Genomic DNA, 111,277 nt, shown 5'->3' with positions numbered 1-111,277 from the left:
CGCATCCGCGCGGGCGGCTATCGCGGTTGGGTCCAGACCGCCGGCATCTGGGGCGTCGCGCCGGGCGAGCTGCGCGAATGACGCGGGGTGTGCCGCCGGGGCGGGGCTTGCCGCCGGCGGGGGCCGGAGGTATCCCGGGCGCCCCATGTCCGACGGCAGCACCACACGTATGAACCTCTCCGCGATCGGGGCCTCGGCCTCGGTTGCGCTGTTGCTCGTGCTGGCCAAGCTCTGGGCGCTGGGCCTGACGGGGTCGCTTTCGGTTGCCGCGTCGCTGGCCGATTCCGGGCTCGACCTCATCGTGTCGCTGGGCGGCCTGGTTGCCATCGCCTATGCCGCGCGACCGCCCGACGAGGATCACGCCTTCGGCCATTCCTCGGTCGAGGATCTGGCGGCGCTGGGCCAGTCGCTCTTCATCCTCGCCTCGGCCGTGGCCATCGCGGTGGCGGCGGTGACGCGGCTTCTGGGCGATGCTCCGCCCGCCCTCGCGGACGAGGGCGCGGGAATGGGCGTGATGGCGCTGTCGGTCGCGCTGACCGTGGCGCTGGTGGCCTGGCAGACGCGCGTGGCGCGGGCCACGGGCAACCGCGTGGTGCTGGCCGACCGCCTGCACTACCTGGGGGACCTGATCCCCAACGTCGGCGCGATCCTGTCGCTCTGGGCCTCGGCCGCCTTCGGGCTGACGCAGGTGGACAGCGTGGTCGCGCTGGCCGCGGCGGCCATGCTTCTGACCGGCGCGGTGCGGATCTGGCTCGGCGGCTGGAACGCGCTGATGGACCGCGCCGCCTCGCCCGAGATGGTCGCCGGGATCGAGGAGATCGCCGGCAGCTGGCCGGGCGTGCGCGGCTTTCACGACCTCAAGACACGCACCGCAGGCAGCCGGGTCTTCGTGAACCTGCATATCGAGCTCGACGGCACCCAGACCCTGACCGAGGCGCATGACATCGGCGCGGGGCTGCGTCACGCGATCCTCGACCGCTACCCGCAGGCCGACGTGATCATCCACAAGGATCCGGTCTGATCCGGCGTCGCTGGCATGCCCAGGGACCGTGGGTGCGGGAACATCCACGCAGCAATGGCGCTTGTCCTTCCGAAACCCACGGATCTTGAGGGAGGCCCGCCATGGCTGAGGACACCGGAAACCCCGATCGGCTGCGCAAGAGCATCGACAACGGCGAGGCGGGCGACAAGGCCGTCGCCAACGACCCCGCGGCCTCGCCACTCGGAACGGATGACGAGGCCGGCGGCACCCCGGCCACGAAATCGCAGGTGGCGCATGCCGAAGCGATAGAGACGTCCGCGGAGAAAGAGCATCAGGGCAGCGCCGACGCGGCCGAGGCCGATTTCGGCGAGACACCGGCCGAGATGCAGAACGGCTCTTCGGGCCGCGGGATCGTCATCGCCTGCGCCGTCGTGGCGGTCGTGCTGGTCGTTCTCTGGCTCGTGCTGTGAGGGGCGGATCAATGCCATCCAATGCAAGCCTCGAAGGCCGGCTTCTCGCGCAGCGCAAGGTGCTGATCCGTCTTGTCGCCGCCCTGCCGGACGGCTCGGCCAGGGACGATGTCATCGCCTTCCTGCATGATCGCAGCCAGGTTCAGGACCACGAAGAGGACCCCGGCGTCGTGCCCGGCGACGCGATGTCGATCGAGGGCGCGCTTTCGGACGAACTGCGGCTCATCCTCGAAGGCGTCGACACGCCCCGGTCAAGCTGACGCAAGGGCGGGTCGCCTCGCGCCCCGCCCCTTTTCTTCTCTTCCGAAATACTCCCGCCGGAGGCGTCCCCAACCCGGAACCAGCGTGCACGCAGATCCACACAGCGCCGTCGGCGTCACCACCGGGCCCCGAAAGGGGCCCGGACGGCTGTAGTCAGGCCGCGCTGTCCAGTCCGCGACCCTTCAGCAGCGCTTCGGGCCCCGGCATCCGTCCCCGGAACTCGGTATAAAGCTCCTCGGCCTCCCGTGTGCCGCCGACCGACAGGATGTGCCGTTCCAGTTTCTTCGCCATCTCTGGATCGAACGCGCCGCCCGCCTCTTCGAAGGCGGCGAAGGCGTCGGCGTCCATCACCTCGGACCACATGTAGCTGTAGTAGCCCGACGAATAGCCGTCGCCCGAGAAAATATGTGCGAAGTGCGGCGTGCCATGGCGCATCCGGATCGCCTGGGGCATGCCCAGCTCCTCGAGCACGTCGGCCTGCCGCTCCATCGGGTCGGCCGGAGCCTCGCCCGAGTGGAAGTCGAGGTCGACCAGCGCCGAGGCGAGGTATTCCACCGTCTGGAACCCCATGTCGTAGGTCGTCGCCGCCAGCAGGCGGTCGCGCAGCGCCTCCGGCATCGGCGCGCCGGTGTCGGCGTGGGTGGCGAATTCCTCCAGAACCTGCGGCACCTCCAGCCAGTGCTCGTAAAGCTGGCTGGGCAGCTCGACGAAGTCCCGCGCCACCGATGTGCCGGACAGCGACTCGTAGGTCACGTCGGACAGCATCTGGTGCAGGGCGTGGCCGAACTCGTGAAACAGGGTGCGCGCATCGTCGTAGCTCAGAAGCGCCGGCGCGCCCTTGGGCGGCTTGGCGAAATTGCACACGTTGACGACGATGGGCCGGATCTCGCCCTCCAGCTTCTGCTGGCTGCGCATGGCCGAACACCACGCGCCCGACCTCTTGGGCCCCCGGGCGAAGTAGTCGCCCAGGAACACCGCCATGTGACGGCCGTCACGGGTCACGTTCCAGGCGCGGACGTCGGGATGGTAAAGCGGCGGGTCGATCCGCTCGAACTCAAGCCCGAAGAGCCGGTTGGCGCAGGAAAACGCGGCCTCGATCATCCGGTCGAGCTGCAGGTAGGGTTTCAGCTCGGCCTCGTCGAGGTCGTGCTCTTCCTTGCGTCGCTTCTCGGCGTAGTAGCGCCAGTCCCAGGGTTCCAGATCGCCGTTGACGCCGTCGGCATGCATCATCGCGGTCAGCCGCGTCGCATCCGCCTCGGCCGCGGCGCGGGCCGGGGTCCAGACCTGCATCAGCAGATCGCGGACCGCCTGCGGCGTCTTAGCCATCTCGGTTTCCAGCTTGTAGGAGGCAAAATCGTCGTAGCCCAGAAGCATCGCCCGCTCTTCCCGCAGGCCGAGGATTTCGGCGGCGATGTCGCGGTTGTCGGTCTCGCCGCCATTGGCGCCGCGGGCGGCCCAGGCCTCGAACGCCTTCTGCCGCAGGTCACGGCGTGGCGAGAACTGCAGGAAGGGAACGATCAGCGACCGCGACAGGGTGACGACGGGGCCCTTGGCGCCCTTTTCCTCGCCCGCGGCGCGGGCGGCCGAGACGACGAAGTCGGGCAGGCCGTCCAGATCGGCCTCGGACAGCTCCATCATCCAGTCGGATTCGTCCTTCAGCAGGTTCTGCGTGAACTCGGTGCCCAGAACGGCCAGCTGCGATTTCACCTGTGCCAGCCGGTCGCGCGCGAAGCCTTCCAGCTGCGCCCCCTGCCGGACGAAGCCGCGGCGCGTCAGGTAGAGCAGGCGCTGCTGCTCGGGGTCGAGCTCGAGGCTGTCACGCTCCTGCCACAGCGTATCGATGCGCTGGAAGAGGGGGGCGTTCATGTAGATCTCGGAGGCATAGGAAGACAGCAGCGGCGAGAAGGTGCGCTGCAGGTCCTGCCGCGTGGCGTTGCTGTCGGCGCCGGCGAGGTTGTAGAACACGCCCAGAACCTTGTTCAGCGGGGCGTCGGCGCGCATCATCGCCTCGATCGTGTTGGCAAAGGTCGGGGCGTCGGGATTTTCCGCGATGGCCTCGATAGCCGTGCGGGCCTCGGTCAGGGCGGCGTCGACCGCCGGTTCGAAATCCTCGTCCTTGATCGTCTCGAACGGCGGCATCTCGAAGGGGCCGGTCCAATCGGCGAGAAGGGGGTTGGTCATGCATGTCTCCTTTGGGGAGAACCTAGGCGACCCGGGGCCGTCTGGCCAGTGCAGCCCGCCGCGGAAGGTCGACCCGGGGGTATGGGACGGGCACAAGGGACGGGGCGGGCACCTGCGCCCGGGGGTGCACCTAGGCCCGCTGCAGGGTAGGGATCTTCAGGCGCGCGGACGAAAGAGGAGGGCTGGGGCATGCTGGATCCCACGGGACTACTGGCCGCGGCGGCGGTGGCGCTGCTGGCGGGTTTCGTAAAGGGCGCGGTGGGCTTCGCGATGCCGATGATCATGATCTCGGGCCTGTCGCTGATCCTGCCGCCGGGGCAGGCGCTGGCGCTGCTGATCCTGCCGACGCTGGCGTCGAACGGGTACCAGGCGCTGCGCGGCGGGCTGGGGCCCGCCCGGGCGGCGGCGGCCGAGCACTGGCGCTACATCGCGATCTCGGCGGTGTTCATCCTGGGCGCGGGGCAACTGGTGGCGGTGCTGCCGGTCGCGGCGCTCTACCTGATCCTCGGCGTGCCGGTCACGCTTTTCGCGCTGGTGCAGCTGGCCGGGTGGCGCCCGGTGATCCCGCCGCGCCGCCGGCGCGTGACCGAGTTGGGCGTCGGGGCCTTCGCGGGGTTCGTCGGCGGTCTCTCCGGCGTCTGGGGGCCGCCGCTGGTGTTGTACCTGACCGCGCTCGAAACGCCGAAGCGGATGCAGATACAGGTGCAGGGGGTGATCTACGGTATCGGGGCGGTGACGCTGACCGTGGCGCACCTGCGCTCGGGCGTGCTGACATCCGAGACCGCGCCATGGTCGGCGCTGATGCTGCTGCCGGTGGCCGTTGGCATGGCCCTGGGCATGGCGGTGCAGGACAGGCTGGACCAGCGGCGGTTCCGGCAAGCGACGCTGGCCGTGCTGATCGTGGCCGGGGCGAACCTGATCCGGCGCGGGCTGACCGGCTGACCGGTCGTCACACGTATCGGGGGGCCTGCCGCCCGTATGGCGCAAGTATTTGCCCGGCCGTTCTGTGCGGCCTGACCGGCGTCCTGCGGCGACGACAGCACGAGGCGCCCCCGCAGCAGGCGGGGGCGCGACGATGGGGTGGGTCAGCCGATGGCGACGGCGCGGACGTCGTCGTCGATATGGCCTTCGTACTGCGCGAAGTTCTCCGAGAACATCTGCACCAGCTTTGCCGCCTGCCGGTCGTAGGCCGCGGCATCGTCCCAGGTCCGGCGCGGATCCAGCAGGATGTCGGGGACGCCCTTCACCGTGGTCGGCACCTCGAAGCCGAAATTCTTGTCCTTGCGGATCGGCGCCTGCGCGAGGCTGCCGTCAAGCGCGGCCGACAGCAGCGTCCGCGTCGCCTTGATCGGCATCCGCGACCCGGTGCCGTAGGCGCCGCCGGTCCAGCCGGTGTTGACCAGCCAGCAGGTCGCTCCGTGCTTGGCGATCTTTTGCTTCAGAAGCTCGCCGTAGACCTCGGGCCGGCGCGGCATGAAGGGGGCGCCGAAGCAGGTCGAGAACGTGGGCTCGGGCTCGGTCACGCCGCGCTCGGTGCCCGCGACCTTGGAGGTGAAGCCCGACAGGAAGTGGTACATCGCCTGCGCCGGGCTGAGCCGCGCGATCGGCGGCAGCACCCCGAAGGCATCGCAGGTCAGCATGATGATGTTCTTCGGATGCCCGCCCAGCCCGGTGGCGGAGGCGTTCGAGATGTAGTCGAGCGGGTAGGCGCAGCGCATGTTGGCGGTCAGGCTGTCATCCTCGAAATCCAGCTCGTGGGTCTCGGGGTCGTAGACCATGTTCTCGATCACGGTGGCGAACCGCTTGGTCGTCGCATAGATCTCGGGCTCGGCCTCGGGGTTGAGCGAGATCGTCTTGGCGTAGCAGCCGCCCTCGAAGTTGAAGGTGCCGCGTTCCGACCAGCCGTGTTCGTCGTCGCCGATCAGGATCCGCGCGGGATCTGCCGACAGCGTCGTCTTGCCGGTGCCCGACAGGCCGAAGAACACCGCCGTGTCCACCGGGTTGCCCGGCGCGTGGTTGGCCGAGCAGTGCATCGGCATCACGCCTTTTTCGGGCAGCAGGTAGTTCAGCAGGGTGAAGACGGATTTCTTGTTCTCGCCCGCATATTCCGTGCCGCCGATCAGGATCGTCTTGGCGTCGAAGTTGATGGCGATCACCGTGTCCGAGCGGCAGCCGTGCTTTGCGGGATCGGCCTTGAAGCTGGGGCAGTTGATGATCGTGAAATCGGGGACAAAACCCTCCAGCTCGTCCCGCTCGGGCCGGCGCAGCAGGTGGCGGATAAAGAGGCCGTGCCAGGCGAGTTCCGTCACCACCCGCACGTCCAGCCGGTGCGACGGGTCGGCGCCGCCGAAGAGATCCTGCACGAAATAGTCGCCGCCCGCCATATGGGCGATCATGTCGGCCTTGAGCGTATCGAAGGCCGCGGGCTCCATCGGGGCGTTGTTGTCCCACCAGATCGTGTCCTCGACCGAGGGTGTGCGGACCACGAACTTGTCCTTGGGTGACCGCCCGGTGTGCTTGCCCGTGGTCACGAGGAAGGTGCCCCCCTGACCCAGCGCGCCTTCCTTGCGCGACAGGGCATGCTCGATCAGGTCGGGCTCGGTGAGGTTGTAGTAGACATTGCCCAGTCCGCTTACGCCCTGATCTTCCAGCCTCTGCGTCGGGTTCACCCGTCCTGTCGTCATTATCCGTGCTCCTCTCGCGGGCATGCCGCCACGTTGCTGTCGCGATCCCGCCACGGGGGCGGGGCCGCGCCCGCGGTTGGGGATCCCGGCCGACCGGCCGATCGAGGAAAGCATAACACGGGCGTTTCGCGACCGTATAGCGGCGTGGCGGGAGGTTAGCGCAACCAGCGCGGTGTTAGCGCAACCTGTCGCAGGTGTCCGCCCGTCCCGCCGCAGGGGGTGAGGCAATTAAGTCAATCTTTGCCATTTTAAGGCGTTATTATGGCTGCCGCGGTGGGCCGATTCTCAGTTATGTGTTGATTCCGACCGTGCGTCACAGAATTATGCCCCAAAATTGGCCAATAATTCGAGCAGCAAGGAATTGAAGCTATGTCGAGGATCGCTCTGGTCGACGACGACAGGAACATCCTGACGTCGGTGTCGATGACGCTCGAAGCCGAAGGCTTCGAGGTCGAGACCTACAACGACGGGCAGGCCGCGCTCGACGCCTTCATGAAACGACTGCCCGACATGGCGGTGTTCGACATCAAGATGCCGCGCATGGACGGCATGGACCTGCTGCAGCGTGTGCGGCAGAAATCGTCGATGCCGGTGATCTTCCTGACCTCGAAGGACGACGAGATCGACGAGGTTCTGGGCCTGCGCATGGGCGCCGACGATTACGTGAAAAAGCCGTTTTCGCAGCGTCTTCTGGTCGAACGCATCCGCGCGCTGCTGCGCCGGCAGGAGGTCCTGTCGGGCGAGGAGGTGACCGAGGCCGAGGCGAGCCAGGTCATGGTGCGCGGCGAGCTCAAGATGGACCCCGCCCGCCACGCCGTCACCTGGAAGGGCCGCGACGTGTCGCTGACGGTGACCGAGTTCCTGCTGCTTCAGGCGCTGGCGCAACGCCCGGGCTTCGTCAAAAGCCGCGACCAGCTGATGGACGTGGCCTACGACGATCAGGTCTATGTCGACGACCGCACCATCGACAGCCACATCAAGCGGCTTCGCAAGAAGATGCGCACCGTCGACACCGAGTTCTCGGCGATCGAGACGCTTTACGGCATCGGTTACCGCTACAACGAAGAATAGGGGATGAGCCTGGCGGAGCGGATAGAACGGCCCGAGCCCCGCCGCACGGCGAAGGGCGACGTCGTGCTGGGCGAAGACTGGGTCGGCACCGACGCCACGCTTGAACGCGAGATGCGCGCGCAGCGCGAACGCCGGGGCATCAGCGCGATGAACCGCTCGCCGCTGGCGCGCAAGATCGTCACCTTCAACCTTCTCGGCATCCTCGTCCTGGTGGCCGGGGTGCTGTATCTCAACCCGTTCCGCGACAGCCTGGTCTACCAGCGCGAAACCGGGCTGGTGGCCGAGGCCGAACTGGTTGCCGACGTGTTTGAGGCGCAGCTGGCCACCGCGGGCGATGCCGTGTCGCTGCCGCAGGCCGGCATCGACGCGCAGGCCACGCTGCGGGGGCTGGACCTTGGCGGCACGACCGAGGTCTTCGTCTTCGACCCGGCGCGGACACTGATCGCTTCGACCGCGGGGGAGGCGCGCAGCGCGACCCCCGTCCGCGGGCTGGAACGCGACGACGGCGCGACGCTGATTACCGATTTCCTGAACCGGGTGTGGAACGCGCTGGCCGCGATCCTGACATGGCAGGAGACGCCCGTGGCCCCCGACGCCGCCGAAAGCCGGGCCCGCGACGTGGTCGCGCGCACCCTGCAGGGGGTGACCGAGGTCGAAACCGGTCTTTACAACGACGGATCGACCATCTTCGTCGTGGCCACCCCTATCCTGCAGGGCGACCGGATCGTCGGGGCCGTGGCGCTGACCAGCGCGGCCGGCGAAATCGATGACCTGGTGCGCACCGAGCGCGAACAGGTGCTGCAGATGTTCATCATCGCCATCCTCGTATCGATCGGGCTTAGCCTGCTGCTGGCCTCGACCATCGCCAACCCCTTGTCGGATCTGGCCGCGGCGGCCGAGATCGGGCGCGACCGCAACTCGAAGAAGGTCAAGCCCAGCCGCGTGCGGATCCCCGACCTGACCGGCCGCCCCGACGAGATCGGGCGCCTGTCGGGCGCGCTGCGCGGCATGGTGGCGGCGCTTTACGACCGGATCGACGCCAACGAACAATTCGCCGCCGACGTGGCGCACGAAATCAAGAACCCGCTCGCCTCGCTGCGGTCGGCGGTAGGATCGTTGCGCTTCGTCAAGAAGGAAGAGCAGCGCGACAAGCTGCTGGACGTCATCGACCACGACGTGCGGCGGCTCGACCGGCTGGTCAGCGACATCTCGAACGCGTCGCGGCTGGACAGCGAACTGGTCAAGGAGGAAGAGGAGAGCTTCGATCTCTTGACGATGCTGTCGCGCCTGCTGGACCATTTCACCGAAGAAGCCGAGGCGCGGGGGATCGAGTTCATCTCGGACCTGCCGTCCCGCGCGATCGAGATCGAGGGCCTGGAAAGCCGCCTGGCGCAGGTGTTCGTGAACCTCATCTCCAACGCGATTTCGTTCTGTGACGAAGGCGATGCGATCCGTGTGTGGGTCCGGCGGCGTGAAAACCGCGTGCTGGTGGTGGTCGAGGATACCGGCCCCGGCATCCCGGAAACGGCGTTGACGAAGATCTTCAACCGCTTCTACTCGGAACGTCCCGAGGGCCAGTTCGGCAACAACTCGGGCCTGGGGCTCGCCATTTCCAAGCAGATCGTCGAGGCGCATGGCGGCGTGATCTGGGCCGAGAACATCCGCCCCACCGCCGCCGACGTGACATCGGAACCGCTGGGCGCGCGCTTCGTCGTCGGCCTGCCGGTGTGAGCACGGCAGAGGATGGCGATACCGCGATCCTGCACGCCAGCGCCGTGGCGGTCGACGGGCGGGGGCTGCTGATCCTCGGGCCTTCGGGCGCGGGCAAATCGGCGCTGGCATTGCAGCTTCTGGCCCTTGGCGCGACGCTTGTCTCGGACGACCGCACCGTGCTGCGCCGGGAAGGCGCAGGGGCGGGGGCGGTCCTGATCGCCGCGCCCGCGCCGAACCTCGACGGCCTGATCGAGGCGCGGTTCATCGGCCTCTTGCGCAGCCCCGCCGCCCCCGCGCCGGTGGCCCTGGTCGTCGACATGGCCCACCCCGAGGGCGACCGACTGCCGCCGGAACGCAACTGTGAGCTATTGGGAGTTCACGTGCCCTTGTGCCGACGCGTGGAAGGGCCTCATTTTGGGTGGGCGCTGATGACGATGCTGCGTCACGGCCGCGCCGAACCCGCCTTCGATCCCGAGGGCCCCGCCCGAAGGACATCGATACCGCGCGAATGACGACAGACCCCACCTCCGTCTTTGATACCGAAAGCCCCGCCGCCGCCGACGCCCTGTCCGGGACCTCGGTCGCGTCCGGCCGGCTCGTGCTGGTCACCGGCCCCTCGGGGGCAGGGCGCAGCACCGCGATCGCCGCCTTCGAGGATCTTGGCTTCGAGGCGATCGACAACCTGCCGCTGACCCTTTTGCCCCGCCTGCTGGCCGGCCCGCTGCGGCGGCCGCTGGTGCTGGGCCTCGACGTGCGCAACCGCGACTTCTCGACCGAGGCGCTGATCGACGTCATGGATCTCGTCTCCGGCCTGCCGGGGCTGAACAGCGACATGCTGTTCCTCGATGCCCGCGCCGACGTGCTGCTGCGCCGCTATTCCGAGACCCGCCGCCGCCATCCCCTCGCCCCCGCCGAAACGCCCGAGACGGGGATCGAGCGTGAAACCGACCTGCTGCGCGCCGCGCGGGCGCGGGCCGACATCATGATCGATACCTCCGAGATGACGCCGCACGAGCTGCGGGCCGAACTGGGCCGCTGGTTCGCCACCGGCGACGGTCCGGGGCTGACGGTGTCGGTGCACTCGTTTTCCTACAAGCGTGGACTGCCGCGCGGCGCCGACATGATCTTTGACGTGCGGTTCCTGCAGAACCCCTACTGGCAGCGCGAACTTCGGGCGTTGACGGGGCTCGACCCCCGGGTGTCCGATCACGTCGCCGCCGACGCGCGCTTTCAGGATTTCTTCGGACGAATCCGCGATCTTACCCTGACGCTGCTGCCGGCCTACGCCGAGGAGGGGAAGACCCACCTTGCCATCGCCTTCGGCTGCACCGGGGGGCAACACCGCTCGGTCGCCGTTGCGGAACGACTGGCGAATGCGCTTGCAGAGGCAGGATGGCGAGTGTCAACTCGGCATCGGGAAATGGAGCGGCGCGCCATCACCGACGCCGCGCCGCAATCGGGGACCGGGCCGTGATCGGGATCGTCATCGTCGCGCATGGGGGGTTGGCGACGGAATTCCTGTCGGCGATCGAACATGTGGTCGGACGACAGACGGGCATCCGGGCGATCTCGATCGAGCCTGACCACGACCGTGCACGCAAGCAGACCGAAATCTGTGCCGCCGCCGACGCGGTGGATACCGGCGACGGGGTGGTCGTGGCCACCGACATGTTCGGTGGCTCGCCCGCCAACCTGTCGCTTCTGGCCTGCAACCCGGCGAACCGCCGGATCATCTACGGGGCCAACCTGCCGATGCTGATCAAGCTGGCCAAGTCGCGTCATCGTCCCGTGCAGGAGGCTGTCGCGTCGTCGCTGGCGGCGGGGCGCAAGTACATCGATGCCTTCGACGGCCCGCCCGGGCGGCTCGTGCCATGAAGGCCAGCCGGGAGGGGACATGACAGAGGTCACGCGCAATCTGCGCATCGTCAACGAAAAGGGTCTCCACGCCCGCGCATCAGCCCGCCTTGTCGAGGTGGTCGAGGCGCATGATGCCCGTGCCGAGGTGTCCAAGGATGGCCTGCAGGCCTCGGGCGACAGCATCATGGGGCTTTTGATGTTGGCAGCATCCAAGGGAACCACTATCGAGGTCCGAACCAGCGGTGCCGAGGCCCTGCGTCTCGCCGATGCGCTGGAAGCTCTCGTCGCCGACCGTTTCGGAGAAGACTGCTGAGCTTCTTCGGGGCCGCGCAAAGCGATGGGGGGCATCCCGGTCATGTCTGACAGCGCGCAACCCGGGTCGATCCTGATGCATCGGCAGCCCCAGCGGCTGACCGGGCAGGGCGATGGCTCGACCCTGGCCGAACAGCCCTACGACCGCCGCCGCCTGTCCTATTCCGGCACCTTTCCGCATCCGCTGCAACGCCTGGCGATCCAGTCGATGGAACTGGCCAGCGGCAAGATCCGCCTGTTGCGCCTGATCCGGCGGTTCGAGGCGATGGGCGTGCCGCAGGGGCAGGCCTTCTGGGCGCAGGCGCTGTCGGTCATGGGGATCGAGCTTTGCACCCCGGCAGACGAGATCGCGCGGATTCCGCGCCGCGGGCCGGTGGTGATCTGCGCCAACCATCCCCACGGCCTGGTCGATGGCATGGTCCTAGCCGAACTCGTGGGCCGGGTGCGCACGGACTACAAGATCCTGACGCGGTCGCTTCTGACCGGGGTGGGCGAGATCGAGGATTTCATGATCCCCGTGCCCTTTGCCCACGAACCCGACGCACTGCAGCAGAACCTCGAGATGCGGCGCAGCGCGATGGCGCATCTGCAAGATGGCGGGGTGATCGTACTGTTCCCGTCGGGCGTGGTCGCGACGTCCGAACGGGCCTGGGGCCCGGCGGTCGAGGCCGCGTGGAATCCCTTTACCGCCAAGATGATCCAGCGGTCGGGCGCCGCCGTGGTGCCGATCTGCTTCCCGGGGCAGAATTCGCGGGCCTACCAGATCGCCAACCGCATCTCGCCCACGTTGCGTCAGGGGCTTTTGCTGCACGAGGTGGTGCATGCGCTGAACAGGCCGCAGACGCCGCGGGTGGGTCATCCCATCCCGGCCGAGGTGGTGGCCCGCTGGGCCGGCAACCCCCGCGGTTTCATGATCTGGCTGCGCGAACGCACGCTGGAACTGGCCCGGGACTGACCGCGCCGGCCCCGCCTTTCCGACCGGATCGCGTGATCCAAGGCGCACCCGCGCCTCTCCACGCGTCTTGCCCCGTGGGCAGGACGTTTCGCCGGGCAACACCGGGGTCGCGGTCAGCGCGTGGGAACGGGGGTTTCGCCGCTGTAATCGTAGAAACCGCGGCCGGATTTGCGGCCCAGCCAGCCGGCCTCGACATACTTCGTCAAAAGCGGGCAGGGCCGGTACTTGGTGTCCGCCAGCCCGTCATGCAGCACGTTCATGATGGCGAGACAGGTGTCTAGCCCGATGAAATCGGCCAGTTCCAGCGGCCCCATCGGCTGGTTCGTGCCCAGCTTCATCGCCTTGTCGATCGACGTCACCGATCCCACGCCCTCGTGCAGGGTATAGACCGCCTCGTTGATCATCGGCACCAGGATGCGGTTGACGATGAAGGCGGGGAAATCCTCGGCCACCGACGCCGTCTTGCCGATCTTCTCGACCACCTCGAGACACGTCTCGTAGGTCTCTTCGTCCGTGGCGATGCCCCGGATCAGCTCGACAAGGCTCATCACCGGGACGGGGTTCATGAAGTGGAAGCCCATGAACTTTTCCGGCCGGTCGGTGCGGCTGGCCAGCCGGGTGATCGAGATCGACGAGGTGTTCGAGGTCAGGATCGCCTGCGGTTTCAGGTGCGGCACGAGGGTCTCGAAGATCTTCGCCTTCACCTCCTCCCGCTCGGTCGCGGCCTCGATCACCAGGTCGCTGGCGCCCAGATCGGCGATCTCGGTCGTGGTGCGGATGCGCGCAACCGCGGCGTCGGCGTCGGCCTGCGCGATCTTCTCACGCCCGACCTGCCGGGCAAGGTTGCCCTCGATCGTGGACCGCGCCGCTGTCAGCGCCTCCTGCGAGATGTCGGTCAGAAGAACGTCGTATCCCGACAACGCGAAGACATGGGCGATGCCGTTGCCCATCTGCCCCGCTCCGATCACGCCTACCGTCTTGATCGCCATATTCGCCTCCGGTGTTCGGGGCGGACCTTATGCGCCGTGCCCGCGCAGGCGCAAGACGGTAGCCGTCCCGTGTCCCGGTCTGTCGCGTCCCGTGCGGCGTTAGACAGATAGAAAGACCCGCATGGCACCTTGATTCCCGGGTGAGTGTAACATTGGGGGCGGCGATGACAGGGGTCATGCCGGTCGAGGCGAATCTCGACTACAAGACGTGCCGATACGGCGCATCAACACTGGATTTCCGGGGGCCGCCCGCAGCGGTGCAGGCCCCCTATACCGTGGTTCTGGGCGGGGATGAGACTTTCGGTCGCTATGTTCCGCAGCCCTATCCCGCGATCCTGGGCGGCGAAACGGGGCGCAGCGTGGTGAACCTGGGGCTGCCGCATGCCGGGCCCGACGTCTACCTGGGGTGCGATGCGGTGCTTGAGATGTGCCGCAGCGCCCAGTCCTGCGTGATCCAGATTACCGGGGCGCAGGCCCTGTCGAACCGGTTCTACCGGGTGCATCCGCGCCGCAACGACCGCTTTATCGGGGAGACCCCGCTGTTGCGCGCGGTCTATCCCGAGGTTGATTTCACCGAGTTCCACTTTGTCCGCCACATGTTGATGCGGCTCGAGGCGGTGTCGGAGGAACGGTTCGCGATTTTGCGCAACGACATGCGCAAGACGTGGGTGGCGCAGATGAACCTGCTGACCTCACGCATCGCGCGGCCGGTCACGCTTTTGTGGCTGTCGAGCCGGGTACCTGACGACCCGGCCGAGTGGATGGGGGCGGGCGATCCGCCCTACGTCTCGGCGGCCGAGCTGCGCGACCTGCGCGGTCGGATCGACGACATCGTCGAGGTGACGACCGCGCCGCTGGAAAGCGAGGATCTGAGAGGGATGGTCGCGTCCGAGGATGACTGGCCGGCAGCGCGCCAGCTGCCCGGGCCCGCGCTGCATTCCCGCATCGCCGCGGAACTGGCGCAGGTGCTGGACCGCCGCGACCGCCGCAACCGCCGTCGCTGACGCGCCGGTCGCCCCCCTGCCAGACGCCCCTTCGTCGTCCGGCAGGGGCGGGGTGTCAGGGCGCCCGCTGGCGCAGGGCGTCGCGGATCTCGATCAGGATCTCCTTTTCCGAGGGGCCCGCCGGGGCGGCGGGCGTCGCCTCTTCCTGCGCCTTGCGCTCGGTCGCGTCCTTCACGCGGTTCACGGCCTTGACCAGCAGGAACACCACGACGGCGATGATCAGGAAATTGAGCACGGCCATCAGGAAGCTGCCATAGGCAAACACCGCCGCGCCCGCATCGCGCGCCTCTTGCAGCGAGGCATAGGTGTCGTCGCCCGACATCACCCAGAACATGTTCGAGAAGTCGATGCCGCCGATGATCAGCCCGATCACCGGGTTGATCAGGTCGGCGACGATCGAGCTGACGATCGCGGTGAAGGCGGCGCCGACGATGATGCCCACTGCCATGTCCATGACGTTGCCGCGGGAAATGAACGCCCGGAATTCCTGAAACATGTTGCTGTCCTCCTTAGCACTCAGGGGTCTCTGCACGCTTGCGCGGCCCTTAGCACACGCGCGTAGGTCTGCCGCTCTTTTTCATGTGCAGGCGCGTTCTAGCTTCGCGGGTGAGAGACAATCACAACAAGGAGCCTGTCATGGCCGACCTGTCCGCATTCCCGATCACCCGGCGCTGGGCGCCGCAGGACCCCTCGAAGATCCAGCTTTACTCGTATCCCACGCCGAACGGGGTCAAGGCCTCGATCGCGCTGGAAGAGCTGGGGCTGGAGTACGAGCCGCATCTCGTCACCCTTGCCGACGAGGACGTGAAGAGCGACGCGTTCCTGTCGCTGAACCCCAACAACAAGATCCCGGCGCTGATCGACCCCGATGGCCCGGGCGGGGCGCCCATGGGCCTGTTCGAATCCGGCGCGATCCTGGTTTACCTGGGTGAAAAGACCGGGCGGCTTCTGGGCGACGGCGCGCGGAAATACGAGATCATCCAGTGGATCATGTTCCAGATGGGCGGCATCGGTCCGATGTTCGGCCAGTTGGGCTATTTCACCAAGTTCGCGGGCGCCGAGATCGACGATCCCCGCCCGCGCGAGCGGTACGTGAACGAGGCCAGGCGCCTCTTGGCGGTCGTCGACGGCCAGCTGCAGGGCAAGGACTGGATCGCCGGGGACTTTTCGCTGGCCGACGTGGCGCTGGCGCCATGGCTCAACGCGCTCGATTTCTATGGCGCGAAGGAGGCCGTGGGCTGGGACGACCTGGCGAACGTGCCGGGCTATGTCGCGCGGTTCTACGACCGCCCCGCAGTGCAGAAGGGCAAGTCGATCCCCGCCACCGACTGATTGCCCCCGCTCGGTGGACAAACGCGGGGGCCCAACGCGGTGGCTCAAGGCTCTTCATGGTCCAGATTGCGCATCTCCGCGACCAGCAGGTCGAGGAAGGCGCGCAGGCGCCCCGTGGCGGATTGCGGCGAAGGATAGACGAAGTGAAACGGCACTTCGGCGCCGGTCCAGTCCGGCAGAAGCCGGACCAGCCGTCCCTCGGCGATCAGCGGCGCGGCGAGGAAGGCGGGCAGCATGCCCGCCCCGCCGCCCGCCAGTATCGCGCTGGCACAGGCCGGGATGGCGCCGAAGGTCAGCGCCCCGGTCACGTCCACCGAACGGCAGTCGCCATCGCGCACCAGGTGCAGCCGGTTGCGGCGCGGGCCGAAGGTGACGGTGGTGATCCGGCGCATGTCCTCGGGCTCGCGCACGCGGTTGATGCCGGGCAGGTCCGGCGCGGCGACAGGTACCGCCCGGGCGGTGTGCAGCCGGCGCATCATCAGGTCGCTGTCGGGCAGCGGACCTACGGTGATCGCGCCATCGAACCCCTCTTCGACCAGGTCCGGCAACCGGTCGAGAAAGGTGAATTCGAGCGTCAGGTCAGGGTGGAGCCGGTGGCAGCGTGCCGCCACGGGGCCAAGGAAGATCTGGCCGAAGAAGGCGGGCGAGGCGATGCGCAGGTGCCCGTCGGCTGCGGCGCCGGACTGGCCCACCGCGCGGCGCAGCGCATCGGCATCGGCCAGCAGGCGGTCGGCCCGTTCGGCCAGCATGGCGCCTTCGGGCGTGATCCGCATCTGCCGCGTCGTGCGTTCGATCAGCCGCACCCCGAGGCTGAGTTCAAGGTCGCGGATCCTTTTGGACACGGTGGACTTGGGCAGGTCGAGCACCCGCGACGCCGCTGCGAACCCGCCCGAGCGCACGACCTGCCGGAACACGCGCAGCGCGCCGATGCTCAGTTCATTATCCACCATCCTGCACGCCCGTCCGCGATTTGCCGATCTTGTCCATGATATTGAATGATCGTAGGTCTCGCGCCAAGCGCCCGCGTCCCCCTCCCTGTCGCGGGCCCGAATCTCTTGAGGTATGTCCATGTCCGATCGCCCGGTCTCGCCCCCCGGTCTTCCCGTCACTATTGCCGTTCTGGGTGCGTCGAGTCTGACGGTGATGGCCAACGCCACGATCTCTCCGGGTCTGCCGGGGCTGAACGATCACTTCGCCGACGTGCCCAACATCCGCTTCCTTGCAGGGCTGATCGTGACCTTGCCGTCGCTCTTCGTGATCCTCTTCGCCTCGGGCTTCGGCTGGCTGGCGGACCGCTACGACCGGTTGCACATCCTGATGGCCGGGATGGCGATCTACGCACTGGGCGGGGTCAGCGGGCTTTTCGTCGAAACCCTGCCGGCGATGCTGGTGGGGCGGGCGATCCTGGGGATCGGCGTGGCGGGGACGATGACGCTGGCGATCACGCTGGCCGGTGATCTCTGGCACGGCGAGGCGCGGCAGAAGTTCATGGGCCTGCAGGCGGCGGCGATGTCGGGCGGCGGCGTCGTCTTCATCATGCTGGGCGGGCTCCTGGCCTCGATGAGCTGGCGGCTGCCTTTCCTGATCTACCTTCTCGCGCTACCCTTCGCGGTCTACGCGGGCCTTGCCCTGCGCGCCGCCGACACCCGGCCCACCCGTGCCAAGACGCCCGAGGCGCTGACCGGCGGAGATGTCGCGCAGACGCCGCCCTTCCCCTGGGCGAGGGTCGGGCCCGTTTACCTTCTGGGCTTCGTCTTCATGGTGGTGTTCTACCTCGTACCGACGCAGCTGCCGTTTTTGCTGGCGTCGATGGACATCACCTCGCCCAGTGCGGCGGCGCTGGGGATGGCGTCGGCGACGCTGGTCTCGGTGCCGGGATCGATGCTGTACGGACGCCTGCGGCGGCACGTTTCGGGGGCGGGCATCTTCGGGATGGGCTTCGTGATCATGGGCGTCGGGGTCAGCATCCTGAGCGTCGCGGGCAATTTCGCGACCATCATCCTGGGCACGCTGACGTTGGGCGGCGGGATGGGCACGATCTTTCCCAACTTCAACGCCTTCATCATGGGTCGGGTGCCCGACGCACTGCGCGGCCGGGCGTCGGGGATGACGACGACGTCGATCTTCGGCGGCCAGTTCCTGTCGCCCTTCGCCTCGGCCCCGATCATCGCGGCATGGGGGCTGCGCAACACGTTCCTGTTCTTCGCGGTGATCATGCTGGCGATCGGCATCGGGATCGCCCTGGGCGCGATGCGCGGCAGTGCGCGACAGGTGCGCGAGGCCTGACCGGGCCCCTCCGGGGCTCTCCGCCTGGCGCGGAGGGGCGTGCGGCGGACAGCGCCGCCAGCGGACAGCCGCGGATGGCAGACATGGGTGGAAAGGGATGACGGCGCCCGGCCAGGAGCCGGGCGCCCTTTGCGATCCCAGGGGTGGCGTCAGCCGCGCAGGACGCCACCGGTCGCCTTCTGGACCTTTTCGACGATCTTTGCCGACACGGCCTCGATATCCTTGTCGGTCAGCGTCTTGTCCTGCGGTTGCAGGCGCACGGTGATGGCCAGCGATTTGGCATCCTCGCCCAGCGACCCGCCGACGAACTGGTCGAAGACGCGGACCTCTTCGATCAGCGCCTTGTCGGCGCCCGCCGCGGCGTTGACGAGGCTCAGCGCCTCGATCTCGCGCCCCACGACAAAGGCGAAATCCCGTTCGACGGCCTGCAGGTCCGACAGGGCCATCGCGGGCCGTGCGGCATCGGCGCTGCGCGGCAGCGGCACCTCTTCGGGGGCGATGGTGAAGGCCACCGCGGGCCCCTTGAGGTCGAAGGCCCGCAGAATGCGCGGATGCAGTTCGCCGAAAACGCCCAGCTCCTTCTTGGGGCCAAGGCAGAGGCGCCCGTGCCGCCCGGGGTGCCACCAGTCGGCCCCGCCGCGCAGTATCTGCACCTTGGCGGGTGCCCCGATGGCGGCCAGCAGCGCTTCGGCATCCGCCTTGGCGTCGTAAAGGTCGACACCGCGTGCATCGCCGTGAACGTCGCGCGGGCCGGTGCGGCCCACCAGCAGGCCCGCGACCTGCAGGCGCTGATCCTCGGGCTCACCGCCCGCCCAGACGGCGCCCACCTCGAACAGGGCCATGTCGCCGAAGCCGCGCGCCTGGTTGCGTGCCGCAGCCCGCAGGAGGCCCGGAAGAAGGGCGGGGCGCATATGGCTCATCTCGGACGAGATCGGGTTCTCCAGCGCCGAGGTGTCTTCGCCACCGCCGAAGAGCTGCGCCGCCTCGCGGTCGATGAAGCTGTAGGTGACGCATTCGTTGTACCCCAGCGCCGCCGCGGACCGCCGGGCGGCCTGTTCGCGTTTTTGCATCGGCGTCAGCACCGGCGCGGGCACGCCTGCTCGCGGGCGCGGCATCGGCACGCCCTTGAGCTTGGTCAGCGAGGCCATGCGCGCGACCTCTTCCACAAGGTCTGCCGGTCCCTGCACGTCGGGGCGCCAGGACGGCACATGGGCCATGTCGCCTTCCATCGTGAAGCCGAGCGCGGTGAGCGTTGCGCGCTGCGTCTCGGCCGGGATCTCCATGCCGACGAGCGTCTGCACCCGGTCGGTGTCCAGCGGATAGGCGCGCGCCACGTCGGGCACCGCGCCTGCCTGCACGACCTCGGAAATCTCGCCGCCGCAAAGCTCGGCGATCAGCGCCGCCGCGTCGTCGACGCCTTGCGCGTTGTAGCCCGGGTCGATGCCACGTTCGTTGCGATACCGCGCGTCCGAGTTGATCTTGAGTGCGCGGCCCGTGCGCGCGATCTGGACGTTGTCCCAGACCGCGGCCTCGAGCAGCACGTCGGTCGTGTCGTCGGTGACACCCGTCGTCTCGCCACCCATGATCCCGCCGATCGACACCACGCCGCTGTCGTCGGAAATGACGATCGCGCCCTCGGGCATCGCGTAGGTGCGTTCGTCCAGCGCGACCATCTCCTCACCGCCCGTGGCGGGGTGGATGCGCAGGTTGCCCTGCAGCTTGGCCGCGTCGAAGACGTGCAGCGGGCGGTTGCGGTCGAAGGTGAAGAGGTTGGTGATGTCGACGAGGGTCGAAATCGGGCGCAGGCCGATGGCCTTCAGCTTCGCCTGCAGCCACGCGGGCGAGGGGCCGTTCTTCACCCCCCGGATCATCCGTCCCATGAAGACGGGCGCCTGTGTCGCGGCCTGCGGGTCGATGGTGACGCCCACGGGGCAGGGGAAGCTGCCCGCGACCGTCGCATGGTCAAGCGGCTTCAGCGTGCCGAGCCCGCGCGCGGCAAGGTCCCGCGCGACGCCATGAACGCCGAGGGCATCGGGGCGGTTGGGGGTGATCGCGATCTCGATCACCGGGTCCACGGCCTCGGGGCGGTTCTGTGCCAGCCAGTCGGCGAAGCTTTGGCCGACCTCGCCCGAGGGGAGCTCGATGATGCCGTTATGCTCGTCCGACAGCAGCATCTCGCGTTCCGAGCACATCATGCCGTGGCTTTCGATGCCACGGATCTTGCCCACCTGGATGGTGGTGTCGATGCCGGGCACGTAGGTGCCGGGCTGTGCCACGACGACGGTGATGCCTTCGCGTGCGTTGGGCGCGCCGCAGATGATCTGGCTTTCGCCCCCGGCCGTCTGCACCCGGCAGACCTTGAGCTTGTCGGCATCGGGGTGCTTTTCGGCCCCCACGACACGGCCGATGGTGAAGGGACGCAGCGCCTCGGCAGGGTTCACGACCTCTTCGACCTCGAGCCCGAGGTCGGTGAGGGTCTCGGCGATCTCGTCGACCGAGGCGTCGGTGTCGAGATGCTCCTTCAACCAGGAGAGGGTGAATTTCATCGCGGCCGTCCTTTGATCTCTGTCGCGCCGTGTCCTAGCGCAGCATGGGGGCAGGGGGAAGGGCCGGGGAGGGCGCGTTCCGTCCGTCACGCCCGGCAGAGCCTGACCCTCCCCGGGGAGGGCGCTTGGCCCTGCGGGATGCAGCCGTCTCGGTGTTCATGCTCAGACGGTGGCGATCAGCCGGGGCACGGGAGCGCCCACCCAGGGTCGGGCGCCGCCCTCGTAAGCGGATTACGAGGCCTGCCCTCAGACCCCGCCCCGCAGCGTCGGCACGTCGAGCGACGCAAAGCCGTAGTGGCGCAGCCAGCGCAGGTCGCTGTCGAAGAAGGCGCGCAGGTCGGGGATGCCGTATTTCAGCATCGCGATCCGGTCGATCCCCATGCCGAAGGCAAAGCCCTGCCACTGGTCGGGGTCGATCCCGCCGGCCTTCAGCACGTTCGGGTGCACCATGCCCGAGCCCAACACCTCGAGCCAGCCGTCGCCTTCGCCGACCTTCACGGTGCCGCCTTCCCACGAACACTGGATGTCGACCTCGGCCGAGGGTTCGGTGAAGGGGAAGTGCGAGGCGCGGAACCGGGTCTTCACCGGCCGCCCGAAGAAGGCCGAAAAGAACTCCTCGAGCACCCATTTCAGGTTTGCCATCGACAGGTCGCGGTCCAGCGCCAGGCCCTCGACCTGGTGGAACATCGGGGTGTGCGTCTGGTCGAAATCGGCACGGTAGACCCGGCCCGGCGCGATGATCCGCAGCGGTGCGCCCTGCGCCTGCATGGTGCGGATCTGCACCGGCGAGGTGTGGGTGCGCAGCACGTGCGGCGGGCGGTCGTCGCCGTCGGCCCGCTTCATGTAGAAGGTGTCCATCTCCTCGCGCGCGGAGTGGTGCGACGGCATGTTGAGCGCGTCGAAGTTGTACCAGTCGCTTTCGATCTGCGGCCCCTCGGCCACGGCAAACCCCATGTCGGCAAAGATCGCGGTGGCTTCCTCCCACACCCGGCTGACGGGGTGGATGCTGCCCACCCGCCGCGGCCGCGCGGGCAGGGTGACGTCCAGCCATTCCTCGGCCAGCCGCGCATCCAGCGCCGCATCCTCCAGCGCCGCCTTCTTCGCGGCCAGGGCCGAGTTGATCTCGTCCTTCAGGGCGTTCAGCCGCGGGCCTTCGACCTGCCGTTCCTCGGGCGTCATCTTGCCGAGGCCGCGCATCGCCAGGGCAACCTCGCCCTTCTTGCCGACGGCGGCCAGCCGCACCTCTTCCAGCGCATCGGCATCGGCGGCCTGGGAAATGGCGGTCAGGTATTTTTCGCGCAGGTCGGTCATGGGCCTCTTGTCCGCAATGCGTCCGGGTGTCGGCCTGCGTGCTACCTTCCGCGCCCGGCCAAGGCAAGCCTCGCCCCCCGAAAGCGTGAGGTGCGCGGCCCTTGCCCGCATCCGGCGGCGGGCCATTTTGCCCAAGGACACCGACAGGAGGAAAGACACATGCTTCGCACGACCCTGACTGCCCTGCCGATCCTCGCCCTCGCCGCGCCCGCGCTGGCCGAGGACGTGAGCTATTCCTACGAGGATACGGACCTCACGGGCTACTACGCCGCCGCGGACGACCCCAAGGGCCTCGTCCTCATCGCGTCCGACTGGGACGGTCTGACAGACTACGAACGCGAGCGCGCCGACATGCTGGCCGAAATGGGCTATGACGCCTTCGCGCTCGACATGTTCGGGCCCGACGTGCCGCTCGACACCATGGAAGAACGGCAGGCCGCGACCGGCGCGCTCTACGAAGACCGCGAGCGGATGCGCGGGCTGACCGAGGCGGGGCTGGCCGCCGCGCGCGACAAATCGGACGCCGCAACGCTGATCGTCGCGGGCTACTGCTTCGGCGGCGGCGTCGCGCTTGAGATGGCGCGCAGCGAGATGGCCGGTGAGGCCGCGGGTTACGCCACCTTCCACGGCACGCTCGCCACGCCCGAAGGGCAGGGCTGGGACGGGGACGAGCCGCCGGTGCTGGTCCTGCACGGCGCCGCCGATACCGCCGTTCCGCTTGCCGACGCGGTCGCGCTGACCGAAGAGCTGGAAGCAGCCGGCAACGACTTCACGGTCGAGATCTACTCGGGCGCGCCGCATGCCTTCACCGTGATGGGCAGCGACAGCTACCAGGAGCGGGCGGACAAGGAAAGCTGGGAGGCCTTCACCGATTTCCTCGAAGAGCAGATCGGCGCCTGAGATCGGGAAAAGGACGCACCGTCCGCCCGGCAGCCTTGCGCGACCCGGGCGGGCGGCCCCAGGCCTGCGGGGGCGGAGAGACGGCTTCGCCGGCCTTCGGCCCCCTTCACGCACGCCCGGACGCAAAAAGGGCCGCCCCGGCAGGGGCGGCCCTTTTCGTCATTCACATCCGTGCGGCGGTCAGGCCAGCGCGGCTTTCGCCTTGTCGACGATCCCGCCGAAGGCATCGGGCTCGTGCACGGCGAGATCGGCCAGGACCTTGCGGTCCACTTCGATCCCGGCCAGCGACAGGCCGTTGATGAACTTCGAATAGGTCAGGTTTTCGTCATGCGCGCGCACGGCGGCGTTGATCCGCTGGATCCACAGGGCGCGGAAGTTGCGCTTGCGGTTCTTGCGGTCGCGCGTGGCGTACTGGTTGGCCTTGTCGACGGCCTGGGTGGCCGTGCGGAAGGCCGTGCTGCGGCGGCCGTAATAGCCCTTCGCAGCCTTGATGACCTTCTTGTGACGTGCGTGGGTGGTGGTCCCGCCTTTAACTCTCGACATCTCTCAGGCCTCCTCAGCGATCGTAGGGCATGTAGGACTTCGCGAGCTTCTGATCGGGCTCGCTCAGGACCTGGGTGCCGCGGGCATCGCGGATGAACTTCTTCGTCCGCTTGATCATGCCGTGCCGCTTGCCGGCCTGGCCACCCATGACCTTGCCGGTCGCGGTGACCTTGAAGCGCTTCTTCGCGCTCGACTTGGTCTTCATCTTGGGCATTTCCGTCTCCTTCCTCGAGAGGTGGACGCAAGGGCTCGGCATGCCGCGTGGCCGGCCCCTGCGGGTATTCGAACGCCGCCCTATAAGGCGCATCGCCCGCACACGCAAGACCGGCCTGCGCTTCTTCTCTTCTTAAATACTCAAACCGACGCATCGGACGGCCCAGGCGCACCGCATGGGCCCTGGGGCCCCGCCGCGCCTATTTACGCTTGTAGGGCGCCATCCCGGCGCGGGCCAGTTCGTCGGCGCGCTCGTTTTCCGGGTGACCGGCGTGGCCCTTGACCCACTCCCATGTCACGTCGTGCTGGCCGCGCGCCGCGTCCAGCCGCTTCCACAGCTCGGCATTCTTCACGGGCTTCCTGGTCGAGGTCTTCCAGCCGTTGCGCTTCCACCCGTGGATCCACTGGCTGACGCCGTTCTTCACGTAGGCGCTGTCGGTCACCACGGTGATCTTCGATGGCCGCGCCAGGCTTTCCAGCGCCGAGATCGCGGCCAGAAGCTCCATCCGGTTGTTGGTGGTGTCGGCCTCGCCGCCGCTCAGTTCGCGTTCGCGCAGGACGCTGTCGCCCTCGCGCGCGATCAGCAGCGCGCCCCAGCCTCCGGGGCCGGGATTGCCGGAACAGGCGCCGTCGGTATAGGCGAAAAGCTCAGGCATCGGCGAACACGCTCAGAAAGGGGTCGTCCCGTCCCGCCATGCCCTTGGCCGTGCCCGTCCGGGTGGCGGTCACGGTCAGGCCCGCATCGCTTAGCATCCCCAGCAACTCCTCTTCGGTGACATAGGTGTAAAGTCGTCCCAGCCGGTCGCGGCTTTCGCCATGGCCCAGCTTCATCGCCACATAGGCCCGCCCACCGGGCCTGAGGGCGCGGTGAATGGCGGTCAGGTGGTCGGGCAGGGCGGTGCGGGGCGCGTGCAGCAGGGAAAACGCGGCCCAGATGCCATCGTAGACGCCCCGGGCCTGCAGGTCGTCGAACCGCGCGCAGCGTCCTGTGACGCCCGGCGCGGCATCCGCGGCGGCGGCCATCTCGGGCACGGCATCCCATGCCTCGACCACGTGTCCCGCCCGGGCCATCCGCGCGGCGTCGAAGCCCGGGCCGCAGCCCAGGTCCAGCAGGCGCGCCGCTGCGGGCAGGCCGTCCAGGAACCGGTCGCGGTCGGCGGCATGGAAATCCGCAGCGACGAGGTCGCGGTAGCGGTCGACGGAGGCACTGTAATAGGCAAGCGTGTCGGGGTCGCTCATCGCGGATCCTCGGGCGGCGGGGCTGGGACCCCGCAATGCCGGGGCCGGGGGCGGAACGCAAGGTCGGCATTGCCCTGGGTGGTGCAGGGTGGGACGGTACGTGTCCCGGGGCGCACGGCCGCCGGGCCGCGCCGTCAGGCCGGTTCGCGCAGGACGCGCGGCACCTTGAATTCGACGTTCTCCTGCGCCGTCTCGACGAAGTCCAGCGTCACGTCGTAACGCTCGCGCAGCGCGGCGATGACCTCGTCGATCAGCACCTCTGGCGCCGAGGCGCCTGCCGTCACGCCAAGCGCGCGCATGCCGTCAAGAGACCGCCAGTCGATGTCGGTCGCCCGTTGCACCAGCTGCGCATGGGTGCAGCCCGCCTTGCGCCCGACCTCGACCAGGCGTTTCGAGTTCGAGGAGTTGGGTGCCCCCACGACCAGAAGCGCGTCGATCCCGCCCGCCATCGCCTTGACCGCCGCCTGGCGGTTCGTCGTGGCATAGCAGATGTCTTCCTTGTGCGGCCCGATGATCGACGGGAACCGCGCCCGCAGCGCCGCCACGATGTCGGCGGTGTCGTCGACCGACAGGGTGGTCTGGGTGATGAAGGCCAGCTTTTCGGGATCGCGTGGCTCCAGCCCCGCGACATCGGCAGGCGTCTCGACCAGCAGCACCTCTCCCGGGGGAAGCTGGCCCATGGTGCCCAGCGTCTCGGGGTGGCCCGCATGGCCGATCATCACCATCTGCAGCCCGTTCTGGCTGTGCCTCTCGGCCTCGATATGCACCTTCGAGACCAGCGGGCAGGTGGCATCGACATAGATCATCTCGCGCCGCGCGGCTTCGGCCGGGATCGCCTTGGGCACGCCGTGGGCCGAAAAGATCACCGGGCGGTCGTCGGGGGCCTCGTCCAGTTCCTCGACGAACACGGCGCCCTTGGCGCGCAGGCCGTCGACGACATAGCGGTTATGGACGATCTCGTGGCGCACGTAGACGGGCGGACCCCACTTTTCGATCGCCATTTCGACGATCTTGATGGCGCGGTCGACGCCGGCGCAGAATCCGCGCGGCGCGGCAAGGCGGAGGGTGAGGGGCGGCTTGGTCATGGCCATGAAACTATGCGCGCCCGGGGGCCGCGTAAAGGCGGGGGAGATCACGCTTCGGCGGGGGCGCGCCGTGCGGCTAGAGAAACCCGGCCGTTGCCGCCGCCAGCACCGCGTAACGGCCGGTCTTGGCCAGGGTGACCAGCGCCAGGAACAGCCAGAAGGGCGTGCGCAGGACGCCCGCGACCACGGTGATCGCGTCGCCGAAGGGCGCCCAGGACAGAAGCAGGCTCCAGCTGCCCCAGCGGGTGTACCAGCGCTGCGCCCGCGTCAGCTGGTCCTCGGTCACGGGAAACCATCGGCGGTGGCGGAATCGCTCGATCCCCGCGCCCATGACGTAGTTCACCACCGATCCGAGCACGTTGCCAGCGCTCGCCACCAGCAGGAGCAGCCAGAGCGCGACGTCGCCGCGGACCTGCAGCGCGACGAAGACGATTTCGGACTGGAACGGCAGGATGGTCGCGGCGCCGAAGGCCGCGAGGAACATCGCAGGAAGAGACAGGCCGTCGGTCATCGGGGGCGAACGCCGCCCCGCGCAAGGGGTTCCGCCCCCAGCTGGACTTGCGGCCTGCGAGATGTGGCCGGGGCGGCCGCGTGTCGGTGAAAGGGGGCGTGAGAAAGAGGCGGACGCCGCCCGGTGGCGCGGCGGGCGCAGCGCCAGCGGGGCGTGGGCCGGGGTTAGTTGTCCGCCGATTCGCGCGACCGGTCCCGATCCTCGTCGCGCTGTTCGCGCGGCGGGCGTCCGATCACCTCTTTCAGCTCATCGAGTTCGATGAAGTTGTCGGCCTGGCGGCGCAGTTCGTCGGCGATCATCGGCGGCTGGCTGCGGATGGTCGACACAACGGAGACGCGCACGCCCTGACGCTGCAGGCTTTCGACCAGCGGGCGGAAATCGCCGTCTCCGGAGAACAGCACGATGTGATCGACCCGCGGCGCCAGCTCCATGGCGTCGACGGTCAGTTCGATGTCCATGTTGCCCTTGACCTTACGCCGGCCCTGGCTGTCGGTGTATTCCTTGGCGGGCTTCGTCACCATGGAATAGCCGTTGTAGTTCAGCCAATCCACCAGCGGACGGATCGGCGAATAGTCTTCGTTTTCCAGCAGCGCCGTATAGTAGAAGGCGCGCAGCAATTTGCCGCGACGCATGAATTCCTGCCGCAACAACTTGTAATCTATATCGAATCCCAGCGCCTTGGCAGCGGCGTAAAGGTTCGATCCATCGATGAACAGCGCGAGCCGTTCGTCTCGGTAGAACATGAATGGGTACCCTTTTGAACTTGTCCGCCATTGCGTCGTCGTGAGCGATTGAAATATTGCCTGGCGGAGTTCGGCACTATCTAGAGTTCCTTGGTGATCGCGCAACACTTCAGTCGTATTTCCGGCCGCCGCGCGGTTCTGGTCGCGCTGGGCGGAAACCTGCCCCTGGGCACCCAGGCCAGCGCCGCCTCGCTTGAACGGGCACTGGTGCTGCTGGACCGGCCCGAGTTCCGGCTGGTCCGGCGCAGCCGGATGTTTCGCACGCCGGCCTTTCCCGCGGGCGCGGGGCCCGATTTCGCGAACGCCGCGGCGGTGTTCGTGTCGGCCCTGCCGGCCGAGCGGATACTGGCTCGCCTGCACGCGGTCGAACGCGCCCTGGGCCGGCGCCGGCGGCAGCGGTGGGGTCCACGGACGGTGGATCTGGACCTGCTGGCCGTGGGCGGTGCGGTGTTGCCCGATGCCCTGACGCTGCGTCGCTGGCAGCGGCTGCCGTTGGCGCGCCAGATGCGCGAGACGCCCGACCGGGTGCTGTTGCCCCACCCGCGCCTGCAGGATCGCGGCTTCGTTCTGGTCCCCCTGGCCGAGGTCGCGCCCGGCTGGCGGCACCCCCTGTCGCACCGCAGCGTGGCCGAGATGGCCGCGGATCTGCCCGCGGCGGCCCGCGCTGGGATCGAGCCTTTGTGAGGTTGTTAGAAATCGACTTGTCAAGCTCTTTCGCGGGCCTTACTAAGGCCCTTTCGGACCACTCACACTGATCGGAGACATCCATGGCCCGCGTGACGGTTGAAGACTGCGTAGACAAGGTTCCGAACCGGTTCGAGCTGGTTATGCTCGCCGCCCATCGTGCCCGCGAAATCACCTCGGGCTCGGGCCTGAGCGTGGATCGCGACAACGACAAGAACCCGGTCGTCAGCCTGCGCGAAATCGCCGAAGAGACCCAGTCGGCCGAAGATCTGCGCGAGCGGATGATCGAAAGCCATCAGACCCAGATCGAGGTCGACGAACCCGAAGAGGACACGATGGCTCTGCTCATGGGCGGGGGCGAGACCGCCGACAAGCCTGACGAGGACCCCTCGGAAGAGCAGCTTCTGCGCGCACTGATGGCGGCCCAAGGCCAGCCGTAAGAAGGGGGCGGCCCTTGCCTGCAGGGGCCGGTGGACGGGCCGCAATGATCGACGCAGACGACCTGATCGCGCTGGTCCGTAACTACAATCCCAAGGCCGATGCCGACAAGCTGCGCGCCGCCTACGACTACGGCGCGCAGATGCACGACGGCCAGTTTCGCCAGTCCGGCGAACCCTATTTCACCCATCCCGTCGCCGTCGCCGCCATCCTCACCCACATGCGGCTGGACGATGCGACCATCGTGACCGCGCTGCTGCACGACACGATCGAGGATACCAAGTCGACCTATAACGAGATCTCGGGCCGCTTCGGTCGCGATGTCGCGGAACTGGTCGACGGGGTGACGAAGCTTACCAACCTTCAGCTGCATTCGTCCGAAACCAAGCAGGCTGAGAACTTTCGCAAGCTCTTCATGGCGATGTCGAAGGACTTGCGGGTCATCCTCGTCAAGCTGGCCGACCGCCTGCACAACATGCGCACGATCAAGTTCCAGCGCAGCGAAAAGCAGGTCCAGAAGGCGCGCGAGACGATGGAGATCTTCGCGCCGCTCGCCGGCCGCATGGGCATGCAGTGGATGCGCGAAGAGCTTGAGGACCTGGCGTTCCAGGTGCTCAACCCCGATGCGCGCACCTCGATCATCCGCCGTTTCATCCGGTTGCAGCACGAAACCGGCGACGTGATCGACCAGATCACCACCGACATCCGCCACGAACTGGACCGCGCCGGGATCGAGGCGCAGGTCTTCGGTCGCGCCAAGAAACCGTTCTCGATCTGGCGCAAGATGCAGGAAAAGGAGATGGGATTCTCCCGCCTTTCCGACATCTACGGCTTCCGCGTGATCTGTGGGTCCGAGGCCGATTGCTACGGCATCCTGGGCGTGATCCACCAGCGCTGGCGATCGGTGCCGGGGCGGTTCAAGGACTACATCAGCCAGCCCAAGTCGAACGGGTACCGCAGCATCCACACCACGGTGTCGGGGCGCGACGGCAAGCGGGTCGAGGTGCAGATCCGCACCCGCGAGATGCACGAGGTCGCCGAGACCGGCGTTGCCGCGCACTGGTCCTACCGTGACGGCGTGCCGGCCGAGAACAGGTTCGCGGTCGATCCTGCCCGCTGGATTTCCACCCTGACCGAACGGTTCGACGCTGCCGAGGATCATGACGAGTTCCTCGAGGCAGTGAAGCTGGAGATGTACCAGGACCAAGTGTTCTGCTTCACGCCCAAGGGCGACGTGGTCAAGCTGCCCAAGGGCGCGACGCCGCTGGATTTCGCCTATGCGATCCACACCCGGATCGGCGACAGCTGCGTCGGCGCCAAGGTCGACGCGATCCGCGTGCCCCTCTGGACCCGGCTGAAGAACGGCCAGTCGGTCGAGATCATCACCGCCGAGGGGCAGCGCCCGCAGGCGACGTGGATCGACATCGTGGCGACGGGCCGGGCCAAGTCCGCGATCCGCCGGTCGCTGCGGGAAGAGGACCGCGAACGCTTCATCAAGCTCGGAGCCGAGCTGGCGCGCGTGGCCTTCGACCACGTGGGCAAGCGCGCCACGACCAAGGCACTGGCCGCCGCCGCGCGGCAGATGGGCCTGCACGACGCCGACGTGCTGCTGGAGCGGCTGGGCTCGGGCGAGCTTACGGCGCGGACGGTCGTGCGCACCCTCTATCCCGACCTCGCCGGGACGGGTGGCGACGAAATCGACGCTGCCCGCGCGGTGCTGGGGCTGTCGCCGGAACAGACGTTCCAGCGCGCGCAATGCTGTCAGCCGCTTCCGGGCGAGCGAATCGTCGGCATCGCCTACCGCGGTCGCGGAGTCGTGATCCACTCGATCGACTGTCCCACCCTGGTCGAATTCGAAGAGCAGAACGAACGCTGGGTCGATCTGCACTGGCATTCCGGCCTGCATCCCGCGGTCAACACCGTCAGCTTCGAAATGACGATCGCCAACGGCGCCGGGGTGCTGGGGCGGATCTGCACCTTGATCGGCGAGAAGCAGGCCAACATCTCTGATCTGCGCTTCGTGGATCGCAAGCCCGACTTCTATCGCCTGCTCGTCGATGTTGATTTACGGGATGTGGAGCATATGCATGCAGTAATGCTGGCGCTCGAAGCCGAAAGCGACGTGGCGGCGATCACGCGGTACAGGGATCTCGATCGCAGGCCCTGACCCCGACGAGACAGGAGACCGAACCGGGTGGTATTCAAGCGGCGTCCGCAGCCCTGGCTGAACCGTCTGGGACGGTTCATCTATCCGCGCGGCGGATGGATACGGGCCGTGCGTTATGTCGTCTACCGCCTGCGTCGCCTTCCCGACCCGGCGCACAAGATCTCGCGCGGGATCGCCTGCGGCATCTTCGTCTGCTTCACCCCCTTCTTCGGCCTGCATTTCCTGATTTCGGGCGGCATGGCGTGGTTGATCCGCGGCAATGTCCTGGCGGCGCTGATGGCGACGTTCTTCGGCAATCCGCTGACCTTTCCGATCATCGCCGCGATGTCGGTCGAACTGGGGGCCAAGATCCTGGACACCGGCCATGCCGTGCCGCTGCATCAGGTCTTCGGCGCCTTCGGACAGGCCTCGGCCGAGCTGTGGGCGAACCTGCGTGCCGTCTTCACCTCGGACCCGACGCACTGGGGGCGGCTCGACGACTTTTTCTCGGGTGTGTTCCTGCCCTATCTGGTAGGCGGGCTGGTGCCGGGGCTGATCGCGGCGGTCGTGTCCTATGCGGTCACCCGCCCGGTGATCGCGGCTTACCAGAAGGCCCGCATCGGGCGATTGAAGAAGAGTTTTGCCGCCCGCCGGGCCAAGGCACAGGCGGCTAAGGCGGATTAGGGGCGGCTGGCGTGGCGGGGCCCCGGGACGCCGGAGACGAAAGGGAGGGGACGGCATGGCTGGCAGGCTCAGGCTCGGGGTCAATATCGACCATGTGGCGACGGTGCGGAACGCGCGGGGCGGCGACTATCCCGACCCCTACCGCGCCGCGCAGCTGGCCGAGGCCGCGGGCGCCGACGGCATCACCGCGCATCTGCGCGAAGATCGCCGCCACATCTCGGACGCCGACATCGCCGCGTTGTCCGAGGGGTTGTCGATCCCGCTCAACCTCGAGATGGCCGCCACCGAGGAGATGCAGAGCATCGCGCTGCGGCATCGCCCGCATGCCGTCTGCCTGGTCCCGGAGAAACGGCAGGAGCGGACCACCGAGGGCGGGCTCGAGGTCGCGCGTGACGAAAACCGACTGGCGCATTTCATCGCCCCCCTCGCGGCCTCGGGCTGCCGGGTGTCGATCTTCGTCGCTGCCCACCGCCCGCAGATCGAGGCCGCGCGGCGCATCGGTGCGGCCGTCGTCGAACTGCACACGGGCGCCTATTGCGACGCCCATGCCGAGGGGCGGCTGGCCGAGCGCGATGCCGAGCTGGAGCGCCTGACCGAGATGGCCGCGCTGGCCGCGGACCTCGGGCTTGAGGTGCACGCGGGCCATGGCCTGACCTACGACACCGTTGCGCCCATTGCCGCGCTGCCGCAGGTGGCCGAGCTGAATATCGGGCACTTCCTGATCGGCGAGGCGATCTTTCGCGGGCTGGGCCCCGCCATCGACGAGATGCGCCGCCACATGGACGAGGCCCGCACGACCTGAGACGCCGGCCAGCGGCCCCGCCGACATGACCGCCGACACCCGGCACGGCGCGGGCTGAATTGTGCCACTGTTGCCGTCTCCGGGTGGAGAGCGCAGCGCGGGCTGAGCGTCCGGCAGGCCCCGCAGCAGCAGGCCGGGCTGGGCTGCGTGGGCCGGGGCGCTGTCAGGGCACCACAGCGGGATCGCCCATGCGCTCCTCGGCCAAGGTCGCCATCAGCCAGCGGCGAAAGGCCTGCTGCGGCGGGGCGGGGCTGCGCGCGGGGTCCGAGACCAGCGCATAATGGTGCCGCGTGCGGGCATAGCGGGGGAACGGGGTGACAAGCTTGCCGTAATCCCGCCCCTCGCGGGCCAGAACCTCGAACGCGAGGAAGACACCCATGCCTGAAATCGCGGCGTCGAGGCACATCGAGGCATCGGGCAGCTCGATCCCCTCTTCCAGCATGTCGGACGACAACCCCACGGGCGCCAGCCAGTCGTCCCAGGTAAAAAGCGCGTCGGGGTCGCGGATGATCGGGACGGTCGCCAGGTCTTCGGGGGTCGCAAGCCGGGCCCCGACCTCGGGCGCGCAGACCGGCACGACCAGCAGGTCGAACAGCCGCTCGGCCCGGACCCCGGGCCACCCGCCGGGGCCGACCCGGATCGCATAGTCGACCTCGCCGCGCAGCGGATCGGCGAGGTGTGTGTCGATGTCCAGCCGCACCTTCACGCCGGGGTTCTGCCGGTAGAAGTCGCGCAGCCGCCAGACCAGCCAGCGGGTCGCGAAGATTGGTGCGACCGAGACCCGCACCACGTTGTCGCGCCGCCGCTCCAACGTGTCGAGCGCGCGGCCGATTTCCGAGAACCCGCGGCCCAGGCCCGCCAGCAGTTCGGCCGCCTCCGGCGTCGGCGTCATGCCGTGGCGGTCGCGCAGGAAGAGCGGCAGGCCAAGCTGCGCTTCGGCCCGCGCGATCTGTTGTGAAACGGCGCCCACCGACACGCCAAGCGCCCGCGCCGCCTGCGATAGGCTGCCATCGCGGGCCACCGTGGCCGCGGCCCGCAGGGCGTTCAGGGGAATGCGGTCGGCGCCTTTCATTTAGCCAAGCTTAAGGGGTGCGCCCCATTTCTGCAATTTCACAAACTCCTCACAACGCCGATCTAAAGACCAAGCAAAAGGAATATCGCAATGTTCACGTTTCTCGCCCTTCTGGGGCGCAGGCCGCCTGTCGCCTCCACCCCGCCCGATCCGCTGGATCACCCCGACCTGCGCGGCATGCGGCCCGATCAACTGGCCGACCTGCCGGTGCCGCGCCACCCGACGCCGCCCCACCCAACGCCGACGTCCGAGACGCCGCAGCCGCAGGCCGTGCCGTCGTCCACTCACGCGCCCGCCCCCCGGGCGGGATGCGCCTATCCAAGCGCGCCGCGGGCGTGATAGGGGCGGGGTCACGCAACTGGAGGCTTTCCGCGCGATGATCCTGGGCATTGGCACCGACCTGGCCAATATCGACCGCATCGCGGCGACGCTCGACCGGTTCGGCGATCGGTTCCGCAACCGCGTCTTCACCGAGACCGAGCAGCGCAAGGCCGCGCGGCGCGCCGACGTGGCGGGCACCTATGCCAAGCGCTGGGCCGCGAAAGAGGCCTGTTCGAAGGCGCTGGGCACCGGCCTGCGCATGGGCATCGCCTGGAGGGACATGGCCGTGTCGAACCTGCACACCGGCCAGCCGGTGATGGAGGTCACGGGCTGGGCGCGCGCGCGGCTCGAGGCGATGACGCCCGCGGGCCACAGCGCGGTGATCCATGTCACCCTGACCGACGATCACCCTTGGGCGCAGGCCTTCGTGGTGATCGAGGCGCGGCCGCTCTAGACCGCGGCGGGCTGCTGCGGCCGTCGGCGCGGGGCGCCTCCGTCACGCTCCGGTGACGGGGCTCGCCTTGACAGCCTGCCCCCCGGCGCCCATGAAGCGCGGGACTTTTTCCGTTCAAGGACAGGCGCTGATGGCGACGAAGGCCGACAAGCAGGATGGCGTGTGGGAGACGGTGAAGACCATCGTCTACGCGCTGCTCATCGCAGGGATTTTCCGGACGCTGTTCTTCCAGCCCTTCTGGATTCCCACGGGATCGATGAAGGACACCCTGCTCGTCGGCGATTTCCTCTTCGTCAACAAGATGGCTTATGGCTATTCGCAGTATTCCTGCCCCTTCGGCCTGTGCTCCTTCATCGACGACCGCTGGCTGGGGTCCGAGCCCGAGCGCGGCGATGTCGTCGTCTTTCGCCACCCCGTCACGGGGTCGGATTTCATCAAGCGGCTGATCGGTCTGCCGGGCGACGAGATCCAGGTGCAGGACGGTGTGCTCTACATCAACGGCGAAGCCGCGCCGCAGGTGCCGGCGGGCGAGTTCGTCGAGGAATATGCCCAGCAGGGCAGCGTCGGGAACCTGCCGCAATGCGCAAATGCCGGCGTCGGGATCGGCGGCGACTGCATCAAGGAGCGGTTTCGCGAAACCCTTCCCAACGGGGTCGAACACGACGTGCTGAACATCCGGCAGGGCCCCTATGACAACACCAATGTCTACACGGTCCCCGAAGGGCACTACTTCTTCATGGGCGACAACCGCGACAACTCGACCGACAGCCGGGTCAGCCCGAATGCCATGGGCGTGGGCTTCGTGCCCGAGGAAAACCTGATCGGCCGGGCCGACCGGGTGATCTTTTCCTCGGCGGGGCGGCGGATGCTCTACTTCTGGACCTGGCGCGGCGACCGCTTCTTCGAGGCGATCGAGTGACGCTATCGGCCGAGCTGAGCGCCTTTGCCGGCAGGCTGGGCCACGATTTCGCGCGGCCCGAGCTTTTGCGTCGGGCCCTGACGCATTCTTCGATCTCGTCGCTGTCGCGCCCCGACAACCAGAGGCTGGAATTCCTGGGTGACCGGGTGCTGGGGCTGGTCATGGCCGACGCGCTGCTGCGGGCCGATCGCGCCGCGGCCGAGGGGCTGCTGGCGCCGCGCTTCAACGCGCTGGTGCGCAAGGAGACCTGCGCCGACATCGCCTCCCAGATCGGGCTGGGGCAGGTGCTCAAGCTTGGCCGGTCCGAGCAGATGTCGGGCGGGCGGCGCAAGGCGGCGCTCCTGGGCGACGCGATGGAGGCGGTGATCGCGGCGGTCTACCTCGATGCCGGGCTCGACGCGGCGCGGCAGGTGATCCTGCGGCTCTGGGGCAGCCGGATCGACACGGTCGAGGCCGACGCACGCGATCCCAAGACCAGCCTGCAGGAATGGGCGCAGGGCCGGGGCGAGCCGCCGCCGGTCTATACCGAAACGGCGCGGACCGGGCCGGACCACGCGCCGGTCTTCACGATCGAGGCGCGGCTGGCCGGCGGCCAGACTGCGGTGGCCGAGGCGGGGTCGAAACGGGCCGCCGAGCAGGCCGCCGCGCGGGCGCTGTTGGACAAGGTGACCGGACATGAATGACACCCAAGACACCCCGACGCGGGCCGGGTTCGTCGCGCTGATCGGCGAGCCCAACGCGGGCAAGTCCACGCTGCTGAACCGGATGGTCGGGGCCAAGGTCTCGATCGTCACGCACAAGGTGCAGACGACGCGGGCGCGGATCCGCGGCGTGGCGCTGGAAGGCGCGGCGCAGATCGTCTTTGTCGACACGCCGGGCATCTTCCGCCCACGGCGCCGGCTGGACCGGTCGATGGTCGCCGCCGCGTGGGGCGGGGCGGCGGATGCCGATGTCGTGGTGCTGCTGGTCGAGGCGCATCGCGGGATCACCCCGGGGGTCGAGGCGATCCTGATCGCGCTGGACGAGCAGCTGACGGGGCGCCCCGTGCTTCTGGCCATCAACAAGATCGACCGTGTCGAGCGACCCAGGCTTCTGGCCCTGACGGCCGAGCTGAACCAGCGCTTCGCCTTTGCCGAGACCTTCATGATCTCGGCCGAGAAGGGCTATGGCGTCGCCGACCTGCGCGTCCACCTCGCCGGTGCGTTGCCCGAGGGGCCGTGGCTGTATCCCGAGGACCAGATCGCCGATCTGCCGATGCGCATGATCGCGGCCGAGGTGACGCGCGAAAAGCTGACCCTGCGCCTGCACCAGGAACTGCCCTACCAGCTGACGGTCGAAACCGAGAGCTGGGAGGAAAAGGACGACGGCTCGGCCCGGATCGAGCAGGTGATCTATGTCGCCCGCGACGGCCACAAGGGCATCGTGCTGGGCCGCAAGGGCGAGACGGTCAAGGCCGTGGGCCAGGCGGCCCGGACGGATCTGGAAGAGTTCCTGGGCCGCAAGGTGCATCTGTTCCTGCAGGTCCGCGTGCGGCCCAACTGGCTGGAAGAGGCCGAGCGCTATTCCGAGATGGGGCTCGATTTCGGCGAAGGGAGCTGAGGACTGCCCGTGGCCCGGCTGACCGCCGATTTCTGGGTGCATGCCTACTTGGCGCGTCTGCGGCTGGCCGATATTCCGGCCTTCGTCGTCGCCCGGGGGGATGCCACGGCCGGGGCCGTGATCGTGAAGCAGGCGACACTGGACGGGATGGCGACGCTCTATCAGCGCAGCTTCGACCTGATGACCGGGGATCGCCGCTGGGTCGTGCTGGCCGAGGGCGCGGAGGCCGAGGTCGACGCCACGATCGAACGGCAGCGCCGCAGCGACCCCGATCTCTGGGTCATCGAGGTCGAGGATCGTGCCGGACGCCATCTTCTGGACGAACCGGGCCTGTCTGACTGATCCACGCCGCCGCGGCGGGCCATTGGAGGCCATCGCGGACGCGGCGGACAGGGGAGGCTGCCGTTTCACGTGGCACAAAAGCGAAGGTCAGCGCCCCGCGGGCCAGAGGTTCCCTGTACATGCTGGCCGCGGGGCGCGTCTGGTAGCTGAAGACACGGCCCCTTGGTTTCCCAGCCCCCGGAGCCGCAGCCCCAGAAGAGCCCGGTATCCTTAATTTTTGCTTAAGAGCGGTCGCCATGCCGTTGCCGAAGAGGCAGGGGCAAGCGCGGGCCGGACTAGGCGTGAAAGGCCGAGAGGCAGTAGTAGAGCCCGCGCTCGAACACGTCCGGATCGCGCCGGAACGCAAGGTGCGAGCCGATCTCGGCGTTGTTCCAGTGGGCGAAGCGGGGACCGCGCAGCAGCCGCCCCAAAAGCCGCCGGTCGCAGGCGATCTGGACCACCGGGCCGTCGTCGGGGGCGGCGTCCGCCGGCACGGTCCGGGGCGGGCGTGTCGCGGTGAAGTCCACCGCAAAGCCGTTGCCGTCGCCCACGACGATCCGGGTGCCCGAGGCAAAGCCGATCTGGTCGGCCTTGCGCGCAAAGCGCGGCCAGGCCGCCGCGGCCAGGTCGAAGAGCGTGGCGTCGTCTTCGACCGCGTCTTCGTCGAAGTCATAGGGCGCGGCGCGCGTGCTTTCGACGAAGGCGGCCACGTCCTCGGCCGACGCGGGGCGATAGGGCGCCTCGGCCTCGCCGCGGTCGACATCGAATCCCTTGCCCGCGTTCAGAAGGAAGCCCCGCCCGGTGGGGGCGCCGCTCTTGCCCAGCCGCTCTTCGATCTCCGCCAGCGCGGTGTCGAGCGCAGGGACCCCGCGATGGGCGTTGAGCGGCCCCAGACGCCCGCCCAGCACGTAGGTGCCGGCGAAGGGCATGTAGGACGAAGGCTCGACATGACGGATATACTTGACCGCCTGGGCGATGAACTGGTCGTGCTTGCGCTCGGCCGCGCGGGATTTCAGCGCATCATCCGAAAAGGTAAAGCACTGCGGGAAGGGACCGGCCCCGGCATAGCCGACCAACAGGCAATCGATGCGGGGATGGCGGGCCTTCACCTTGTCCAGCACGCGGGTGGCAAGCTCGTAGGGGCAGTCGTTGGTGTTCAGCAACGCGTGCATGCCGTCCGAGATCACGGCGAGGCTGTCGATCTGGGTGAACCTGAAGTCGCGTTCCACCGGGGCGCAGCCGAAGAACTTGCCGCAGAGCTCGGGGTCGCAGTCGTCGGCGGCGAAGATTTCGATGCTGGCGCCGCCGCCCAGGTCGAAGGGCGCACCATGCGGCAGCTCGATCACCTCGAAGCCCAGCGATTCGATGTTCCGTTTCAGGAACTTTTCGTCGAACTTATGGATCAGAACGGGCTTGGTGCGATCGAGCCGCTCCAGCGTCTTGCGGCTCATGTGGTCGGGGTGGATGTGACTGACGTAGATCCAGTCATACTCCAGATCCTCGGGTGCCATGGGCAGGGGCGGGTAGTGATACCACGACCCGTAATATTCGCCCTGCACAAGCCACGGGTCGGTCAGGATGCGCTGGCCGCCCGCCTCGACGATGACACTGGCCGATTGCAGATGCGTCAGGCGCATGGGCGTGCCCCTTTTCCACGGGAAGTCGTGCGCGGGGCGACCGGGATCAGTCCCGGTCGTCCTCATCCTCGTCGTCCGCGTCGTTGGGCAGGTTGAAAAAGCTGTCGGCGTCGGCGACGTCGCGCTCATCTTCCTTCAGTTCCTCGCCCGAATTGGACAGCGTGAAGGTCTCCAGACCCGAGATCGAGCTGGGAACCTTGGGCTCGTCGCCCATTTCGAGGCTCTGCTCGGTCGAAACCAGACGCCGGCGTTCGTCGTCGGTCATCACCGCGCCTTCGCGGGCCTTCTTGGCGGCGGCCTTCTGGACGGCGGCGTCCAGTTCGGACTGCCGGCACAGACCCAGCGCCACGGGGTCGATCGGCTGGATGTTCTGGATGTTCCAGTGGCTGCGGTCGCGGATCGACTGGATCGTCGGCTTGGTGGTGCCCACCAGCTTGGCAATCTGCGAATCCGCCAGTTCGGGGTGGAACTTCACCAGCCACAGGATCGACGCGGGCCGGTCCTGCCGCTTGGACAGCGGGGTGTAGCGGGGGCCGCGGCGCTTTTCCTCGCCGACGGCGGCAAGGTTGAACTTGAGCTTCAGGCGGTGCAGCGGATCGGCCTCGGCCTTGTCGATCTCGGACTGTTCCAGCTGGTTGTTCTGGACCGGGTCGAACCCTTTCACGCCCGCGGCGACGTCGCCGTCGGCGATGCCCTGAACCTCAAGTTCGTGCAGCCCGCAGAACTCGGCGATCTGCTTGAAGCTGAGCGTGGTGTTGTCGACAAGCCAGACGGCGGTGGCCTTGGCCATGATCGGTTTGTTCATCGCGTGACTCTCCTTCGGGCTCCCCGTCCGGTCCTCGGGCTCCCCGTGGCGGGCGTCGCCGCCCAATGAGGCCTTGGCCGGGGAAAACGGCCGGTCCGGCTGGACCATATCCTCGTTTTCGGGGAAGTTGATTCCCATATAGTCGCCCGATCCAGCGGAGAAAAGCCGAAATGCAACGCTTTCTTGTCACTCTGCTGTGCGGACTGGCGTTTTTGCCCGCGCCGATCCTGGCCGAGGGCGAGCGTGCGGGCGCCTTCGACTACTGGGTGCTCGCCTTGTCGTGGTCGCCCAACTGGTGCGCGACCGAAGGCGCGGCCCGCGGATCGGAGCAGTGCGATCCCGAGGCGGCGCGCGGCTGGGTGCTGCACGGGCTCTGGCCGCAGTATGAGGCCGGCTGGCCCTCATACTGCTCGGGCGCCGCGCAGGACCCGTCACGCGCCGAAACCGGGCAGCGGGCCGACCTGTTCGGCGACGCGGATGCGGCGTGGTACCAATGGAAGAAGCACGGGCGCTGCTCGGGCATGGCGCCCGGCGCCTACTACGACACGGCGCGCGCCGCCTTCGACGCGGTGATCAAGCCCGACGTCTTTGCCCGGATGACCGACCCGCTGCGGATGCCGACCGCGGTGGTCGAGGAGGCGTTTCTCGAGGCCAATGCCGGACTGTCGGCCGACATGATCACGATCACCTGCAAGGGCGACCGCATCCGCGAGGCGCGTGTCTGCCTGTCGCGGGATGGGCTGGATCCGCGGATCTGCGGCGCGGATGTGATCCGCGACTGCACCGCGCAGGATGCGCTGATGGCGCCGATCCCCTGACGGGACCGGCGCCGAAGCGTCACGCGCCGCCCGCGACCTTCAGGACGATCTTGCCGATATGGGACGAGGTCTCCATGCGCGCATGTGCCTGCGCGGCCTCCTCCAGCGGGAACTCGGAATCCATCACCGGCGCCACGCGGCCCGCGGTCAGCAGAGGCCAGGCATGCGCCAGCAGGTTCTCGGCAATCCGTGCCTTGGCCAGGTCGCTTTGCGGGCGCAGCGTCGATCCGGTCAGCGTCAGCCGCTTTGCCATGACCTGGGCAAAGTTCAGCTCGGCCTTCGGACCGCCGAGGAAGGCGATCATCACCAGCCGCCCGTCGGGCGCCAGCGTGCGCACGTTGCGCGGGATGTAGTCGCCTCCCACCATGTCGAGGATCAGGTTCGCGCCGCCTTCGGCGCCCAGGATCTCCTCGAAATCCTCCTCGCGGTAGTTGATGGCCCGCTCGGCCCCGAGCCTTTCGCAGGCGGCGCATTTCTCGGCCGATCCGGCGGTGGCAAAGACCCGGACCCCCAGCGCGTGGGCCAGCTGGATCGCCACGGTGCCAATGCCCGAAGACCCGCCGTGGACCAGGAACCGTTCGCCCGCCTGCAATCCGCCCCGGTCGAAAACATTGCTCCAGACGGTAAAGAACGTCTCGGGCAGGCAGGCGGCTTCGCGCAGCGACATGCCGTCGGGGACGGGCAGGGCGTGGGCGGCGTCGGTTTCGGCGAACTCGGCATAGCCGCCGCCGGGCAGCAACGCGCAGACCCGGTCGCCCACCTGCCACTGCGCCACGCCCGCGCCGACGGCCGCGACGGTCCCCGACGCCTCCAGCCCGGGAAGATCGCTGGCCCCTGGCGGCGGCGCGTAGGCACCCGCGCGCTGCAGCGCATCGGGTCGGTTCACCCCGGCCCAGTCGACGCGGATCACGATGCGACCGGCGCCGGGTTGCGGCACCGGTCGGGTGACCGGCGTCAGGACCTCGGGGCCGCCCGGTTCCGAGATTTCGACGGCGCGCATGCTCTGCGGCAGCTCCAGCGGCATCAGCGGCGCCCCCCCGGGGCGGCAGAGCCCGGAGCCGCGCCTTGAGGCGCCCGCGATCCGGGCCAGCGCCCGGGCAGGGGGCCGCGGCGCGGCGGCTTGACGCGTGACATTGCCCAGTTGGGCCCGGCAAAGAGAACCTTCAGGACCGGATTTTTGCGGGTCTGCGCCTTGAAGGTTTCGATCTTCATCACCTCGTCGATGCGGCGCTCGAGAAAGTCCCACGTGTCCCGTTGTCCGGGCGAATCGTCGCCCAGCCAGAACAGGAGCGTGGCACCGTAGACGCCCGACAGCGTCGCGCGCTTGGTGTACCAGTTGGCATCGGTCGAGGTGTCGCCAAGCTCGGTCCAGATCCGGTCGGCGGTCTGCCAGACGGCGCGCGCCCCGTCGCCGGCATGCACAGGCAGGGCAAAGAGCGTCGCGGCGCGGCGCACAGCCTCGCGGTCTGGGACCAGTTCCAGCCGGATGCGCACCGCCCGGGCGATGCGGTCGCGAAACCGCAGGTCGTCCAGCCGTTCCGCGGCCAGCCGGTCCGCCATGCGGTCGTCGCCGCGGCGATGGAAGGCCAGCGCAAGGTCGACGCCGCCCCGCGGGAACAAGGCGCGCGCCTCGTGCAGCGGTACGTCGGCGTCGCGGGCGGCCCCGATCAGGGTGGCGGTCGACCAGCCGTCGAAGGCCACGTGCATCAGCGCCGCGTCGAGGATGGCGTCCCGCGGCTCGACATGGATCCGTCCCTCGCCCATGGTGGCGCCCGCAGCTCCGCCGGCGGAAAACCGGTCCTGCGCGGACAGATCCTCGCGGGCAGGGCCGGCGGCAGCGCGGGGGGTTTCGGGCCCGGGGCTGGTCTCGGGCCCGGGAGTGGTCTCAGGATCGGCGCCGGGGGTGGGCACGGGGCCCGGGACGGGGCCGGCTTCGGGGCCATCGGTCATTGCATCTCCTCCAGTTGGCGGCGGAAGTGGTGGACAAACTAGGGTTGGTTTGCTATATGGCCACTTCCTGCAATATTTCCCGAAACCCTAACTTAGAAAGGTGGTGACAACCACATGCAGGTCAGCGTTCGCGACAACAATGTCGATCAGGCCCTCCGGGCCCTGAAAAAGAAGCTGCAGCGTGAGGGCGTCTTCCGCGAGATGAAGCTTCGGCAACATTTCGAGAAGCCCTCCGAGAAGAAGGCGCGCGAGAAGGCCGAGGCCGTCCGCCGTCAACGCAAGCTTGCGCGCAAGAAGGCGCAACGCGAAGGTCTTCTCTGAGGCCGCATCACTGAACGCTTCGGGGCCGTCACGGCTTCGTCGAGACGACCCCCGGGCTTACCGCTTCGGGGGTTTGTCGTTTTTAAGGGATGGCAGACGGCGTCCGCGCAGCCGCAAGCAGAAAGCTGTGCTGCCGCGAACGGACTGGTCTCCGTCCGGGCCGCCGGCCATGACCGACTTGGCTCCCCCCCCCCACACAGCCCGCCGCCCGTCCAGCCCGGAGGGTCCACGGGAAACGAAACAGGGGCCCCGCGGGACCCCTGCTTCTTCTCTTCTGAAATACTCCACGGGGGTGCGGGGGTGTGAAACCCCCGCGGCCGTCCGTCACAGCTTTTCGGTCAGGTCCGGCAGCAGCTCGAACAGGTCGCCCACAAGCCCAAGGTCGGCCACCTGGAAGATCGGCGCCTCCTCGTCCTTGTTGATCGCGACGATCACCTTGCTGTCCTTCATCCCCGCAAGGTGCTGGATCGCGCCCGAGATGCCGACGGCGATATAAAGGTCGGGCGCCACCACCTTGCCGGTCTGGCCCACCTGCCAGTCGTTCGGGGCGTAGCCGGAATCCACCGCCGCGCGCGACGCGCCCACCGCGGCGCCCAGCTTGTCGGCCAGTTTCTCGATCAGCTGGAAATTCTCTTCCGAACCGATGCCGCGGCCGCCCGAGACGACGATGCTGGCGCTCGTTAGGTCCGGCCGATCGCTTTCGGCGACCTTGTCCTCGACCCAGGACGACAGGCCGGGATCTTCGCCGGTCGCGACATCCTCGACCGGAGCCTGCCCGCCCGTAGCGGCGGCGTCGAAGGACGAGGTGCGGATCGTCAGGACTTTCTTGGCGTCCTTCGATTTCACCGTCTGCACGGCGTTGCCGGCATAAACGGGGCGCTCGAAGGTGTCGGCGTCGATCACGCCCGACACGTCCGAGATCACCATCACATCCAGAAGCGCCGCGACACGGGGCAGGATGTTCTTGGCATCCGTGGTGGCGGGCGCCGCGATATGGTCGTAATCGCCCGCAAGGCTCACCAGAAGTGCCGCGGTGGGCTCGGCGAGGCGGTGACCGTAAAGCGCATCTTCCGCGACCAGCACCTTGGCCACGCCGTCGATAGTCGCGGCCTGGGCTGCGGCGTCCTTCGCCGTCTCGCCGCAGCACAGAAGCGTGATGTCGCCCAGCGGTTTCGCGGCGGCTACGGCCTTGGCGGTGGCATCCATGGCGAGGGCGCCGTCGGTGACCTCGGCCAGCATCAGAACAGCCATCAGACCAGCCCCTTTTCTTTGAGTTGCGTGACGAGTTCGTCAACCGACCCCACAATCTGTCCGGCCTGACGTTCGGCCGGTTCGGTCGTCTTCACCACTTCGAGCCGCGGCGCGACGTCGACACCGACATCGGCGGCGGTCTTTTCGTCCAGCGGCTTCTTCTTGGCCTTCATGATGTTGGGCAGCGACGCGTAGCGCGGCTCGTTCAGGCGCAAATCGACCGACACGATGGCGGGCATCTTGACCTCGATCGTCTGCAGCCCGCCGTCGACTTCGCGGGTGACCTTGGCGGCCTCGCCCTCGATCTCGAGCTTGCTGGCAAAGGTGGCCTGGCTCCAGCCCAAAAGCGCGGCCAGCATCTGGCCGGTGGCGTTCATGTCGTTGTCGATGGCCTGCTTGCCGCAAAGCACGAGGCCCGGCTGTTCCTCGTCGATCACGGCCTTCAGGATCTTGGCGACGGCGAGGGGTTCGATATCCTGGTGCACGTCGTCGGCGGCAACCACCAGGATCGCCCTGTCGGCGCCCATCGCCAGCGCGGTGCGCAGGGTTTCCTGCGCCTGCTTCACGCCGATCGACACGGCGATGACCTCGTCCGCTGTGCCCTTTTCCTTGAGGCGGATGGCCTCTTCGACGGCGATTTCGTCGAAGGGGTTCATCGACATCTTGACGTTGGCCAGATCGACGCCCGAGCCGTCCGATTTCACCCGGACCTTCACGTTGTAGTCGATCACCCGCTTCACGGGCACGAGGATTTTCATCCGCAGCTCTCCCTTTCCTGCACCGGGCCGGAGCGGGCCCGTGTCGCAGCGGAACCTAAACCGCCTCTGCGCCGGTCAACAAGACGCTTGCGACGAATGCGGGCCCGAACCCGTCGCGCGCCCCGAAAACGTCGCGTCGGACGGGCGCCGGGGCACGCCTGGCCGACCAGTCTAGCGGTTGGCGCCGGGGGTCCAGAGCACGTCGTCGCGGCCACCGTCATTGGCCATGCGCGCGGCCACGAACAGCCAGTCCGACAGGCGGTTGAGGTAGCGGATCGCGGCCTCGGTCACGGGCTCTTCATTGGCCAGCGCCACGGTCAGGCGCTCGGCCCGCCGCGCGACCGTGCGGGCCAGGTGCAGGTGCGCGGCCAGCGCCGACCCGCCAGGCAGGACAAAGCTGCGCAGCGGTTCGAGATTGGCGTTCATCGCGTCGATCTCGGATTCCAGCCGACCGGTCTGGGCGTCGGACATGCGCAGCGGCGGATGGTCTTCTGTCTCTTCGCCTTCGCGGGCCGGGCGGCAGAGATCTGCGCCCAGGTCGAACAGGTCGTTCTGGATCGCCGCCAGCCGGGCGTCGCCGTCGTCGGCTGCGTGCTGCCGGGCCATGCCCAGCGTCGCGTTCAGCTCGTCGACCGTGCCGTAGGCCTCGACCCGCAGGGAATCCTTGCGCACCCGCGTACCGTTGCCCAGCGCGGTCTCTCCGCTGTCGCCGGTGCGGGTGTAGATGCGGTTCAGGACGACCATCTCAGCTTCCCCCGAGGCTGCGGACAAAGACGAAAAGCAGGATCAGCCCGACGGCAACAGCCTGCGCGATGATGCGCAGCCGCATGATCCGGTTGGCGTGGCGCCTGTTGAACTCACCGCCCTTGGCGAAGCCGCCGATGCCGACCATCAGGATGCACAGCACCCCGATCACCGCGATGGCGGCGACGATGAAGAGGGGATCCTTGCCCATGCGAACCTCCGTTCCTGTTCCGGCCTGACATAGCCCGGTTCGCGGGCTTTGGCGACCGTGGCGGATCGTCCCGCTGCGCGCCCCGGCTGGGCCAGGCGTCGACGGCAGAAATGCAGGTGTCTTCGGAGGGCGCGTGTCTTCGCAGGGCGCGGTGGCGGCGGATCGCTGCCTGTGGCCCGGTTGCTAGCTGCGTGACAGAACCCGGTCCAGCAGCGGGTCGGGCAGGGCGCGGCGCAGGAGGCCGGCACCCTTGGCCGGGACCGTCACGCGGTAGCGCGCGCGGGGGCGCGGGTGGTCGAGCGCACGGGAAATCACCGCCGTCACCGCCTCGGGCGGCAATTCGAAGCGGTCGCCGGTATCTGTGCCGTAGAGCCGTTTGAGGAGCGAATTGCGGTATTGCTCGGCCCGGGCCGACCCCTCCCAGTCGATCCAGCGTTCGAACTGCTTGATGGCGTTCTGCCGGAACGCCGTGCCGATGGGGCCCGGCTGGATCAGGATGACCTTTATCGGCGTGTCCCGCATTTCCAGCCGCAGCGCGTCTGTCAGTCCTTCCAGCGCGAATTTCGTCGCGGAGTACGCGCCGCGCCACGGGGTCGAGACGTAGCCCAGCACCGACGAGCAATTCAGGATGCGCCCGTGCCCCTGTGCCCGCATCACGGGGATCACGCGGCGAGTCAGGTCATGCCAGCCGAACAGGTTCGATTCGAAGATGGACCGCAGCGCATCGCGCGGCAGATCCTCGACCGCGCCCGGGATCGCGTAGGCACCATTGTTGTACAGCGCGTCGAGCGTGCCGCCGGTGGCGTCGATCACCCGCGCCAGCGCCGCCTCGATCGAGGCGGGATCGGCATAGTCCAGCGGGAAACTCTCAAGACCTTCCGCCGCGAGGCCCGCGCAGTCCTCGGGGTTTCGGCAGGTGGCGAAGACGCGCCACCCGTTACGCGACAGACCCAGCGCGGCGTCGCGGCCGATCCCGCTGGAACACCCGGTGATCAGAATGCTTCTGCGCGCCATACCGCACCCCTGTCCGCGGCCCTGTGCCATGCTTTTCATGCCGAAAGGGCCGCCCGTTACAGGCGGCCCCGTCGTTCATTCGATTCTCGGGTGCCCGAGCCGGATCAGCCCTGACGACTATCGAGGAACTTACCGTAGATATACGCGGTCTTGCCGGTTTCCAGGCGGATGCGGTACCAGCCGCCCTCTTGTTCCAGCATCTCGGCCCTGTCACCCTCGGCCGCTCTGCCGACGACCGGATTGCTGGTCGAAGGGCCGGAACGCAGGTTCACGTTGCTGCCGCTCACGTACCACAGATCCTTTGCGGCCGCAGCTTCGGCCTGCGTCGGAGCCGCGGAGGCGGGTTCGACAACGGCGACCCGGGCCGGGGCAGGGCGCTCATAGCTTTGAGATGCGGCGATGGCCCGCGCGACGGCGCCATCGTAATCGTCGATTGCCAGGCGGTCTTGCTTGGGCTCGCCGGTGGCCGGATCGACCTCGGACGCGTTGGCGGCACCCAGAAGGCCACCGCCGATGTCGCCGCCCCGCGTCACCTCGACCCCGGCGACGTCGACGGGGCGGTCCCCGCCTGCCACGGCCATGGTGATGTAAAGTCCCGCAATCAGCATAGCCGTCAGCCGGATCATGTCTCGTTCCCTCGTCACTTGGCACAGTTCGAACGGCGCGGCGCCGCGATGACGCCACGGACCGTCGTCCGCCTGTTCCTATCCCACCGCTTTACGCCAACGATCCCGGCGGCTATCCAACCGGTATGAGCGACACAGATTCCGGCCCAATCTCCAGCGACCTGTCCGAACCTCTTCGTCGCGCCATTGGCGAGCGCTATCTTCAGTATGCGCTTAGCACGATCATGCATCGCGCGCTTCCCGACGCCCGCGACGGTCTGAAGCCCGTGCATCGTCGAATCCTTTATGCAATGCGCGAATTGCGACTGGGTTCCACCGGAGGGTTCAGGAAATCGGCCAAGATCGCCGGTGACGTGATGGGGAACTACCACCCGCACGGCGACGCCGCGATCTACGACGCGATGGCGCGGCTGGCGCAGGATTTCAACGTCCGCTACCCGCTGGTCGACGGGCAGGGCAACTTCGGCAACATCGACGGCGATAACCCGGCCGCCTCGCGCTATACCGAAGCGCGGATGACCGCCGCGGCCGAGGCGCTGCTGGAAGGGCTGGCCGAGGACGCGGTGGATTACCGCGAAAATTACGACGGCACGCTCAGCGAACCCGTGGTGCTGCCCGCCGCCTTCCCGAACCTGCTGGCCAACGGGTCGAGCGGGATCGCGGTGGGCATGGCCACCAATATCCCGCCGCACAACATCGACGAGCTGGTCGGTGCCTGCCTGCACCTGATCAAGACGCCGGATGCGCGCGACGACACGCTTCTGAATTACGTGAAGGGGCCCGATTTCCCCACCGGCGGCGTGCTGGTCGAGCCGCCCGAATCGATCGCCGAGACCTACCGGACCGGGCGCGGCGCCTTCCGTCTGCGCTGCCGGTGGGAGAAGGAGGACCTGGGCCGCGGGCAATGGCAGATCGTCATCACCGAAATTCCGTTCCAGGTGCAGAAGTCGAAGCTGGTCGAACGCATCGCCGAGCTGATCCAGACCAAGAAGGTGCCGATCCTCGCCGACATCCGGGATGAAAGCGCCGACGACGTGCGGATGATCCTCGAACCGCGGTCGCGCAGCGTCGACCCGGACGTGCTGATGAACATGCTTTACCGCAACTCGGATCTCGAGGTGCGGTTCTCGCTCAACATGAACGTTTTGATCGACGGGCGCACGCCCAAGGTCTGTTCGCTGAAGGAGGTTCTGCGCGCGTTTCTGGATCACCGCCGCGACGTGCTGCAGCGCCGGTCGCGCCACCGGCTGGCCAAGATCGACCGGCGGCTCGAGGTGCTGGGCGGCTTCATCCTCGCCTTCCTCAACCTCGACCGGGTGATCGACATCATCCGCTACGACAACGATCCAAAGACCGCGCTGATGTACGAGGACTGGTCGACCGCGCACCAGGCGGGCATCCCGCGCGCGATGACCGAGGCCGAGTATCGTTCGCCCCTGGCGGGCGTCGCGCCCGACACGCTGGTCACGCAGCCCGACCCGGCCGCGGGCGAAGAGGCGCCCAAGCGTTTCCCGGGCCGCGATCTGTCGGACGTGCAGGTCGAGGCCATTCTCAACATGCGGCTGCGCAGCCTGCGCCGTCTCGAAGAGATCGAGTTGCGGCGCGAACGCGACGCGCTGATGGACGAGCGCGCGGGGATCGAGGAACTCCTCGGCTCGGAAGAGCTGCAATGGGTCCGTATCGGCGAGGAACTGCGCGAGGTGCGCAAGCAGTTCGGACGCGACACGCCGCGCGGTCAGCGCCTGACCCAGCTTGCCGAGGCGGGCGTGGTCGAGGAGGTGCCGATCGAGGCGATGATCGATCGCGAACCGATCACGGTCGTCTGCTCGAAGATGGGCTGGATCCGGGCGATGAAGGGCCATATCGCGCTGGATGGCGAGCTGAAGTTCAAGGACGGCGACGGCCCGCGCTTCATCTTCCATGCCGAAACCACCGACCGGCTGCTGGTCATGGGCACCAACGGGCGGTTCTACACCCTGTCGGCGGCGAACCTGCCGGGCGGGCGCAGCATGGGCGAGCCGGTGCGGCTGATGGTCGATCTGCCGAACGAAGCCGACATCGTCACGATCTTCACCCACGACAAGACCCGCAAGCTGCTGGTGGCATCCTCGGCGGGGGACGGGTTCATCGTGCCTGAGGCCGAGATCGCGGCGCAGACCCGCGCGGGGCGGCAGGTCCTGAACGTGCGCGGCGACGAGGTGCGCGCCAAGATCTGCACCGCAGTTACGGGCGACCATGTCGCGGTGGTGGGCGAGAACCGCAAGATGCTGGTCTTCCCGTTGTCCGAGCTGCCCGAGATGACGCGCGGCAAGGGCGTGCGGCTGCAGAAATACAAGGATGGCGGCCTGTCCGACGCGATCACCTTCGCGCTGGCCGACGGCCTGTCGTGGCAGGATGCCGGTGGCCGGACCCGGCGCGAACCCGTGCTGGACGAATGGATTGCAAAGCGCGCCAGCGCCGGCCGCATGGCGCCGCGCGGCTTCCCGCGCGACAATCGTTTTACCTGAGCAAGGTCGGCGGCGCGGCGTTGCCCTGCGCCGCCCTTTCTGTTCGGTAGCTTCCGGGCCGCGCCTGAGGGCCTCCGCCGCGTCCGCCTGCGCAAGGCTGCCCGCCGTTCGTTTTCCGGGCCGAGAGTGCCGCGCCCGGGTGCAGGGCGATGCCCCCGGAACGGTGCGGACAGGTCGGGGCGTGGTCATCGATGATGACTCGGGACACGACTTTTCACGCGGGTCGCGCCGGACTTCTGGGGCGGAATGCACACCGAAGTGCCGGTTCCGCGCTCTCGCGGGATACGGCCCTAGAAGCTGCGGCGGGCGCGCAGGGCGGCGGTGATGGTGCCATCGTCGAGGTAATCGAGCTCGCCGCCGATGGGCACGCCCTGTGCCAGCGAAGTCAGGCGCGCGCCGGTCCCCTCCAGCGCATCGGCGATGTAATGCGCCGTGGTCTGGCCGTCGACGGTGGCGCCAAGGGCAAGGATCACCTCGCTCACCCCCTCGTCCGCGACGCGCTGCACCAGCTTGGGGATGCGCAGATCCTCGGGCCCGATCGAATCCAGCGCGGACAGGGTGCCGCCCAGAACGTGATAGCGCCCGCCGAAGACCTGCGCGCGTTCCATGGCCCACAGGTCCGCGACGTCTTCGACCACGCAGATTTCGCCGGTCGCGCGCTTTTCGTTGCGGCAGATATGGCAGACCTCGGCGCCCGAGATGTTGCCGCAGACAAGGCATTCGCGCGCACTGGCCGCCACGTTGTGCATCGCGTCGGCCAGCGGCGTCATCAGCAGCGCGCGCTTCTTGACAAGGTGCAGCACGGCACGCCGCGCCGACCGGGGCCCAAGGCCCGGCAGCTTCGCCATCAGCGTGATAAGCGCCTCGATCTCTTCCGAGGCGTTCTGGCGGGGGGCGCCGGGGCGGTCGTCCATAGGCCTCAGAACGGCATCTTCATGCCGGGCGGCAGGCCAAGCCCGTCGGTGACCTTGGCCATCTCTTCCTGGCTTCGGGTCTGGGCCTTTTGCTGGGCGTCCTTGATCGCGGCGAGGATCAGATCCTCGACCACTTCCTTCTCGTCTGGATTGAAGATCGACGGATCGATGTCGAGCGCGGTCAGCTCGCCCTTGGCCGTGGCCGTCGCCTTGACGAGGCCGGTGCCGGACTCGCCGGTGACGGTGATCCGCTCCAGCTCTTCCTGCATCTCGGCCATCTTGCCCTGCATCTCCTGGGCCGCCTTCATCATCTTGCCCATATCGCCGAGCCCGCCCAATCCCTTGAACATCGCGTCGTCTCCCTGAAACCTCGTTTGCCCCCATGTGGCGTGCCTGCGGGGGGTGTTCAATCCTCTTCGAACGGATCCCATTCCTCATCGACCTCGGGCAGGGCCTCTGCCGCCGCCTCGGCCTCGATCTCCTGGGCGGTGCGGATCTCGCGGATCTTCGCGCCGGGAAAAGCCGACAGCGCCGCCTGCACCAGCGGGTGCCGCTCGGCCTCGGCGCGCATGGCCAGCTCTTCGGCGTCGCGCTCTTCGGCGATAGTCTTGGCGCCGCCGCGGCCCACGACCGACACCGCCCAGCGGACGCCGGTCCACATCTGCAGTCGCTGCGCCAGCCGGGCGGCGAGGTCGCGGGGGGCATCCTCGGTCGGCTCGAACTCGATCCGGCCGGGCGCATAGGCGGCAAGACGCACGCAGGTCTCGACCTCGATCAGAAGCTTGGCGTCGCGGTTGGCGCGGATCAGTTCGACCACCGCGGGGAAGCTGTGGAACCGGGCAAGGCCCGCGTCGGGCGCCTGTGCCTGCGCGGTGGCCGCGCCCGAGGGGCCCTGCGGAGCGGATCGGCTGACATAGCCCTGCGCGGTGCCCGCATGGCCGGCCCCGCTGCCACCGCCCCCGCCACCACCACCGGACCCCGCGCCCTGCGGGCCCGGGCCGCCCTGTGGCGCGGGCGCCTCGGGGCGGGGGCTGTCCTGCAGCTTGCGCACCAGATCGCCCGGGGTGGGCAGGTCGGCCACATGGGTCAGGCGGATGATCGCCATCTCGGCTGCCATCATCGCGTTGGGGGCGCCTGCCACTTCCTCAAGCGATTTCAGCAGCATCTGCCACATCCGCGTCATCACCCGCATCGGCAGCTTTTCGGCCATCGACAGGCCGCGGGCGCGTTCGTCGGGGCCGACCGTCGGATCCTCGGCCGCGTCGGGCGTGATCTTGATGACCGAGATCCAGTGCGTGATCTCGGCCAGGTCGCGCAGCACCGCCATCGGGTCGGCGCCCTCGGCATACTGGCTGGAAAGCTCGGTCAGCGCTCCGGGCGCGTCGCCCGCCATGACCATGTCGAAAAGGTCCAGGACGCGGCCGCGATCGGCCAGGCCCAGCATCGCGCGCACCTGTTCGGCGGTGGTTTCCCCAGCGCCATGGCTGATCGCCTGGTCGAGCAGCGACTGCGCGTCGCGCGCCGAACCTTCGGCGGCGCGGGTGATCAGCATCAGCGCCTCGTCGGTAATCTCGGCGCCCTCGGCCCCGGCGATGCGGCGCAGCATGGCCAGCATCTCCTCGGGCTCGATCCGGCGCAGGTCGAAGCGCTGGCAGCGCGACAGGACGGTGACGGGGACCTTGCGGATCTCGGTCGTGGCGAGGATGAACTTGGTGTGCGGGCGCGGTTCCTCGAGCGTCTTCAGCATCGCGTTGAAGGCTGAGGTGGACAGCATGTGCACCTCGTCGATGATGAAGACCTTGAACCGGCCCTGCGCCGGGCGGCCCTCGGCCATTCGGTTGATCTCGCGGATCGAATCGACGCCGGTCGACGATGCCGCGTCGATTTCGAGCACGTCGATGAACCGGCCTTCCGAGATCCGGCGGCAGGGTTCGCAGACCCCGCAGGGGGTCGTGGTCGGGCCGCCGTTGCCATCGGGGCCCACGCAGTTCAGCCCCTTTGCGATGATGCGGGCGGTTGTCGTCTTCCCGGTGCCGCGGATGCCCGTCATGATGAAGGCCTGCGCGATGCGGTCGCTTTCGAACGCGTTCTTCAGCGTGCGGACCATCGCCTGCTGACCCACGAGATCGGCAAAGGTCTCGGGGCGGTACTTGCGGGCGAGCACCTGATAGGCGGGGGCATCGTCGGACATGGGGGCCTTGCGGTCTTTGCTGCGGTGCAGGTGGGGCGAATGGCGGTCGCGCCCAAGGTAGGCGCACGGGGCGGCGGGGTCCAGCCGTCCCCGGCGCGGCCCGGCCCTTAGCGCGCGGTCGCCCGGCCGGTCAGACCAGCCACAGCAATCCGGCGGTTCCGGCCGCGCCCACCGACAGCGCCGTCGATATGATCGTGACCGACCGCGTCGGCAGCGGGCGGGCCTGGTGGGCACGCAGGCGGCCCACGGTGGCGCAGGCCTTTTGCCGGGCCGCCCAGAAGATATAGATCGCCACGAGGCAGAAGAACGTCGCGGCGATGCGCGCGGGCGCATAGCCCATCGCGGTTTGGCCGAAGATCGCGCGGAGGCCGACGGCGATGGCGATCGCGCCCATTCCCGTGCGCATCCATCCCGCGAACGTCCTTTCGTTGGCGAGAATCGTGCGGTCCTCGGCCCAATCCGTGCGCTCTTCGGCAAGCGCCTGCTTGTCGGCGTGCTCGCCCGACTTGGCGGCAGTGGCGGTATCCTTGGCCATGGCCCAGCCTAGTCTGCGGAAGGGCGGGATGGCGAGCGATTTCGTGTCGCGCGGCAGGCTGTCCGACGCGCCCGAACAGGGGGGCTGGCGGCCTTGGCGGGTCGCGAAGGCTGGCTGGCATATGCATGAGGGAAATGGTGAGAGGCTGACAACGACCCAAGCGAGGCTCGTTACGGCTGCTTCCTTCCGGACCTGACCGGGTTGGCGAGGTGCTTGCCCGCGCCAACCTCTCACCGCCCCATCTAGTCGATCGGGGCCCGGTCTTCAATCCCCCGGCGTATGTCCGTGAACCTTCCGGCCAGCGCGGCGTTCCCCGCCGGACACAAGACGAAAGGGAGAGGCCTCATGGACCTCGGAATTCAAGGCAAGACGGCCATCATCACCGGCGCCTCGGGCGGCATCGGCATGGCCACGGCGCAGCGGCTGGCCGAGGCGGGCGCAAAGCTGATCATGACGGATGTCGACAAGGACAAGGTGGCCGATGCCGCGCGGCAGTTCGACGCAAAGGGCGTGGCGGCCGACCTTTCGACGCCCGAGGGGGTGACCGCGTTCCTCGACGAGGTGGGCGATGCCCCGGACATCCTGTGCCACCTTGCGGGCGTGACCGGTGCCAAGGGCGATCCGCTGAAAATGAGCGAAGAGGACTGGGCGCACGCGCTCGATATCGATTTCCTGTCGGCGGTGCGCCTGGCTCGGCGGATCGGGCCGAAGATGGTCGACAAGGGCTGGGGGCGGATGGTCTTCATCACCTCGGAAAACGTGGCGCAGCCCTACCCGGACGAAACGGTCTACAACGCGGCGAAATCGGCGCTTTTGAGCTTTGCCAAGTCGATTGCCATGCAGCATTCCGGCAGCGGCCTGCTGGTAAACTGCGTGGCGCCGGCCTTCATCGAGACGCCGATGACGGACGGGATGATGGAGAAACGCGCCGACAGCATGGGCGTGTCGAAGGACGAGGCGATCGAGAGCTTCCTCGAAGAACAGCGCCCCTACCTGGTGCTGAAACGGCGCGGCAAGCCCGAGGAGGTCGCGCCCGTCGTCGCGCTTCTGTGTTCCGAGCTGGCAAGCTTTGTCACCGGGGCGAACTGGCGTGTGGACGGGGGCGCCGTCGGATCGATCAACGTCTGAGCCTCGCGCGCGTCAGGCCCGTTCAGGGACCTCTTGCGCAAGGCCCCCGGCAGCGCCGGGGGCCGGGCCGACGCGCCACGGCTAGCCCGGCGTGCGGTCGGCCCAGCCGGCGAAGGTCCTCTCGAACGCGACGACGATGTAGTAAAGCAGGATGCCCAATAGCCCCAGCGCGATCAGCACCGCGAACATCAGCGGGTAATCCGCGTTGATCTTGCCTGAATCGAAGAGATGACCCAGCCCCTTGCCGTGGGGTTCGACGATCTCCATCAGGTTGGTGCCGATGAAGGCCAGCGTCACCGCGACCTTCAGCGCGCCGAAGAATTCGGGCAGCGTCTTGGGCAGCGCGATCTTCCAGAAGATCGTGACCTGGCTGGCGCCCAGCGACCGCAGGATGTCGCGGTACTCGGGTTCCAGCGTCGACAGTCCGATCGCCACCGACACGGCGATGGGAAAGAACGAGATCAGGAAGGCGATCAGCACCGTGTTGAAATCATCCGCGCCGATGAAGATCAGCGCGATGATCGGCACCACGGTCGCCTTCGGGATCGCGTTGAAGCCCACGAGCAGGGGATAGAGCGCATCGCGCATGGTGCGCGAAAACCCCATGAGCGTGCCGAGGCCGACACCGAAGACCACGGCCAGCACCAGCCCCGCCACCGTGCGCCACAGCGTCTGCCAGCCGTAGATCAGGAACAGCTCCTTGTATTTCCAGAAGGCGGGCCAGAGGTCGCTGGGCGACGCCATCTTGTAGTCCGGCCAGCCGTTGACCCAGACGAGCGCCTCCCACAGAGCCAGGAATATCACCATCGCGGTCAGCGGCACGCCGACCTTCTGCCAGAGTTTCGTGCGCGTCATGGCATCCGCTCCGGCAGGGTTGCGGGGGTCGCGCGCTGGCCCGGGGCGGGATCGGGCGTCGGTGCGGGTGGCGTGGACGTTTGGGGTTGCCGGTCCTCGGGGGCTTCGCGGCCCTGCGCGATCTGGATCTGGTGGCGCAGCACGTTCAGCATCCGGGCGGCCTCGGGCGTATAAAGATCGTCCAGCGTGCGCGGCCCGGTATCGGGCACCCGCATCCGGTGCTGCACCGTGGCCGGGCGGCCCGACAGCACGAAGATCTCGTCGGCCAGGAAGATCGATTCGCGCAGGTCATGCGTGATCAGGACCGCGGTGAAGGGCTGCTCGGCCCGCAGCGCGTGCATGGTCTGCCACAGGTCTTCGCGGGTGAAGGCGTCGAGCGCGCCGAAGGGTTCGTCGAGGATCAGGACCTCGGGCTTGTGGACGAGCGCGCGGCACAGCGAGGCGCGCTGGCGCATGCCGCCCGACAGCTCGGACGGGCGCTTGTCCTCGAACCCTGCGAGCCCGACCAGCGCCAGAAGCTCGCGCGCCCTGTCTTCGCGCTGGCGGCGGCTCAGCTTGTTGGGCACGATTTCCAGCGGCAGCACGACGTTGTCGAGGATCGTCCGCCATTCCAGAAGCACGGGGTTCTGGAACGCCATGCCCACGGTCGCGCGGGGGGAGCGGACCGGTTCGCCATGCAGGCGCACTTCGCCCCGGTCGGGCCGCATCAGACCCGCGATCAGGCGCGTCAGGGTGGATTTGCCGCATCCCGAGGGGCCAACGACGGCGGCGAACCCGCCCTCGGGGACCGCGATGTCGAGGTCGCGCAGAACCGGCAGCGGGCCGGCATCGGTGCGATAGGCGTGGGTCACGCCGGCGATGTCGATGAGATCAGTCATGAGAAAAAAGACGCGCGGACGGGAGGAAGGGAGGAGAGAGAGAGCCCGCCCGCGCGAGGGATTTCACTTCAGCATCAGGCTGCCGTCATCGGGCAGGTATGCATCCGTGAAATACAGGGCGGCGTTCGCGTCGCCCTGAAACTCGTAATTCTGGGCGATCTGCTCCAGCCCCGCGTCGAAGCGGTCGGCATCGATCCCGCCCATGCCGTTTTCTAGCACCCAAGGGGTGGCGACGTTGGCGTCGATCGACATCTGCAACCGTCGCTTTTCCAGCTCGGCGTCCGAGGCCGGGTTGCGCGCGATCAGGGCCTCGATCGCGGCGTCGGGATCCTGCATCGCGGCCGACCAGCCAAGGGCCACGGCCGACAGGAAACCCGTGACGACCTGCGGGTTCTCCTCGGCATAGTCGGTGTTGGCGATGATCGCGTTGCCGTAAAGCTGAAGCCCGTGGTCGGCCATCAGGATGGTCGAGATGTCGTCCTCTTCGACCCCCAGCCGCACGAGGTTGAGGTAGGAGGAGAAGTTGAACCCGGTGATCGCGTCGACCTTGCCCTCGGCCAGCATCGGCTCGCGGGTGGGGAAGCCCACCGGCTCGACCTCGATCGCGTCCATGTCGAGATCGTTCGCCAGCGCGAAGGCGGGAAACTGCGCCCAGGCGCCATCGGGTGGCGGCGCGCCCAGGATCTTGCCTTCCAGGTCGGCCGGGGTCTCGATCCCCTGGCTGACCCGGCCGATCACCGCGAAGGGCGGCTTGTCATAGATCATCATCACCGCGGTGACGGGGGCGTCGGGGTTCTGGTCGAGGAACTTGATCAGGCTGTTGATGTCGGCAAAGCCTACCGGGTAGGCGCCCGTCGCCACCTTGGGGATCGCGTCCAGCGACCCCTGGCCGGCGGAGATCTCGACCTCCAGCCCCTCAGCCTTAAACAGCCCGTCGTCGATGGCGAGGAAATAGGGCGCGGCGGGGCCCTCGAATTTCCAGTCGAGAGCGAAGGGCACGTCGGTCAGCTCCTGCGCCGCCACTGGGCCCGCGAGGGTCGCAACGGCGGCGGCAAAGGAGAGGGGCTTGAGATACATGTAACGGGGTCTCCACGTCGGCAATCTGTCCCTGCCATTCAGCACCCCGCCCGCCCGGATCGCGAGCGTGCAGGAGCGTTGGCGGGCCGCCGGACGGGATGTGCCGGGAAATGCCGCTTCGATTTCGGGCATATGCCCGAAAATCAGGAGGTTTCGAAAGCCAGCCCGACGGCGCGTGCCCCGTCTCCCAGCGTTTCGGCCACCATGTGGGCGAGGCCGGGCGAGGGGCGGGTGGCATCGGGGATCTGCACGACGAAGAGCCCCGCCGTGCGCGCCGCGCGGGCGCCGAGGTCGGAATCCTCGAAGGCCACCGCATCGCGCGGCGCCACGCCAAGCCGGCGGGCGGCTTCGAGATAGACGTCGGGTGCGGGCTTGCCGGCCCGGACCTGGTCGACCCCCACCAGCACCGGGACCTGCCCGGCCAGCGCGGACCGCTCGATCTTGCTTTCCGCGTTGGCGGTGTGGCTGTTGGTGGCCACCGCGAAGGGCAGGCCGCGCCGGGCGAGGTCGGCCAGAAAACCGGGGGCGCCGGGCTTTACCGGCACGCCCGCGACCGCCGTGCGCCGGTCGAGCGCGGCGTTCCAGGCCGAGGTGATGCGCGCGGCATCGTAATCCGTGCCGAGATGGGCGTTGATGCGCGCCGCGTTGGCCTGTGCGTCTGCCCCCACGAGCGTGAGCAGGAACGCCTGGCCGAGGGGGTGCCCCAGCTCGGCCATCGCCTCGGCCCCCGCTTCGAGTGCGAGGCGCTCGGTGTCGAGCAGCAGTCCGTCGAGGTCGAAGATCACGGCGGCGATGGGGGCGGGCAGGGTGCGTTTGCTCATGTCTGCGGGCATACGACAAACCCCGGTGGGGCGCCAGCGGCAGGCGGTGCGATCTGAGCGGAGCGCCTGCGGCGCACGCCTGTTCGGGGGCCGCCCCTGCGGGGCGGCGGTGCCTCCGGCGGGAGTATTTTTGAAGAGAAGAAGGCGCGAAACAGGTGGCGGGCGGCGCCGTGGGGGGCGCCGCCCAAGGAGGCCTAGAGCGTCGGGCGGTACCGGGCAAAGCCGTCTTCGCCTTCGCCCGCCGGTTCGATCTGCGCACCGGGGACGGCATCGGCATAGGCGGCGCCGGCGGGGCCGGTTTCGAAGATCACCGACTGGCCGTCCATCGGGGCGAAGGACCAGTTGCCGTCGGCCTTGGGGTCGATCGTGCCCTGGTCGACGATGTAGCGCACGATCACGTCGCGGTTGGTGTCGGGGCCTTCGAAGACGATGGTATCGCCCATCGCGCCGGGGAAGCTGCCGCCGCCGCTGGCGCGGTAGTTGTTGGTGGCGACGATGAATTCTTGCGCCGGGTCGATCGGGGCGCCCTGGTACTGCAGGTTCACGATGCGGCTCGCGTCGGGGTTCGCGACCGCGCCGTCGCTGTCGAACTTCGAGGGTTGGCTGAGGTCGATCTGGTAGGTGACCCCGTCGATGACGTCGAAGTTGTAGCTGGGGAAGTCGGGGTTGAGGAGTTGCGGATCCTCATCGCCCGGCTGCACCTGGTTGAACATGCCCGCAGAGCGTTCCAGCCAGTCCTTCACCTGCGCGCCGGTGATCTTCACCGCGCGGATGGTGTTGGGATAGAGGTAGAGGTCGGAGACGTTCTTGATCGCGATGTCGCCCGCGGGAACGTCGGTGTAGTAATCGGGCCCGCCGCGGCCCCCGGCCTTGAACGGCGCCGCGGCCGAGAGGATCGGCAGGCCCTCGTTCTCGGTCCCCTGCATCATCTGTTCGATGTACCAGGTCTGCGCGTTCGACACGATCTGCACCGAGGGGTCATCGGCCACCAGCGCGAAGTAGGAGTGCAGCGGCGCCGAGGTCTTGCCCACCGCGCGGCGCACGTAGGCCAGCGTCGCCTCGTGCTCGGTCTCGACCGCATCCAGCACGGCGGGCACGCTTTCCACCGTCGCCGTCACCTCGCCATCCTCGGAGCGTTCCGAGATCGGCCGGGTTTCGACCGAGTGGCTGACCACGCGCCATTCGTTGCCGTCGCGTTCCAGCAGCAGGTCGATGACGCCCAGGTGCGAGCCCCAGAAGCCGCTCATCACCGCGGGGGTGCCGTGCAGAGTGGAGTCCGCGACGCTGAGCCCGTCCCAGCCGTCGTAGGTGGGCGAGGGGAAGACGAGGTGGCTGTGCCCCGTCAGGATGGCGTCGAGCCCGTCGACGGTACCGAGCGCGGTCGAGGCGTTCTCCATCATCTCTTCGGGCTGGGCGGCGCCGATGCCCGAGTGGCTGAGCGCGATGATGATGTCGGCGCCTTCCTCGCGCATCTGCGGCACGTAGGCCTTGGCCGTGGCGACAATGTCGCGCGCGGTCACGCGGCCTTCGAGGTGGGCACGATCCCACTGCATGATCTGCGGCGGAACGAAGCCGATGAGGCCGATCTTGATCGGGTGCGTGTTGCCGGCGCCGTCGGTCAGCTGCTTGTCCATGATGACGTAGGGCTTGACCAGCGTCGTGTCCTTCGTCGGATCGCCGCCCTGTTCCTTGGCCACGTTGGCTGTGACGACGGGGAAATTCGCCCCCGCGAGCGACTTCATCAGGAAATCGAGCCCGTAGTTGAATTCGTGGTTGCCCAGCGTCGCCGCCTCGATCCCGACGGTATTGAGCGCGGTGATCACCGGGTGCATGTCGCCCTCCTTCATGCCCCGCTCGTAGGCGATGTAGTCGCCCATCGGGTTGCCCTGAAGAAAGTCGCCGTTGTCGTAGAGGACCGAGTTCGTCGCCTCGGCGCGGATCTTCTCGATATGCGCGGCGGTGCGGGCGAGGCCGACGGTATCGACCTCTTTGTCGGCGTAGTAGTCGTAGGGATAGACGTGGACGTGGATGTCCGTCGTCTCCATCACCCTCAGGTGGGCCTGATTCGCCGCGGCGCGGGCGGAATAGGGGTGCAGCAGGACGAAGGCGGAGCCTGCGGTGCTGGTGGCGAGGAACTGGCGCCGGGTCATCGGCGGGGTCATGCGGGACATCGGTCTCTCCTGTCTGGACGACGCGTCGAGTAGACGACCGAGGTCACAACTTCTCAACACTTTTTCCCTGAGCGGGCATGATGAGCCCGTGGTGCCGCAAGGTCAGGCCGAACGCCGCCGACCGCCCGGCTTGCCAAGGGGGAGGTAGGCGCCCATGCCTTGGGCGGACCCCGGTGCACGGAGGCGGGAATGAAACTTGCGGAAACGGTGACCTTCGGAGGCTCGGGCCTGGACCGCGCGGCGCATCTGCGCGGCGACGCGGACGCGCTGGATGGTCTCGCAGGGCAGGAGGGGGCGGGCGTGCTGCCGGTCTGGGCGGGAAAGCCGCTTTTCGACATGGGACGGGAGGGCGCGCCGCAACCCGGCTGGCTGGACCCCGGCGATCCGCGCCTCGCCGGGCGGGCGCGGATCTTCCTGGGGTTGGACGGCGGGCCGGGGGGCGCGGGCCGCTTTGCCTGCGACGTGTCGGACTGGGCGCTGGATCCCCTGCCCGAGGGCGCGGGTGGCGGGTTCTCGGCCGCGCCGCAGGGGGCGGCCGATCTGCCGGATCACCTGCGGTTCGCCGAGCTGCGCGGGCTGATGTCGGACCTCGATCCGCGTGCGGCCGAACTGGCGGTGACCGCACGGGCACTTCTGGCGTGGCATGGCGCGCACCGGTTCTGCGCCAATTGCGGCGCCTCGAGCGATGTCGCGATGGCGGGATGGCAGCGCAACTGCCCCGCCTGTGGACGGCATCATTTCCCGCGCACCGACCCGGTGGTCATCATGCTGATCACCCATGGCAACGACGTGCTGGTCGGCCGCTCGCCCGCCTGGCCCGAGGGGATGTTCTCGCTTCTGGCCGGGTTCGTCGAGCCGGGCGAGGGGATCGAGGCCGCCGTGCGCCGCGAGGTGGCGGAGGAAACCGGCGTGCCTGTGGGCGAGGTCGGCTATCTCGCCTCTCAGCCCTGGCCATTTCCGGCGTCGCTGATGCTGGGCTGTCGTGGCACCGCGCTGTCGCGCGACATCCACGTCGACGGGGTCGAGGTCGAGACCGCGCTCTGGGTGTCGCGCGAAGAGATGGCCGAGGCGTTCCTGGGCCGGCATCCCCTCATCAGGACGCCGCGGCGCGGCGCGATCGCGGGCTTCCTTCTGGCCAATTGGCTTGCGGACCGCTTGGATTGAGGCGAGTGTCCGGTGCGTAACGAACGGACCGCGTAACCGGAGAAGGCATGAAGTTTTCGACAAGGCAGGATATCGCGGCGCCGCAGCAGAGCGTCTTCGAGGCGGTGACGGATGTCGATTCCTTCGAGCGTCAGGTGATGCGGCGTGGCGTCGATCTTGAGCGCGTGTCGGGCCCCGGTGCGCCGGGCATGGGGCTGGCCTGGACCGCGCGCGTGCCGTTCCGCGGCACGACCCGCAAGGTCGAGGCCAAGGTGACCGCCTTCGATGCCCCCGAAAAGTTTGCGCTGCGGGGTGTGTCCGAGGGGATCGACATCGATTTCACGGTCGAGCTGATGGCCCTCTCGCGCACGCATACGCGGATGTTCGTGGCCTCCGAGCTGAAGCCGCTGACCTTTTCGGCGCGGCTGATGGTGCAGTCGCTGAAGCTGGCCAAGGGATCGCTGAACCGCCGCTTTGCCAAGCGGGTCGAGGATTATGCCGCGACGATCGAAGACCGGTATCGCCGGGGCCGCCCCGCCTGAGCCGGGGCAAGGCGGTCAGCGGCGGCGGGAATCGGCGGGATAGACGCCCAGCATCCGCAGCTCGGACGTGAAGTAGTCCAGCTCTTCCAGCGCGCGCTGAACATTCAGGTCGTCGGGGTGGCCTTCGATATCGGCGTAGAACTGCGTCGCGGTGAAGTTGCCGTTGACCATGTAGCTTTCAAGCTTGGTCATGTTGACGCCATTGGTCGCGAAGCCACCCATCGCCTTGTACAGCGCCGCCGGGATGTTGCGCACCCGGAACACGAACGAGGTGATCATGCCCGCGCTGCCGCGGCGTTTGAAATCCGCCTCGCGCGACATCACCAGGAATCGCGTCGTGTTGGTCTTCTGATCCTCGATATGGCGGGCGATCACGGTCAGCCCGTACATCTCGCCCGCAAGCTCGGAGGCCAGTGCCGCCTGCTTGGGGTCGCCCCGTTCCGCCACGATCTGCGCCGACCCGGCGGTGTCGGACCCCGCCACCGGATGGATGCCGTTCGACCGCAGGAAATCGCGGCACTGCCCCAGAAGCATCGGGTGGCTGAGCGCGGTCTCGATGTCGTCCAGCGGCGTGCCGGGAATCACCAGAAGGTTGACGTGCACGCGCACGAAGGCTTCGTCGACGATGTGCAGCCCCGACGAGGGCAGCAGGGAATGGATGTCGGCGACGCGGCCATAGGTCGAATTCTCGACCGGCAGCATGGCGAGGTCGGCATCGCCCTTGCGCACCGTTTCGATCACGTCCTCGAAGGTGCGGCAGGGAATCGCATCGAATTCGGGGCGGTATTCGCGGCAGGCCTGATGCGAATAGGCGCCGGGCTCTCCCTGGAACGCGATGCGTCCTATCATGATGCCTCCCACTGGTCCGGATCGGGGCGCCCGAACGGCCTCGCACAGACGATGCGTCGCGGCGGACGAGACACAAGGGCGTTTCGTCGCGGGCATATCGCTTGAAAGCCGGGGAAGGAAACGGGTAGATAGCGGCGGAATTCGTGACGGGAGCGGAACGCGACATGTTCGACACAATGACCGGCGTTAAGATCGTGGGCGGCTTCTGCGGCACGCTTCTGATCTTTCTTCTGGGGAACTGGGCCGGCGAGGCCCTGTATCACGTCGGCGGGACGGCGCATGGCGATGCCGAGGGTGCGGAAATGGCCTATGCCATGGAAGTGTCCGAAGACGGCGGCGGCGGTGCCGAAGAGGAAGAGGTCGATTTCGCGACCCTGATGGAGCAGGCCGATGCCGATGCGGGCGCCCGTGTCTTCGGCAAGTGCAAGGCCTGCCACAAGGTCGACGGCACCAACGCCACGGGTCCGCACCTGGACGGCGTCGTGAACCGCGAAGTCGATGCCGTGGCCGATTTCGGCTATTCCGGCGCGCTGGAAGAGGCGGCCGACGTCTGGACGCCCGAGAACCTGTTCCACTTCCTCGAAAGCCCCCGGAATTTTGCCCCCGGCACGGCGATGAGCTTCTCGGGCCTGCCGAGCGCCGAGGACCGCGCCAACGTCATTGCCTATCTCGAGTCGACGGGCGGCTGATCCGATCGCCGATCCGACACGTCTTCAACGCCGGTCCATTGGGCCGGCGTTTTCGATTCCCGGGGCCCGTGTTCACGGAATTTCAACTTGAACCCCCGTCCACTGGCCTCGTAGCGTCCTCGGGATCCTAGTCCGAGGTCCGTCCCAGAAAGGGAAGTCCGCCATGCCGAAGCACCCCTGTCTCCGCAGTCCCTCCGCCGTGTCGCGCGGGCTTGCCGGCCTTCTCGCGGGGGTCGCGCTGACCGTCCTGGTCCCGCTGGCCCAGCCCGCCCAGGCGCAGGAGCCCGATGTCGAGACGCAGGCGCAAAGCGCGGCGGGCACGCTTCAGGCGGACCCCGACACAGGGGCCGAGGGCGCTGCCCCCGCCGGCACGACCGAAGGTGCTGACGCCGCGACGGCGCCCGGGGCCGGGACGACCGACACCGCCGATGAAACCGCGACGGACGCCGCCGTCGAGGGCGCGATCATCACCGCGCATGCGTTCTCGGACCTGGGCGACATCAAGTATGGCCCCGATTTCGAGCATCTCGAATACGTCAATCCAGACGCCCCCAAGGGAGGTGAGCTGTCGACCTGGGCGCGCGGCACCTTCGACAGCATGAACCCCTACACCCGGCAGGGGCGGGCGCATGCCTATTCAACGTTGCCCTACGAATCGATCATGACGTCGACCGCCGACGACGCCTATGCCAGCTACTGCCTGCTTTGCGAAACGCTGGAATACCCCGAAACCCAGGACTGGGTGATCTTCAACCTGCGGCCCGAGGCGACCTTTTCTGACGGTACGCCGCTCACCGCCGAAGACGTGGCCTTTACCTTCAACCTCTTCGTCGAACAGGGTCTGCCGTCGTTCCGCGTCAGCGTGGGCCGGCTGATTCCGCGGGTCGAGGTTCTGGACGAGCACCGGGTGAAATTCCACTTCAACCCCGACGCGCCGCGCAAGGGGCTGATCGGTCAGGCCGGCGCCATGGTGGTCATGTCGAAGGCCTGGTTCGAGGAAACCGGCGCGCGGCTGGATGAGAGCCGCCTGACCCAGCCGCCGGGCTCGGGGCCCTACATGATCGACGACGTGCAGGTGAACCGCCGCATCACCGTGCGGCGCAACCCGGATTACTGGGGCGAAGACCTGCCGATCAACGTCGGGCGCAACAACTTCGACACGATGCGCGTGGAGTTCTTCGCCGACACCAATGCCGCGTTCGAGGCGTTCAAGGCCGGCGAATACACCTTCCGGCAGGAAACCTCGTCGCTGACATGGGCGACGCAATACGGGTTTCCCGGCATCCAGAACGGCAGCATCGTCAAGGAAGAGCTGGCCGATGGCAGCCTTCCCGCCGCCACCGGCTTCGTCTTCAACCTGCGCAAGGAAAAGTTTCAGGATCCGCGGGTGCGCCGGGCCCTGGGGCTGATGTACAACTTCACCTGGACCAATGACACGCTGCAATACGGTCTCTTCGCGCAGCGCGACAGTTTCTGGCAAAACTCGGATCTGGCCGCGCAGGGCGTGCCCGAGGGGCGCGAGCTTGAGTTGCTGGAGAAGGTGGCCGACAAGATCGACCCCGAGATCCTGACCGAGCCCGCGGTGATGCCGCACGAAAGCGGCGACCGTCAGCTGGACCGGCGCAACCTGCGCGAAGCCTCGCGCCTGCTGGACGAGGCGGGTTGGGAGACCGGGCAGGACGGCCTGCGCCGCAAGGACGGCCAGGTGCTGAGCGTCGAACTGCTGGAGAGCAATCCCAGCTTCGACCGGATCTTCGTGCCCTTCGTCGACAACCTCAAACGTCTGGGTGTCGATGCCCGTTATTCGCGGATCGATGACGCGCAATACACCGCGCGGGAACGCGACGGCGATTTCGACATGATCTACGACTACTACCGCAACGGGCTTGAGGAAGGTCTGGGCACGGGGCAGCGCTTCGGCTGCGAAGATCACCTCGACAGCGTGTTCAACCCGGCCTCCTATTGCAGCGAGGCGGTGGATTTCCTGATCGAACGGACGATCGATGCCGAAACGCTGGACGAGATGCAGGCGGCCGTCCGCGCCATCGACCGGATCCTGCGCCACAGCTACATCATGATCCCGACCTACTATAACGATGCCTACTGGGTCGCCTATTACGACATGTACGGCCATCCCGATCCGCTGCCGCCCTACGCGCTGGGGGTCGAGGATTTCTGGTGGTACGAGGCGGACAAGGCCGAGGCGCTGAAAGCCTCCGGCGCGCTCTGAGGGTTTGATGGGCGCCTACATCCTCAGACGTCTGTTGCTGATCATCCCCACGCTTCTGGGGATCATGATCGTCAACTTCACCCTGACCCAGTTCGTGCCCGGCGGCCCGATCGAGCAGATCATCGCGCGGGTCGAAGGCGGGGGCGACGTCTTTGCCGGGATCTCGGGCGGCGCGGGCGATGCCGCGGCGCCGGGCGGTGGCGCGGCATCGGACTATGCCGGGGCGCGCGGGCTTCCGCCCGAATTCATCGAGGATCTCGAGCGCGAATTCGGGTTCGACAAGCCGCCGCTGGAGCGGTTCCTGTCGATGATGTGGAACTACATGCGCTTCGATTTCGGCGACAGCTACTTCCGGTCGATCGGCGTGCTGGACCTTGTCTGGGAAAAGCTACCCGTATCGATCACGCTGGGATTGTGGTCGACGATCATCGCCTATGCCGTGTCTATCCCTCTTGGCATCCGCAAGGCGGTGCGCGACGGGTCGGGCTTCGATACCTGGACCAGCGGGGTGATCATCGTCGCCTACGCGATCCCGGGTTTCCTGTTCGGGATCCTGCTGCTGGTGCTTTTCGCCGGCGGCTCTTACTGGCAGATCTTTCCGCTGCGCGGGCTGACCAGCGACAACTGGAATCAGCTCAGCCTTCTGGGCAAGGTCGCCGACTATTTCTGGCACATCGCGCTGCCGGTGGCGGCCTCGACCATCTCGGCCTTTGCCACGCTGACGCTGCTGACGAAGAACTCGTTCCTTGACGAGATCAAGAAGCAGTACGTCGTCACCGCACGTGCCAAGGGCCTGCCCGAGGGGCGGGTGCTTTATGGCCACGTCTTCCGCAACGCGATGCTGATCGTGATCGCGGGCTTTCCTTCGGTCTTCATCGGCGTGTTCTTCTCGGGCTCGATCATCATCGAAACGATCTTCTCGCTCGACGGGATCGGCCGGCTGGGGTTCGAGGCGGCGGTGGCCCGGGATTACCCGGTGATCTTCGGCACGCTGTTCTTCTTCGGGCTGATCAGCCTCGTCGTCGGCATCCTGTCCGACCTGATGTACGTCTTCGTCGATCCCCGCATCGACTTCGATTCGCGGGAGACCTGAGTTGGCCGATCGCGACCCACGACCCGGTGCCCCACACGATCCCGCCGAACCGACCGAGCCCGGCATCGCGACGCCGCCGCCCCATCCCGGGCCGGGCGGCCACGACGCACCGCCACCGGTGCGCCCGGGCCTCGATGCCCCGACCGAACCCGCCGCGTCCGAGTCAACGGTGACCGCCGGAGGCCCTGCGGCGCGGCGCCGGCGGATGTGGCTGAGCCCGCTCAACCAGAGGCGCTGGCGCAATTTCCGCCGCAACGGCCGCGCGTTCTGGAGCCTGTGGCTGTTTGTCCTGCTCTTCGGCCTGTCGTGCTTTGCCGAGTTCCTGGCCAACGACAAGCCGATCCTCGTCAGCTATCGCGGCGATCTTTACGCCCCCGTCTTCAACTTCTACCCCGAAACGACCTTCGGCGGCGATTTCCGGACCGAGGCCGTCTATACCGATATCGAGGTGCAGTGCCTGATCGCCTCGGGCGGGGTCGAGGATTGCTTTTACGAGCCCGAAGAGGTTCTGCAGGCGGCCGAAATGGGCAGCTACAACGGCGAGCCGCTCGAGCGGGGCTGGATGCTGTGGCCGCCGATTCCCTATTCCTATGACACGATCAACGACATCGGTGTCGCCGCACCCTCGGCCCCCGACGGCGCGCACCTGCTGGGCACCGACGACACAGCGCGCGACGTGCTGGCCCGGGTGATCTACGGCTTCCGCCTGTCGATCTTCTTCACCTTGATCGTCACTGTCCTGACCACGATCGTCGGGATCGCCGCAGGCGCCGTGCAGGGCTTCTTCGGCGGGTGGCTGGACCTCGTGTTCCAGCGGGTGATCGAGATCTGGGTGTCGACGCCGCAGCTTTACGTGATCATCATCCTCTTCGCGATCCTGGGGCGGGGGTTCTGGCTGCTTGTCTTCGTCACCGTCCTCTTCGGCTGGCCGGCGCTGGTGGGCGTCGTGCGCGCCGAATTCCTGCGGGCGCGCAACTTCGAATACGTCCGCGCGGCCCGCGCACTGGGCGTCTCCAGCACCAAGATCATGTTCCGCCACATGCTTCCCAACGCGATGGTGGCGACGGTTACCATGCTGCCCTTCATCATCACCGGCACGATCTCGACCCTCGCGACTCTCGATTTCCTGGGGTTCGGCCTGCCCGCCTCGGCCCCCAGCCTGGGTGAGCTGACGTTGCAGGCCAAGCAGAACCTGCAGGCGCCGTGGCTGGCGTTCACCGCGTTCTTCACCTTCGCGATCATGCTGTCGCTTCTGGTCTTCATCTTCGAAGGCATCCGCGACGCCTTCGACCCCAGAAAGACCTTCCAATGACCGCCGTCCTCGATGTCCGCGACCTGACCGTGAGCTTTCGCCAGGACGGGGCGGTCATCCCCGCCGTGCACGGCGTCTCGTTCGAGGTCGGGCGCGGTGAGACCGTCGCCCTCGTTGGCGAATCGGGGTCGGGCAAATCGGTGACGGCGCTGTCGACCGTCGATCTTTTGGGCAGCAGCGCGCAGACCGGGGGATCGGTCCGCTTCGACGGCGAAGAACTGCTGGGCGCGCGCGAAGACGTGCTGCGCCGGGTGCGGGGCAACGACATCTCGTTCATCTTCCAGGAACCGATGACATCGCTCAACCCGCTGCACACGATCGAGCGTCAGCTGGGCGAAAGCCTTGCCCTGCATCAGGGGGTGCAGGGGCGCGCCGCGCGGGGGCGTATCGTCGAGCTTCTGACGCAGGTGGGCATCCAGGATCCCGAAAGCCGCCTGACCGCGTACCCGCACCAGCTGTCCGGCGGACAGCGACAGCGGGTGATGATCGCCATGGCGCTGGCCAACCGGCCGACCCTGCTGATCGCGGACGAACCGACAACCGCGCTCGACGTCACGATCCAGGCGCAGATTCTCGAGCTGCTGTCCGAGCTCAAGCGCGATCTGGGCATGTCGATGCTGTTCATCACCCATGACCTTGGCATCGTGCGACGCTTTGCCGATCGGGTCTGCGTGATGCAGAAGGGCGAAATCGTAGAGCGGGGCCCGACGCGCGAGATATTCGAGACGCCGCAGCATCCCTATACGCGGATGCTGCTCTCCGCCGAATCGACCGGCGTGCCCGTGCCGGTGCGCGATGATGCGCCGGTGGTGGCCGAAACCCGCGATCTGCGCATCTGGTTTCCGATCCAGCGCGGTCTGCTCAAGCGCACTGTGGGGCACGTGAAGGCGGTCAACGCCGCCAGCCTGACGGTGCGGGCGGGCGAAACCGTTGGCATTGTCGGCGAATCGGGGTCGGGAAAGACCACGCTGGCACTGGCAATCATGCGGCTGATCTCGTCCGAGGGTCCGATCCTGTTTCTCGGCCGCGATATCCAGGGGTTGAAGTCCAAGGCGGTGCGCCCGCTTCGCGGCGACATGCAGATCGTGTTTCAGGACCCCTACGGATCGCTCAGCCCGCGGATGACGGTCGAGGAGATCATTGCCGAGGGCCTGGGCATCCATGGCAAACCCACCGCCGCGGAAAAGCGCGACAAGGTGGCCGCGATCATGGCCGAGGTCGGGCTGGATCCCGCGACGATGCATCGCTATCCGCACGAATTCTCGGGCGGGCAGCGGCAGCGGATCGCCATCGCCCGGGCGATGATCCTGAGCCCGAAGCTGGTCGTGCTGGACGAACCGACCTCGGCGCTCGACATGACGGTGCAGGTGCAGATCGTGAACCTGCTGCGCGACCTGCAGCAGAAGCACGACCTTGCCTACCTGTTCATCAGCCACGACCTGAAGGTCGTGCGCGCGCTCAGCCACAAGGTGATGGTGATGAAGCGCGGCGACGTGGTCGAGGCCGGCCCGGCGGACGAGATCTTCGATGCGCCGAAGACGGACTATACCCGCGCTCTGATGGCGGCGGCCTTCGACCTCAAGGCCTCGGACGCGCCGGTCGCCTGAGCGGCGCAGGGGGGCGATCTTCGGTCGGCTCGGAATGGTTGTGATCGGCATGAAAAAAGGCGCCGGACATCGGCGCCTTTCTGACGACAGGGGAAAGCCCCACCTGTTTATGTTGCGCCCCTCAGCCGGGATTGATCGTCGAACACTCGATGTCGCGGGCGGCCAGGCGGCGGCAGGCCAGGGCGGCTGATTCCTGCGTCATGCCGACGAAATTCGCCTCGTAGCCGCCATTGCCGTGCACCACCTTGCGCAACGCATCGTCCAGCGTGCCCAGCTCGACCAGTGCGGTCTTCAGCAGAACCCGCTCGGCCTGATAGCGCGACCCGTACTTGCCGACGTTGATGCCGAAGTGCCGCCCGCCCGACGTGGAAAGCCGGGTGACGACCTCGCGCGCGATCTCTTCGCCGACAAGATCCTCTGGCCGGGCACGCGGGTCGATCGTCGCCGCCCCCGCGGCGCCCATCGGCACCATCCCGTCGGCCGAGGCGACCATCATCGTGCCGCGCAGCGGGCGCGCCATCGGACGGCGCGAGATCTTCACGACCGTCATGCCGGGGGCTGCGCCAGCGGCGGGGTCGGGCAGGGCGGCGTAGTTCGGCGGCGCGGGCAAACGCACGGCGACCTGCGTCGCGGCCTTTTCGAACCCTAGGTCGAGCAGGCTGGCCACCTTGGCGTTGCGCGCGGGCGTCGACCTTTCGCCGAACACCGTGGCGATGATCCGCTCCTGACCATGTTGGGCCGAGGCGACCAGGTTGAAGCCCGCCGCGTTGGTGTACCCGGTCTTGATGCCGTCGGCGCCGGGGTAATCCGACAGGAACCGCCGGTTGGTGTTGGACACGTCGCGGATGCCCGCGTTGGTCGTCTGACGCGAGAACAGGTTGTAGTACTCGGGGTAGTCGTAGAACAGATGCCGGCCCAGCAGGGTCATGTCGCGGGCGGTCGACAGGTGCCCCTCTTCCGTCAGGCCGTGGGCGTTGCGGAAGGTCGTGCGCGTCATCCCCAGTGCCTGGGCGGTGCGGTTCATGCGGCGGGCAAAGGCGGCTTCGGACCCCTCGATCGCTTCGCCGATCGCGGTGGCGGCATCATTGGCCGATTTCACCGACGCGGCGCGGATCAGATAGCGGAACGCGATCTGCTGGCCCGAGCGCAGCCCCAGCTTCGAGGGCGGTTCGGCCGCGGCCTTCTGCGAGATGCGGACCTGGGTGTCGAGGCTGATTTCGCCGCGTTTCACCGCCTCGAACGCGATGTAGAGTGTCATCATCTTGGTCAGCGAGGCCGGATGCAGCCGTGCATCCGCGTTTTCCGCATGGAGCACCTCGCCCGAGCGGGCGTCGATCACCATGGCCGCGAAAGGCGCGGCAACGGCGCCGGACGCGGCGACGGCTGTCGTGACGACGAATGCTAGAAGATATGCGGCCGCATTGAACCGGCCGCGGAAGAACTGCCCTGTACGTTCCACGGGATCACTGCCTTTTTATCTGCCTCCGCGGCCGAGTCTTCTATGTGACACGGGCGTGTCACGCTGTCCGATCCGCGTTATGGACCAGATGATAGCACGGCATTTCCCGTTGGAAAATAGCCGCGTTTCAGGGGGCTAGCCCACGCGGTTCAGGCATTGGCAGATATTGACGCGGAATCGCCGCGGGCCGCTAGATCTTTGTTCCGACAGATTTACGCAATTCCGGCTCTGCCAGTTTTTCAAGCAAATCCGGCAGCGCGCCCAGATCGGGAATCTCGTGGAATTTCGGGTTGTTCTCGGGAGGATCCGCGGCCTCCAGCGCCCAGACATGGCCATGTGGCACAAAGACACCATGGCCGCCGGCCTCGATCACGGGCAGCACGTCGGATTTCATCGAATTGCCGATCATCACCGCCCGGTCCGACCCGTCGCCATGTTCGGCGAAGATGCGCGCATAGACCGGCGCGGTCTTGTCCGACACGATCTCGACCCCGTCGAACAGATCGCCCAGGCCCGATTGCGCCAGCTTGCGCTCCTGATCCAGAAGATCGCCCTTGGTGATCAGCAGAACGCGGTGATCTTGGGCCGCTGATTCGACCGCCGCGCGGGCGTGGGGCAGCAGGTCGACGGGGTGGGCCAGCATGTCCTGCCCCGCCTCGATGATCTGGCGGATGACTGTGGCGGGCACGCGATCCTCGGTCACCTCGATCGCGGTTTCGATCATCGACAGCATGAACCCCTTGATGCCGAAGCCGTAGCGCCCGAGGTTGCGCCGCTCGGCCGCCAGCAGTCGGGTCTCCAGGTGGTCGCGGTCGGCATGGTCGGCCAGCAGGGCGGCAAAGCGGTCCTGCGTCAGCCGGTAGAACTGTTCGTTGTGCCACAGGGTGTCGTCGGCGTCGAAGCCGATGGTGGTGAGCCGTGCCAAAGTGCCGAAACCTCGCGGATGCCGTCGCTGCGATGCCGCGGGGCCCCTTTTCACTCCGCGGGCCATCCTTATATAGTCGGATCGGACGACGTGCATCCAGCAAATCCGATAATCAGCTCAGACCCGCGGGAGATACGGCTTGACGGTCCAGCCTCATACCATGTCGGGACCAGACGATCCGCGCCACGGCGATGGCGACGTGGTTCTGGAAACCCGGACGAAAACGCAGCGCCCTCCGCTTTACAAGGTGCTGATCCTGAACGACGACTACACCCCGATGGAATTCGTGGTCCACGTGCTTGAGCGGTTCTTCGGACTGACCCACGCGCAGGCCTTCGAGGTCATGCTGACCGTGCACAAGAAGGGGGTCGCGGTGGTCGGCGTCTTCTCGTTCGAGGTGGCCGAGACCAAGGTGGCGCAGGTCATGGACTTTGCCCGCCGTCACCAGCATCCGCTGCAATGCACCATGGAAAAGGAGTAGAGGGGCCCCGGGCCCCGATCCCATGCTGTCCAAACGTCTGCCGCTGGCCGCCGAGCGTGGTCTATTCGAGGATGCCGGCCGGGTCTGCGTGCTGGGTGCGCGGGGCGGCGACGACCTGACGCCCCTGGGCGACGATGTCGTCGTCGTGCAGGGCTTCGCTGCCGATCACCAGGCGCTGTCGCGCCGGGGTCTGACCGTCGTGCCCGAGATTGGCGCGGTCGAGCCCGGGGTTCGCACGGCGCTGGTCGTCCTGCCGCGATCGAAGGAGGCCGCGCGCGACCGCATCGCGCGGGCCGCGGACCTGGTCCAGGGCGGCCCGGTCTTCGTCGACGGGCAGAAGACGGAAGGCATCGACGCGCTGCTGCGCGACTGTCGCGCGCAGGGCGACGTCGACGAGGTGATCTCGAAAGCGCATGGCAAGATCTTCCGGCTGCGCAACGCCTCGGTCGCGCGGTGGCGGGCCGAGCCGCAGCGCGTCTTGGATGGCTACCTGACCGCGCCGGGCGTGTTCTCTGCCGACGGGGTTGACCGCGGGTCGGCCCTGCTGGCCGATGCGCTGGTTGCCGCGGGGCTGAAAGGCCGGGTCGCCGACCTGGGCGCCGGGTGGGGCTATCTTTCGGCGCGGCTGCTGAAGGACGCGCCCAAGGTCGTCTCGGTCGATCTGGTCGAGGCCGAGCATGCCGCGGTGCAGGCGGCCCGGCAGAACGTCACCGACCCGCGCGCGGCCTTTCACTGGGCAGATGTGACGCGCTGGAAACCGGCCGAGCTTCTGGACCATGTCATCATGAACCCGCCTTTCCACCAGGGCCGCGCGGCGGATCCGGGTCTGGGGCGGGCCTTCATCGCCGCGGCGGCCGCGGCGCTTGCGCCGTCGGGCACGCTGTGGCTGGTCGCGAACCGGCATCTGCCCTATGAGAGCGCGCTCTCGGATCGCTTTGCGCGAATCGAGGATCTGGGCGGCGATACCGCGTTCAAGCTCTATCGCTGCGAAAAGCCCCGCCGCGGGCGGTGACAGTCAGGCGCCGGGCGGGTGGGCCTTAGCCGCCCCGCCACCCGGCCCCGGGAGGCACGATCAATGTCGTTTTCGATTTCCGGCAAGACCGCGGTTGTGACAGGGGCGGCCAACGGCGTCGGTCTCGCCATCGCGCGGCATTTCCTCGACGAGGGGGCGAACGTGATGTTCGCAGACATGGACGAGGCACGGCTGGTCGACGAGGTCGGCGCGCGCGGGGACGAAGCCGATCACGCCCGCTATTTCGCGGGGGACCTGCGCGAAAAGCTGGCCGTGGCGAACCTGCTGTCGGCGACGATCGACGCCTTCGACCGGGTCGACATCCTAGTCAACGCATCGCGCCAGATGGTGCTGAGCGATCCGCTGAACCCCGACGACGACGCGGTCGAATCGCTGATGCAGCAGAACCTGATGACCTCGCTGCGGCTGAGCCAGAGCTTCGCGCGTCGGATGATCCGGCAGGCGGAAGAGGACGAGTCCGAGGGGCCGGCGGGGTCGATCATCAACCTGTCGTCGATCGCGGCGCGGCGCACGCATCCCGAGCTTCTGGCCTACTCGGTGTCCTCGGCGGCGCTGGACCAGGCGACGCGGTCTCTGGCCGTCGCCCTGGCGCAGCATCGCATCCGGGTGAACGCGGTGGCCTTCGGGTCGGTGATGTCGGCATCGCTGCGCGGCGCGATCAAGGAACACGCCAAGTTCCGTGCCGAGATCATCGAACACACGCCGCTGTCGCGCATCGCTTCGCCGGGCGAGGTGGCCGAGGCGGTGCAGTTCCTGGCGTCGGACGGATCGGGTTTCATGACCGGGCAGATCCTGACCATCGACGGCGGCCGCACGCTGATCGACGTGGTGGACGCGCCCGCGCACTGAGCCGCCGCGACCGAGCATGAGCGCCTGCGGCGCACGCCTATGCATTTTGCGCCGCGCTGGCGCGCTGCGCGGTGCCTCCGGCGGGAGTATTTTCAAAGAGAAGAAGTTTGGGGGACGGTATGACCGCTGAGACGATGGCGGAGGAGAAGGCACGGGCCTCATCCTGGTTCCGGGCGTTGCGGGACGAGATCGTGGCCGCCTTCGAGGGGATCGAAGCGAGCCACGCGGGGCCCGGCGCGGCTGGCGGGCCCGGGGCGTTCGACGTGCGCGAGACGGTGCGCACGGCGCAGGACGGATCGGACGCCGGGGGCGGGCTGATGAGCGTGATGCGCGGCGGCCGGGTGTTCGAGAAGGTCGGCGTCAACGTCTCGACCGTCTACGGGGCCCTGGGCGAGGCCGCGCAGACCGCGATGGCGGCGCGCAAGGGGCTGCCGGGCATGGCCGAGGATCCGCGGTTCTGGGCCTCGGGGATTTCGCTGGTGGCGCATATGCAGAACCCGCACGTGCCGGCGGTGCACATGAACACGCGGATGTTCTGGACCCCGCATGGCTGGTGGTTCGGCGGCGGCGCCGACCTGAACCCCTGCCTGGACTACGCCGAGGACACCGCTGATTTCCACGCGGTTCTGGAGCGCCACTGCGCGCCGCACGGGCAGGACCTCTATCCCCGCTACAAGGCGTGGGCGGACGAGTATTTCTACATTCCCCACCGCGGGCGGGCCCGGGGCGTGGGCGGCATCTTCTACGACGATCATTGCAGTGGCGACTGGGACGCGGATTTCGCGCTGACGCAGGATGTCGGGCGGGCCTTCCTGGCCGCATACCTTCCGCTCGTCGCCCGGCGGCGCGACACCCCCTGGACGGCCGAGGACCGCGAGGCGCAGCTGGTGCATCGCGGGCTCTATGCCGAGTACAACTTGGTCTACGACCGGGGCACCAAGTTCGGGCTTTCGACGGGGCATGACCCCGATGCGGTGCTGATGAGCCTGCCGCCGCTGGCGAAGTGGATCTGACCGGGGTCTGATCGTGGGGCAGGGGGACGCGTCGGGATCCGGCGCGCCCCCTCTCCCGGCCCCCCGGCTGCCGGGTCAGGACCCGCGCAGGGCGTCCAGCATGATGTGCACGTGGTCGGGGTCGGCATCGGGGGTGATGCCGTGGCCGAGGTTGAAGACGTGCGGACCGCCCGCGAAGGCATCGCGGATCTCGCGGGTGCGGGCGGCCAGGCGCGGCCCGCCTTCGACCATAAGCGCGGGGTCGAGGTTGCCCTGCACGCAGACCTCGCTCTGAACCTCGCGCGCGGCCCAGTCCAGATCGACCGCGGTGTCGAGCGCGACGCAGTCGGCGCCCGTGGCCGGGCCGAAGCCCTTGAACCGGGCGCCCGCCTCGCGCGGGAAGGCGATGACCGGCAGGCCCGGGTGGCGGCGCTTGAGCTCGCCGATGATGGCGCGGGCGGGCTCCAGCGCGTAGGTGTCGAAATCCTCGGCCGAAAGCGATCCGGCCCAGCTGTCGAACAGCTTGATGACCTCGGCGCCCGCGTCGACCTGCGCCGAGAGGTATTCGATCGTCGCCTCGGTGATCCGCTGCATCAGCGCTTCGAAGAGCGGCCGGTTCTCGTCCTTGAGCTTGTGCGCCGGGGCCTGATCGGGGGTGCCGCGCCCAGCGATCATGTAGGTGGCCACGGTCCAGGGCGCGCCGGCAAAGCCGATGCGCGCGACATCCGCGGGCAGGGCGTCGCGCAGGATGCGCAGGGTCTCGTAGATCGGGGCGGTGGTGGCATGCACGTCGGCGGCGGGGCCGAGGCGGGCGAAATCGGCCTCGGTCGTCACGGTGGACAGGCGCGGGCCCTCGCCCTTGACGAAGGTCAGGTCGGCCCCGAGCGCCTGTGGCACCAGCAGGATGTCGGCGAAGAGGATCGCCGCATCGAAACCATAGCGCCGGATCGGTTGCAGCGTGACCTCGGCGGCCAACTCGGGCGTGTAGCACAGGCTGAGGAAGTCCCCCGCCTTTTCCCGGGTCGCCCGGTACTCGGGCAGGTAGCGCCCGGCCTGGCGCATCAGCCAGACGGGGGGGATGTCCTGGCGCTCACCGGCCAGCGCGCGCATCAGCTTTTTCATCGGGGGCTCCCTTGGCTTGGCACCGGGCTCTGGTCCCTTCGGGGGCGCGCAATGTCAAGCGGCAGGGCATTGCGAAGCCGGGGGCGCGCGCTTATGCCTCTGCCCCATGACCAGCCTGACCTCCGCCACGACCCGCCCTTCGCCCCAATCACCGCTCAAGATCGGCACGCGGGGCTCGCCGCTTGCGCTTGCGCAGGCCAACGAGACGCGCGACCGGCTGGCGCAGGCCTGGGATCTTCCGCAGGAGGCGTTCCAGATCGTGGTGATCCGCACCACGGGCGACCGGGTCATCGACCGTCCGCTGCGCGAAATCGGCGGCAAGGGGCTGTTCACCAAGGAGATCGAGGACGCGCTGCTGTCGGGCGGCATCGACATCGCAGTCCATTCTATGAAGGACATGCCGGTCGATCAGCCCCAGGGCCTGACGCTGGATACCTACCTGCCGCGCGAGGATGTGCGCGATGCCTTCGTCACGCTGAACCGGGGGCTGCTGTCTGAGCTGGGCGAAGGCGCGGTGGTCGGAACGTCAAGCCTGCGGCGGCGGGCGCAGTTGCTGCACCGGCGCCCCGATCTGCAGGTGGTCGAGTTCCGGGGCAACGTCCAGACGCGGCTGCAGAAGCTGGCCGATAACATCGCCGAGGCGACGTTTCTCGCCTGTGCCGGGCTGAACCGCCTGGGCCGTGACGACGTGCCGGCAACCCCGGTCGAACCCGACGAGATGCTGCCGGCAGTTGCGCAGGGGGCGATCGGAATCGAGCGGCGGCTGGAGGATCGCGCGACAGCCGATCTGCTGGCGGCGATCCACGACGCGGACACCGCGCGGCGCATCGGGGCCGAGCGGGCGTTCCTGGCCCGGCTCGACGGATCGTGCGAGACGCCGATCGCGGGCCTTGCAGAAGAGGACGCGGGCATCCTGCGCCTGCGCGGCGAGATCCTGCGCCCCGACGGCAGCGAAAGCCTGGCGGACGAGGTTTCGGGCCCGGTCGAGGATGGCCCGGAGATGGGCCGCGCTCTGGCCGAGACCCTGCTGTCCCGCGCCGCGCCGGGCTTCTTCGACTGGCGGGACTGAACACCTGGGCGGACGCCCCGGTCCGGGGCGCCGGGACAGGGCGCGCTGGTCCAAGCCGCCACGCCGGCCCCGGCCCCGGCCGGGGCCCGGTCAGGCCGGGGGGCGGGGTTTACTCGGCACGGTCGATCAGGGCCTGCACATCCGGGCCCAGCCCCTCGACAATCAGGGCCACGCCGTCCGCGTTGGGGTGGATGCCGTCGGCCTGCATGTAGTCGCGCATCGCCGCATCGCGGTCCCCCGTCGCTTCGAGCCCGGCAAAGAAGCTTTGGGCGTAGAGCGTGCCGTAGTCCTGCGACAGTTCGGGATACATCGCGTCGAACGCCTGCTTGAAATCGGGCCCGTAATTGCCCGGGGCGGTCAGGCCCACCAGCAGCACCGGCACGTCGGCCTCTGCCGCGGCGTCGAGGATGCGGGACAGGTTGTCGCGGCTGACGGCGGGGTCGATGCCGCGCAGCATGTCGTTGCCGCCAAGTGCCACGATCATGCCGTCGACCTCGTCCGTCAGCGTCCAGTCGACGCGGGCCAGCCCCCCCGCCGTGGTGTCGCCCGACACGCCCGCGTTGATCAGCCGCACATCCTCGCCCCGGTCCCGCAGCCACTGCTGCATCTGCGGCACGAAGCCGTCCTCGACCGGCAGGCCGTAGCCCTGCGTCAGGCTGTCGCCCAGGGCGGCGATCACGGTTTCCGCCGCCGCCATTCCCGGCAACGCCGTCGTCGCCAGAATGAAAGCGGCGCCAAGCTTGCGGGCCGCGCCTGCAGCCCCATATCGGGCAGGGTGCCGCAAAGGAGCGACCATGGATCCGATCCTCTCTCTCAAAGACGTGCGCCTGTCGCTTGACGGCAATGCCGGGCGGGTGGAGATCCTGAAGGGGATCAGCCTGGATGTGGAGCGGGGCGAGACCTTGGGGCTCACGGGGCCTAGCGGATCGGGCAAGTCGTCTCTCCTGATGCTGATGGGCGGGCTGGACCGCGCCACCTCGGGGCAAGTCGGCGTTCTGGGGCGCGATCTGGGTGCGCTGGGCGAAGACGCCCTGGCGCGCTTCCGCCGCGATCATATGGGGGTCGTCTTCCAGTCCTTCCACCTTATCCCGACGATGACCGCGCTGGAAAACGTGGCGACCCCGCTGGAGCTGGGCGGCGCGGCCGATGCATTCGACCGCGCGGCGGAAGAGCTTGCGGCGGTGGGCCTGTCGCATCGCGCGGGTCACTACCCGGCCGAGATGTCGGGCGGCGAACAGCAGCGCGTCGCGCTGGCCCGCGCCGCCGCGCCGCGGCCCGAGATCCTTCTGGCGGACGAGCCCACCGGCAACCTCGACGGCACCACCGGAGAGGCCATAGTCGATCTGCTGTTCGGGCTGCGCGACCGTCACGGTGCGACGCTGGTCCTCGTCACCCACGCGCCCGACCTCGCGGCGCGCTGCGACAGGCGCATCACGCTTGAGGATGGCCGCCTGTCGGGCCCCGCCCGGGCCGCGGCGGAATGACCCTGCGTGTCGCCGCCCGTATCGCCCGGCGCGAACTGCGCGGGGGGCTGCGCGGGTTTCGCGTGTTCCTCGCCTGCCTCGCGCTGGGCGTGGCGGCCATCGCCGCGGTCGGGATCGTCCGCGATTCGATCCGCGCCGGGCTCGACCGCGAAGGCGCCACGCTTCTGGGCGGCGATGCCTCGGTCGAACTGACCTACCGCTTTGCCGACCCCGGGGAACGCGCCGCGATCGACGCGCGGGCCGACGCCGTTTCGGAAATCGTCGAGTTCCGGTCGATGGCCGTCGTGCCGCGCGACGGCGATGCCGACCGCGCGCTGACCGAGGTCAAGGGCGTCGACGGAGCCTACCCGCTGCTGGGGTCGGTCACGCTCGACCCCGCGATGCCGCTGTCGCAGGCCCTGGCGGGGCAGGGGGGCGCGCCAGGTGCGGTGATGGCGCCGATCCTTGCCGACCGGCTGGGGCTGGAGGTGGGCGATACCTTTCGGCTGGGCACACGGGATTTCGTGCTGACGGCGCGCCTGCTGCGTGAACCCGACGATGCGGGGGGCGGCTTTGCGCTGGGCCCGCGCACGCTGGTCGCGCGCGAGGCGCTGGCCGGGTCGGGGCTGTTGCAGCCCGGCACCCTGTTCGAGACCGAATATCGCATGCGGCTGCCCGAGGGCACCGACCTCGACGCCGCGCAAGAGGATGTGCAGGCGGCGCTGGGCCCCGGCACCCGCTGGCGCGACAGCCGCAACGGCGCGCCGGGCACCGAGGAATTCGTGCGCCGGCTTGCCGCCTTTCTTGTTCTCGTGGGGCTCGCGGGCCTTGCGGTGGGCGGTGTCGGAATCGCCTCGGCCGTGCGCGCGCATCTGGTCGAGAAGACGCCGACGATCGCGGTGCTCAAGACCTTCGGTGCAGCCTCGTCGACCATATTCCAGGTCTATTTCTTGCAGATCGGTGCGCTGGGCCTTCTGGGCCTCGCGCTCGGGCTCGTACTGGGGGCGCTGGCGCCGCTTTTGGCCGCGCCGCTGATCGAGGCGCAGATGCCGATCCCGGTCGAGATGGGGCTGCATGCGCGGCCGCTGGTCGAGGCCGGGATCTACGGAAGTCTCGCCGCGCTGATCTTCACGCTCTGGCCTCTGGCGCGCGCCGGCGATATTCGTCCCGCCGAGCTGTTCCGCGAAGGGGCTGGGCGGCGCCGGGTGCTGCCCGGCTGGCGCTGGGTGGCACTGGTGGCCGTGCTGGTCGCGGCGCTGGTCGCCGTGGCGGCGTGGCTGTCGGGGCTGGCGCGGCTGACGCTCTGGGCCGCCCTTGGGCTGGGCGTGGCCTTTGTCGCGCTTCTGGCGGCGGCCTGGGTGGTCCGGCGGTTGGCGCGACGGCTGGCCCGGGCGCGGGCCCTGCGCGGGCACAGCGCGCTGCGCATGGCGCTGGCCTCGGTCGGCGGACCGGGGGGCGAGGCCGCATCGGTTGTGTTGTCGCTGGGGCTGGGACTGTCGGTGCTGGCGGCCATCGGGCAGATCGACCAGAACCTGCGCAGCGCCATCCAGCGCGACCTGCCCGAAATCGCCCCGAGCTATTTCATCGTCGATATCCAGCCCGATCAACTGGCTGGCGTGATGCAGCGGCTGGACGACAATCCGGGCGTCGAGACGGTCGAAACCGCGCCGATGCTGCGCGGCGTGATCACGCAGATCAACAGCCGTCCCGCGCAAGAGGTCGCGGGCGATCACTGGGTGATCACCGGCGACCGCGGCGTGACCTATTCCGACCGCCCGCCCGAAGGCGCGCGCGTCACGGCGGGCGACTGGTGGCCCGAAGGGTATGACGGCCCACCGCAGATCAGCTTTGCCGCCGAGGAAGCGGCCGAAATCGGCCTGGAGCTGGGCGACACGCTGACCGTCAACATCCTGGGCCGCGACATCACCGGCGAGATCACCAGCTTCCGCGACGTGGATTTCTCGTCCGCCGGCATCGGCTTCGTGCTGTCGATGAACCCCGCCGCGCTGAGCGGTGCGCCGCACACCAACATCGCCACCATCTATGCAGAGCCCGAGGCCGAAGCCGCGATCCTGCGCGACCTGGCGCAGGCCTATCCCAACATCACCGCCATCGGCGTGCGCGAGGCCATCGACCGCGTCGCCGGCGTTCTGGCCGGCATCGCCGCGGCCGTGACCTACGGCGCGCTCGCCACGCTGGTCACCGGGGCGGTCGTGCTGATCGGCGCCGCGGCGGCGGGCCAGCGCGCGCGGGCCTACGAATCCGCGGTGCTGAAGACGGTGGGCGCCCGCCGCGCCACGATCCTTGCCAGTTTCGCCCTGCGATCGGCGCTTCTGGGCGTGGCGGCGGGGGTGGTGGCGATACTCGCGGGCGGCCTTGCGGGGTGGGCCGTCAGCCGCTTCGTGATGGAGACCCGATTCGTCTTCGACGCGGTTTCGGCGCTGGCGATCGTCGCCGGCGGCGCGGGGCTCACCCTGCTTGCCGGACTGGTTTTCGCCTGGCGCCCGCTTTCCGTTCGGCCCGCCCGGGTGCTGCGGGCCCGGGAATAGATCAAGTCTCACCGAAGCTTACCGCCCTTCCAATATACCAATTCAATTTTGGCGCGAATTGGTTTCGAGCTTTTGGAACACCGCGCGCCCTTTTCGGGTTATGGTGACGATGCTCAGAAGCGGGTTGCACGAATCCTTGCGCGCATCGCTTCCCGGCGGGAGGATCCTCAATGTATTACGAAATGATCGGTTTCGTCGACGACCGCACCGAGTCGGAGTGCGAACATTGCCTTCCGATCCTCAATCTTGCGACGACCAGCTTCTTTCTCGATTTCGACGGCGTTCTTTGCGATCTGGCCGACACCCCCGATTCCATCGAGGTTGATCCGAAGCTTCCGGCGCTGCTGACCAAGCTGTCGGACCGCGTCGAGGGTCGCCTCGTGGTTGTGTCCGGCCGCGGGATCGACGATCTGGCGGCACGACTTCCGGGCTTTCGCGGCACGCTCATCGCCGGGCATGGCGCGGAGGAGCGGATCGCGGGCCGGATGCACCGCCACAAGATCGCGGGTGCCGAGATGGTCGAACGGCTGGGCGACATGGTCGAGGCGTTTTGCGCCACGCATGCCGGCATGCTGTGCGAACGCAAACCTACCGGAGTCGTCCTGCATTTCCGCAAGGCCGAGCGTGAAGCCGGGCGCGCCTATGATTTCATGCGCGCGCTCGACAACAGCCATGAAGGGTTCAGCCTGCATCACGCCAAGATGGCGTATGAACTGCGACCGACCGGCGTCTCGAAAGAGGCGGCGATACGCAGGGTTATGGACCGGGAGGGCTTTTACGGTACAAAACCTGTGTTCTTCGGCGACGACGCGACCGATGAACCGGCCCTGTCCTGGGTCGGCGCGCGCGGCGGCATCGCGGTAAAGGTGGGCGAAGGCGATACCGTCGCCCGGTACCGGGTGCCCGACCCGGCCTTCGTGCGAAGCTTCCTATCAGAGCAGTTGGGACGATAAAGCCCCCGCGTCATCTGATCCCGCCCCTCGGCCACGTCCCGCCCGAGCCCGCGCATGTCGCGGGCTTTTTTATGCCTGACTGAAATAATCGGAATTGACAGGTCCGACGATTTCGCTCAGGTATGAATGCGATCCCGCGATGGCGATGTCCGGCGGGGCGGATCGTAGATACAGGAGGGCGACTGATGCGCGCCGTTAAGCAAGACGAATGGATCACTGCAACTCCGGGCCCGGCGCCTGAGCGCGGCGCCGCCATGGCCATGCGTCCGGCGACACCGCCGCAATTGCGCGTCCATGATGCCCGTGAACTGGCTGGTGACGCGCCCGAGGCCATCCTGCGGCTTGACGGGATGGATTACCGCCTGCGCATCACGCGGTCGGGCAAGCTGATCCTCACGAAATGAGCGCCCTGACCGGCATGCCGTCGCGCGTCGGGTGCGACCGCGGCGCCGCCCCGGTGGGGGCGCTGGCGGCGTGGCCTGACGCCGATGCCCGGCTGGTGCGCTGGCTGCGGCAGTGGTGCGACGGCCCAGAGGGGCAGGCCGCGGTCTGGGACGAGATGTCCACCGCGCTGTCGCCTTCGGCTGCGCAGGGCGGCATCACGGCCCTGCAGGACCTGCTGCAATTGATCATGCAGGCGGGGCGCCGTCCCCTGATGCGCCATGCCGCCACCTGCGACTGCGTCGGATCGGACGAGGCTGTCTTTGCCAACTTCGTCATGACCGCGGCGACGGGCGACCGGGAAGAGGCGATGCTGATGGCCGCTCTGCTGGTCCGGGCCGACCGGATGGCCGAGGCGGCGTATCTGGCGCAGACCCTCGGCCTGGCGGCCCGGCGGATCGGGCTGCGGTTGCGCCCGGGCATCCCACGCCCCACGCATATGTCGCCCACCACCCACTGACGCCCGAACAACGACCCCATAAGACGACCCAAGCTTTCCCCCAACAGAGGATATTCCATGCAACGGACGATGACCGCCACCCTCGCGCTGCTCGCCTTCGGTGGCGCGCCGGCTTTCGCCGATCAGGCCGCGGTGCTGACCACCTATGCCGACATCGCGCACGCGGGGTACGAGGACAGCCTGACCACCGCCAAGCGACTGCAGACCGCGGTGGACGACCTGATCGCCCAGCCTTCGGCCGACACGCTGCAGGCCGCGAAAGAGGCGTGGCTGGCCGCGCGCGTGCCCTACCAGCAGACCGAGGTTTATCGCTTCGGCAACGCCGTCGTCGACGACTGGGAGGGCAAGGTGAATGCATGGCCGCTGGACGAGGGCCTGATCGACTATGTCGATCAAAGCTACGGCGGCGCGACCGACGAAAACGAATACGCCGCGTTGAATGTCATCGCGAACCCGACCTTCACGCTGTCGGGCGAAGAGATCGACGCCACCGAGATCACGCCTGACCTGCTGGAAGGCCAGCTGCACGAGGCGGACGAGGTCGAGGCGAACGTCGCCACCGGCTACCACGCCATCGAATTCCTGCTCTGGGGTCAGGATCTGAACGGGACCGAGGCTGGCAACGGCGACCGCCCCTGGACCGATTACGCCACGGGCGAGGATTGCACCGGCGACAACTGCGACCGCCGCGGCGCCTACCTGAAGGCCGCCACCGACCTGCTGGTGTCGGACCTCGAGTGGATGACCGGGCAGTGGGCCGAAGGCGGCGACGCGCGCACCGGGCTGATGGAGGACGAGGCCGCGGGCATCACCGCGATGCTGACCGGCATGGGCTCGCTGTCCTACGGCGAACAGGCGGGCGAGCGGATGAAGCTGGGCTTGATGCTGAACGACCCCGAGGAAGAGCATGACTGCTTCTCGGACAACACGCATAACAGCCACTACTACGACGGGCTGGGCATCCGGAACGTCTATCTGGGCGAATACGTGCGCGTCGACGGGTCGGTCGTATCCGGCGAATCGCTGTCCGACCTCGTGGCCGAGGCCGATCCGGCCGTGGACGAGGCGCTGACCGGCGCGCTCGATCACACCATGGCCGAACTTGGCCAGATCAAGACCGCGGCCGAGGCCGGGCTGTCCTACGACATGATGCTCGAACGCGGCAACGACGCGGGCGAAGCGCTGGTGACCGGCGCGGTCGACGCGCTGGTGGCCCAGACCCGCGAGATCGAGCGTGCGGTGACCGCGCTGGGGCAGGACCAGATCGGCTTCGAAGGCTCGGACAGCCTCGACAATCCCGACGCCGTCTTCCAATAATCGTCTGACCCGATATCCAAGCCACGTCGGGCGGTCCCTTGCAAAAGGGGCCGCCCTTCGCCGTCAGGAGGTCAACCATGGCCAAGGCCAAGAAACTGCCCAGCCCCTGCATCGATGTCTGCAAGTTCCGCCGCGAAGGCCACTGCATCGGCTGTTCTATGACCAAGACGCAAAAGAAGATGTTCAAGTCGCTGAAGCGGGTCGACCATCAGCATGCCTTCGTCGACATGCTGGTCCACCAGCAAAGCGACATGGGCAAATACGGTCACTGGACCCCGGCCTACCTGAAGAAGCTGGCCAAGAAGGGCATCGCCCCGCCGTTCGAGGTCTGATCTCCGCGCGGCAGCCTGATGCGGCCGCCCGATGCGGCCGCCCGATGCGGCAGTCTGCTCTGGGGGGCGCACAGGAAAAAGGCCCCGGGCGCGCCGCGCCGGGGCCTTTCGCATATCATGGGCGGGGGGTGCCGCCTGTCGTCGTTACTGAAGGTGCGAGCGCAGCATCCAGGCGAATTTCTCGTGCGTGCGGCCACGCTCGATCGCCAGATCCTCGGTCAGCGTGTCGCCATGTTCGGCGGCCAGCGCACCGGCACCGGCCAGCGTCTGGGCAATGGTCTCTTCGGCTTCCATCAGCAGCCGCACCATGTCCTTGTCGGACTGGGTGCCGTCCTGCTCTTTCACCTTCGACCGGTCCAGCATGCCGGCCAGCTGGCCCGGGGCGTGGATGTCCAGCGCGCGGATCCGCTCGGACAGGTCGTCCTGCGCGACGAAGTGATCTTCGTAGATCTCTTGGAACAGCGCGTGCAGCGGGCCGAAGGCCATGCCGGTCACGTTCCAGTGGAAGTTCTGCGCCAGCATCGTCGTCACGACGGTTTCGGAGACGGCCTGGCTCAGCGCCTCGGCGATCGCTTGGGTGGCAGAGGGGCTCAGATCGCTTGCAGTCTGGGTCATAAATGGCTCCTAGTTCTTAGATTGCCGGGGCGATCCGGCGTTCCAGTTTAAATATAGAATAATTCTAAACTGAGTGAAGCCCCCCTGCAAGCTTCGCCGCGAGAAAACCGACAGAGCGGCGCGCTTCGGGCGAAACGCGCGAATGCAGGAGGAAGGTCGCGCTCATGTCATCGCCCCGTTGCAGGGCGCCGATCAGCGACACGAGCCACGATTCGTCGAAGGAAATGTCGGCCGATCCGGGACGGTAGAACCGCGGAGCGCGGTGCAGCGCCTGGCCCAGCGTGCGGACCAGCGCCTCGGCCGTGGCGGTTGCGGCGGCGTCGCGGTCCAGCGACAGCATCTGGCAGGCGCGGAACAGGTCAAGCCGCGCGGCGGCGCGACAGTTCAGCGCAGCCATCCGCAGGTGAAACAGAGCATGGCGCGGGGCATCCTCCTGTAACCACGGGCGGGGCGGCTGATCCGGGGTCCGGTCGAACTTGCGCAATGCGGTCATCGGCGTCTCCTTCACGCAGCCCGAAGCCCGGTAGGCCTCTGGCCATCGCTTATTCCCGACTGTATTTATCACCTATCAGGTGGTACGGGAAGGACCCAATGGCGAAGAATGCATCTCTCGGACGATGGGTCGCAGTCGGGCTCGGGCTCGGGATCGGCCTGGGCACGGGGGCAGGGACGGGTGCGGGGACCGGCGCAGCGACGGCCCAGACCGCGGCCGCGGAGCAGCCCTCCGACACCTACGCCCCCACCACGGCGGCGGACAAGACCAACGCCGCAGCCTTGCCCGATGCCCTGGCCGAGCCGCATCTCGACGTCATTCCCCGCACCGAAGACGAAACCGCGCGAATCGCCGACGTCACCGCCCCCGCGCGGGACTTTTCTGCGCCCGAACGGTTCGAGGCGAACCAGGCCGGCGCCGCCACCGTCCGGGCGCGCACCGATGCCGACGCGTTTTCCCAGTCCTCGGCCAACATGCCCTTCGAGAGCGAGCTGAACTTCAAGGTCGGCAACGGGCTTTTCAAGAAGCTCTGGGTCTCGTCGCCCTCGTCCACCCTGGCGTCGGACGGGTTGGGGCCGCTTTACAACGCGCGGTCCTGCCAACGGTGCCACCTGAAGGACGGGCGCGGCCATCCGCCCGCGGGCCCCGACGACAGCGCCGTGTCGATGTTCCTGCGGATCTCGGTCCCCGCGCCCGAGGCCAGCGAGATGAGCGAGATCGAGGCGTTCCTCGTCACGCTGGGCGAAGAGACGCGGCGCACCCGCCCCGACCCCACCTATGGGGGGCAGTTGCAGGATTTCGGGGTGGCGGGGCACCCGGCCGAATACCGTCTGGACGTCGCCTATGCCGAGCGCGAGATCGCGCTGTCGGGCGGCGAAACGGCCACCCTGCGGGTGCCCAGCTACACGGCCGCCGACCTGGGCTACGGCCCGCTTGCGCCCGGCGCGATGCTCAGCCCGCGCGTTGCCCCGCCGATGATCGGCCTTGGGCTGCTCGAGGCGATCCCGGCCGCGGACATCCTTGCCGGCGCCGACCCTGGGGATGCCGACGGCGACGGCATTTCAGGTCGGGCGCAGGTGGTCTGGTCCTTCGAATTCGACCGTCCGATGCTGGGCCGGTTCGGGTGGAAGGCCGGGGCGCCGACGATCCGCGAACAATCCGCCAGCGCCTTTGCCGGCGATATCGGGATCTCGTCTCCGATCTTCGACACCCCGTGGGGCGACTGCACCGAGGCGCAGGCGGACTGCCGGGACGCACCGCACGGCGACGACGACGCGCGCGGCACCGAGATCGATGTCGAGGGGCTGGACCTGGTCACCTTCTACAGCCGCAACCTGGGTGTGCCTGCGCGCCGCGACGAAGGCGATCCGCAGGTGCTGCGGGGCAAGCAGATGTTTCACGACGCCGGATGCGCCTCGTGCCACACGCCGAAATACGTGACCCACCGGCTGAAGGATCAGCCCGAGCAGAGTTTTCAGCTGATCTGGCCGCACACGGACCTTCTGCTGCACGACATGGGCGAAGGGCTGGCCGATCACCGCCCCGAGGGGCGCGCCACGGGACGCGAATGGCGCACGCCGCCGCTGTGGGGGATCGGCCTGACCGAACAGGTGAACGGCCACACCAATTTCCTGCACGACGGTCGCGCAAGGTCGCTTCTCGAGGCGATCCTGTGGCATGGTGGCGAAGCTGCGGCGGCACAGCAGGCGGTCGTCGCGATGCCCGCGCCCGACCGCGCCGCCCTGATCCGCTATCTGGAGAGCCTCTGACCCAATGCGCCCCCGTTTCGCCCGCCCCCTTGCCACCCGCCTCGATACGGACACCTCCGATACGGTCACTTCCGATACGGCTCGCCCTGATGTCGCCGACCCGACGCCACCGCGTGCTCCGCGCGCGAGTGCCTGGCCCGTGCGGCTGATCGCCCCGGCGCTGATCGCGGCGGGCCTCGCCGCGCCCGCGTCGGCGGGGGTCGAGGAGGCGGTGACCCAGCACATCCTGCCGCGCCAGGACGCCTTTGCCCAGGCGACCGCCACGCTCGACACCGCGGCGCAGGGGGACTGCACCGCTGCCAAGTTGGAGGCGCCCTACCAAGAGGCGTTCGACGCCTGGGCCCGGGTCGGGCATATCCGGCTTGGCCCGATTGAAGAGGACGGACGTGCGCTGGCCATCGCCTTCTGGCCCGACACGCGCGGCATGGTGGCGGGAACCTTGCGCGATCTTCTGGCCGACCAGCCGCCCGAGGTCGCCGACCCGGCCGAGTTCGCCGAGTTCTCCGTCGCCGCACGCGGGCTCTTCGCGCTCGAGCGGCTGATCTACGACCCGGACTTCCGCGACTACGGTGCCGACGACTATGCCTGCACGCTGGCCCGCGCCGTCACCGCGGATCTCGCCCGCATGGCGGCCGAGATCGACGCCGAATGGCCCGACTATGCCACCACGCTCACCACCGCGGGCGAGGCGGGAAATAGCCGCTACCTGTCGCGGGACGAAGCGGCGCAGGCGCTGTTTACCGTGCTCTTGACCGGGCTCGAATTCGACGCCGACCAGCGGATCGGGCGGCCCCTGGGCTCGTTCGAGCGGCCGCGCCCCGCGCGGGCCGAGGCATGGCGGGCAGGTCGATCGCTGCGCAATGTGGTCCTGTCGCTGGAATCGCTGCGCGACCTGGCCCAGCGGCTGACCGACGCCCCGGTGCCCGAGACCCTGGCCGCGTTCGACCGCGCCATCGCCGAGGCGCAGCAGCTGAACGACCCGGTCTTCGCCGGTGTCGAGGACCCGCAGGGCCGGTTCGAGGCCGAGATCCTGCAGCAGCGCATCCAGGCGGTACGCCGGGCGGTCGAGACCGAGATCGGCCCCCGGCTGGGCGTCGCCGCGGGCTTCAACTCGATGGACGGGGACTGACCCGCCGCTACCGGAGATACCATCATGACCAGCCGTCGCCGCTTTCTCGCCGGACTTGCCGCCGCCTCGGCGGTGCCGCGGCTCAGCTGGGCCGAGGCGGGCAGCCCCGCCTATGTCGCCGCCGCGCGCGACCCCGACGGGCAGTTCGCGCTTTACGGGCTGGGGGCGGACGGCAGCGACCGCTTCCGCGTCGCGCTGCCCGATCGCGGCCATGCCGCCGCGATCCACCCCGACCTGCCGCTTGCCGTGGCCTTCGCCCGCCGGCCGGGGCGGTTCGGCGTGGTGATCGATTGCGCCACGGGCCGCGAGACGGCCCGGCTCGAGGCGCCGGAGGGCCGGCATTTCTACGGCCACGGCTGTTTCATCGACGAGGGCCGGCTGCTGGTGACCTCGGAGAACGCCTACGACACCGACGGCGCGGGCCGGTTGGGGATATGGGACCGGCGCGCGGGCTGGCGCCGCGTGGGCGAGGTCGCGACCGGCGGCATCGGGCCGCATGATGTCCGGGCGCTGCCCGGGGGCGGCGTGGTCGTGGCCAATGGCGGCATCCGCACCGATCCCGACCAGGGGCGGGACAAGCTGAACATCCCCGATATGCGCCCGTCTCTCGCCTACGTGACGCTCGGGGCAGGGGGCGGCGATGTGTCCGATGACGGGATCGACGAGCTGGTCGAGCTGCCCCGCGACATGCGCCTGAACTCGATCCGCCATCTCGCCCTGTCGCCCGCCGGGGACGAGGTCGCCTTTGCCATGCAGTGGCAGGGCGACGTGGCCGACGGCATGCCGCTTCTGGGGCTGCACCGACGCGGGCAGGCGCCCCGCATCCTGTCGGGCGACCTGGGCGAACAGATCGCGATGGAGGGGTATGCCGGGTCGGTCGCCTGGTCGGGCCGCGGCGGGCTGGTCGCCATCACCTCGCCCCGGGGCGGGCGGCTGCACGTCTTCGATGCCAAGTCCGGGACGCTGGCCCATGTCTGGCGGCGGGCCGATGTCTGCGGGCTGGCCACGGCGCCGCAGGGGTTCTTGGTGACCGACGGCGCGGGCGCGGTGCACCTGCACGACGGGACCGAGGCGCAGCTGATGGCCACCCCCGCGCGGGCCTGGGACAACCACGCGCTGCCGCTGACCCCCGCCTGACCACCCGACCGCAGGCCCGGCAGTCCCAAGCCGGGGTCGCGACCTAGCACAGCCCCCTTTCCACGGCGAGCAGCGCCGCCTGGGTGCGGTTCGAGATGCCCATCTTGCGATAAAGCGTCTTCACATGCAGCTTGATCGTCGGTTCGCTCAGCTGCAGGTCCCGGGCGATCAGCTTGTTGCTCTTGCCTTGGCTCAGCCCCTTCAGCACCTGCCGTTCGCGCACCGACAGGCGCTGGGCCAGCGCGGCCGCCCGGGTCCCGGACGTGACGGCGTCGGGCGGGAGATAGCGTTCGCCCGCCGCCATGAAGGTCAGCGCATGCATCAGGCTTTCGGGGGCCAGCGTCTTGGGCACGAACCCCGCCGCGCCGTGCGACAGCGCCATCGGAGCGATGTCGCAGGTGGCGACACCCGACATCAGCGCCACCTTCATCTCGGGCCGCGCCGCGATCATCCGGTCAAGCCCGCGCAGCCCCTCCATCCCCGGCATCGCGTAGTCCAGCAGCGCCACGTCCCAGGCGGCGCCCGGGGCGGCAGCCAGGTGCAGCGCCTCGGGCAGGTCCGCGGCGGTACCAACCTCAAGCCCCTGCGTCCGGGTCAGCCACTGCGACAGCGCGTCCCGCAGCAAGGCGTGGTCGTCGGCCAGTATGAGTCTCATCTCCGGCCCCCTCATGCCGATAACGGTCCCGATTCTGATGCCGGTGCCGAATGCCCGAGCCGCACCGGTGGGGCGCGGTTGTCTTCCTGCCGGGGATACGCCGCAAGTCTCAACATTGACTGACCGGATTGCATTCAATTGCACGCAGTTTCCCCCTTTGCCCTCTCTGCCTATCCCAATGCCCTGCCCACGCATGCGCCGCTCCATGGCACAAAAGGGGCTTCGGAAACCTGAGCGGAGCATTCTGGATGTATCGCGGCGATCCTGCCTTCGAGGAGGCCCCTGCATCGAAGCCGTCAGCCGTCTTGCGGGCCGGGGGCATCGGAACCCATGGCAGCGGACCGTCACACCCCGATACGACGCACCCCGGCGCAGGGTACTTCGGTGTGGCACACCCCCGGGAGCGACATGGCGATGCGGGGCCTATCCGGCGCCTGGGCTATGCGGTGATAGCGCTGATCGGCACCCTTGCCATTGCCATCGCGGTGGGCACCGGGGCGCCGTACCTGTTCGGCGGGACCGTGCCGCTGGCCCCCGCCTTGCAAGAGGCGACGTTCGAGACCGAGTGGAGTCTTTCGCGGCTCGACCACTATTTCGGCCGGATGCAGCGCGTGATCACCGGGGACGAACCCGACGTGGCGGCCCTGCGCACGGCCCAGGCCGCGTTCGCGGCCGAACTCGCCGCACTCGACCCCGCGCAGGGGCTTGACGGCAGGACCGTGCGGGCCGAACGGCCCGACGTGGTAGAGGCGCTGGCCGCGCTGCGGCCTGCCGCGCGATCGGTCGGCACGCTGATGGCACAATCGAATGCAGAGATGCGCCGTGCCCTGCCCGAGCTGCAGGAGCGGATCGACGCGATGGAACCCGACGTGGCCAAGCTTGTCCGCCAGGGGTTCGTCGAACTCGGCGTGCAGTCGGACCGCAAGGGGCAGCTGATAACGTCGATCCTTACGGCCTTCGGCCTGCTGTCGGCATTGCTTTGTGTCGCGCTGGCGGGGATCGCCCTGCGCCTCAACCGGGTGTCGCGGCAGAACGCGAACCGGGCCGACGAGCTGCGCGAGGCTTCGATCCGCAACCAGGCGATCCTGGACGCCTCGATCGACGCCATCGTGGTGGCCGAAACGGACGGGACGATCCGCGAATTCAACGCCGTCGCCGAAGAGATCTTCGAATGCCGGGCCGAGGACGCCGTGGGGCGGAACCTGAACGAGGTCATCGTGCCCCCGGCGCAGGTCGACGCGCATGATGCCGCCCTGGCGCGGTACCGCGCCACCCGCCGCCGGCGGCTGCTGGGCGGGGGACGCGTGCGGCTCGAAGCCCGGCGCGGAGAGCGCGGGACCTTCCCGTCCGAGGTGTCGATCCAGGCGATGGGCGACGAGCGTGCCGATTTGATCGTGGCCTTCATCCGGGACATCACCGCGCAGGTCGCGGCCGAGGAAGAGCTGCGGTGCACGCGCGACCGGGCGCTGGCTAACGAACGGGCGAAATCCGATTTCGTCGCGGTGATGAGCCACGAGATCCGGACGCCACTGAACGGTCTTCTGGGCACGCTGGAACTGCTGCGCTACACGACGCTGTCTCCGGCCCAGCGCTGCCATGTCGACGACATGGAGGCCTCGGGCCAGGTGCTGCTTGGCCATGTCGACGACGTGCTCGACATCTCGCGCATCGACGCGGGCAAGATGCCGATCCGGCCGGAACCCTTCGATCCGGCACAGCTTCTGGACGACGTCGTGCGCCAGGTCGCGTCGCGCGCGCATGCGAACGGCAACACGCTGGGGTGGCGCTGGGCGGGCGACCCCGTGCCGGGCATGGTCGCCGATCCCGGGCGGCTGCGGCAGGTGCTCTTCAACCTCGTCGACAACGCCGCGAAGTTCACCCAGGACGGCGAGATCGCGGTCGAGATCGCCGCGATGCGCCAGGACCGGCATGACGAACCGCATCTCGAGTTCCGCATTCGCGACACCGGCGCCGGGATCGACCCTGCCGATATGGATCGTGTGTTCCGCGATTTCGAGACGGCCGACGCCGCTTACGGTCGTCGTGCCGGCGGGACGGGACTGGGGCTGGGCATCGTGCGGCGGCTCGTCGATTCGATGGGCGGCGAGATCAAGGTCGACAGCGAGGTCGGAGAGGGGAGTGAGTTCCGCGTGATCCTGCCGCTGATCGAGACCGCGGCGCCGGAGGCGCCGTCGGAACCGGCGCTGCCCGCCCTGCCGCAGGACGAGCCCGCGATCGCCGCGCCCCGCGCGCTGGACATCCTGATCGTCGAGGACAACCTGATAAACAGGAAGGTCCTGGGCGGCATGCTGCGCGCCGCCGGCCACTCCTTTGTCGAGGCGACGGATGGCGAACAGGGCGTGCAGCTGGCCGCGGCGCATCGCTTCGACCTGATCCTGATGGATATCTCGATGCCGGTGCTCGACGGGCCCTCGGCCACCCGCGAAATCCGCGGGGGCTTGGGCCGGTCGGCGGACACGCCCATCGTCGCGGTCACGGCGCACGCCTTGCGCGACGAGGTCCAGAGCTTCCGCTCTGCGGGCATGGACGACGTGATCGTGAAGCCGGTCGATCGCACGTCGCTGGCGCGGGTGATCGCCCGGCTGGCCTCGGGGCGCGACGCGGCGGACGAGGACGCCCAGCCCCATGCGCTGTTGCCGGGCGCAGGGCAGGCGGAGGCGGATGTCGCCGTCCCGCTGCACGCGGAGGCGGCCGGGATGGGCGTCCAGGCCGCCGATCAGGGGGCGATGGCCGAAGGGACTGCGCTTCGGCAGCCCGCCATGCCCGCCGGGCAGGAAAGCGTGGCCGAGCGCACCTCGGCTTCGGTCATCACCTTTCACCCGCAGGATCATGCGACCGAAGAGGCCGCCGAGGCCGGTATTGGCGCCCTGATGCAACTTGCCGTGGCCGAGGGGAATGCCATCGTCGACGCCCTGCACAAGCGCGGCAGCGAGCCCATGGAGGCCGAGCTTGCCGCGCGGCTGCACCATTTCTGCGGCACCGCCGGCGCCCTTGGGCTCGAGGAGATCCGGTCGGTCCTGGTCACCGCCGGCAACGCCTATCGCTCGGGCGATATCGACCGGGCAGAGAGAGAGGCGGCGCGCATCCCCGCCCTTTGGGAGGCGGCGCGCACCGGACTGATGACGGCCGAGGGCTGGCGCGGCACCGGCGGTCCGTAGGGGTTGGGACAAGCAGCGCCCCGGACTGGGGTGAGCCGCGGGGTGGTCGCGACAGGACCGCCCCCCCGTAAGCCTGTCCCCTGACCCTGACCCTGACGCTGACCCTGACCCTGACGCTGTTCCGGGTCGCGGCCCGAACTGGGGGAAGTCCGCCACGGCGCAGAATGCGGGAAGGCGGGCGAGCCTGCCCATAGGTCGTTGCCCGTCGTGCACCGCAGGGACAGGCAGAGCCTATAGCGCCCCCGGCGCCCCTCCGCCGTCCGGGTGCCTCTGGGGCAGGGAAAACAAGCGATCCGTTTTCGCTTGACGGCCTCGCGCCCCTCGCCTATTTCGGCGCTCGCTCATGGCGGAGTAGCTCAGTTGGTTAGAGCAGCGGAATCATAATCCGCGTGTCGGGGGTTCAAGTCCCTCCTCCGCTACCAAAGCCCCCCTTTAACGATACGCGATGCCGTTGCGGTGGTCCTGCAGGTCACTACAGGCCCCTTGCCGGTGGTGCGGGGGCTGCTGCCTTATGGCCACGGCGCCTCCTCCATCCTCTCACCGGTCGATGCCGATACGAAGAGCCGGGCGAGCGGTCTGGACCAGACGCAGCCTTGGTCGTGCCGAAGAAGCCCTTGTCCCCCACGGGCCTACGCAGCGCGTTTCCCGTAGGCATCTACGCTAGGAGGCATTGGGCCGGATGACAGTCAGCAAGTCGGGCCAGCCACCGCGCCGCCACTCACCGATCCGCGAAAAGCATGTCAGCAAGCCCGCCAAGCGCGGGGTCTATTTGCGATATGGCGGATGATGAAGGGGGCGCAGTGCAAGCGCCCGGGTACCCGCGTCGGCCCCACGTCGGGCCAGGGCGGGGGCCGGTCGCGTCGCGGCCCCCCACCCGTACCCCCAGATGCGTTCAAAGCCTTGGGCCTCGTGGTCGCGGCGGTGCGCTGACGGCGCCGGAGGCGTTCGGTCGCGGATCTGCGGAGAGGGAGGGCCCCCCGCCGGGATGGCGGGGGGCGGCCGGCCTCAGGTGCGCAGCTCGGTGGCCACGAGGTTCGTCCAGTAGGCCACGCCGAAGGGGATCAGCGCGTCGTTGAAATCGTACTTGGGGGTGTGGACGAAGGCCGATCCGGGGCCGTCGCCGTTGCCGATCATCACGTAGGCCCCCGGCACCTTTTCCAGCATGAACGAGAAATCCTCGGACCCGCCGGCCAGCGGCGCCTCGGGGTCGACCATATCCGCACCGACGACATCGGTCGCCGCGGCGACGGCGCGCGCGACCTCGTCCGCGGTGTTGACCAGCGGCGGGTAGCGGCGGGTGTAGATCAGCCGGGCCGTGACGTCGTGTGGCGCGGCGCAGCTTTCGGCGAAGGCACCGAGGTAATGTTCGAGAGCATCGCGGACCTCGGCCCGGTAGGACCGGGCGGTGCCGCGGATCACCACCTTCGAGGGGATGATGTTGGGGCTGTTGTAGTCGCCCGCATCGATGTGGCCCACCGAGATCACCGCCGGATCCGTCGCCGGAACCTTGCGCGAGATGATCTGCGCGACGGAGGCGATGAACTGCCCCGCCGCGATCGTCGGGTCGGTCGACTTGTCCGGCATCGCGCCGTGGCCGCCGGTGCCTTCGAAGATCACCTCCCATGTGTCGCCGGCGGACATGAACGGGCCGGGGCGGGTCTGCACCCGGCCCAGGGGCTCTTTGGGCCCGTTGTGGACGCCATAGACGGCATCGCAGGGGAAACGGTCGAAAAGGCCGTCCTCGATCATCACGCGGGCGCCGCCCAGGCCCTCTTCGGCGGGCTGGAAGATGAAGTGCACCGTGCCGGCGAAATCGGGATCGGCGGCCAGCTTCTCGGCCGCGCCCAGCAGCATGGTGGTGTGGCCGTCATGGCCGCAGGCATGCATCTTGCCCGGCACCTGCGAGGCATAGGGCAGGCCGGTCTGCTCTTCGATGAAGAGCGCATCCATGTCCGCCCGCAGCGCGATCACGCGCTGGCCGGGGCGATTGCCCCGCAGCGTGCCGACGACACCGGTGCCGCCCAGCCCGCGGTCGATCTCGATCCCCAGCTCGGTCAGCCGCGCGGCGACCAGATCCGAGGTGCGGTACTCTTCGAACGCGGTTTCGGGATGGCGGTGGATGTCGCGGCGCAGCTCTGTCAGACGCGCGATGAAGTCTGTGTCTTCGCGCAGCGTCTCAGGCGTGATCTTGGGCATTCGGGTCTCTTTTCTTGGTCTCCGCCTGCAATCCGGCCAGCCCGCGCGCGCAATGCGCGAGCCCGTGCAGGAAGATGGCGATGATGAAGATCGGCACCGTCACGGCGACGAAGATCATCGGCATGTCGAAGGTTTCGGCGCTGGTGTAGATGTTGCGCGCCAGGAACGACCGGCCGGGGTCCATGCCCGGGCCGTAGAAGGAATAGAAGAGGATCGGCCCGAGAAAGACGACGACGGCGGCCCCGCGCAGCAGGGCGGCCCCCGCCAGCACCGGGCGCGGCATCGTGGCCGGCAGGTGTACCAGCCGCGGGTCGAAGCCGATCCGGTAGGACACCGCGGCGCCCAGCAGGCCGACCCAGACCATCGCGTAGCGCGCGGCCTCTTCGGTCCAGGCGGGCGGGGCGGAAAAGCCGTAGCGCGCCACCACCTGCAGCGCGATGAATGCGACCATCATCACGACGCCGATCTGCGCCAGCAGGCGCAGCACGCGATCGACGGCAAAGCTGATCCGGTCGAGAAAGGTCGCGATGGATGACATGGCGGGCTCCGGCTCTGGTCGGGAAGGGCGGTGGCGGGGGGCAGGGACTGCGGCCCCGCCACCCCGTCGCGACGGATGCGCGTCAGTCGACGAACTGCGAGATGTAGTCGACGTCTTCCTGCGGCACGATCTTGTTCCAGACCGACCGCGACGCCTCGACGAACTTGTCGCGCTCACCGTCTTCGAGCTCGGTGATCTCGATGCCGCCGTCCTGGATGGTCTGCTCGAAATACGACACCTGTTCGAGGGCCCAGTCGCGGTTGGCGGCGATGCCGTCGGCGATGGCCGCGTCGACCCAGCCCTGCTCTTCCTCGGTCAGGAAGGAATACCAGTCGTCAGAAACCATGATGACCTTCGGCACCGGCCCGGCTTCGAGCGGGGTGAAGTAGTCGAGCAGTTCGACCTGACCCGCGGCGACGACGGTCGAGGGCGGGTTGAAATGGCCCGTGGCGACGCCGGTCTGCAGGGCGTTGGGCGTTTCGGCCCAGCTGACGACGGTGGGCGTGGCGCCCCATGCCGACATGAAGGTGACCTGATCGCCGTTCTGCGCGCGCAGCCGCATGTTGGCCACGTCCTCGAGCCGGGTGATGGGCTTTTCGGTGTTGAACAGCCCAAGGCTGCCGCCGCGCATCGCGAACCCTGCAACGCGGATGCCCAGGCGCGAGGCCTCTTCGTTGATGCGGGCCAGCGCATCGCTGTCCTCGACCATACGGTCGAACGACGCCTCGTCCGAGGTCAGGAAGGGCAGGAACAGGGTCGAGGCCCAGTCGGACGCCTTCATCAGCGAGCCGCCATTGGCGATGTTGACGGCGATCAGCCCCTGGCTGGTCTGGTCGAAGCGGTCGCTTTCCTTGCCCAGCGTGTTGGACGGGTGCACAACGACGTTGACGTCGTGTTCGGCAAGGCTTTCCGCGAAGGCATGGATGAAGACGTATTCGGCATCGTTCTGCAGATCTTCGGTGCCGGCGAAGGCGACGATGACGTCATCCATCGCCAGTGCGGCGGTGCCGGTCAGCGCGGTCAGGCTGACGGACGCGGCGAGAAGGGTCTTTTTCATCTTGTCTCTCCTGTTGGTTGGTCAGTTGATCAGGCCGAGGTACCTCGGCAGCGTCAGGGAAATCGCGGGCACGTAGATCAGCACGCCCAGCAGGATCAGCTCGACGATCAGGAAGGGCAGCGTCGCCCGGACGAGGCGCCAGTAGCCGATGTCGACCACCGTCGACAGGATCAGCAGCACCCCCCCGAGCGGCGGGGTCAGCAGCCCCACGGTCAGGTTGAACCCGACGAGGATACCCATGTGCACCGGGTCCACGCCCAGCGCGATCGCGGGCGGGATCAGCAGCGGGCCCAGAAGGGCGACGGCGGCCTTGACATCCATGATCATCCCCGCGGCCAGGAAGATCAGGTTCAGCACGATCATGTAGCCGGTGGCGTCCAGCCCGACCTCGCCGATCAGCGCGGCCAGCTTGCGCGGCAACTGCTCGATCGAGGTGAGGTAGCCGAAGGTCGCCACCGCCACGAGGATGATGAATACCGCGCCCGACAGTACGACTGTGCGCAGCAGCGCCTCGTGGATGTCGCGGAAGGTCAGCTGGCCGTAGAACATCCCGACCGCCAGCGCGGCCAGCGACGCGACGCCCGCCGCCTCGGCCGGGGTCATGAAGCCGAAGAGGATCCCCGACAGGATGATGACCGGAAGCGACAGCGCCGGAAGCGCCGTTGCCAGCGATGACCAGAACGGAGGGATCTCCGATCCCTTGCCGCCGGGGTGGTCGTAGCGGTGCGCCATGACGGCGTTGACGGCCATCAACACGGCGGCAAGCAGAAGGCCCGGCACCACGCCCGCCGCGAACAGCGCCACGACCGAGGTGTTCAAAAGTGCGCCGTAGAAGATCAGGATGATCGACGGCGGGATGATCGGCCCGATGATCGACGACGCCGCCGTGATCGCGGTGGCATAGTCGCGCGAATAGCCCTGACGCTCCATCTCGGGCACCAGCGTGTTGCCCAGCGCCGCGGCATCGGCGGTGGCCGAGCCCGAGATCCCGGCGAAGAACACCGAGGTCATGATGTTGACATGCGCCATGCCGCCCTTGAACCGGCCCAGCATCGACAGCGAAAAGCGGATCAGCGCCTGCGTCACCCCGCCCCGGTTCATCAGCTCGCCCGTCAGGATGAAGAGCGGCATGGCGAGAAAGGCGAACACGTCCAGCTGGCTCATCGCGCGTTGCGGCAGCGCCGCGAGATAGCGCGCCTGGTCGAGGGTGAAGAACCCCACGATCGTCGCACCCCCCACGAAATAGGCGATGGCCGACCCCGAAAGCAGCGTCGCGAAGAGAAAGAGGAAGGGCAAGATCGGCATCGTCGTCTCCTTTCGGAAGATGCAATTGAACTTGCCGCCCATAGGCAATACGATAAATTTTGGTTGATCTATAGACAAGAGCTATGGGCGGGCGAAAAATGGCGTCAAAGCCGCGCCTTCGAAGGTGCGGCTAGGGGGGCTGGGGTGAGGGGTCCCGTGGCGCGCGATGCGATAACTGGCGCATTTGCTGCAATATTGGGCAGATCGGAGAGCGCATGGACCGGGTGAACCTGCACAGGCTTCAGGTATTTCGTACCGTATTCGAGGCTGAAAGCGTCAGTGCCGCCGCCCGCCGGATGCGCCTGTCGCAGCCCACTGTCAGCCGTCATCTGCAGATCTTCGAGGACGAGCTGGGGCTCGCTCTTTTCCGCAATGTCTCGGGGCGGCTGGAATCCACGTGGGAAGCGCAGCGTCTCTATGCTGAAAGCGGGGGCCTTTTCGAACGGCTGAGCCAGGTCGAGCAATCGGTCGAATCGATCCGCCGCGGCCAGCAGGAGGCGCTGCGGATCATGGCCACCGCGGCGCTGTCGGGGCGTGTGCTGCCCGCCGCGGTGGGCATGCTCTACCGGCAGTTCCCCGAGCTTGAGATCGTGGTGGACTCGGGCCGCCAGAACCAGCAGCTTCCGGCGCTGCGCGAGGGCTCGATCGACCTTGGCGTCGGCGGCGCCTGGGGGGATCGGCCGGAATTGCAGCAATGGATCATCGGGCAGATGCCGCTGGTCGCCGCGATCCCGCGCAGCCACCCCCGCTCGGACGAAGAGGTGTTCGACCTCGCATGGCTTCAGGACGAAGATTACGTGAACCACAATATCTATGCCCCCCTCGGCGCCATGGTCGAGGGCGAGCTGCAGCGCCGCAGGATCACGCCGCGGCGGCGGCTGACGGCGCTCAGCATTCCCTTCGCGGTGGGTCTGGCGCGCGGCGCGGGCGCCTGCACCATCGTCGACCAGCTGTCCGCCTCGGCTCTGGACGGCCGCGACATGCGGATCCTTCCGCTGTCCCGCCCGATGTCGCTGGACCTTGCCGTGACGCAGCTGGCCGCGCGGCCCGAACGCACCCCGGTGACGGCCTTCGTGGAGGCGATGCGGACGGCCTATGCCTCCGCGCTGACGGGGCGGGCGGGCTAGCCGCCGCCTCGGGGCAGGCGCCCCGCCGGGCGGGATAACGGCTCCGCGCGGGCCTTGCCGCCGGGAAAATCCCGGGTTCCGCCATTGCGGGGCCTCGTCGCACGCGATGATGCGGCTATGTGGTGCGTCGCCGGTGCCGCGAACCGCGGCGCGACCACGGAAGGCGGACAGGCTGTGCCGGTCTTCCCAGCCCACGAACAGGAGCCTTCCATGACGACAAGACCCATCCGCTACCGTGGTGGAGCCATCGTGATCTTCGGCGCCGCTCTCGCGACGCTGGCCCTGATGCTATACGCCTATCTGACGCCATTGACCGGGGTGACCGGCACCGCGGGGGCGCTGCTGGTCATCGCGGCCAGCGTGGTGATCGCCATCGCGGCGCTGGTCCTGCCCGCGCTTGGCGGTCGGGGCGGGCGGAACCTGCTGCGCATCCTTCTTCTGTTCGGGATCCTCGGTACGCTCGTCGCCGCGGCGTTGCTGCACCGCTGGGTCGCCACGGCCGCGATGGTGGCTGCGCTGATCGGCCTTTTCATCGACATGACGCGCCCGGCGGCCACGGCCCGGACGATCAAGACACGGGGATGATCCGCATGACACCCACCACCCTGACCCGGGCGCTGCTGTGCGCCACCGCGCTGCCGCTCTGCCTCGCCACCGCGCCCGTCTGGGCGCAGGGCGACGATACCGCGCCGCTGCAGACCGAAACTCCCGATGCCGGGACGACACCGGACGTCGCGCCGCAGGACGACCCCGCGGCGACCGACCCCGCCCCCGGGGCGGTGCGGGACGTGCCCGCCGCCGCCGATGACGCCGCCGCCGCCGATGACGACGCCGATGCCGGCGCCGATGACGACGGCGACGCAACTGCCGCGGAGGTCACCGCCGAAGACCCCGAGGGCGAGGACGGGCCCACCGTCTACACCACCGCCCCCGACGCGCCGTCGGACGACGCCAAAGCGCCCGAGACCGGGACCGCGGAGCCGGACGCGGCTGCTGACGATACGTCGGACGTCGCGGGCGACGATGCAGCCACGTCCGGGGCGACCGAAGCGGAGGAAACCGGGACAGCCGCCCCTGCGACCTCAGTCGATACCGATGACGCCGAGGTGAATGCCGAGCCGGTTGACGAGACGCCGGAGACCGGTGCCGCCCAAGGCGACGGGTCCACATCCGACGATGCCGAAGCGGAAAATGCAGAGACCGCGCAGGCGACTGCTGCGCCGATCCCGCTGGTGCCCGAGGGCGCGGTCTGGGATTCCTTCCACGGCCAGCTCAACGCGCAGAAATACTCGCCGCTAACCCAGATCACCGCCGAGAATGTGGGCGAGCTGGAAAAGGTGTGGGAGGTCCACACAGGCGACGTTTCGGACGGGTCGGGCGATCTGCCGGCGACCGTGTGGTCGGCGACGCCGGTCTTTGCCAACGACACGCTTTATATCGGCACGCCCTTCTACCGCATCCTCGCGCTCGACCCCGCGACGGGCGAGGAACGCTGGAGCTTCGACACCCAGTCGACGCTCGAGGCGCTGACCCAGCCGGCACTGAAAAACCGTGGCGTCGCCTACTGGCAGGCGGATGACCCGGCCGAGGGCGAGGCCTGCCAGAAGATCGTCTATATCGGCACCATGGACGCGCGGCTTTTCGCGGTCGATGCCGATAGCGGCGCGCCGTGCGAGGAGTTCGGCGATGTCGGTGCACTGGACGTCAACCAGTGGAACGACACCAACGACCGCTGGCCCCTGTCGCTGCTGCAGCCGCCGACGGTGGTTGGCGATCACCTGATCCTGGGCTGGGCGGGCAAGGACTGGGCCTTTGAACAGGCGCCTCCGGGCACGGTCTTTTCGCTGGATGCCCGGACGGGCGAACTGGAATGGACGTTCGAGACGCTGCCCGAGGACATGCGCGAGCAGTCCGGCACAGCCAACGTCTGGACCCACATGTCGGCGGACGAAGAGCTGGGGCTGGTCTACATGCCCGTCTCCTCGCCCTCGCCGAACTACTGGGGCGGCAACCGCACCGAAGAGGCCCCGATCGCGACCTCGACCGCGGCCGTCGATATCGAGACCGGCGAACTGGCCTGGGCCCGGCAGTGGGTGCACCACGACATCTGGGATTACGACATCAACTCGGCGCCGACGCTGATGGACATCACCGTGGATGGCGAAGAAATCCCGGCGCTGGTGCAGGCCACCAAGCAGGGTTTCCTCTTCGTGGTGAACCGCGAGACCGGCGAAGATGTCTGGCCGATCGAGGAGCGCCCCGTCCCGGGCGGCGACGGGTCGGTCGAGGGCGAGGTCTACGCCGAAACCCAGCCCTTTCCGACCAAGCCCGAGCCGCTGCTCGACCAGTCGGAAAAGCCCGAGGTCTGGTGGCTGGCCGACGCCATGAGCTTTGGCGAATGCTCGCGCCTCTGGGACGATCTTTGGTACGAGGGCATGTACACGCCCCCAACGACCCAAGGCAGCGGCGTGCTGACCTATCCCGACAGTTCGGGCGGGGTGCAGTGGGGCGGCGTCGCCTTCGACCCCGAAAACCAGGTCGCCATCGTCAATACTTCGCACATCGTGCAGTACATCAAGCTGTGGGCGCGCGAGGACTACGAAGAGGCCAACAGCGGGTCGGGCAACGAAAGCGGCTTTTCCCCGCAGGAGGGCGCGCCCTACGGCATGCAGCTTGAGGTCGCGCTGAACAGCTTCGGCATGCCCTGCTGGGAACCGCCCTTCGGCGAGCTGGTCGCGATCGACATGACGACGGGCGACATCACCTGGCGCCGCCCGGTGGGGGCCAGCCAGAAATACGGCTTCTTCATGCCCGAAAGCTGGGGATCACCGACGATCGGCGGCCCGGCCGTGACGGCGGGCGGCGTGATCTTCATCGGCGCCTCGATGGACGCCAAGCTGCGCGCCTACTCGATGCAGACCGGAGAGGAGCTTTGGGAAGATCAGGCGCAGGCGCCATCGGTGTCGAACCCGGCGATCTACGAATACGAGGGGCGCGAATACGTGGCCTTCGTGGCCGGAGGCAACTCGATCCTGAAGGACCAGGTCGGCGACCAGATCGCCGTCTACGCCCTGCCGGAGTGACCCGGCGCCCCGCGCTGTCGCCGCCCGATCCGGGGTGGCGGCGGCGCTGGGGTGGCGGCGCGGGGGCACGGGCGACCGCAGCGGACAGGCCCGCCTTCGTCGCCTGGCGCGATGGCGCGATCCGGCCTTAGGGTCAGTCGGCGGCTGAAGATGCGGGCGACCGGCCCGGGGCATCCGGCCCGGGTCATCCAGAACTCCGGTACACCACCGCGTTCCCACTGTTGGCCGGGCACCGTGCGCGGCGCGCGCCGTGCCGGCCGGCCGCCCACCCGCCGCAAGCGGGGGCCTGACGACGCGGCACGGCCCCGACGGGATCAGCCCCGGTTCTGCGCCCAGGACCAGTAAAGCTCGCGCGTGCGGCGGGTGACGGGGCCCACGGCGAAGGGCGTTCCGTCGAATTCCGTGACCGGCGTCACCTTGGCCATGTTCCCGCTCAGGAACACCTCGTCGGCGGTGTGGACGTCGTCGAAGGTCAGGACCGTTTCCGTTACCGTCACGCCGTCGGCGCGCAGGTTGGCGATGTGGCGGGCCCGGGTGATCCCGGCGAGGAAGGTGCCGTTGGGGATCGGGGTCAGCACCGCGCCATCGCGGACGAGAAAGACGTTCGAGGTCGCGCTTTCGGCGAGGTTGCCCATGGCGTCGGCCACGAGGGCGTTGTCGTAGCCTTTGGACTCCGCCTCGACCAGCATCCGCGCGTTGTTGGGGTAGAGACAGCCGGCCTTGGCGCCGACGACCGCGTCTTCCAGCACCGGGCGGCGGAACCGGGTGGTGGTCAGCCGGGCGGTCGCGTCCTCGGGCGGCATGGGGATGCGTTCGAGGCAGATCGCGAAGCCCGCGGGCCCGTCGCCCGGCGCAATGGCGCTGGGGCCGCCGGAGATGCCCCAGTACATCGGCCGGATATAGACCGCGGCGTCCTCGGGGTAGGCCTTGAGCCCTTCGCGGACCAGCGCCACCATCTCTTCCGTGCTGACCGTGGGGTTCAGCATCAGCGCCCGGGCCGAGCGGTTGACCCGCGCGCAGTGCAGGTCGAGATCGGGGGTGGCGCCGTGGGCATAGCGGGCGCCGTCGAAGACGGTCGTGCCCAGCCAGCTGCCGTGGTCGGCGGCACGCATGATCATCGCGTCGCCGTCGTGCCAGCGCCCCTCGAAATAGGTGCGGATATCGGTGCCCGTCGCCATGGCGCCCCCCCTTTCGTGTCCCTCTTCTTCGGGACTAGAGGATTGGGGCGGGGGAATCCAGCGAAGCCGGATGTGGTGCGGGCGGAGGCGGTGACCCTGCGGGGCGCCTTCGGCGCACGACATCTGGCCCTGCGCGCCCCCTGGCGGGGGCGCTACGGGCGGTGCCGCCTCCGGCGGGAGTATTTTTGAAGAGAAGAAGCAGCAGGTGGCTGCGGGCGGCGGGGTCAGTTGGCTTCGGTCAGCAAGGCGTCGAGGTCGAGGCGCGAGGTGGTCATGGCGAGCCCGCCTGATGCGTCCCGGGGCCAGTCTGCGCGGTCGCGGTCGCGGTAAAGCTCGACCCCGTTGCCGTCGGGATCTTCGAGATAGACCGCTTCGCTGACGCCGTGATCGGCGGCGCCGCTGAGCGGGATGCCGGCCCGGAGGACGCGGGCCAGCGCCTGGGCGAGGCTGCGGCGGTCGGGATAGAGGATCGCGGTGTGATAGAGGCCCGTCATATGCGCCGCGGGGCGTGGCCCGCCGAGGCTTTGCCACGTATTCAGGCCGATATGGTGGTGATAGCCGCCCATCGACAGGAACGCGGCCTGCGTGCCGAAGGTCTGCATGACCTCGAACCCCAGCACGCCGGCATAGAAGCCGATGGCCCGGTCGAGGTCGGCGACCTTGAGGTGGACGTGGCCGATCCGGGGTGCCGGCGGCTGGGGGTGGGGCTGTAACATCGGGGTGCGGCTCCTTTGCATGGCGGTGCGGCCAAGCTAGGGGCGGGCGTCGCGCTGTGACAGATCCGTCCGTGCAGGGCAGGCGTGCGGCGATGCGCCATGGGGGCGGAAGGCCACGGCGCGCCCGGCCCGTGGGGCCGGGGGTGGGAACCATGCCCTGGGGGGAGACATGCGCGCCGGCGGGCTGCCGGACCCGCCGAAGGTCGAGACGCAGCGCCGCAGGTATGCCGCGAAGGGGCGATACGGGGAAAGGCGTACCCGGCCCGTGCGACAGTGGCGTGACGTCAGGGTCAGTGCCCGGGCCGGTTGCCAAGGCGGGATCTGTCCGGAACAGGCGGGCCGGGAGTGGCCCAGGGACGCAACCCCCGGGCCCCGGGGGATCGGTCGGGAGGGTCAGGCCTGGCGGCCGACCATGCCGACGATATCGTAGGTGCGGCGCAGTATCGGCGTGGCGATGGCGCGGGCGCGGTCGGCGCCGCGCGCGAGGATCGCGTCGATCTCGTCGGGGTTCTGCATCAGCCGCCGCATCTCGGCCGACATCGGCGACAGCACCTCGACCGCGAGCTCGGCGAGGCGCGGCTTGAAGGTGCCGAACTGCATGCCGGCGACTTCGGCCATCACCTTGTCGGTGGGTTGCTCCGACAGCGCGGCATAGATGTCGACGAGGTTCTTCGCCTCGGGCCGGGCCGAGAGGCTTTCGTAGTCGTCGGGGAGCGGATCGGGATCGGTGCGCGCCTTGCGGAACTTCTGCGCGATCGTGTCGGCGTCGTCGGCGAGGTTGATCCGCGCCATGTCCGAGGGGTCGGATTTCGACATCTTCTTGGTGCCGTCGCGCAGGCTCATGACCCGGGTGGCGGTACCTTCGATCACAGGCTCGGTGATCGGGAAGAAATCCACGCCGTAGTCGTGGTTGAACTTGGTCGCGATGTCCCGCGTCAGTTCCAGGTGCTGCTTCTGGTCCTCGCCCACCGGCACGTGCGTCGCGTGGTAAAGCAAGATGTCGGCGGCCATCAGCGCGGGATAGGCGAAGAGCCCCAGCGAGGCCTGTTCGGCGTTCTTGCCGGCCTTGTCCTTCCACTGGGTCATCCGGCCCATCCAGCCCATCCGCGCCACGCAGTTGAAGATCCATGCAAGCTGCGCGTGCTCGGGCACCTGGCTTTGATTGAAGAGAATCGAGCGTTCCGGGTCGATGCCGGAGGCGATGAAGAACGCGGCCACCTCGCGCGTGCTGCGCGTCAGCGCCGCGGGGTCCTGCCAGACGGTGATCGCATGCATGTCGACCATGCAGAAGATGCACTTGTGCGTGCCTTTTTCCTGCATCTGGGAAAAGCGTTTCAGCGCCCCCAGGTAGTTGCCCAAGGTGAGCCCGCCGGACGGCTGGATGCCGGAGAAGACGCGGGGGGCGAACTGGGTCTCGGCCATGGGGGTGCTCCGTCTGGAAATCCTCGACGCGCTGGCTTACCCATGGCGTCCGAAGCCGTCAAGCGAACGGCCGGGCAAAGAGAGGCCGCCGAGATGAGCAGAGATGTCGACCCGGGCGATCACAACGCCGCCCCCTTCAACCCCGTGCCGCCACTGGTCTGGGCGCTGACGCTTGCGGTGATGCTGCCCGAGATCATCTTTCAGATGGGGGCACGCGGCTTCGTCGGCGGGCCGCAGGCCGTGGGATGGCGGCTGGATGCGCTGAACGCCTACGCGTTCTCGCCGCTCTTGCTGGAGCGTGCGGCCGAGTTCGGCCAATGGGGCGGGGCCGGGTGGCTGCGCCTGTTCAGCTACAGTTTCGTGCATTTCGATTTCACCCACGCGCTGTTCGTCGCGGTGTTCCTGCTGGCACTGGGCAAGATGGTGGCCGAGCTGTTCCACCCCGTGGCCTTTTTGACCGTCTTCTTCGGCTCGGCCATCGCGGGGGCGGTCATCTATACCTTCGTTCTGGGCGATACCCTGGCCCTGGCAGGCGGGTTCCCGGCGGTCTACGGGCTGATCGGGGCGTATACCTTCCTGCTTTGGACCGGGCTGGGCCAGAGGGGCGAGAACAGGCTGCGTGCCTTCACCCTGATCGGGTTCCTGCTGGGCATCCAGCTTGTCTTCGGCCTGCTTTTCGGCAGTTCCAACCAGTGGGTGGCCGAACTTGGCGGCTTCGTCACCGGGTTCCTCTTGTCCTTCGTGGTCAGCCCCGGCGGGTGGCAGCGGGCGCTGCAACGTCTCCGCCAAAGATAACGCGCGGGCGAGAGATCGCCCATTAGGTGTATATTAAGCATATCTGATGCACTACCATGAGGTGCGGGGTCTGCCCCCTACTCGTGATGAGATACGCTTGCTTATGAGTATTCTGCTCAGAAGATTGTCCCAGCCGGTTGCCGCGGTCACCCTTGTGGGCTTCGTCTCTGCTGCGCTGTCCTGCCTGATCGCGGCGATGGTGCTCTTTGTCGGGTGGGGTCTGGGCGAGACGCGGCTGGTGCGCGTCCTTCCCGACCTGCCGGCCATGGTGCCGGAAACGGCGCTGTCGCTGATCAGCGGAGCCATGGGGGCCGCCGGGCTTTACCTTGGTCTGCGGCCCTGGGTGCCGCGTCTGGCCGCGGCCTTCATCGGCGCGATGGTGGCGAGCTTCTTCATTCGTCCCGTCCTGGCGGATGGCCTGCGCGGCAACGATGCGATGTCGATCGCGACGGCGACTCAGCTTCTGCTGATCGTGACGAGCCTTTCGCTGCGCTCGGCCGTCGATGCGCCACGCGGCAGGCTGCGGGTCGCGCTGGGGTGCGACACGGTCGGCGGCCTGATGTCGGTCACCGCGCTGATGGGCTATCTTCTCGATGCGGATGCGCTTTACGGCGTGCCGGGCTTTTCGGAAATGGCGCTGCACACAACCATTTGCCTGTTGCTGGTGCAGATATCGCTGATCCTGCGGACCCCCGATATCGGCTGGCCGGGATGGATCCGGCGCGAGGGCAGCGGCAGCGCCGCGGTGCGGCGGCTGTTTCCGGGGTTGCTGGCCGTCGTCATCGTTGACTGCGTGCTGCAGGATATCGCGATCGACCGCGGTTGGCTGAGCATCGAGTTCGCTCTGGTCATGTCGAGCATGGTGCTGATGGTCGCGGTGGTGGCCACGGGATTGCGGCTGGCGCTGACCGTCAATGCGGTCGAGGCGCGGGCCGTACAGCTTGAACGCCTGCTGCGGGCCGAGGAAGAGGTCGAACACGGCTTCGAGGTACAGACGCTGAAGGCGCAGAACCTTCAGGCGCTGGGGCAGATCGTCGCCGGAGTTGCGCATGACTTCAACAATTCGCTGTCGGTCCTCCGCGGCAATCTCGAGCTGACGCAGCTCGACCCGGACCGGTCCGAGGATTACCTGCGCGAAGCGATCGATGCGACCGAGCGTGCCTCGGCGCTGACCCGCAACCTTCTGGCTTACGGGCGCAAGTCGCAGAACGAACCCACGCGCGAACTGGCGGACGAGATCATCTCGGAAATTTCCAAGCTGTTCCGGCGGGTCCTGCCCTCGAATATCGAGCTGACGGTCGATCTGGACCATGTTCCCGAACAGGCGTTGATGGTCGAGGCGGCGGCGCTGGAAACCGCGCTGATGAACCTGCTGATCAATGCGCGCAACGCCATGCCCAAGGGGGGGCGGATCCAGGTTCTGGCAAAGCCGATGCAGCTTGACCCCGAACAGGCGCTGCAGTTCGATCCGAAACGCCCGCTGCAGCCGGGCGACTACCTGACCGTGTCGGTCGTCGATACCGGGACGGGGATGGATGCCGAAACCATCGCCCGGGCGCGCGATGCCTTTTTCACGACCAACCCGGTGGGCAAGGGGACCGGGCTGGGCCTGTCTTCGGTCGACGCCTTCTGTGCCGACAGCGGCGGTGGCCTGCGGATCGACAGCACGCCGGGGCAGGGCACGACGATGACCATGGCGATCCCGATCGAGCCGGGTGAAACGGGTGCGGAACCCCTGGACAAGGCCGCCCCCGACGTCCCCGCGACCGCGGTGCCGGCGCAGCTGACCGACCGGGAGGTTCAGGTGATCCCGGATGATGCAGCCCGGCCTGTCCCGCGCCGTGGCACCGGACGGGTCTGGCCCGCGCGCCGTGTCCGCATGGGCGGCCGGCCGGCGCCGACGTCATCCGACGGCGCGGCAGAGGTTCTGCTGATCGGGGCCAAGCCGGGGATCGTCGAACAACTGGCGGAACGAATCGCCGGGCAGGGCCACTCAGTCCAGGAGGTGCCGGATGCGACCGAGGCCCTGACCCTGCTGCGTGAGGGCCTGCGCCCCGTGATCTGCGTGCTGAACCCGGCGCTCAAGCATCAGCCGGACGGTATCATGCTGATCGAAAAGCTGCGGCGCGATCATTCCGCCATCCGGGTAAGCTATATCGACATGGACGCGCGCGTGCCCAGCCCGTCTTTGGTCTAGCCGAACCGGCCTTGCCGGGCGTCCCACGCGACGTGGGGAAAGGCCCCCCGGAACGTCACGCCCGGGACGCACAGGGGCGCGGAGAAGACGGCCGGGACACCCTCGGACGATGGTGGCCGGGCTCACCAAAGGTAAGCCGGCTGGCGCATGCCTGGATGGCGGAGTGCGCCGTCCGGGGAGAATGCGGTGCCTTCACATGGCGAGACCTCAGCGTCGGGGCTCGGTCCGGTCGTGGGAGTGGGGCGTCTCGGGCGCCGCGCGCGCGGCTGCATCGGCGGGCGTTGCGGGGCTGGCGGTGCTTCGGTTGCCACGCTGCACCGCTGCGCGGAAGTCCGAGGGGCGGAACGCGCCGATCACGAAGCCCAGTCCGAAATAGCTGACAAGCCCGACGAGGACGAGCAGACCCAGGTCGCCCGCGCTCCACACCGGATCGCGGATCAGCCATTCGACCCCCAGCAGCACGCCCCCCATCAGGGCGGCGGCGACCAGGATCCGGGGCAACCGCCGGCGGAAGCGCGCGTCGAAATGCACCGCCTCGCCCATCCGCCGGGTCCCGGCATAAAGGCAGGCCGCCATGACCCAGCCCGCGACGGTCGTCGCCAGTGCGGCCGAGAGGAACCCGATGGACGGGGCCAGCCCCACCGCCACCGCGGCGTTGACGACCAGCGATACCAGCGCGAAGCGGAACGGTGTCTTCGTGTCCTCGCGCGCGAAATAAAGGGGCTGCAAGACCTTCTGCAGCACGAAGGACGGCAGGCCCACCGCGTAGATCGCCAGCGCCGCCGCCGTGGCGCGCGCATCGGCGGCGACGAATTCGCCACGCTGATACAGCCCCGAGGCCAGCGCCTCGGGCACCGCGACGAAGGCAACCGCCGCTGGCACGGTCAGGGCCAGCGCCATTTCAGCCGCGCGGTTGAAGGCATGCGCGCCGCCCGCCGTGTCGCCCGCGGTCAACCGCCGCGACAATTCAGGCAGCAGCACCACGCCGATGGCGATCCCGACCACGCCGAGGGGAAGTTGATACAGCCGGTCGGCCAGGCTGAGATAGGCGATAGCCCCGTCGTAGAAGCTGGCGACCTGCCGCCCCACCACGAGATTCACCTGCACCACGCCACCGGCCAGCGCGGCCGGGGCGGCGAGGATGGCAAGCTGCCGCAGCTCGGGCGTCAGGCGCGGGCGGCGCGGGATCAACGGGAACCCGGCCCGCGCCGCGGCGACCCAAACCACGATAAGCTGCGCGATGCCGGCGATGGGCACCGTCCAGATCAGCACGTCGCCCGCGGGCCAGCCCTGCCGTTCGGCCAGTATCAGCGCGCCCACGATCATGACGTTCAGCGCCAGCGGCGCCGCCGCCGCGGCGGCGAAGCGGCCGGTCGAGTTCAGGACCCCCGCCAGAAGCGCGGCGAGCGAGATGAAGATGATGTAGGAAAACCCGATGCGCCCGTAGGCCACGGCCAGGTCGAAGCGTTCGTCACCGACAAAGCCCGCAGCCATCGCGAAGACCAGCCATGGCATTGCCAGTTCCGCCAGCACCGTGAACACGATGAGCACCGTCCCGAGCCCGGTAAAGGCATCCCGGGCAAAGTCCCGCGCGCCGTCCCCCGCTTCGAGCCGCTTTGCGAAAAGCGGCACGAAGGCCATGTTGAACGCGCCCTCGGCAAAGAACCGGCGGAACATGTTGGGCAGGGTGAAGGCGACAAAGAACGCCTCGGCCACGGGGCCGGCCCCCAGTGTTGCGGCGATCATGATGTCGCGCGCGAAGCCCAGGACGCGGCTTGCCAGCGTCCAGAGCCCGACCGTCAGGAAACCCCTGATCAGACGGATTGGTGTCATGCGTCGTGAGCCCTCCGGGCGCCGCTGTCGATGGCCTCGCGCAGCTTGCGCTCGAGGTTCTGACGTTTCGCGGCCGTGTAAATCTTGAGACCGAACATGTCCT

At 68.3% G+C, this 111,277-nt stretch carries 110 protein-coding genes, 1 tRNA gene and 1 other RNA gene (2 of these 112 cut by a window edge); 60 read left to right on the top strand and 52 right to left on the bottom strand.

Translation table 11 applies throughout. From position 1 onward, the window contains the following. The 4 genes from EKE94_RS13325 to EKE94_RS13310 all read left to right on the top strand — a co-directional run. Nucleotides 1-81: the 3' end of an SH3 domain-containing protein gene (locus tag EKE94_RS13325; protein WP_127907269.1), read on the top strand. Its footprint begins 426 nt before the window's first position; only the last 81 of its 507 coding nucleotides appear in the window; the start codon falls outside the window, past its left edge; the stop codon is at nt 79-81. A 64-nt stretch (nt 82-145) separates the two neighbouring features. Continuing rightward, nucleotides 146-1,021 (top strand): cation diffusion facilitator family transporter, encoded by an 876-nt coding sequence (locus EKE94_RS13320; protein ID WP_127907112.1) that lies wholly within the window; start codon nt 146-148, stop codon nt 1,019-1,021. Between the two features lie 101 nt (nt 1,022-1,122). Further along, entirely contained in the window at nt 1,123-1,452 is a 330-nt protein-coding gene (locus tag EKE94_RS13315) for a hypothetical protein (protein WP_127907111.1), read from the top strand. 11 nt (nt 1,453-1,463) lie between these two features. Beyond that, the gene (locus EKE94_RS13310; RefSeq protein WP_127907110.1) at nt 1,464-1,712 is read left to right on the top strand and encodes a hypothetical protein; all 249 of its coding nucleotides are present in this window, start codon (nt 1,464-1,466) and stop codon (nt 1,710-1,712) included. A 154-nt stretch (nt 1,713-1,866) separates the two neighbouring features. Here the strand turns inward: EKE94_RS13310 and EKE94_RS13305 are convergent, their stop codons facing one another. After that, complete coding sequence (locus tag EKE94_RS13305) at nt 1,867-3,894, bottom strand: M3 family metallopeptidase (RefSeq protein ID WP_127907109.1); 2,028 nt, start codon at nt 3,892-3,894, stop codon at nt 1,867-1,869. Nucleotides 3,895-4,083: 189 nt separating this feature from the next. Between EKE94_RS13305 and EKE94_RS13300 the strand changes: the two genes are divergently transcribed. Further along, complete coding sequence (locus EKE94_RS13300; protein WP_127907108.1) at nt 4,084-4,836, top strand: sulfite exporter TauE/SafE family protein; 753 nt, start codon at nt 4,084-4,086, stop codon at nt 4,834-4,836. 143 nt (nt 4,837-4,979) lie between these two features. Here EKE94_RS13300 and EKE94_RS13295 read toward each other — a convergent pair whose 3' ends face one another. Continuing rightward, complete coding sequence (locus tag EKE94_RS13295) at nt 4,980-6,578, bottom strand: phosphoenolpyruvate carboxykinase (protein ID WP_127907107.1); 1,599 nt, start codon at nt 6,576-6,578, stop codon at nt 4,980-4,982. Nucleotides 6,579-6,947: 369 nt separating this feature from the next. Here EKE94_RS13295 and EKE94_RS13290 point away from each other — a divergent pair, with 369 nt between their 5' ends. Genes EKE94_RS13290 through EKE94_RS13260 form a run of 7 tightly spaced genes read left to right on the top strand, consistent with a single transcriptional unit; the run spans nt 6,948 to nt 12,486 of the window. Further along, nucleotides 6,948-7,649, top strand: a complete 702-nt coding sequence (locus EKE94_RS13290) for a response regulator transcription factor (RefSeq protein WP_127907106.1) — start codon at nt 6,948-6,950, stop codon at nt 7,647-7,649. A gap of 3 nt (nt 7,650-7,652) precedes the next feature. Beyond that, nucleotides 7,653-9,380, top strand: coding sequence for a sensor histidine kinase (locus EKE94_RS13285; protein WP_127907105.1), 1,728 nt, complete (start codon nt 7,653-7,655; stop codon nt 9,378-9,380). Further along, nucleotides 9,377-9,874, top strand: coding sequence for an HPr kinase/phosphorylase (locus tag EKE94_RS13280; RefSeq protein WP_127907104.1), 498 nt, complete (start codon nt 9,377-9,379; stop codon nt 9,872-9,874). Before EKE94_RS13285 ends, EKE94_RS13280 begins: the two co-directional genes overlap by 4 nt. After that, complete coding sequence (gene rapZ, locus EKE94_RS13275) at nt 9,871-10,836, top strand: RNase adapter RapZ (RefSeq protein ID WP_127907103.1); 966 nt, start codon at nt 9,871-9,873, stop codon at nt 10,834-10,836. Before EKE94_RS13280 ends, rapZ begins: the two co-directional genes overlap by 4 nt. Beyond that, a complete protein-coding gene (locus tag EKE94_RS13270; RefSeq protein ID WP_127907102.1) occupies nt 10,833-11,237 on the top strand; it encodes a PTS sugar transporter subunit IIA in 405 nt (134 codons plus the stop codon). Before rapZ ends, EKE94_RS13270 begins: the two co-directional genes overlap by 4 nt. Before the next feature lie 19 nt (nt 11,238-11,256). Further along, complete coding sequence (locus EKE94_RS13265; protein ID WP_127907101.1) at nt 11,257-11,532, top strand: HPr family phosphocarrier protein; 276 nt, start codon at nt 11,257-11,259, stop codon at nt 11,530-11,532. Nucleotides 11,533-11,574: 42 nt separating this feature from the next. After that, nucleotides 11,575-12,486 carry a lysophospholipid acyltransferase family protein gene (locus EKE94_RS13260; protein ID WP_407940914.1) on the top strand — a complete coding sequence of 304 codons (912 nt, stop codon included), beginning with the start codon at nt 11,575-11,577 and terminating at the stop codon, nt 12,484-12,486. A gap of 113 nt (nt 12,487-12,599) precedes the next feature. Here EKE94_RS13260 and EKE94_RS13255 read toward each other — a convergent pair whose 3' ends face one another. Next, nucleotides 12,600-13,475 carry a 3-hydroxybutyryl-CoA dehydrogenase gene (locus tag EKE94_RS13255; protein WP_127907100.1) on the bottom strand — a complete coding sequence of 292 codons (876 nt, stop codon included), beginning with the start codon at nt 13,473-13,475 and terminating at the stop codon, nt 12,600-12,602. Between the two features lie 164 nt (nt 13,476-13,639). Here EKE94_RS13255 and EKE94_RS13250 point away from each other — a divergent pair, with 164 nt between their 5' ends. Then, nucleotides 13,640-14,479: a DUF6473 family protein gene (locus EKE94_RS13250; protein ID WP_164870931.1), complete on the top strand. Its 840-nt coding sequence runs from the start codon at nt 13,640-13,642 to the stop codon at nt 14,477-14,479. Nucleotides 14,480-14,534: 55 nt separating this feature from the next. On the opposite strand, the gene mscL is transcribed toward EKE94_RS13250, so the two are convergent. Beyond that, nucleotides 14,535-14,975 (bottom strand): large conductance mechanosensitive channel protein MscL, encoded by a 441-nt coding sequence (mscL, locus tag EKE94_RS13245; RefSeq protein ID WP_127907098.1) that lies wholly within the window; start codon nt 14,973-14,975, stop codon nt 14,535-14,537. A gap of 140 nt (nt 14,976-15,115) precedes the next feature. On the opposite strand from mscL, the gene EKE94_RS13240 reads away from it, so the two are divergent. Next, entirely contained in the window at nt 15,116-15,811 is a 696-nt protein-coding gene (locus EKE94_RS13240; RefSeq protein WP_127907097.1) for a glutathione S-transferase family protein, read from the top strand. Nucleotides 15,812-15,855: 44 nt separating this feature from the next. Here EKE94_RS13240 and EKE94_RS13235 read toward each other — a convergent pair whose 3' ends face one another. Beyond that, nucleotides 15,856-16,761: a LysR family transcriptional regulator gene (locus tag EKE94_RS13235; protein ID WP_164870929.1), complete on the bottom strand. Its 906-nt coding sequence runs from the start codon at nt 16,759-16,761 to the stop codon at nt 15,856-15,858. Between the two features lie 118 nt (nt 16,762-16,879). Here EKE94_RS13235 and EKE94_RS13230 point away from each other — a divergent pair, with 118 nt between their 5' ends. Next, nucleotides 16,880-18,097: an MFS transporter gene (locus tag EKE94_RS13230; protein ID WP_164870927.1), complete on the top strand. Its 1,218-nt coding sequence runs from the start codon at nt 16,880-16,882 to the stop codon at nt 18,095-18,097. A 149-nt stretch (nt 18,098-18,246) separates the two neighbouring features. Here the strand turns inward: EKE94_RS13230 and pheT are convergent, their stop codons facing one another. Then, nucleotides 18,247-20,643 (bottom strand): phenylalanine--tRNA ligase subunit beta, encoded by a 2,397-nt coding sequence (pheT, locus tag EKE94_RS13225; protein WP_127907094.1) that lies wholly within the window; start codon nt 20,641-20,643, stop codon nt 18,247-18,249. A gap of 246 nt (nt 20,644-20,889) precedes the next feature. Beyond that, nucleotides 20,890-21,954 carry a phenylalanine--tRNA ligase subunit alpha gene (gene pheS / locus EKE94_RS13220; RefSeq protein ID WP_127907093.1) on the bottom strand — a complete coding sequence of 355 codons (1,065 nt, stop codon included), beginning with the start codon at nt 21,952-21,954 and terminating at the stop codon, nt 20,890-20,892. Nucleotides 21,955-22,113: 159 nt separating this feature from the next. Between pheS and EKE94_RS13215 the strand changes: the two genes are divergently transcribed. Beyond that, entirely contained in the window at nt 22,114-22,854 is a 741-nt protein-coding gene (locus EKE94_RS13215) for a dienelactone hydrolase family protein (RefSeq protein ID WP_127907092.1), read from the top strand. A 180-nt stretch (nt 22,855-23,034) separates the two neighbouring features. Here EKE94_RS13215 and rplT read toward each other — a convergent pair whose 3' ends face one another. From rplT to EKE94_RS13180, 7 genes are all read right to left on the bottom strand, one after another. Further along, complete coding sequence (rplT, locus tag EKE94_RS13210) at nt 23,035-23,397, bottom strand: 50S ribosomal protein L20 (protein ID WP_127907091.1); 363 nt, start codon at nt 23,395-23,397, stop codon at nt 23,035-23,037. A gap of 13 nt (nt 23,398-23,410) precedes the next feature. Continuing rightward, nucleotides 23,411-23,611 (bottom strand): 50S ribosomal protein L35, encoded by a 201-nt coding sequence (rpmI, locus tag EKE94_RS13205; protein WP_127907090.1) that lies wholly within the window; start codon nt 23,609-23,611, stop codon nt 23,411-23,413. 199 nt (nt 23,612-23,810) lie between these two features. Beyond that, nucleotides 23,811-24,266 carry a ribonuclease HI gene (rnhA, locus tag EKE94_RS13200; protein WP_127907089.1) on the bottom strand — a complete coding sequence of 152 codons (456 nt, stop codon included), beginning with the start codon at nt 24,264-24,266 and terminating at the stop codon, nt 23,811-23,813. Further along, nucleotides 24,259-24,849 (bottom strand): class I SAM-dependent methyltransferase, encoded by a 591-nt coding sequence (locus EKE94_RS13195; protein WP_127907088.1) that lies wholly within the window; start codon nt 24,847-24,849, stop codon nt 24,259-24,261. The genes rnhA and EKE94_RS13195 overlap by 8 nt, the downstream gene beginning before the upstream one ends. Before the next feature lie 134 nt (nt 24,850-24,983). After that, nucleotides 24,984-25,934 carry a 4-hydroxy-3-methylbut-2-enyl diphosphate reductase gene (gene ispH / locus EKE94_RS13190; RefSeq protein WP_127907087.1) on the bottom strand — a complete coding sequence of 317 codons (951 nt, stop codon included), beginning with the start codon at nt 25,932-25,934 and terminating at the stop codon, nt 24,984-24,986. A 76-nt stretch (nt 25,935-26,010) separates the two neighbouring features. Beyond that, entirely contained in the window at nt 26,011-26,445 is a 435-nt protein-coding gene (locus EKE94_RS13185; protein WP_127907086.1) for a YqaA family protein, read from the bottom strand. Nucleotides 26,446-26,609: 164 nt separating this feature from the next. Further along, entirely contained in the window at nt 26,610-27,188 is a 579-nt protein-coding gene (locus EKE94_RS13180) for a LabA-like NYN domain-containing protein (RefSeq protein WP_127907085.1), read from the bottom strand. Nucleotides 27,189-27,281: 93 nt separating this feature from the next. Between EKE94_RS13180 and folK the strand changes: the two genes are divergently transcribed. The 5 genes from folK (at nt 27,282) to EKE94_RS13155 (ending at nt 31,942) form a co-directional block, all read left to right on the top strand. Further along, the gene (gene folK, locus EKE94_RS13175; protein WP_235856022.1) at nt 27,282-27,872 is read left to right on the top strand and encodes a 2-amino-4-hydroxy-6-hydroxymethyldihydropteridine diphosphokinase; all 591 of its coding nucleotides are present in this window, start codon (nt 27,282-27,284) and stop codon (nt 27,870-27,872) included. A gap of 83 nt (nt 27,873-27,955) precedes the next feature. Continuing rightward, on the top strand, nt 27,956-28,312 hold the full coding sequence (gene rpoZ, locus EKE94_RS13170; protein ID WP_127907084.1) for a DNA-directed RNA polymerase subunit omega: 357 nt from the start codon (nt 27,956-27,958) through the stop codon (nt 28,310-28,312). Nucleotides 28,313-28,356: 44 nt separating this feature from the next. Next, nucleotides 28,357-30,477: a RelA/SpoT family protein gene (locus EKE94_RS13165; protein ID WP_127907083.1), complete on the top strand. Its 2,121-nt coding sequence runs from the start codon at nt 28,357-28,359 to the stop codon at nt 30,475-30,477. A gap of 27 nt (nt 30,478-30,504) precedes the next feature. Then, nucleotides 30,505-31,140 (top strand): DUF2062 domain-containing protein, encoded by a 636-nt coding sequence (locus EKE94_RS13160; protein ID WP_127907082.1) that lies wholly within the window; start codon nt 30,505-30,507, stop codon nt 31,138-31,140. 55 nt (nt 31,141-31,195) lie between these two features. Next, complete coding sequence (locus tag EKE94_RS13155) at nt 31,196-31,942, top strand: pyridoxine 5'-phosphate synthase (RefSeq protein ID WP_127907081.1); 747 nt, start codon at nt 31,196-31,198, stop codon at nt 31,940-31,942. A 163-nt stretch (nt 31,943-32,105) separates the two neighbouring features. On the opposite strand, the gene EKE94_RS13150 is transcribed toward EKE94_RS13155, so the two are convergent. After that, a complete protein-coding gene (locus tag EKE94_RS13150) occupies nt 32,106-33,014 on the bottom strand; it encodes a LysR substrate-binding domain-containing protein (RefSeq protein ID WP_127907080.1) in 909 nt (302 codons plus the stop codon). Between the two features lie 90 nt (nt 33,015-33,104). Here EKE94_RS13150 and EKE94_RS13145 point away from each other — a divergent pair, with 90 nt between their 5' ends. From EKE94_RS13145 to EKE94_RS13120, 6 genes are all read left to right on the top strand, one after another. Further along, nucleotides 33,105-33,353 (top strand): hypothetical protein, encoded by a 249-nt coding sequence (locus EKE94_RS13145; protein WP_127907079.1) that lies wholly within the window; start codon nt 33,105-33,107, stop codon nt 33,351-33,353. Nucleotides 33,354-33,390: 37 nt separating this feature from the next. After that, a complete protein-coding gene (gene acpS / locus EKE94_RS13140; RefSeq protein ID WP_127907078.1) occupies nt 33,391-33,789 on the top strand; it encodes a holo-ACP synthase in 399 nt (132 codons plus the stop codon). Between the two features lie 130 nt (nt 33,790-33,919). Beyond that, nucleotides 33,920-34,708 (top strand): signal peptidase I, encoded by a 789-nt coding sequence (gene lepB, locus EKE94_RS13135; RefSeq protein ID WP_127907077.1) that lies wholly within the window; start codon nt 33,920-33,922, stop codon nt 34,706-34,708. Beyond that, nucleotides 34,705-35,391 (top strand): ribonuclease III, encoded by a 687-nt coding sequence (rnc, locus tag EKE94_RS13130; protein WP_127907076.1) that lies wholly within the window; start codon nt 34,705-34,707, stop codon nt 35,389-35,391. The genes lepB and rnc overlap by 4 nt, the downstream gene beginning before the upstream one ends. Then, nucleotides 35,384-36,307, top strand: a complete 924-nt coding sequence (era, locus tag EKE94_RS13125) for a GTPase Era (protein ID WP_127907075.1) — start codon at nt 35,384-35,386, stop codon at nt 36,305-36,307. The genes rnc and era overlap by 8 nt, the downstream gene beginning before the upstream one ends. Nucleotides 36,308-36,316: 9 nt before the next feature. Further along, a complete protein-coding gene (locus EKE94_RS13120; RefSeq protein ID WP_127907074.1) occupies nt 36,317-36,649 on the top strand; it encodes a DUF1491 family protein in 333 nt (110 codons plus the stop codon). Nucleotides 36,650-36,924: 275 nt separating this feature from the next. Here the strand turns inward: EKE94_RS13120 and EKE94_RS13115 are convergent, their stop codons facing one another. Together EKE94_RS13115 and EKE94_RS13110 are read right to left on the bottom strand one after the other, a co-directional pair. After that, nucleotides 36,925-38,265: an MBL fold metallo-hydrolase gene (locus tag EKE94_RS13115; protein ID WP_164870925.1), complete on the bottom strand. Its 1,341-nt coding sequence runs from the start codon at nt 38,263-38,265 to the stop codon at nt 36,925-36,927. A gap of 46 nt (nt 38,266-38,311) precedes the next feature. Beyond that, nucleotides 38,312-39,070, bottom strand: a complete 759-nt coding sequence (locus tag EKE94_RS13110; protein ID WP_127907072.1) for a DUF1013 domain-containing protein — start codon at nt 39,068-39,070, stop codon at nt 38,312-38,314. 170 nt (nt 39,071-39,240) lie between these two features. On the opposite strand from EKE94_RS13110, the gene EKE94_RS13105 reads away from it, so the two are divergent. After that, nucleotides 39,241-39,888 (top strand): ribonuclease T2 family protein, encoded by a 648-nt coding sequence (locus EKE94_RS13105; RefSeq protein WP_127907071.1) that lies wholly within the window; start codon nt 39,241-39,243, stop codon nt 39,886-39,888. A gap of 19 nt (nt 39,889-39,907) precedes the next feature. Here the strand turns inward: EKE94_RS13105 and EKE94_RS13100 are convergent, their stop codons facing one another. Both EKE94_RS13100 and EKE94_RS13095 read right to left on the bottom strand, forming a co-directional pair. Continuing rightward, nucleotides 39,908-40,912, bottom strand: a complete 1,005-nt coding sequence (locus EKE94_RS13100) for an NAD(P)H-quinone oxidoreductase (RefSeq protein WP_206615071.1) — start codon at nt 40,910-40,912, stop codon at nt 39,908-39,910. Then, complete coding sequence (locus tag EKE94_RS13095; RefSeq protein ID WP_328590495.1) at nt 40,912-41,838, bottom strand: COQ9 family protein; 927 nt, start codon at nt 41,836-41,838, stop codon at nt 40,912-40,914. The genes EKE94_RS13100 and EKE94_RS13095 overlap by 1 nt, the downstream gene beginning before the upstream one ends. Nucleotides 41,839-41,952: 114 nt before the next feature. On the opposite strand from EKE94_RS13095, the gene rpsU reads away from it, so the two are divergent. Then, a complete protein-coding gene (gene rpsU, locus EKE94_RS13090) occupies nt 41,953-42,159 on the top strand; it encodes a 30S ribosomal protein S21 (protein WP_127907070.1) in 207 nt (68 codons plus the stop codon). Between the two features lie 324 nt (nt 42,160-42,483). On the opposite strand, the gene EKE94_RS13085 is transcribed toward rpsU, so the two are convergent. The 6 genes from EKE94_RS13085 to EKE94_RS13060 form a co-directional block, all read right to left on the bottom strand. Beyond that, nucleotides 42,484-43,410: an electron transfer flavoprotein subunit alpha/FixB family protein gene (locus EKE94_RS13085; protein WP_127907069.1), complete on the bottom strand. Its 927-nt coding sequence runs from the start codon at nt 43,408-43,410 to the stop codon at nt 42,484-42,486. Next, nucleotides 43,410-44,168 (bottom strand): electron transfer flavoprotein subunit beta/FixA family protein, encoded by a 759-nt coding sequence (locus tag EKE94_RS13080; protein ID WP_127907068.1) that lies wholly within the window; start codon nt 44,166-44,168, stop codon nt 43,410-43,412. The genes EKE94_RS13085 and EKE94_RS13080 overlap by 1 nt, the downstream gene beginning before the upstream one ends. Before the next feature lie 171 nt (nt 44,169-44,339). After that, complete coding sequence (locus EKE94_RS13075; protein WP_127907067.1) at nt 44,340-44,912, bottom strand: cob(I)yrinic acid a,c-diamide adenosyltransferase; 573 nt, start codon at nt 44,910-44,912, stop codon at nt 44,340-44,342. Nucleotide 44,913: 1 nt separating this feature from the next. Beyond that, nucleotides 44,914-45,123, bottom strand: a complete 210-nt coding sequence (locus EKE94_RS13070; RefSeq protein ID WP_127907066.1) for a twin transmembrane helix small protein — start codon at nt 45,121-45,123, stop codon at nt 44,914-44,916. Between the two features lie 183 nt (nt 45,124-45,306). Next, nucleotides 45,307-46,137 (bottom strand): SDR family NAD(P)-dependent oxidoreductase, encoded by an 831-nt coding sequence (locus EKE94_RS13065; RefSeq protein WP_127907065.1) that lies wholly within the window; start codon nt 46,135-46,137, stop codon nt 45,307-45,309. A gap of 104 nt (nt 46,138-46,241) precedes the next feature. Further along, nucleotides 46,242-46,763 (bottom strand): SH3 domain-containing protein, encoded by a 522-nt coding sequence (locus EKE94_RS13060; protein ID WP_127907064.1) that lies wholly within the window; start codon nt 46,761-46,763, stop codon nt 46,242-46,244. Nucleotides 46,764-46,888: 125 nt separating this feature from the next. On the opposite strand from EKE94_RS13060, the gene EKE94_RS13055 reads away from it, so the two are divergent. Next, the gene (locus EKE94_RS13055; RefSeq protein ID WP_127907063.1) at nt 46,889-49,270 is read left to right on the top strand and encodes a DNA topoisomerase IV subunit A; all 2,382 of its coding nucleotides are present in this window, start codon (nt 46,889-46,891) and stop codon (nt 49,268-49,270) included. A 290-nt stretch (nt 49,271-49,560) separates the two neighbouring features. Here the strand turns inward: EKE94_RS13055 and recR are convergent, their stop codons facing one another. The 5 genes from recR to ffs all read right to left on the bottom strand — a co-directional run bounded on the left by recR (nt 49,561) and on the right by ffs (nt 53,143). Continuing rightward, complete coding sequence (gene recR, locus EKE94_RS13050; RefSeq protein WP_127907062.1) at nt 49,561-50,184, bottom strand: recombination mediator RecR; 624 nt, start codon at nt 50,182-50,184, stop codon at nt 49,561-49,563. Between the two features lie 5 nt (nt 50,185-50,189). Further along, nucleotides 50,190-50,534 carry a YbaB/EbfC family nucleoid-associated protein gene (locus EKE94_RS13045; protein WP_127907061.1) on the bottom strand — a complete coding sequence of 115 codons (345 nt, stop codon included), beginning with the start codon at nt 50,532-50,534 and terminating at the stop codon, nt 50,190-50,192. Between the two features lie 56 nt (nt 50,535-50,590). Then, nucleotides 50,591-52,375, bottom strand: a complete 1,785-nt coding sequence (locus EKE94_RS13040) for a DNA polymerase III subunit gamma/tau (protein WP_127907060.1) — start codon at nt 52,373-52,375, stop codon at nt 50,591-50,593. 130 nt (nt 52,376-52,505) lie between these two features. Continuing rightward, entirely contained in the window at nt 52,506-52,910 is a 405-nt protein-coding gene (locus tag EKE94_RS13035) for a YidH family protein (RefSeq protein WP_127907059.1), read from the bottom strand. 135 nt (nt 52,911-53,045) lie between these two features. Then, an RNA gene (gene ffs / locus EKE94_RS13030) (signal recognition particle sRNA small type) lies at nt 53,046-53,143 on the bottom strand. A 112-nt stretch (nt 53,144-53,255) separates the two neighbouring features. On the opposite strand from ffs, the gene EKE94_RS13025 reads away from it, so the two are divergent. Further along, nucleotides 53,256-54,038 carry an SDR family NAD(P)-dependent oxidoreductase gene (locus EKE94_RS13025; protein ID WP_127907058.1) on the top strand — a complete coding sequence of 261 codons (783 nt, stop codon included), beginning with the start codon at nt 53,256-53,258 and terminating at the stop codon, nt 54,036-54,038. A gap of 81 nt (nt 54,039-54,119) precedes the next feature. Here the strand turns inward: EKE94_RS13025 and EKE94_RS13020 are convergent, their stop codons facing one another. The 5 genes from EKE94_RS13020 to EKE94_RS13000 all read right to left on the bottom strand — a co-directional run bounded on the left by EKE94_RS13020 (nt 54,120) and on the right by EKE94_RS13000 (nt 59,840). After that, on the bottom strand, nt 54,120-54,893 hold the full coding sequence (locus EKE94_RS13020; RefSeq protein ID WP_127907057.1) for an ABC transporter permease: 774 nt from the start codon (nt 54,891-54,893) through the stop codon (nt 54,120-54,122). After that, nucleotides 54,890-55,771, bottom strand: coding sequence for an ABC transporter ATP-binding protein (locus EKE94_RS13015; protein ID WP_127907056.1), 882 nt, complete (start codon nt 55,769-55,771; stop codon nt 54,890-54,892). The genes EKE94_RS13020 and EKE94_RS13015 overlap by 4 nt, the downstream gene beginning before the upstream one ends. Before the next feature lie 63 nt (nt 55,772-55,834). Further along, nucleotides 55,835-56,848 (bottom strand): ABC transporter substrate-binding protein, encoded by a 1,014-nt coding sequence (locus tag EKE94_RS13010; protein ID WP_127907055.1) that lies wholly within the window; start codon nt 56,846-56,848, stop codon nt 55,835-55,837. Between the two features lie 143 nt (nt 56,849-56,991). Then, a complete protein-coding gene (locus tag EKE94_RS13005) occupies nt 56,992-57,669 on the bottom strand; it encodes an HAD family hydrolase (protein WP_164870923.1) in 678 nt (225 codons plus the stop codon). Between the two features lie 194 nt (nt 57,670-57,863). Further along, nucleotides 57,864-59,840, bottom strand: coding sequence for a bifunctional 2',3'-cyclic-nucleotide 2'-phosphodiesterase/3'-nucleotidase (locus EKE94_RS13000; RefSeq protein ID WP_407940912.1), 1,977 nt, complete (start codon nt 59,838-59,840; stop codon nt 57,864-57,866). A 189-nt stretch (nt 59,841-60,029) separates the two neighbouring features. Between EKE94_RS13000 and nudC the strand changes: the two genes are divergently transcribed. Together nudC and EKE94_RS12990 are read left to right on the top strand one after the other, a co-directional pair. Beyond that, complete coding sequence (gene nudC, locus EKE94_RS12995) at nt 60,030-61,004, top strand: NAD(+) diphosphatase (RefSeq protein WP_127907053.1); 975 nt, start codon at nt 60,030-60,032, stop codon at nt 61,002-61,004. Between the two features lie 47 nt (nt 61,005-61,051). Further along, nucleotides 61,052-61,525, top strand: a complete 474-nt coding sequence (locus tag EKE94_RS12990) for an SRPBCC family protein (protein ID WP_127907052.1) — start codon at nt 61,052-61,054, stop codon at nt 61,523-61,525. Nucleotides 61,526-61,540: 15 nt separating this feature from the next. Here the strand turns inward: EKE94_RS12990 and EKE94_RS12985 are convergent, their stop codons facing one another. Beyond that, complete coding sequence (locus tag EKE94_RS12985) at nt 61,541-62,374, bottom strand: prephenate dehydratase (protein ID WP_127907051.1); 834 nt, start codon at nt 62,372-62,374, stop codon at nt 61,541-61,543. 164 nt (nt 62,375-62,538) lie between these two features. Between EKE94_RS12985 and EKE94_RS12980 the strand changes: the two genes are divergently transcribed. The 5 genes from EKE94_RS12980 to EKE94_RS12960 all read left to right on the top strand — a co-directional run bounded on the left by EKE94_RS12980 (nt 62,539) and on the right by EKE94_RS12960 (nt 69,305). Continuing rightward, nucleotides 62,539-63,063: a c-type cytochrome gene (locus EKE94_RS12980; protein ID WP_127907050.1), complete on the top strand. Its 525-nt coding sequence runs from the start codon at nt 62,539-62,541 to the stop codon at nt 63,061-63,063. A gap of 163 nt (nt 63,064-63,226) precedes the next feature. Continuing rightward, on the top strand, nt 63,227-65,293 hold the full coding sequence (locus EKE94_RS12975; protein WP_206615070.1) for an extracellular solute-binding protein: 2,067 nt from the start codon (nt 63,227-63,229) through the stop codon (nt 65,291-65,293). Between the two features lie 7 nt (nt 65,294-65,300). Then, nucleotides 65,301-66,386, top strand: coding sequence for a microcin C ABC transporter permease YejB (locus EKE94_RS12970; protein ID WP_127907049.1), 1,086 nt, complete (start codon nt 65,301-65,303; stop codon nt 66,384-66,386). A 205-nt stretch (nt 66,387-66,591) separates the two neighbouring features. Continuing rightward, nucleotides 66,592-67,698: an ABC transporter permease gene (locus tag EKE94_RS12965; protein WP_127907048.1), complete on the top strand. Its 1,107-nt coding sequence runs from the start codon at nt 66,592-66,594 to the stop codon at nt 67,696-67,698. Then, nucleotides 67,695-69,305 (top strand): ABC transporter ATP-binding protein, encoded by a 1,611-nt coding sequence (locus EKE94_RS12960; RefSeq protein WP_127907047.1) that lies wholly within the window; start codon nt 67,695-67,697, stop codon nt 69,303-69,305. The genes EKE94_RS12965 and EKE94_RS12960 overlap by 4 nt, the downstream gene beginning before the upstream one ends. Before the next feature lie 121 nt (nt 69,306-69,426). Here EKE94_RS12960 and EKE94_RS12955 read toward each other — a convergent pair whose 3' ends face one another. Both EKE94_RS12955 and EKE94_RS12950 read right to left on the bottom strand, forming a co-directional pair. Next, entirely contained in the window at nt 69,427-70,764 is a 1,338-nt protein-coding gene (locus EKE94_RS12955; RefSeq protein ID WP_407940911.1) for a D-alanyl-D-alanine carboxypeptidase family protein, read from the bottom strand. Nucleotides 70,765-70,954: 190 nt separating this feature from the next. Beyond that, entirely contained in the window at nt 70,955-71,689 is a 735-nt protein-coding gene (locus EKE94_RS12950) for an HAD family hydrolase (RefSeq protein WP_127907046.1), read from the bottom strand. A gap of 160 nt (nt 71,690-71,849) precedes the next feature. On the opposite strand from EKE94_RS12950, the gene clpS reads away from it, so the two are divergent. The 4 genes from clpS (at nt 71,850) to hemF (ending at nt 75,065) form a co-directional block, all read left to right on the top strand. After that, nucleotides 71,850-72,170 carry an ATP-dependent Clp protease adapter ClpS gene (gene clpS / locus EKE94_RS12945; protein ID WP_127907045.1) on the top strand — a complete coding sequence of 107 codons (321 nt, stop codon included), beginning with the start codon at nt 71,850-71,852 and terminating at the stop codon, nt 72,168-72,170. A 22-nt stretch (nt 72,171-72,192) separates the two neighbouring features. After that, a complete protein-coding gene (locus EKE94_RS12940; protein ID WP_127907044.1) occupies nt 72,193-73,182 on the top strand; it encodes a class I SAM-dependent methyltransferase in 990 nt (329 codons plus the stop codon). A 63-nt stretch (nt 73,183-73,245) separates the two neighbouring features. Then, nucleotides 73,246-74,052, top strand: coding sequence for an SDR family NAD(P)-dependent oxidoreductase (locus tag EKE94_RS12935; RefSeq protein ID WP_127907043.1), 807 nt, complete (start codon nt 73,246-73,248; stop codon nt 74,050-74,052). Nucleotides 74,053-74,171: 119 nt separating this feature from the next. Next, complete coding sequence (hemF, locus tag EKE94_RS12930) at nt 74,172-75,065, top strand: oxygen-dependent coproporphyrinogen oxidase (protein WP_127907042.1); 894 nt, start codon at nt 74,172-74,174, stop codon at nt 75,063-75,065. Between the two features lie 75 nt (nt 75,066-75,140). Here hemF and hemE read toward each other — a convergent pair whose 3' ends face one another. After that, the gene (gene hemE / locus EKE94_RS12925) at nt 75,141-76,166 is read right to left on the bottom strand and encodes a uroporphyrinogen decarboxylase (protein ID WP_127907041.1); all 1,026 of its coding nucleotides are present in this window, start codon (nt 76,164-76,166) and stop codon (nt 75,141-75,143) included. Between the two features lie 106 nt (nt 76,167-76,272). Here hemE and hemC point away from each other — a divergent pair, with 106 nt between their 5' ends. Further along, nucleotides 76,273-77,235: a hydroxymethylbilane synthase gene (gene hemC, locus EKE94_RS12920; protein WP_127907040.1), complete on the top strand. Its 963-nt coding sequence runs from the start codon at nt 76,273-76,275 to the stop codon at nt 77,233-77,235. 109 nt (nt 77,236-77,344) lie between these two features. Here hemC and EKE94_RS12915 read toward each other — a convergent pair whose 3' ends face one another. Then, on the bottom strand, nt 77,345-77,932 hold the full coding sequence (locus tag EKE94_RS12915; protein ID WP_235856021.1) for an arylesterase: 588 nt from the start codon (nt 77,930-77,932) through the stop codon (nt 77,345-77,347). 97 nt (nt 77,933-78,029) lie between these two features. Between EKE94_RS12915 and EKE94_RS12910 the strand changes: the two genes are divergently transcribed. From EKE94_RS12910 to EKE94_RS12880, 7 genes are all read left to right on the top strand, one after another. Further along, on the top strand, nt 78,030-78,719 hold the full coding sequence (locus EKE94_RS12910; RefSeq protein ID WP_127907038.1) for an ABC transporter ATP-binding protein: 690 nt from the start codon (nt 78,030-78,032) through the stop codon (nt 78,717-78,719). Then, complete coding sequence (locus EKE94_RS12905; protein WP_127907037.1) at nt 78,716-81,247, top strand: ABC transporter permease; 2,532 nt, start codon at nt 78,716-78,718, stop codon at nt 81,245-81,247. Before EKE94_RS12910 ends, EKE94_RS12905 begins: the two co-directional genes overlap by 4 nt. 170 nt (nt 81,248-81,417) lie before the next feature. Continuing rightward, nucleotides 81,418-82,200 carry a trehalose-phosphatase gene (gene otsB, locus EKE94_RS12900; RefSeq protein ID WP_235856020.1) on the top strand — a complete coding sequence of 261 codons (783 nt, stop codon included), beginning with the start codon at nt 81,418-81,420 and terminating at the stop codon, nt 82,198-82,200. A 254-nt stretch (nt 82,201-82,454) separates the two neighbouring features. Next, nucleotides 82,455-82,604: a hemin uptake protein HemP gene (gene hemP, locus EKE94_RS12895; RefSeq protein ID WP_127907260.1), complete on the top strand. Its 150-nt coding sequence runs from the start codon at nt 82,455-82,457 to the stop codon at nt 82,602-82,604. After that, nucleotides 82,601-83,101 carry a hypothetical protein gene (locus tag EKE94_RS12890; protein ID WP_127907036.1) on the top strand — a complete coding sequence of 167 codons (501 nt, stop codon included), beginning with the start codon at nt 82,601-82,603 and terminating at the stop codon, nt 83,099-83,101. Before hemP ends, EKE94_RS12890 begins: the two co-directional genes overlap by 4 nt. A 57-nt stretch (nt 83,102-83,158) precedes the next feature. After that, nucleotides 83,159-84,418 (top strand): imelysin family protein, encoded by a 1,260-nt coding sequence (locus EKE94_RS12885; protein WP_127907035.1) that lies wholly within the window; start codon nt 83,159-83,161, stop codon nt 84,416-84,418. Between the two features lie 77 nt (nt 84,419-84,495). Next, nucleotides 84,496-84,750 (top strand): DUF1289 domain-containing protein, encoded by a 255-nt coding sequence (locus EKE94_RS12880; RefSeq protein ID WP_127907034.1) that lies wholly within the window; start codon nt 84,496-84,498, stop codon nt 84,748-84,750. Between the two features lie 144 nt (nt 84,751-84,894). Here the strand turns inward: EKE94_RS12880 and EKE94_RS12875 are convergent, their stop codons facing one another. Both EKE94_RS12875 and EKE94_RS12870 read right to left on the bottom strand, forming a co-directional pair. Beyond that, a complete protein-coding gene (locus EKE94_RS12875; RefSeq protein ID WP_127907033.1) occupies nt 84,895-85,365 on the bottom strand; it encodes a Dps family protein in 471 nt (156 codons plus the stop codon). Nucleotides 85,366-85,429: 64 nt separating this feature from the next. Continuing rightward, nucleotides 85,430-85,858 carry a hypothetical protein gene (locus EKE94_RS12870; protein ID WP_127907032.1) on the bottom strand — a complete coding sequence of 143 codons (429 nt, stop codon included), beginning with the start codon at nt 85,856-85,858 and terminating at the stop codon, nt 85,430-85,432. A 98-nt stretch (nt 85,859-85,956) separates the two neighbouring features. Between EKE94_RS12870 and EKE94_RS12865 the strand changes: the two genes are divergently transcribed. From EKE94_RS12865 to EKE94_RS12855, 3 genes are all read left to right on the top strand, one after another. After that, entirely contained in the window at nt 85,957-87,627 is a 1,671-nt protein-coding gene (locus EKE94_RS12865) for a di-heme oxidoreductase family protein (RefSeq protein WP_235856019.1), read from the top strand. Between the two features lie 139 nt (nt 87,628-87,766). Then, a complete protein-coding gene (locus EKE94_RS12860) occupies nt 87,767-88,756 on the top strand; it encodes an imelysin family protein (RefSeq protein WP_235856018.1) in 990 nt (329 codons plus the stop codon). Between the two features lie 24 nt (nt 88,757-88,780). Further along, the gene (locus tag EKE94_RS12855) at nt 88,781-89,893 is read left to right on the top strand and encodes a DUF1513 domain-containing protein (RefSeq protein WP_127907030.1); all 1,113 of its coding nucleotides are present in this window, start codon (nt 88,781-88,783) and stop codon (nt 89,891-89,893) included. Between the two features lie 43 nt (nt 89,894-89,936). Here the strand turns inward: EKE94_RS12855 and EKE94_RS12850 are convergent, their stop codons facing one another. Beyond that, a complete protein-coding gene (locus tag EKE94_RS12850; RefSeq protein WP_127907029.1) occupies nt 89,937-90,548 on the bottom strand; it encodes a response regulator in 612 nt (203 codons plus the stop codon). A gap of 386 nt (nt 90,549-90,934) precedes the next feature. Here EKE94_RS12850 and EKE94_RS12845 point away from each other — a divergent pair, with 386 nt between their 5' ends. After that, complete coding sequence (locus tag EKE94_RS12845; RefSeq protein WP_164870921.1) at nt 90,935-93,727, top strand: hybrid sensor histidine kinase/response regulator; 2,793 nt, start codon at nt 90,935-90,937, stop codon at nt 93,725-93,727. Between the two features lie 345 nt (nt 93,728-94,072). Continuing rightward, nucleotides 94,073-94,149, top strand: a tRNA-Met gene (locus EKE94_RS12840). A 583-nt stretch (nt 94,150-94,732) separates the two neighbouring features. Here the strand turns inward: EKE94_RS12840 and EKE94_RS12835 are convergent. The 4 genes from EKE94_RS12835 to EKE94_RS12820 all read right to left on the bottom strand — a co-directional run bounded on the left by EKE94_RS12835 (nt 94,733) and on the right by EKE94_RS12820 (nt 98,823). After that, nucleotides 94,733-95,923, bottom strand: a complete 1,191-nt coding sequence (locus EKE94_RS12835) for a M20 aminoacylase family protein (RefSeq protein ID WP_127907027.1) — start codon at nt 95,921-95,923, stop codon at nt 94,733-94,735. Then, a complete protein-coding gene (locus EKE94_RS12830; RefSeq protein WP_127907026.1) occupies nt 95,904-96,461 on the bottom strand; it encodes a TRAP transporter small permease in 558 nt (185 codons plus the stop codon). The genes EKE94_RS12835 and EKE94_RS12830 overlap by 20 nt, the downstream gene beginning before the upstream one ends. An 82-nt stretch (nt 96,462-96,543) precedes the next feature. Then, nucleotides 96,544-97,518 (bottom strand): TRAP transporter substrate-binding protein, encoded by a 975-nt coding sequence (locus EKE94_RS12825; RefSeq protein ID WP_127907025.1) that lies wholly within the window; start codon nt 97,516-97,518, stop codon nt 96,544-96,546. A gap of 21 nt (nt 97,519-97,539) precedes the next feature. Beyond that, a complete protein-coding gene (locus EKE94_RS12820) occupies nt 97,540-98,823 on the bottom strand; it encodes a TRAP transporter large permease (RefSeq protein ID WP_127907024.1) in 1,284 nt (427 codons plus the stop codon). A gap of 215 nt (nt 98,824-99,038) precedes the next feature. On the opposite strand from EKE94_RS12820, the gene EKE94_RS12815 reads away from it, so the two are divergent. From EKE94_RS12815 to EKE94_RS12805, 3 genes are all read left to right on the top strand, one after another. Next, complete coding sequence (locus EKE94_RS12815) at nt 99,039-99,950, top strand: LysR family transcriptional regulator (protein WP_127907023.1); 912 nt, start codon at nt 99,039-99,041, stop codon at nt 99,948-99,950. 210 nt (nt 99,951-100,160) lie between these two features. Beyond that, nucleotides 100,161-100,535 (top strand): hypothetical protein, encoded by a 375-nt coding sequence (locus EKE94_RS12810; protein ID WP_127907022.1) that lies wholly within the window; start codon nt 100,161-100,163, stop codon nt 100,533-100,535. A gap of 5 nt (nt 100,536-100,540) precedes the next feature. After that, nucleotides 100,541-103,033, top strand: a complete 2,493-nt coding sequence (locus EKE94_RS12805) for a pyrroloquinoline quinone-dependent dehydrogenase (protein ID WP_206615069.1) — start codon at nt 100,541-100,543, stop codon at nt 103,031-103,033. Between the two features lie 314 nt (nt 103,034-103,347). On the opposite strand, the gene EKE94_RS12800 is transcribed toward EKE94_RS12805, so the two are convergent. The 3 genes from EKE94_RS12800 to trpS form a co-directional block, all read right to left on the bottom strand. Continuing rightward, nucleotides 103,348-104,211: a branched-chain amino acid aminotransferase gene (locus EKE94_RS12800; protein WP_127907021.1), complete on the bottom strand. Its 864-nt coding sequence runs from the start codon at nt 104,209-104,211 to the stop codon at nt 103,348-103,350. Between the two features lie 224 nt (nt 104,212-104,435). Beyond that, a complete protein-coding gene (locus EKE94_RS12795; RefSeq protein ID WP_127907020.1) occupies nt 104,436-104,927 on the bottom strand; it encodes a VOC family protein in 492 nt (163 codons plus the stop codon). A 393-nt stretch (nt 104,928-105,320) separates the two neighbouring features. Beyond that, the gene (gene trpS / locus EKE94_RS12790; RefSeq protein WP_127907019.1) at nt 105,321-106,349 is read right to left on the bottom strand and encodes a tryptophan--tRNA ligase; all 1,029 of its coding nucleotides are present in this window, start codon (nt 106,347-106,349) and stop codon (nt 105,321-105,323) included. Nucleotides 106,350-106,442: 93 nt separating this feature from the next. Here trpS and EKE94_RS12785 point away from each other — a divergent pair, with 93 nt between their 5' ends. Both EKE94_RS12785 and EKE94_RS12780 read left to right on the top strand, forming a co-directional pair. After that, nucleotides 106,443-107,144 (top strand): rhomboid family intramembrane serine protease, encoded by a 702-nt coding sequence (locus EKE94_RS12785; protein WP_127907018.1) that lies wholly within the window; start codon nt 106,443-106,445, stop codon nt 107,142-107,144. Between the two features lie 103 nt (nt 107,145-107,247). After that, the gene (locus tag EKE94_RS12780; protein WP_164870919.1) at nt 107,248-109,341 is read left to right on the top strand and encodes an ATP-binding protein; all 2,094 of its coding nucleotides are present in this window, start codon (nt 107,248-107,250) and stop codon (nt 109,339-109,341) included. A gap of 207 nt (nt 109,342-109,548) precedes the next feature. Here the strand turns inward: EKE94_RS12780 and murJ are convergent, their stop codons facing one another. Continuing rightward, nucleotides 109,549-111,174: a murein biosynthesis integral membrane protein MurJ gene (gene murJ, locus EKE94_RS12775; protein ID WP_127907016.1), complete on the bottom strand. Its 1,626-nt coding sequence runs from the start codon at nt 111,172-111,174 to the stop codon at nt 109,549-109,551. Beyond that, nucleotides 111,171-111,277 carry the 3' portion of a [protein-PII] uridylyltransferase gene (locus tag EKE94_RS12770; RefSeq protein ID WP_127907015.1) on the bottom strand. The gene runs 2,719 nt beyond the window's last position, so 107 of the gene's 2,826 nt are visible here — the last part of the coding sequence; its start codon lies off the right edge, out of view — the gene reads right to left on this strand; the stop codon is at nt 111,171-111,173. Before EKE94_RS12770 ends, murJ begins: the two co-directional genes overlap by 4 nt.

Origin of the sequence: Mesobaculum littorinae, assembly GCF_004011175.1 — a bacterium.
GTDB classification, from domain to species: Bacteria; Pseudomonadota; Alphaproteobacteria; order Rhodobacterales; family Rhodobacteraceae; genus Tranquillimonas; species Tranquillimonas littorinae.
This window is presented reverse-complemented; position numbering and strand designations above follow the sequence as displayed.

Coding starts and splice junctions, on each gene's coding strand:
- EKE94_RS13320 (WP_127907112.1), top strand. CDS start 146: ATGTCCGACGGCAGCACCACACGTATGAACCTCTCCGCGATCGGGGCC.
- EKE94_RS13315 (WP_127907111.1), top strand. CDS start 1,123: ATGGCTGAGGACACCGGAAACCCCGATCGGCTGCGCAAGAGCATCGAC.
- EKE94_RS13310 (WP_127907110.1), top strand. CDS start 1,464: ATGCCATCCAATGCAAGCCTCGAAGGCCGGCTTCTCGCGCAGCGCAAG.
- EKE94_RS13305 (WP_127907109.1), bottom strand. CDS start 3,894: ATGACCAACCCCCTTCTCGCCGATTGGACCGGCCCCTTCGAGATGCCG.
- EKE94_RS13300 (WP_127907108.1), top strand. CDS start 4,084: ATGCTGGATCCCACGGGACTACTGGCCGCGGCGGCGGTGGCGCTGCTG.
- EKE94_RS13295 (WP_127907107.1), bottom strand. CDS start 6,578: ATGACGACAGGACGGGTGAACCCGACGCAGAGGCTGGAAGATCAGGGC.
- EKE94_RS13290 (WP_127907106.1), top strand. CDS start 6,948: ATGTCGAGGATCGCTCTGGTCGACGACGACAGGAACATCCTGACGTCG.
- EKE94_RS13285 (WP_127907105.1), top strand. CDS start 7,653: ATGAGCCTGGCGGAGCGGATAGAACGGCCCGAGCCCCGCCGCACGGCG.
- rapZ (WP_127907103.1), top strand. CDS start 9,871: ATGACGACAGACCCCACCTCCGTCTTTGATACCGAAAGCCCCGCCGCC.
- EKE94_RS13265 (WP_127907101.1), top strand. CDS start 11,257: ATGACAGAGGTCACGCGCAATCTGCGCATCGTCAACGAAAAGGGTCTC.
- EKE94_RS13260 (WP_407940914.1), top strand. CDS start 11,575: ATGTCTGACAGCGCGCAACCCGGGTCGATCCTGATGCATCGGCAGCCC.
- EKE94_RS13255 (WP_127907100.1), bottom strand. CDS start 13,475: ATGGCGATCAAGACGGTAGGCGTGATCGGAGCGGGGCAGATGGGCAAC.
- EKE94_RS13250 (WP_164870931.1), top strand. CDS start 13,640: ATGACAGGGGTCATGCCGGTCGAGGCGAATCTCGACTACAAGACGTGC.
- mscL (WP_127907098.1), bottom strand. CDS start 14,975: ATGTTTCAGGAATTCCGGGCGTTCATTTCCCGCGGCAACGTCATGGAC.
- EKE94_RS13240 (WP_127907097.1), top strand. CDS start 15,116: ATGGCCGACCTGTCCGCATTCCCGATCACCCGGCGCTGGGCGCCGCAG.
- EKE94_RS13235 (WP_164870929.1), bottom strand. CDS start 16,761: ATGGTGGATAATGAACTGAGCATCGGCGCGCTGCGCGTGTTCCGGCAG.
- EKE94_RS13230 (WP_164870927.1), top strand. CDS start 16,880: ATGTCCGATCGCCCGGTCTCGCCCCCCGGTCTTCCCGTCACTATTGCC.
- pheT (WP_127907094.1), bottom strand. CDS start 20,643: ATGAAATTCACCCTCTCCTGGTTGAAGGAGCATCTCGACACCGACGCC.
- pheS (WP_127907093.1), bottom strand. CDS start 21,954: ATGACCGACCTGCGCGAAAAATACCTGACCGCCATTTCCCAGGCCGCC.
- EKE94_RS13215 (WP_127907092.1), top strand. CDS start 22,114: ATGCTTCGCACGACCCTGACTGCCCTGCCGATCCTCGCCCTCGCCGCG.
- rplT (WP_127907091.1), bottom strand. CDS start 23,397: ATGTCGAGAGTTAAAGGCGGGACCACCACCCACGCACGTCACAAGAAG.
- rpmI (WP_127907090.1), bottom strand. CDS start 23,611: ATGCCCAAGATGAAGACCAAGTCGAGCGCGAAGAAGCGCTTCAAGGTC.
- rnhA (WP_127907089.1), bottom strand. CDS start 24,266: ATGCCTGAGCTTTTCGCCTATACCGACGGCGCCTGTTCCGGCAATCCC.
- EKE94_RS13195 (WP_127907088.1), bottom strand. CDS start 24,849: ATGAGCGACCCCGACACGCTTGCCTATTACAGTGCCTCCGTCGACCGC.
- ispH (WP_127907087.1), bottom strand. CDS start 25,934: ATGACCAAGCCGCCCCTCACCCTCCGCCTTGCCGCGCCGCGCGGATTC.
- EKE94_RS13185 (WP_127907086.1), bottom strand. CDS start 26,445: ATGACCGACGGCCTGTCTCTTCCTGCGATGTTCCTCGCGGCCTTCGGC.
- EKE94_RS13180 (WP_127907085.1), bottom strand. CDS start 27,188: ATGTTCTACCGAGACGAACGGCTCGCGCTGTTCATCGATGGATCGAAC.
- rpoZ (WP_127907084.1), top strand. CDS start 27,956: ATGGCCCGCGTGACGGTTGAAGACTGCGTAGACAAGGTTCCGAACCGG.
- EKE94_RS13165 (WP_127907083.1), top strand. CDS start 28,357: ATGATCGACGCAGACGACCTGATCGCGCTGGTCCGTAACTACAATCCC.
- EKE94_RS13155 (WP_127907081.1), top strand. CDS start 31,196: ATGGCTGGCAGGCTCAGGCTCGGGGTCAATATCGACCATGTGGCGACG.
- EKE94_RS13150 (WP_127907080.1), bottom strand. CDS start 33,014: ATGAAAGGCGCCGACCGCATTCCCCTGAACGCCCTGCGGGCCGCGGCC.
- EKE94_RS13145 (WP_127907079.1), top strand. CDS start 33,105: ATGTTCACGTTTCTCGCCCTTCTGGGGCGCAGGCCGCCTGTCGCCTCC.
- acpS (WP_127907078.1), top strand. CDS start 33,391: ATGATCCTGGGCATTGGCACCGACCTGGCCAATATCGACCGCATCGCG.
- lepB (WP_127907077.1), top strand. CDS start 33,920: ATGGCGACGAAGGCCGACAAGCAGGATGGCGTGTGGGAGACGGTGAAG.
- era (WP_127907075.1), top strand. CDS start 35,384: ATGAATGACACCCAAGACACCCCGACGCGGGCCGGGTTCGTCGCGCTG.
- EKE94_RS13115 (WP_164870925.1), bottom strand. CDS start 38,265: ATGCGCCTGACGCATCTGCAATCGGCCAGTGTCATCGTCGAGGCGGGC.
- EKE94_RS13110 (WP_127907072.1), bottom strand. CDS start 39,070: ATGAACAAACCGATCATGGCCAAGGCCACCGCCGTCTGGCTTGTCGAC.
- EKE94_RS13105 (WP_127907071.1), top strand. CDS start 39,241: ATGCAACGCTTTCTTGTCACTCTGCTGTGCGGACTGGCGTTTTTGCCC.
- EKE94_RS13100 (WP_206615071.1), bottom strand. CDS start 40,912: ATGCCGCTGGAGCTGCCGCAGAGCATGCGCGCCGTCGAAATCTCGGAA.
- EKE94_RS13095 (WP_328590495.1), bottom strand. CDS start 41,838: ATGACCGATGGCCCCGAAGCCGGCCCCGTCCCGGGCCCCGTGCCCACC.
- rpsU (WP_127907070.1), top strand. CDS start 41,953: ATGCAGGTCAGCGTTCGCGACAACAATGTCGATCAGGCCCTCCGGGCC.
- EKE94_RS13085 (WP_127907069.1), bottom strand. CDS start 43,410: ATGGCTGTTCTGATGCTGGCCGAGGTCACCGACGGCGCCCTCGCCATG.
- EKE94_RS13080 (WP_127907068.1), bottom strand. CDS start 44,168: ATGAAAATCCTCGTGCCCGTGAAGCGGGTGATCGACTACAACGTGAAG.
- EKE94_RS13075 (WP_127907067.1), bottom strand. CDS start 44,912: ATGGTCGTCCTGAACCGCATCTACACCCGCACCGGCGACAGCGGAGAG.
- EKE94_RS13070 (WP_127907066.1), bottom strand. CDS start 45,123: ATGGGCAAGGATCCCCTCTTCATCGTCGCCGCCATCGCGGTGATCGGG.
- EKE94_RS13065 (WP_127907065.1), bottom strand. CDS start 46,137: ATGGCGCGCAGAAGCATTCTGATCACCGGGTGTTCCAGCGGGATCGGC.
- EKE94_RS13060 (WP_127907064.1), bottom strand. CDS start 46,763: ATGATCCGGCTGACGGCTATGCTGATTGCGGGACTTTACATCACCATG.
- EKE94_RS13055 (WP_127907063.1), top strand. CDS start 46,889: ATGAGCGACACAGATTCCGGCCCAATCTCCAGCGACCTGTCCGAACCT.
- recR (WP_127907062.1), bottom strand. CDS start 50,184: ATGGACGACCGCCCCGGCGCCCCCCGCCAGAACGCCTCGGAAGAGATC.
- EKE94_RS13045 (WP_127907061.1), bottom strand. CDS start 50,534: ATGTTCAAGGGATTGGGCGGGCTCGGCGATATGGGCAAGATGATGAAG.
- EKE94_RS13040 (WP_127907060.1), bottom strand. CDS start 52,375: ATGTCCGACGATGCCCCCGCCTATCAGGTGCTCGCCCGCAAGTACCGC.
- EKE94_RS13035 (WP_127907059.1), bottom strand. CDS start 52,910: ATGGCCAAGGATACCGCCACTGCCGCCAAGTCGGGCGAGCACGCCGAC.
- EKE94_RS13025 (WP_127907058.1), top strand. CDS start 53,256: ATGGACCTCGGAATTCAAGGCAAGACGGCCATCATCACCGGCGCCTCG.
- EKE94_RS13020 (WP_127907057.1), bottom strand. CDS start 54,893: ATGACGCGCACGAAACTCTGGCAGAAGGTCGGCGTGCCGCTGACCGCG.
- EKE94_RS13015 (WP_127907056.1), bottom strand. CDS start 55,771: ATGACTGATCTCATCGACATCGCCGGCGTGACCCACGCCTATCGCACC.
- EKE94_RS13010 (WP_127907055.1), bottom strand. CDS start 56,848: ATGTATCTCAAGCCCCTCTCCTTTGCCGCCGCCGTTGCGACCCTCGCG.
- EKE94_RS13005 (WP_164870923.1), bottom strand. CDS start 57,669: ATGAGCAAACGCACCCTGCCCGCCCCCATCGCCGCCGTGATCTTCGAC.
- EKE94_RS13000 (WP_407940912.1), bottom strand. CDS start 59,840: ATGTCCCGCATGACCCCGCCGATGACCCGGCGCCAGTTCCTCGCCACC.
- nudC (WP_127907053.1), top strand. CDS start 60,030: ATGAAACTTGCGGAAACGGTGACCTTCGGAGGCTCGGGCCTGGACCGC.
- EKE94_RS12990 (WP_127907052.1), top strand. CDS start 61,052: ATGAAGTTTTCGACAAGGCAGGATATCGCGGCGCCGCAGCAGAGCGTC.
- EKE94_RS12985 (WP_127907051.1), bottom strand. CDS start 62,374: ATGATAGGACGCATCGCGTTCCAGGGAGAGCCCGGCGCCTATTCGCAT.
- EKE94_RS12980 (WP_127907050.1), top strand. CDS start 62,539: ATGTTCGACACAATGACCGGCGTTAAGATCGTGGGCGGCTTCTGCGGC.
- EKE94_RS12975 (WP_206615070.1), top strand. CDS start 63,227: ATGCCGAAGCACCCCTGTCTCCGCAGTCCCTCCGCCGTGTCGCGCGGG.
- EKE94_RS12970 (WP_127907049.1), top strand. CDS start 65,301: ATGGGCGCCTACATCCTCAGACGTCTGTTGCTGATCATCCCCACGCTT.
- EKE94_RS12965 (WP_127907048.1), top strand. CDS start 66,592: ATGTGGCTGAGCCCGCTCAACCAGAGGCGCTGGCGCAATTTCCGCCGC.
- EKE94_RS12960 (WP_127907047.1), top strand. CDS start 67,695: ATGACCGCCGTCCTCGATGTCCGCGACCTGACCGTGAGCTTTCGCCAG.
- clpS (WP_127907045.1), top strand. CDS start 71,850: ATGTCGGGACCAGACGATCCGCGCCACGGCGATGGCGACGTGGTTCTG.
- EKE94_RS12940 (WP_127907044.1), top strand. CDS start 72,193: ATGCTGTCCAAACGTCTGCCGCTGGCCGCCGAGCGTGGTCTATTCGAG.
- EKE94_RS12935 (WP_127907043.1), top strand. CDS start 73,246: ATGTCGTTTTCGATTTCCGGCAAGACCGCGGTTGTGACAGGGGCGGCC.
- hemF (WP_127907042.1), top strand. CDS start 74,172: ATGACCGCTGAGACGATGGCGGAGGAGAAGGCACGGGCCTCATCCTGG.
- hemE (WP_127907041.1), bottom strand. CDS start 76,166: ATGAAAAAGCTGATGCGCGCGCTGGCCGGTGAGCGCCAGGACATCCCC.
- hemC (WP_127907040.1), top strand. CDS start 76,273: ATGACCAGCCTGACCTCCGCCACGACCCGCCCTTCGCCCCAATCACCG.
- EKE94_RS12915 (WP_235856021.1), bottom strand. CDS start 77,932: ATGGCGGCGGCGGAAACCGTGATCGCCGCCCTGGGCGACAGCCTGACG.
- EKE94_RS12910 (WP_127907038.1), top strand. CDS start 78,030: ATGGATCCGATCCTCTCTCTCAAAGACGTGCGCCTGTCGCTTGACGGC.
- EKE94_RS12905 (WP_127907037.1), top strand. CDS start 78,716: ATGACCCTGCGTGTCGCCGCCCGTATCGCCCGGCGCGAACTGCGCGGG.
- otsB (WP_235856020.1), top strand. CDS start 81,418: ATGTATTACGAAATGATCGGTTTCGTCGACGACCGCACCGAGTCGGAG.
- hemP (WP_127907260.1), top strand. CDS start 82,455: ATGGCCATGCGTCCGGCGACACCGCCGCAATTGCGCGTCCATGATGCC.
- EKE94_RS12890 (WP_127907036.1), top strand. CDS start 82,601: ATGAGCGCCCTGACCGGCATGCCGTCGCGCGTCGGGTGCGACCGCGGC.
- EKE94_RS12885 (WP_127907035.1), top strand. CDS start 83,159: ATGCAACGGACGATGACCGCCACCCTCGCGCTGCTCGCCTTCGGTGGC.
- EKE94_RS12880 (WP_127907034.1), top strand. CDS start 84,496: ATGGCCAAGGCCAAGAAACTGCCCAGCCCCTGCATCGATGTCTGCAAG.
- EKE94_RS12875 (WP_127907033.1), bottom strand. CDS start 85,365: ATGACCCAGACTGCAAGCGATCTGAGCCCCTCTGCCACCCAAGCGATC.
- EKE94_RS12870 (WP_127907032.1), bottom strand. CDS start 85,858: ATGACCGCATTGCGCAAGTTCGACCGGACCCCGGATCAGCCGCCCCGC.
- EKE94_RS12865 (WP_235856019.1), top strand. CDS start 85,957: ATGGCGAAGAATGCATCTCTCGGACGATGGGTCGCAGTCGGGCTCGGG.
- EKE94_RS12855 (WP_127907030.1), top strand. CDS start 88,781: ATGACCAGCCGTCGCCGCTTTCTCGCCGGACTTGCCGCCGCCTCGGCG.
- EKE94_RS12850 (WP_127907029.1), bottom strand. CDS start 90,548: ATGAGACTCATACTGGCCGACGACCACGCCTTGCTGCGGGACGCGCTG.
- EKE94_RS12835 (WP_127907027.1), bottom strand. CDS start 95,923: ATGCCCAAGATCACGCCTGAGACGCTGCGCGAAGACACAGACTTCATC.
- EKE94_RS12830 (WP_127907026.1), bottom strand. CDS start 96,461: ATGTCATCCATCGCGACCTTTCTCGACCGGATCAGCTTTGCCGTCGAT.
- EKE94_RS12825 (WP_127907025.1), bottom strand. CDS start 97,518: ATGAAAAAGACCCTTCTCGCCGCGTCCGTCAGCCTGACCGCGCTGACC.
- EKE94_RS12820 (WP_127907024.1), bottom strand. CDS start 98,823: ATGCCGATCTTGCCCTTCCTCTTTCTCTTCGCGACGCTGCTTTCGGGG.
- EKE94_RS12815 (WP_127907023.1), top strand. CDS start 99,039: ATGGACCGGGTGAACCTGCACAGGCTTCAGGTATTTCGTACCGTATTC.
- EKE94_RS12810 (WP_127907022.1), top strand. CDS start 100,161: ATGACGACAAGACCCATCCGCTACCGTGGTGGAGCCATCGTGATCTTC.
- EKE94_RS12805 (WP_206615069.1), top strand. CDS start 100,541: ATGACACCCACCACCCTGACCCGGGCGCTGCTGTGCGCCACCGCGCTG.
- EKE94_RS12800 (WP_127907021.1), bottom strand. CDS start 104,211: ATGGCGACGGGCACCGATATCCGCACCTATTTCGAGGGGCGCTGGCAC.
- EKE94_RS12795 (WP_127907020.1), bottom strand. CDS start 104,927: ATGTTACAGCCCCACCCCCAGCCGCCGGCACCCCGGATCGGCCACGTC.
- trpS (WP_127907019.1), bottom strand. CDS start 106,349: ATGGCCGAGACCCAGTTCGCCCCCCGCGTCTTCTCCGGCATCCAGCCG.
- EKE94_RS12785 (WP_127907018.1), top strand. CDS start 106,443: ATGAGCAGAGATGTCGACCCGGGCGATCACAACGCCGCCCCCTTCAAC.
- EKE94_RS12780 (WP_164870919.1), top strand. CDS start 107,248: ATGAGTATTCTGCTCAGAAGATTGTCCCAGCCGGTTGCCGCGGTCACC.
- murJ (WP_127907016.1), bottom strand. CDS start 111,174: ATGACACCAATCCGTCTGATCAGGGGTTTCCTGACGGTCGGGCTCTGG.